The organism is Aliivibrio kagoshimensis (assembly GCF_050337105.1).
GTDB lineage: Bacteria > Pseudomonadota > Gammaproteobacteria > Enterobacterales > Vibrionaceae > Aliivibrio_A > Aliivibrio_A kagoshimensis.
Genome location: NZ_JAKJSQ010000008.1, coordinates 1 through 86,120, shown reverse-complemented (window position 1 = coordinate 86,120; position 86,120 = coordinate 1). Strand labels below are relative to the sequence as shown.

Here is an 86,120-nt window from a genome sequence, read left to right as displayed (position 1 = left end):
GGCTAGGTCATAGAGTGCTATGATTTTTTCGATTGTGAAGTATCGCTTCAACATCATGTCTTTGGAACCTCTTGTCCATAGGCAGTAATTTTTTTATCTATCTTTAAACCAAGAATTCGGTTAGAAGATGCCTCGATCCCCTGTCGACGCATCTTTTTTTTTGTCTGTCGATTATTCCTACCGTAGCATTTTTGTTACTTAATCATTAGGTTCAAGCAGTACTCTCTCCTCCGAAGATAGCCCTTTAGTGACACGCAATAAGCCACTGTCATCAACGGTGGTCTCAACCAATCTTGGCACTATACTGTTATCTGTTTTAATGAGTTTTACATACTGCAGTTGACCGATTCGATATACCGATGAAGCGGGGATGATCAACGCAGATTTTGTCCCTGTTTTGATAGCGACTTTGGCATAAGTGCCAGGGAAGAGTGGCTGTTTGTTACTTGCATCGATACTGAGCTTCACCACAATGCTTCTCGAGTTGGCATCAGATGATGGGTTAATTTCTGAAATATGTCCGGTCAGACGAATATCTTGTTCTGGAAGTGATACTGGCCAAGTTTGATTAAGCGCTAGTTGATGACGTTGACTGGCTGCTATATACGCCTGCATCACCATCGAGTCGGGATTGTACATGGCTAACATGTTTACACCCGGTGAGGCGATGTCCCCTTTATTCACATTCTTCTGAGTGATTAACCCATCGAATGGTGCAGCAATGATGCTGTATCCGTAAGTGGTGGTCGCTTCATCTAATGAGGCTTGCGCTTGTTTAAAGTTGGCTTTTGCAGATTGCAGGGTGCTCAGTGCACTGTCTAGTTTGGATTGTGCCACCAGTTTTTTACTGACCAACGATTGGGTTCGAGTGTACTCTTTTCGGGCAATATTAAGCTGAGCTTGAGCACTGGCAATGGCTTGCTCGTTTTGACGTACTCGTGCATTCAGATCCAGATTATCCAATCGAATTAAGATATCCCCCGCTTTTACCCTATCACCCACATCCACCAATACATCGGCGACTTGGGCAGTAATTCGGGCTGATAACGTCACTTTTTGATCGGCAATGATTGAACCCGTATAGGTTTGCCAAGCATCAATCACTTGCAAACTCACCTCTGCGGTAGGCTGTGATTGGTATGTGGGCGTCTGAGTTGGTAGTAGTGCCATATCCAATTTTTTTTCAAAACCGCCTGCCATCATGACAAACAGCAAACCTAATCCGATAAATGCTAAAGCGATAATGAGTTTATTTTTCATTGGTCCGACTCCTTTTGAACGGAAGTAACCGCAATGCCGTGCCCAGCTTGGTTAGCGTAAACTAAGTGATAGACCACTGGAATCACGACCAAGGTAAACACGGTTGAGGCAGTAATACCAAAGATGACCGCCCACGCGAGGCCATTAAATATTGGGTCTAAAGTGATGACGATATTTCCTAACAGGGTGGTTCCCGCAGTGAGCAATATAGGCCTCATTCTGACGGCACCGGCTTTGATGAGTGCGCTCTGCAAGGGTTCGCCGGCTTTGAGCGATTGGTGAATAAACTCAATCAGTACCAGTGAGTTTCGTACCACGATGCCTGCTAGCGCGATCATCCCGATCATGGCGGTGGCGGTAAACAGAGCGGGGTTGGGCATGCCATTTATTTGGGTGGTACCAATCATGTTGAGAATCCAGAAACCGGGCATAATTCCAATTACGGTCAGAGGAATGGCCAGCATGATAATACCAGAAACTGCAGGCAGGCCGGTTTGAAGTACCATAATGACAAAGACACCAAGCAGCGCTACCCCATAACCAATGCCGAGATCCCTAAATACATCGAGGGTAATCTTCCACTCGCCTTCTCCACTCCAATCAACAGAGATGTCGGTGTTGACAGCCCAGTGATCGCCACCACCATTATTAAAGTAGTGTCGACTGGCTAAGCTGTTGATGATTCCACCGTCTTGAATATCCGCTATGCTGTGTTGTTGATCCGTCATGATATCAGCCACAATTTCAGAAGGGACTCGGCCAACGGACTCACCGTACACATACACCACCGGTTTTAAGTTTTTTCGATAGATCGGCTGTTCAGAGTCTGCTCTTATAAATTGCCCCAGCTCTGAGAGTTGTACCATCGAACGTCCGGCATCAGTGACTTTGCCATTTTCGATGGTTTTGGTGATCCCTGGAGCGCCACGCACATACAGTTGGTTTAACTGATTAAGATTGTCTCTTTTGTGAGTGGGCAGGCGAATGATGATAGGGAGTGGATGCAGTTCATGGCTATCTTGTAAGTAACTGATGACCATGCCGCTGTTCGCTGCCAACAGTGTTTGATTGATGTCAGCGGTGGCAATGCCCGATAAAGCGGCTTTCTCTTGATCAACCACAAACTGCCAGGTATCAATCTGCCCTTGAATGGAACTATCAACTTCCGACACAAATGGTTCTCTTTTCATGCGTGTAGCAACTTGCTCTGCAGCCTGCTGGATTTCAATATAAGGGGTATGCGCACTGCCATATACCTCGGCGGTGAGTGTCGCAATAACTGGCGGTCCTGGTGGGGTTTCAACCAGTTGTATATCAGCTTGATGCTGGATAGCGATGACCTCTAGATCGTGGCGAATTCTCACCACCAATTCATGAGATTGCTGAGGTCGTTGATTTTTCTCCGCTAACACAACCCGAAGCTCCCCTTGATAGGCTTGGTCGCGCATGAAGTAGTGCCGTACCATACCGTTGAAGTCCATTGGTGAGGCAGTACCCGCAAAGCCTGAAACCGAGACTACTTCAGGCACTCGTTGCAGGTAATCACTAAAATCACTGAGCGCATTAGAGGTGAGTTCGAGATTACTCTGCTCAGGCATATTAACGATGATCTGAAACTCATTTTTATTATCATAAGGCAGCAGCTTTAACGGGACTAAACGAAGGGCTGGAAGTGACGCGGAGAGAGCGAATAGCACCGCAATAAGCAGTAAGAAAAGCTTACTGTTGCGTCGACTGTTAAGTAGGGGCGTAAGCAAACGATGATAAAAGCGATAAAACAGAGACTCCTCTATCTGGTAATGACCTTTATCATGAGCCGTTTTTAATATCTTTTTCGCCAGCCAAGGAGTGATCAGAAAGGCAACTGCCGTACTGAACACCACACTGACGGGCACGTTAAAAGCCAAGGGTGCCATATAAGGGCCCATCATGCCGGTGATGAAAAACATGGGCGTAAACACCACCACAATCGCTACGGTCGACATTAACAGTGCACTGCGGATCTCCGCCATGGCTAAAATAATCGCGTTCGACTTACTGAGTTCTTTGCGTTTTAAAAATCGCTCGATGTTATCGATGCTAGCGATGGGATCATCGACAATCAGGCCAAGGGCTAAAATCAGTGCAAATAGAGTGACTCGATTAATGGTGTAACCAAACGCTAAATCCATTGTTAAGGCTGCACCATAACTGATGGGAATGGCGATCCCGACCACTAAAGCGGAACGCCAATTAAGAAAGACGCCAATAAACACTACAACGGTAAGGATGGAAATACCCAAACTGGCGATCAGGTTGCCCACTTTCTCATTGGCGGTGTCACCATAGTTACGGATGATAGAGAGATTGACATGATCAGGAAACTGGTTGGAAGCCATCTGCTTGAGTTGAGCGACGGCGTCATCGGCAACCCAAACCGCATTACTGCCCTTTTTCTTTGCGATGGCAATAAATACTGCTGGGTAGGGTTCGCTGGTGCGTTGATCAAATTGACTGGCAGCAGGGCCCCATGTAAACCAAGTTTGGTTGGTTGCAGTATCGGCACCATCGGTCACCGTCGCAATGTCTTTTAGGTAGACGGGTTGGCCATTCACCACATTGATGACGCTGTTTTCAACCTGTTGGCTATTTTGAAAAAACTGACCACTCTCTAACTGAAAGCGCACCCCACTTTGATGAATGCTACCTAGCTGTTGATGCTGATTGGTCACCGAAAAAGCGTGTTGGATATCTTCTATGGTGGTCATTCGGCTGGCCATGGCTGCCGCATCGAGAGCAATATTGATGCTACGTGGGGTACCTCCAACCACGGTGACCGCGTTGGTATCATCAATAGCTTGCAGTTGATCCACCGCCTGTTCGGCAATTCGTCTAAGCGGCGCATTACCGGTTAATTCTGGTTTGGTGCTGTATAGAGCCGCAACCACCACCGCGACGTCATCAATTTCAACGGGTTTGATGATCCAGTGAGTGATGGAAGAGGGGATACGATCTTGATTGGAGTATATTTTGTTGTACAGTTTGACCAGTGATGCTTCTCTTGCTTCACCCACATAGAATCGAACCGTGACTTGGGCTGAGCCTTTAAATGAGGTGGAGTAGACATCTTCCACACCATCAATTTGGCTTAATAGCTTCTCAAGGGGCTGAGTGATTTGACTGTCTATCTGCGATGGGCTCAATCCCGGGGCCTGCACCAAAATATCAGCCATCGGAACAATGATTTGGGGATCTTCTTCTCGCGCTGTCATGGTCAGCGAAATCGCGCCGGCCAGAAGCAGAGTAAAGATTAAAATAGGAGGGAAGAAGCTATTGAGAAACTTCCCAACAATACCTGATTTAACGTCCATGATACTCCCTCCATATTGTTATTTTTTAATGGCTTGTCTCTTGAATGGCCACTAATTCTGGATTGCTGCGGTTGGTGAGTAAACTGCCTAACCAGATACCAATCAGCATAGTTGAAATAAACAGATAAATATGACTATTTCCACTAGATAATGAGGTCACAACCGGGCCGGGACAAAAACCGGCAATTCCCCAGCCGACACCAAAGAACAGTGATCCAGTGACGAGTCTGAGATCAATTTTGCTTTTTTTAGCAAGATGAAATTCTGAGTGACAAAGAGGTTGTTCTAACTTTTTGATGACTAAGAAGTAAAACGGCATAAAGACCATCACAGCCCCGCCCATGACAAAGAGTAAACTTGGGTCCCAATTGCCGGCAAGATCCAAGAAATTAAGTACATTCATTGGGTCAACCATGCCGGATATCATCATGCCAAAACCAAACAGTAACCCTGACACTAATGCAATAAATCGATTCATTACTAACCCTTAAACGTGAAATCGTAAATAGACAGTGAAAAAAGCAGCGGCCATAAAAATGATCGTCGCAATGATCGAGCGGCTAGAGAGCCGTCCCATGCCACAGATTCCGTGACCGCTGGTGCAACCGTTAGCTAGCTTAGTACCAATACCAACCAACAATCCTGCGATAGCGATCCAAATGGTTGAGGTTTGCGGTAAAGATTGCGGTAAAGAGAAACCAAATAAGGGGGCTAACATTCCAGCGGATATCATGCCAATCAGAAACAGGACTCTCCAAGAGATATCGGATTTTTTAGGCTGTAATAAGCCTGAGAGGATACCGCTAATACCAGCGATACGGCCGTTTACTAATAACAGTAAGGCAGCGGAAAGACCCAATAACACACCACCAAACAGTGCGGCCCAAGGTACTTCTGTGATCATCTCTTTACTCCAAGTGATTGTCGTCGTGACAGTAAATATGTTGTATTGCCGTAAGCAGTTGCGCCGTTTTTTTATCGCTCAGAGAGTAAAAGACACTCTGAGACTCTTTTCTAAAGGAGACCAATTTATGCTCTTTAAGAATACCTAAGTGTTGCGATAGCGCTGATTGACTTAAAGAGGAGTGACTTTTGAGGTCTTTGAGTGCTTGTTCACCATGAATAAGGTGGCACAACACCATCATACGTTCTGGGTGGGCGATCACTTTTAGCCAATCAACCACCTCTGCAGCTTTATCTTCAACCTTACTGGCATCAAAACGATTCGAATTCATCATAAGCCCTCCTATTGGTTTAATATTTTAATAATGAACACATGTTAAGTCAATGCTAAATTAGATTTAATTTTATTAGCATTAATTAAATTAGACAATTCTTAAGTAATAGCTTATAGTCATTTACACATTGATGAGAGAGGGATAAATGATGACTTTAGATAATGCGATCAGAGTTTTTGCCGGTGTGATGGTTTTACTGTCAGTAGGGTTAACCCACTGGGTTCACCCAAACTTCTTCTATTTCACACTGTTTATTGGGCTTAATTTGATTCAAAGTGCCTACACAGGGATCTGCCCAGCAGCTTGGGCATTTAAAAAACTAGGGTTTAAATAGGCAGCAATCTTGATCTCAATATGAGAGATCAGTTTGACGTTAATGCAAATTTTTTCAGCTTACTCTGTAGCGTGGTACGTGGAATGTTAAACTGTCTAGCGACTTTACTAATATTGCCATTACAGTGAGCCATGGCGTTAATCAACAACTGTTTCTCGTATTGATTTAAGTGTTCAGCAAGTGATTGTTCACTTTCACCGTCTCGTGAACTGTCTGTTGGAGAGTGATTGATTAGCGCTTGTGGGCTAGGGGGGTGTTCTGTATCTCTTAAATGAAGTTGATTCAATACATCATCTTTAGATTGTGAGCACATCAGCATGCTACGCAGTAGGGTGTTTTCTAACATACGGATATTGCCGGGCCATGAGTTGTTTTCTAGTGCTTTAATAAAATCAGGGGTGTAGCCTTTGATATTCGCGTTGAGCAGTGGATTATGTTTACGAATGAAACATTCCACTAAGTATGGGATATCGTCGAGACGATCCCTTAGTGGCGGCACCACCACCATACATACTCCAAGGCGATAAAAAAAATCGGCACGTAGCTGTTTTTTTTGAATGGCGATTTCAGGTTGTTCGTTCATCGCAGAGATATAACGAATACTTACTTTCTTTTCAACCTGTCCACCCAAAGGTCGAAAACAACCATCTTGAACAACCCGTAACAATTTACTTTGTACTTCGATGGGCATGGAGTTTATTTCATCAAGGAACAACACGCCCCCATCTGCTAGTTCTAATAACCCTTTTTTGTTCTCTGCACCACTAAATGCCCCCTTAACGGTACCAAACAAAGTGCTTTCAATTAAGGTTAGCGGAATAGCTGCGCAATTGAGGCTGACCATGGATTGGTTTTTTTGTGCGCTATGTAAATGAAGATAACGAGCAATGAGCTCTTTTCCTGTCCCAGTTTCACCAGCGATTAGTACGGGTAACTGAGTTTGGGCGAAACACATTACATCTTTAAGGACCCGTTTAAAGTGCTTATTATTGGTAACAATATGCAACTCTTGGCTGGCCTGATGGCTGGCTTCTTTCAGTGTCTCTGTTAGGTGGATGACCTGATCCGTTAGCTGACGTAAGTTACTGATATCGTGCACAACTTCCACGACAAACATCACTTCACCGTCAGGGCTCGCAATAGGGAAAGTGGAAGAGGTGAGAGTCATCACTTTGCCTGCGGCGGTTTGATAGCTTTGAGGCTTATTCCAAATGGCATTGCCACTTCGCAATACATTCAGCATTGAACTGCTGTTTCTTGTGAGACTAGGGAAGGCAGTTAATAGTTTACGGTTAATGATTTTACTTACGGGAGTATCATCGATTCTGGCGCTCACCTCGTTGTAAGCGACAATGGTTTCGCTAGCATCAATCACGATGCACGAGCTGTTTATGCTATCAAACACCACCATTAACTGGGTTAACCACGGCAGTAATTGCGAAGGTGAATGATCCATTACTCTTTCCTAGGTGCCGAAATATCATCACATTAAATCATGTAAATTAACTTATTTCCACCGTTTCATTAACAATAAGTTCACATTTTTCAATGGGTTTACATTCGGTGCTGAAAAATCATCAGTGACTAAATTTCGGCATTGCTATGGACGTCAATTGTTACGTATTTTATTTATAATATTGTTTTATAAGACTTTTTTTACTTGGCATGAAATTCGCTAAGTACAAGGAAGAACTTTTATATTGATTGTAGGAAGGAATCGTTATGTTCAAATACATTATTGCTCGCACACCCAGTAAATCGTTAGTTAATGGGATCTCTTCAGCCGATGAGGGAAAACCTAATTATGAAGTGGCTATGAAGCAGCATTTAGCTTATTTGGATGCACTGCGAGGTTGTGGTGTTGAGATACTGCTATTGCCTGCACTTGAAGAGTACCCTGATTCAGTATTTGTCGAAGACCCTGCATTGTGCACCAAACATTGCGGAATCGTGACTCGTCCAGGAGCAGATAGCCGACGGGGGGAGATTGACACTATTGAACCTGCGTTACGTCGATTCTATGGCGATAAGGTTGAACACATTGAGGCGCCTGGCACGCTTGATGCTGGGGATGTAATGATGGTTGACGATACCTTCTATATTGGTTTGTCAGAGCGTACTAATGTTCAGGGGGCTGAGCAGCTAGTTCAAATACTTAACAAGTATGGTCTAACTGGGCGCCTAGTGACAATGGAAAAAGTCCTGCATCTAAAAACCGGATTGGCCTACCTTGAAAATGGCAATTTATTAGCCGCGGGCGAGTTCGTAGATAAAGCCGAATTTGCTCATCTGAATATCATTGAGATCCCTGAAAGTGAAAGCTACGCGGCAAATTGTATATGGGTGAATGGCTCAGTGATCATGCCAAGTGGTTACCCCAATACGGAGAGTAAAATTAAAGAGCTTGGTTACAACGTCACTATAATCGACACGTCGGAATATAGAAAAGTCGATGGTGGAGTCAGTTGCATGTCATTGCGTTTCTAAACATGTGTTAAGGGGGCAATTATAAAAATCAAAGAGCAGCAAGTCATAGTAGAAGTGACTAATTTACATAAGTCTTTTAACCATGTTGAAGTGCTTAAAGGTATTGACCTAAAAGCTTGCCGTGGAGAGGTGATTGCTTTGATTGGCGGCAGTGGCTCAGGCAAATCAACGACATTGCGCTGTTTAAATCTTTTAGAAATCCCTCAATCGGTAGACAGGATGATGCTACTGGGTGAAGACGTTAAGTTTAAACCCGTTAAAGATGGTTCGTTAAGCGTAGTGGATATGAAACAACTGCGCTCATTGCGAACTAAGCTGGCGATGGTGTTTCAAGACTTTAACCTCTGGCCTCACCTGACACTAGAGCAAAATATTATGGAGGTTCCAGTGCATGTGCTTGGCCACTCTAAAGCTGATGCAAGAAGGAACGCTCATAAACTATTAGAGAGAGTGGGGTTAATCGACAAGCGGGATATGTATCCATCACTGTTATCCGGTGGGCAACAACAACGAGCGGCCATTGCGCGTGCTCTAGCTGTTGACCCTGAGGTAATGCTGTTTGATGAACCTACGTCTGCACTTGATCCCGAATTAGTGGGTGAAGTTCTCGCTGTGATGTCGGAGTTAGCTGATGAAGGGAGAACGATGATCATAGTGACACATGAAATGAAGTTTGCGGCAGAAGTTGCAGACAAAATTGTGTTTTTAGCAGAGGGGAAAATTGAAGAGCAAGGAACACCAGAGCAGATATTCAAATCACCAAAATCGGAACGACTTAAGCAATTTATTAAATCAATTTACTAATCCAAACAGGGTTCTTTTCAAGGATAGAATATTATGAAGATAGGTAAACTTTTATTTTTATCGTGCATTTTTAGTGGCACTCTTTTGTCTCAAGCGCAAGCTGAAACGGTACGTATCGGGATAGCGACAGAAGCCTACCCGCCATTTTCGGTTCCAAACTCTGCAGGGAACTATACAGGATGGGAGATCGATATTACCAACGCGATCTGTACTGAAGCCAATTTAAAGTGTGAGTTTGTGGCGACATCTTGGGATGGGATCATTCCCTCTTTGATAAGAGAAAAGATCGATGTTATTGCAGCATCGCTCTCTATAACTGATGAGAGAAGTAAAGTGATTGATTTTTCAGAGAAATATTATCAAACGGGGGCTAGCTTAGCGATAGCCAGCGGTAGTGATATTGCTGCTACTTCTAAGGGAGTGTCTGGCTTCAAAATTGGTGTTCAGTCAGGTTCAATACACCAATCTTACGCCTTAAAGCACTTTAAAGGGGCAACAATTAAAGAGTATCAAACTCAAGATGAAGCTAACCAAGATCTTTTCTCTGGAAGAGTTGATGCAACGTTAGCGGATGCGTTAGTGCTTGAAGGTTTTCTAAAAAGTAACGAAGGCAATCTGTGTTGTTCTTCGGCAGGATTGGTGAAGTACGATGAGATTCTGTTAGGAAAAGGAATTGGTTTTGGACTTAGGAAAGGAAACGATGAGCTAAAGACTCAGCTTAATTCAGCCATTAATGCGATAAGAAAGAGTGGGGAGTACGACAAAATCACTCAAAAATACTTTGAATTTAACATTTATGGAAACTAGAAATTAGCCCAATTCGTTGGGCTTTTTTTCAATGGAGAGTGAATGATCGACTATCAGAAAGCGAGCGCATTAGAGTTGTTGTCATTCTCCCCACCGGGTTGGGGGGGATATCTATGGGATGGATTACTGGTCTCTTTACAGGTGGCGGGATTGGGTTACTTGTTAGGGCTTGTTATCGGAATATTTGGTGCGAATGCAAGTAGAAGCAAACACTTGATGATCAAAGATTTGGTCATCATTTACACCACTGTAGTCCGCTCCATCCCTGAATTGGTACTGATTTTGTTGGTTTACTTTGCACTACCTGAATTAGTTAACCACTTAATTAGTTCACTGGGTATGGAGAAAATTGAAATTAATGGTTTTGTTGCAGGTGTCATTGTTATTGCAATTGTTCAAGGGGCCTATGCAACGGAAGTGATCAGAGGGGCAATTAATTCCATTCCAATGGGTCATATTGAAGCGGCGCAAAGTTTTGGAATGCATCCGTTTGTTATTTTCTACCGAATTATTATTCCTGAAATGTTACCAGGAGCGTTGCCTGGGATGTCAAACTTGTGGCTGATCGCCACCAAAGATACCGCGTTATTAGCAGTGGTTGGCTTTACTGAACTGACACTGGTAGCGCGGCAAGCAGCAGGGGCGACCAAAAGCTATTTTCTTTTTTTGTTCGCTGCAGGGATCCTATATTTGGTCGTGACTATCATTTCAGATCAAATGTTCAAATATGCCGAAAAGCGGCTAAATAAGGATGCGCGATATGGTTAATGGGTCTTTTTTTCAACCACACCGAATCGTGTTGATTATCTTCAGTGCAGTATTATGTGCCTTAGCGATAACTGGCCTTAATTGGCAATGGATAGATCACTATTGGAGCGACATATTTTCCGGATTATGGAGAACGATATTACTCTTGTTCAGCACAATAATTGCTGGTTTTATTTTTAGTGTTTTTTTAGGGTTGGCGCAAGTAAAGGGCCCTAAACCACTAGCAAGGTTGGCCCATGGCTTTTGCACTGTAATCCGAGGCACACCCATATTGCTTCAATTGTGGCTGTTGTATTATGGGCTTGGCTCTTTATTTCCATATATACCAGGAATACGTCAAAGCTGGTTATGGCCCTATCTAATTGAAGTTTGGCCATATGCATTTGTTGCTCTGACGCTTTCATTTGCAGGTTATGAGGGGGAAATAATGCGCGGAGCACTTAAAGGAGTGCCCAAAGGAGAGCTCGAAGCCGCCGTTTCTATGGGGATGTCTCCTTCTACCGTGTTTAGACGTATTTGGTTACCGAGAGCGATTCAACGCGTATTACCCACATTAAATGGTGAAATGATTCTGCAATTGAAAGCAACACCGTTAGTGGCAACGATCTCTTTTGTTGATGTGTACGCGGTTTTTGCGAGAATTCGTCAAGAGACATACATTATTTATGAACCTCTTATCATGGTGGCCCTCATTTACCTTACGATTGCTGGGCTGATCACATTAGGGTTTAGATACTTTGAGAATAAGAAAGCCATACAGGTGCGGTGACTCCGTGTTTTCGTATTTTTGAACGAAGTGGGCGTTTTAATGAGTGATTGATAGCTGATATCAATCACTTTTTTTGTGCTTACTACATTATTACTATCGGCTTGTGTATATTTCAAATCTCTATGAATGCACATTTCCAACAGAAATAAAGTGGACAACTTCATTAAGCTTATGCTAATTTAGTATTTATTATATTAGATTTTGCTTTATTTTATAATAGTAAGAATAAATGACTTTTCTCGGAGTAATACAATGACAAAAATTGTAATAGTAGGTGGCGTCGCGGGTGGCGCTTCAGCAGCAGCAAGAGCGCGTAGATTAAGTGAAGATGCTGAGATCATCATGTTTGAGCGGAGTCCATATGTCTCTTTTGCCAACTGTGGATTGCCATATCACATTGGAGGTGAAATCAAAGATCGCAGTAAGCTGCTGCTGCAAACTCCGGAAAGTTTTTTAAGTCGCTTTAATGTGGATGTACGGGTGCAGAGTGAAGTCGTGGGTATTGACCGTCAGAAGAAAACCGTCACGATACGTACCCTAGCTGACAACAGCGAATATGTTGAGAGTTACGATTTTCTGCTTTTAAGTCCAGGGGCTGGCCCTGTGGTTCCCCCCATTCCTGGCGTGGATAACCCATTGACTCATTCATTACGGAATATTCCTGATATGGATAAGATTCTACAATCCATTGCGCTGAATAAAGTGGAACATGCCACTGTGGTAGGCGGTGGATTTATTGGTTTAGAGATGATGGAAGCCTTTGTTCACCTCGGTATTAAAACCACTTTAATCGAGCTTTCTGACCAAGTGATGACACCTGTAGATAGAGAAATGGCAGGATTTGTTCATCATGAGATACGCGGTCAAGGGGTCGATCTTCGCCTTGGTGTCGCGCTTGAGTCAATCAAGTATACGGCGACTGACACCGTTGCTAGTATTGAGTCTGGTGAATCCATTGAGCATCAGCACCTAGCTGGCCACTTAGTATTGACGTTAAACAGTGGCGATACTCTTGATACTGATTTGCTTATCATGGCGATAGGGGTGAAACCCGAAACGACGTTAGCGGTTGATGCTGGCTTAGAGATTGGCGCATTAGGTGGAATCAAGACCAACGCCGCAATGCAGACCAGTGATCCAGCCATTTATGCGGTAGGTGATGCTATTGAAGAGCCTGATTTTGTTACTGGCGAACCCGCGCTAGTTCCTTTAGCTGGGCCGGCTAATCGTCAAGGACGAATGGCCGCAGACAACATGTTAGGACGTCAACAGACGTATCAAGGGACTCAAGGGACTGCGATCTGTAAAGTGTTTGATTTGGCTGTTGGCACCGTGGGGAAAAACGAAAAAAGTTTGCAGCGTGATGGCATCGATTATGAAAAAGTCTATGTCCACACTACTAGCCATGCCGGCTACTATCCGGGAGCTGAAATCGTCTCTTTTAAAATGCTGTACTCACCACAATCTGGAAAAATACTAGGAGCACAAGCGGTAGGAAAGGATGGTGTTGATAAACGAATTGACGTGATGGCCGTGGCCCAGCGTGCTGGTATGACAGTTGATCAGCTACAACACCTTGAGCTCAGTTATGCGCCGCCATATGGCAGTGCAAAAGATGTGATCAACCAAGCGGCGTTTGTTGCTAATAACTTAATGCAGGGTGATTCAACAGCGATTCACTTTGATGAGATCGATAACTTAAGTGAAAACCAACTGCTGCTCGATGTACGTAACCCTGGTGAGCTAAAAAATGGTTCCTTGCCGGGAGCAGTCAACATCCCCCTCGATCAGCTGCGTCAGCGGATGGATGAGCTGCCAAAAGAGAAAGAGATTGTGATTTACTGTCAAGTCGGCTTGCGCGGTAATGTGGCTTACCGTCAGTTAGTTAACCGCGGATATAAAGCCCGTAACTTGATTGGTGGGTATCGTACCTATACATTCGCTCAAGTATAAAGAATGGAACGATTTGGAGGGAGCGTTGCTTCTCTCCTACTCCTATTTTCTGGAGATCAGTATGCTGTACAAGCTTTGTATGAGAATCACCCTTAAGAGCGTACCTCCTTAGTTGTTTATACTTTGCTGAATTCAGGATAATCAATGTAGCCATGTTCATTACCTCCAAACAGAGTCGCGCCATTCAGATCAGCGAGTTTATAATCGTTCTCCAAGCGTGATACCAAATCTGGATTAGATACAAATGGTCGACCGAAGGCTACTAGGTCAGCGTATTGTTTGTTTAGCACTTCATCTGCGCGTTCTTGAGTGTAGCTACCAGCAACAATGATCGTGTTAGTGAAACGGTTTCGTAACGCAATGCGGAAGCTTTCAGGGATCATTGGCGCATCATCCCAATCCGCTTCTGATAAGTGCAGGTAAGCAATATCACGATCTTGTAGTTCTTTCGATGCTTCAAGGATTGTTGGAACGATATCTGGGCAATTCATATCTTTAAATGTAATGAACGGAGCAAGACGAACCCCCACTTTATCAGCACCAATTGCTTCGGTCACAGCATCAACAACTTTAAGAAGGAAGCGGATCCGGTTTTCACGAGTACCGCCATAGTTGTCAGTACGCTTGTTTGAGTTTGTACGTAGGAACTGATCGATAAGGTAGCCATTACCACCATGAATTTCTACCCCATTAAAACCAGCATCTACTGCGCGTTTTGCAGAGCATGCGAAGTCTTTAACTACGCGTTCGATATCGACCTGAGTCATCGCACGAGGTTGAATACAGTCAACCATGTTGCCGTTACCTTCTGCATCTGATATCCAAACTTGGGTTTCAACAGGAGCAAGAGCTGATGGTGCAATAGGTCGTTCACCTTTTTGGAAAGTGGGGTGAGAGACACGCCCGACATGCCATAGTTGACAGAATATTGCTGCGCCTTCTTTATGAGCCGCTTTTACAATTGGCTCCCAACCTTTTACTTGCTCATCAGTATAAACTCCAGGAGTAAACGAATATCCTTGAGAATCATCTGAGATTTGTGTTGCCTCTGTGATAATTAAACCAGCTGTCGCTCTTTGTTTATAGTATGTCGCCATCATATCATTTGGTATGTTGCCTGGTTGACTTGTGCGAGCGCGAGTCATTGGGGCCATTACTATGCGGTTTTGTAAATCCAAGTTTTTCAGGTTTGTTTTTTGGAATAATTTTCTCATAATATTCATCTTATTCTAGTTGTGTAACAATTTTTCTTTTGTTATCAATGGGTAAGAATCCAGTGGTAATTTTGCATGCCATCTGCATAGCCTATACGTGAACTTTTTTGTCTAGCCGCTTTTCTTTGTTTACGGTGGGTTACCTTTTTCATACTGTTATGTTTTGTTAATGGTGCCATTATATTCATCTGTTATATTTTAATAATTGGTAAATATATGAAATCATTATTCGGTTAATCTGAATAATAGGAGGGTGAGAGTGGATAAGTTTTCTGATATGGCAATGTTCGTGAGTATTGTGAAACACCGTGGTCTTGCAGCCGCTGGGCGTGACCTTGGTCTATCTCCTGCTACCGTGACAGCAAGACTTCAAGCGCTTGAAGAAAGGTACGGTGTGAAGCTTCTTAACCGGAGTACAAGGCATATGGCATTGACAGATTCTGGAGAACTTTATTACAACGCCTGTATTGAAATATTGGATACGGTAAGTGAAGCTGAGAACCTTATCCAGAATGGTGTGAAAGAGATTAAAGGCTCGTTAAAGATAGTCGCGCCAAAGGATATTGGTAAACAGTATATTCTTCCTATAGTGAATGAGTTCTTGGAACTGTACCCAGATGTCGTGCCATATCTATATTTAAATGATCACATCTCCCACATACCCGAATCCGGTATGGATATTGTAATTCGTTATGGAGAGCTTACTGATAGCAGTTTGATTTCACGACGACTATCACCAAGCCGACGAGTGCTATGTGCTTCGCCTAATTACTTGGCAAAGTATGGAACGCCATTAAAGCCACAAGACTTGGTTAATCATGACTGTCTAGTAATGCTAAGCAGCAATGAGGAGCTAAAGACATGGCATTTCCAGGGACAAGATCATAAGCACTCAATTACAGTTGTGCCTAAGCGATTCTCAGATGATGGCGAGGTCATTAGACGCTGGGCATTAGAGGGAGCAGGGATAGCACTTAAATCGGTCCTAGACGTGCAAGCTGATATTAATAACCGGCATCTTATTACTGTACTCAACGGGTATATGAAGAACTTCAATACATCGACGTCAGTATCGAGTGCCGATTTGAATGTTGTGTATATCAGTAAGAAGTACCAGCCAAAACGAATCCGGCTATTCTTAGATTTTCTTTTTGAAAGATTCAACGATTTAGTTGAAAAGTAAGAAAAATGGTAGGCAGTGCTTCTCTATCTACATGTAGAGTTTCTTGGTTTTTTATATCCTCATATTTAATGGAACCCAGTAGCAGCGAAGTGATACTATTTGCCTTTCATCAGATAAAAGGAACTGGTATGTCAGGCAGCAATCGTTCGGATATTAAAATTGGTTTAGAAGTGGATATTGTGCTTAAACAAGATCAACGCAGTGGTAAATTAACCAATGGCATTGTGAAAGACATTCTAACCAAATCACCGACTCACCCACACGGCATTAAGGTGCGTCTTGAGAGTGGTGATGTGGGCCGTGTAAAAGGAATTTATTAATGAGCACACTTAAGTATGTATTGATCGAGCCAAAAGTTGAGGCAACCGCAACGGTTATATGGCTTCATGGTCTGGGATCAAACGGTCATGATTTTGAAGGTGTTTTACCAGAACTTAATTTGCCAGAAGAGGCGCCAATTCGATTTATATTCCCACACTCTCCTTCAATTGCTATCACCATTAATGGGGGAGCAATTATGCCAGCGTGGTATGACATTATGTCGATGGGGTTAAAGCGTGAATTAAACGCGCAACAACTGTTGAGTTCTGCCAGACAAGTCTCTCTGCTTATTGATCAAGAGTGCGCAAAAGGCATTAGCAGCGATCGCATTATTTTGGCCGGCTTCTCTCAAGGAGGCGCAGTGGCTTATCAAACGGCGTTGAGTTATCCCAAACCTTTAGCAGGCTTGTTGACGTTATCGACCTATTTTCCAACGTCTCACTCTATTAAGTACTCAGAGGCTAACCGTGAGCTGCCGATAGAGGTGATGCACGGAGATTTTGATCCAGTTGTATTGCCAGAGATGGGTCAAGATGCGGTGAACGATCTTATCGCTGCCCATTTCAAACCGAATTGGTCTACTTATCCGATGGAACACAGTGTGTGTATGGAAGAGATTAAAGATATTGCGGTTTGGCTTAAAAAGACCCTCAATTTATAAGTGTGCTTATACAATTCGTAGAGTAAATCTTATTACAGCTAAGAGTTATCGTCATCGATGGTAACTCTTTTTTTATTCATTTCTTTCGAATAAATATTTCTAATTTAATTTTATCAAATAAATATGTCTTATCAAAATTGCGCATAGTAAATGTTGATCTAAATCTATTTAATTACCAGTAAATACGTAGGGTTGTAAATAATGTGTAGAACATAATAAAACTAATACTGACATTAAAATAAGTAATGATTAGTCGGTCATTTTTGCGACGTGACCGTGAAAGATCGATAGATTATCAGTGTTAGAATCACCGCGTTAATGTTTAGTAACCTATTTGTTCTTTACAACTTTATTTAATAACYAAGAGACATAATTATGTGGAATAGACTGAATCGATCCATGATGTTTTGCCAGATGATGTTTGGATTATCATTTTATGGTGTGATGGTGATTTTAACGAGATTCTTCCTAGAAGATCTTGGCTATAACGAAGCTGATACTATGATGGTAGTAGGTGCATTTTCATCAGTAGGACCGCTATTTGCAATCGCAGGTGGTTTTATGGTTGATAAATTCATCGGTGCTTACCGTGCGTTAACCATCGCCTTCCTAGGTTTTGGTGTTGGTTACGGCTTAATTGTATTTGGTGCTTCGACGCTGAATGTCGGAACCTGTTTAGCAGGTATCGCATTGGCAAGTTATTCAAGAGGTTTGATGTCACCATCTTACCCTGGTCTATTCAAACGTACTTTTAAAACGGATGAAGAGTTCCAAAATGGCTTCCCAATCAACTACTCAATCAACAACGTTGGGGCTCTTTTAGGTCAGTATCTTTTCCCACTGTTTGTTATGGTTATCGGTTTCAACGGTAGTTTCATGATTTCATCAGTAATGGCACTTCTTGCATTTGCTGTGATGTTCATTAGTAATAAGCCAATGATGGCAATTGTTGCTGAGATTGATAGAGAGCCTGTTACTGCATCAAACTGGATCAAGTTCTCTGTACTTTCTGTCGCTATGATTGCACTTGTATTCTACATGTTCTCAAACATGGATACTGGTAAATACATTGTCTACGCAATTGGTGCAGGTGCTGTTTTATACTTCATCAGTATCATGTTTAAATCAAGTAAAGCTGCTGCCCTAAAAATGGGTACTATCTTAATCATGATGTTCTTAACCGTGACATTCTTTGTGTACTACGGTCAGATGATGACATCGATGACGATGGTAACCATCAATACAATGCGCGGTGACTTGTTAGGTTTCATCCCACTTGCTCCAGAAGGATCAATGGCGATGAACCCACTATGGTGTATCGTTGCAGGTCCTGTCATTGCCGGTATCTTTAGTTCTCTAGAGAAGCGTAACATCTTCATCTCTACGGCAACTAAAATTGCTTATGCATTTGTTCTAACAGCTCTTGCATTTGGTACGCTAGCGTTTGCAGTCGTGAATGTTGGTCCTGATGCGATTATTCGTCCAGAAGTATTCCTTGTGGTTCATTTCTTCTACGCATTTGGCGAAGTAATTGTGGGTAGTTTGGTTATTGCCTTTATTCTTTCGGTAACACCTAAGCACATTGAAGCATTCTCAGTGAGCATGTTCTCAGTAGCGATGGCGTTGAGTGGCATCATTGGTGCGGTATTCTCAACCAATATTGCGCTAGAGAAAGGCCAAGTGATCAATCAAGAGATTGTCCAGAACCTATACGGCGACTACTTTACGCTGTTAACGATTCTTGCTGTTGTCATGGTTGGTGTAGCACTGGTTGCCTCTAAAATTATTACTACGATGCTTAATAAGAGTGAAGCTCTTGAGAAAAGCGATGCTGTTGAAGCGCAGATTCAAACGCAAAACTAATTTGCAATTGACACTGTTTTAACGAAATAAAGCCTCCCTTATGGAGGCTTTTTTATTGTGTGAACATTAAGCGTAAGGGGTATTGCAGTCAATCAGTTGTGAGGAAATATTGCCGCTTAATGGAAAAATAATAGGGTGGTTTCCCTCATCAATTTCCATTAGACATACCCGTTGGCACTTTTGGAACGGTGAATTAAAATCTAACCAGATAGGGCTCATGGTGTATGTATTAAATAAGAAATATGTTTTAGAGAGGTGCGCACTCACGTTTGTCCAAATTGTGTAGGAAGCGTGTTCACTATTTCTAACATCAGATGTCCCAAATATATCGCCAGTATTCGGTAAGAGTCAGTTGCATGTCGTAACTGGGTTGCTTTGTTGCAATACGGTATTGCTCATTATGAAAAATCGATACTTTACCAAGTCTTACCTCAATGATCGCTGAGTCACCAGTAGCATCTGAAAGAGTAAGATGAATCTTGGTCTTCATCTTAGAGCCATCCGGTACATCTTCCATCACCAAGTGTATTGAATTTGATTCATAATACTCTACGGCCTTAGACACATTTTCAAACATATCAAGAGTAAATTGTGCCCAACGTAGAATGCTCAGTTGCGGTGTTTCACTTAATGGACAGCTAATACCGTAACTGGCGTCAGTATCAAATAGGATGCGATCAGAAGAGAAACTACATAAGTTAGCATTGGAAGATTCCCTCACTAAGGTGAACAATCGGTTGGCGTTTAGAAGTGCCTTTGAGCCATTAGTGAACCAAAGAGCGACTCCACTCTATCTATTGATCATTGATGTCGACCACTTTAAACAAGTCAATGCCATTCGACAAACAATTGAACAGGCTATTTTTATCAGCCAAGATAAACGTATACCAGTCACTGTGAGTATTGGGCTATCTGAGTATCAACCTGGAATGACTCTGTCTGAACTGCTAAAAGAAGCAGATGATTACTTTTATGTTGCAAAGAAAAATGGACGAAATCGTCTTGTACATCAAACTAATAATGAATCGCCATTAACTTTAGTTAAATAAAAAARGACCAGCATATAATTGCTGGTCTTTATGTTTATGCGAGTTTTATTTACATTGCTGCAGCGAAGATTGCAGAGATCTCTTCATGGCTTGCTTGTTTAGGGTTAGTAAAACCACATGCATCTTTTAGTGCATTATCAGCAAGGACTGAGATGTCCTTTTCTTCAACATTTAATGCTTTAAGACCTGTAGGAATACCTACGTCTTTAGAAAGAACTTGGATTGCTTCTAACGCTGCATTTGCTCCCTCTTCAGCAGATAGCTCTGCAACATTCACACCCATTGCTTTAGCCACATCACGTAGACGTTCTGGGCAAACTTGCGCGTTATAACGCTGTACATGTGGAAGAAGAACGGCATTACAAACACCGTGTGGTAGATCGTAGAATCCACCTAACTGGTGCGCCATGGCGTGAACGTAACCTAGTGATGCATTATTAAATGCCATTCCAGCCATAAATTGTGCATACGCCATCTGCTCACGTGCTTCAATATTTTGACCATCTGAAACGGCAGTGCGAAGGTGTGCCTGAATCAATTCAATCGCTTTAATTGCAACGGCGTCGGTAATTGGCGTTGCTGCAATTGACACATAAGCTTCGATGGCATGAGTTAATGCATCCATACCTGTTGCCGCAGTTAGCGATGCGGGTTTAGCTAGCATCAGCTCTGGGTCATTGACTGAAATCAGTGGTGTTGTGTTTTTGTCTACAATCGCCATTTTGATGTGTCGAGACTCATCAGTGATGATACAAAAACGAGTCATTTCAGAAGCTGTGCCAGCGGTGGTGTTAATAGATATTAACGGTAATTGAGGTTTAGCAGATTGATCAACACCTTCGTAGTCAGCGATTTTTCCACCATTAGCAGCAACCAGAGCAATACCTTTGGCACAATCATGTGGAGACCCGCCACCCAGAGAGATAACACAGTCACAATTGTTCTCTTTAAGTAGCTCAAGACCAGCGACAACGTTGCCCGTTGTTGGATTAGGTTGTGTGCCATCAAATACTGCTGCAGCAATATCTCGCTCAGCAAGAAGATCGGTTAATTGCTTAACCATACCAATCTGTTTGATCACTGTATCCGTCACGATTAATGCTTTTTTAAAGCCGTGAGATTGGATAGCGTTCACAGCATCCGTTAAACATCCTGCGCCCATAAAATTTACTGTAGGGATAAAAAATGCAGTACTCATAACAATTTCTCCATAAAAATCAAAGTTAAATACGATAGGGGACTGGCCTTTTTATATAAATCAATCCACTGGCGTATGCAGCCTTAACCCTTAAGTGATACCACTTTACGATTAGTAGTAGTTAACTCCTTACTCACTGACAACAAATTGATCTCAAACAAATATGATGTAATAGAAAATAATTCTCAATATAAATGTGATATCGATCCATATAATTGACGTTATTTAGATATTTAGTCGTCATGAGTTCTGATACGTTCTATTTAAGCTGTGAACCTAGTTGTATGTGAAATATGGAGAGAAAATAGACAATGTTAGGCAATTTATTCATGGAAATAAGTAGGTTGAATATCTGATGACTTTACAATGAGTGATAGAGCAAAAAATAAAAAATGATGAGAGTCACATATTTATCAAGTTAACTTATTGATAGTAATTCATAAAATAAAATTTCATGTATAAGGGTAATATTCCCCAGTTAAATAGCCATCTCTGTTCGTTTGAAATAAAAAACAAAACTAAGATGAAAATGATGATGTTGAGTGCATGATTTTTGATGGCAGTTCTTGTAGTTCAGACAATCTTTACCATACTCGAATAGTTATTTTTTATCGTTTTACCCGTTTTGAGGCACTTCGGCTTCAATAATAGAGAGAATAGTCATCGGTGGGTTAGGAAAGATCTATGTTAAGCGCAACAGAAATATCAGTGGATGATAGACCAAATGAGGTGATCAGAGCCTTACAAGTTGAAAGTGAATCGAGTGATACCTGTTTAATGTATGAGTATTTCACCGATCTTTGTGCTGCTGATATTGAGCTTTCTCATACCGATAGTGTTTCGATGGCTTGTCAGCTGTTAATGAAAGAGAGTTACGATGTAGTACTGCTTGACCTTAATCTGCCAAATAGGGCTGGCTTGGAAGCACTACATACGATATTGCAATCGGCACCTGATATTGCCGTGGTGGTTATCAGTGACATTGACAGTGAAACCTTTGCGATTCAAACGTTAAAAGCAGGTGGTCAAGATTATATTGTTAAAGGGCAGTTTGATCACTACTCATTAAACAAAACCATTCGTTATGCACATGAACGGAAAAAAATTAAAGATCGTCTTACCTATCTTGCTCAATATGATCCGCTCACCAAACTGTTAAACCGTGAATCCTTTTTATCTCGTATGTCTGAAGCGGTAGATCGTTCCATTCGCAACGAAAATACACTTGCCGTCTTTTTTATCGATTTAGATGACTTTAAACAGGTTAATGATACGTACGGCCATGCAATGGGGGATGAATTGTTAACTCAAGTGGCGGAACGTTTTACCTTGAGTATTCGCAGAGAAGATACCATCGCGCGTTTAGCTGGGGATGAATTTGCCATTTTGGTTGAATCAGTTAACTCGACTGAGTCATCGAATGTAGTGTCTGAAAAGCTGTTTGAGTTGATGGAGATTCCTTTTCAACTTCCATCCGGAGAGTTGTATATCACTATAAGTGTGGGTATCACCTTATTTAATGGCAAAAAAGTGTCGATTGAAAATGCACTAAAACAAGCTGATGCCGCTATGTATAGGGCAAAAAAGGAGAGTGGTAATACCTATCACTATTATGACGACGAACTTGAAAGGAAGCTAAAGTTACGAAACTTATTAAAAGAGAATGTTTTACTCGCAATCCAAAACGAACAGCTGTTTATTGAATATCAGCCTCAAGTCGATAAAGAGAATCGATTGATTGGGGTGGAGTCACTTTTGCGTTGGAAAATTCCTAAGCTTGGCGTTATTTATCCCGCTTCTTTTATCCCTTTTTTAGAAGATACAGGCAGTATTGTTCCGTGCGGGGAGTGGGCGTTAAGAAAGTCATGTCAGCAAGTAAAAATCTGGTATGACTCAGGTGTGGTACCTGCTGATTTTATTCTAAATGTGAATGTATCAGCTAAACAAGTAAGGTGTTCTGACTTTTTTACTACGGTGAAAACGATAGTAGCCGAGACCAGTTTTCCAGTGGATAACCTTGTCTTAGAGATAACAGAGGTCACTTTGATGGAAGAGCACAAATGGAGTATTGAGACCTTAAGAAAACTGGTGGAATTAGGCGTCTCTATTACCATTGATGATTTTGGTTTAGGTCGCTCGTCATTGAGTTATTTGGCAACATTTCCATTTAGTACGATGAAAGTTGATCGCTCGTTTATGGCACATTTTCCACAAGATCATGACACGGTGGTATTGATCAAAACCTTGATTGGTTTGGCGAAGAGTCTGGATAAACAATTAATCGTAGAGGGTGTCGAAAGCCAGCTGCAACGAGATCTTTTACTCGAGTTAGGCTGCGAAAAATTTCAAGGGTTTCTGTTCTCGAAACCGCAACCAATCGACCATATCCAAGATATTTTCAAGCACTTTGAGCCAGAAATTCCTACGAATAAAGTCGTGCATTTACCGTCATATTAAGTGACATTGTGGTAGTCTCTGGGAATAATTGTTATTGATGTGGTAGGTAGATGTACGAGTTCAAGATAGTGGCCTTTTCTGATGAGATGTCCCAGATAAAAAAAGTAAGGCATACGGTTTTCACTCAAGAACAGGGTGTGGACGGTGCAATAGATTTCGACGGGCAAGACAAGCTGGCCATTCACATTCTGGCACTGAAAGCTGAGCAAGTAGTAGGTACAGGACGAATGCTTGAGGATGGGCATATTGGGCGAATCGCTATTTTGAAGAGTGCTCGAGGTGAAGGGCTGGGTGCTAAAGTGGTTCAAGGTTTGGTAGATGAAGCCCAAAAATTAGATTTCACTAAGGTCTACTTAGGGTCTCAACTTCACGCTGTTGATTTCTATCGAAAGCTAGGCTTTTCTCCTTATGGTGAAGAGTACATTGAAGCGGATATTCGCCATGTTTCCATGCAAAAGCGACTACCATAAGATGGATTATCATGAGTAATCATCATCAAATGGGGCTATTTGACGAGGTGTTGGATGAGCCAATTAATATTTTGCCAAAGGATGGCTGTGTTAATTACTACGGACAGTTGATTAAAGCAACCGATGCGAAACATTATTTTGAGAGGTTATTGGATAGCATTAAATGGCGACACGATGAAGCTATCATCTATGGCAAACACATTATTACCAAACGAAAGGTCGCGTGGTATGGCGATCAAGCATTTGATTACACCTACTCAAATACCACTAAATCAGCATTGGCTTGGACCCATGAACTACTGGAGCTAAAGGCCTTAGTTGAGTCAGCTACCGGCGAGCTATTCAACTCATGTCTATTGAACTTATACCATGATGGTAGTGAGGGAATGGCCTGGCACAGTGATGCCGAAACTGCTTTGAAAAAGAATGGAGCTATCGCATCATTAAGTTTCGGCGCACAACGCAAGTTTGCTTTTAAGCATAAAAACAGTGGAGAGGTTGTCTCTTTGCCATTAGCACCAGGTAGCTTGTTAGTGATGAAAGAAGAAACTCAAACTCACTGGTTACATCGATTGCCACCAACGGCCACTGTCTCAACACCAAGGGTCAACTTAACGTTTAGAACCATTAGTTAGGTAACCCAATTTACTTATGGGCTTTTTGGTACTCTTTGCCCCAAGAGCAGAGGAGATCCAAGGCCGGATTTAACTGCTCAGCCAACTCTGTTGAGGTGTATTCAACTCGAGGTGGCACTTCTGCATAAATGACTCGACTAACTAATTTATCCTCCTCCAAAGCCCGTAACTGTTGAGTAAGGGTTTTTTGCGTTATTTTTGGGATTCTATTTTTTAACTCCCCAAAGCGTAATGTTTTACCGCGCAGCTGATAAAGAATAATGACCTTCCACTTTCCGCCAATGACATCGATGGCAGTGGCGACGGGACACGCCAACATATCAGTACCTATTTCTACTTTACATGAAGCTGGAAATTTTTTTTCAGCCGTTGAAGCCTCTGAATTCGCCATTAGGCACCTCTAGGAAACTAAATGTCTTTTTTGTGCGTACTTGTTTATCGCTTTGCACATATCTATAGTTACCAAAGTATACTAACTACCAATAAGATACAAATAATAGTTAGTGAATTGAGTCATCACCAAAGGAAGGACCAAGATGTCAGATAAAACCATAGAATTGATCAGCTTCAACCTGTGCCCATTTGTACAGCGCTCGGTGATAACGTTAAAGAAAAAAGGGATTGATTTTAAAATCACCTATATCGATCTTGCGGATAAGCCAGATTGGTTCTTGGCTATCTCACCATTAGGGAAAGTACCCGTGGTAAAATATGATAATGAAGTGTTGTTTGAATCTGCTGTGATTAATGAATTCATTGATGAAATTACGCCAAATCAAATCATGCCCTTAGATCCTTTGCAAAAAGCCAAAGATCGCGGTTGGATTGAGTTCTCTAGCCAAATCATCATGAATCAATACATGATGACAGTAGCGAAAAATGAAGAAGACTTTACCAGCCAAAAGAAGGCGATGATTGATAAACTTATTCGCTTAGAGGGTACTGTACAAGAAGGTGGTTTCTTTAATGGTAACGAGTTTTCATTAATCGACGCTGCAGTGGCCCCTATGTTTACTCGCTTGGAAGTGATCAAAAAACACTTCGTTCATGACTTGTTAATTGGCTTACCAAAACTACAAGCATTGTCTGACAATTTGGTGAGTCAACCGTACGTTACATCATCGGTTATTGAAGATTTTGAATCTGTATTTGTAAACTATTTGAAAGGAAGTGACAGCTATTTAGTGGCGTAGAAAAAAGTCCTATTTGATGAGAGCGATTACGCTGCCATTAAATAGGACTCTCTTCCTAGATGTTTCTCTTTTCTCTTGAAAGCACCCTTGCCTTTTCTTGCTTTTACCACCTGAGTTTTATACACCTTCGAAGTGACTAATGCTTTCAAAAAGTTGTCGTTTATGGTGCCTCTTCCAATGTCCGTTTGCGCAGAAGTTGTCTGCACAGATGAAGGACTCAGGTGTTTTTTCTTTTTACTCATCTTGTTGTACCTCTCATTGATTAAGAGGCTATTGTAGCTCATGCAAGCTCATTATTTAAACAATTGTTGTCAGTTATTTTTTAAATGCGGCTACAAGCTGTTCACCCAGCTCCATGTTCATGGCTGAGCCTTCAATCGATTGGCGAGTATCATCAATAATCTGCTCCATACTCTGTTTGATCTCTTCTGAACTGCTCAGTTGTTGTTGAACCTGAGTGATGGTTTCATTTACCAAATCAGAACTAGACTGCGCCATAGTCACCAACTCTTGAAGATTTGTGATCGTGCTATCAGCAATGGTGACACTGCCTTCGATAATGGTGGCCACATCTTTTTGCTTATTGATAATAGACGCGGACACATCCATAATTTTTGTCATTTCACTTTGAATCTGATCGGCAGATTGGTTAGCAGTATTGGCCAATGAACGAACCTCATCTGCTACTACGGCAAAACCACGCCCGTGCTCACCCGCACGCGCGGCTTCAATCGCGGCATTTAGCGCTAATAAGTTGGTCTGTTCAGCAATGCCTTTAATCGACTCGACCAGCTGTCCTATATTTCGGTTATTGTTATCTAAACTGGTAAGAAGCTCTGTAAATTCAGATATATAGGTTGATGAACTGGTAATGTTACTGGCTAGGTCATTAAGTTGATTAATACCTGTCTCAGAGATTTGTGCCGTATTTTGTGCCGATTTCAGTGATTCATTAGAAATAGACTCAATGTCACTTGACTGGTCGATAAAGGACTGAATCGACAGGTAGCTATTTTCAACGTTGTTCAGACGTTGAGTTGAGGCCTGATTAACGTTTTTTGCATTATCTGCCACACGTTGAGCCATCTCTAAAGGAGCGCTATCCATGAGTTGTTCAAAGAGTTTATTTTGGGCGCGAAGATGGGTGAGTTCTGCTTCGTCAATGATAACGCTGCCTGCGGGGAGTTTACGCGAACCAAAAATATTTAACATAGTATCTACCTGATTAAGAAGTTTTTGTGCTTAGAATCGCTTCAACGCTTGAGTAGGTTGAAACACAATAGGGGACGCAGTAGGTCAGTAGGATTTTAATGACAACAGTTAATGATAACTCTCCTGCTATCAATACATCTAGCTGATTAATGAGCATTAAAATGGTCCCCACAATGAGTGAGATTTTTGTTGAACGGGATACCACGTTGCGGTGAGTTGCTACGCTTAACCACTGATTTATACTTTTCATACACCATCATACTACTGTGTTATTTAACAGTACGTTAACGCGCTCTGCACTTAATTGCAAAGGAAGTAACATAAAGTGTGCTCTGAACAATTATCCTACTTTAAATATAGACTACACTTGCTAATAAGTAGATAAGGGAGGATTTATGACAATACATCAAGAGCTCACACTTCATTGCAGTAAAGATAAGGTCTTTTCTGCTCTAACTGACTCTAACACGTTTGCGAAATTTACGGGGGCTCCTGCCGTTATTGATGCATGTGTTGGCGGCGAATTTTCCTGCTTTAATGACATGATCTCGGGTGTGACCGTAGACATTGTAGCTGATAACTATCTTGTTCAAGCGTGGCGTGCGGGGACTTGGGATAGCAATGTCTTCTCTATCGTGAAAATTGAGTTGATTGCGGTTTCAGAACAGGAAACACGACTACTTTTTGAGCACAAAGGGTACCCTGAAGATCAGAAAGAGCACCTTTGTATTGGCTGGCATGAGCGTTATTGGAAACCAATGACTAAATATGTTGAGGCGACTTAATACGTAGACGTAGAGTGTAACTTCTCTGATTCAACCTGCGCAATGATCACTCTGTTACGACCATTGAGTTTGGCTCTATACAAGGCTTCATCAGCGCGTTTTAACTGCTTTTTATACTCTTGTTATAACGTTTGAATGTTGAGAGCTGTTACTGCACCGATAGAAATGCTTACGTTCAATTTTCCAACTTTAGAATCAACCGGGAGAGTACAAATTGCTGATCGGATCGTTTCAAGCTGGTTAAGTGGTGGTTGATGGCCCTGAAGCAAACAGACAAACTCCTCACCTCCCCAGCGGACCACAATATCGCCATCGGGTAAGGTCTCTTTTAATCGTTGAGCAACTTCAATCAGCACTTCATCACCGACATCATGGCCATAAGTATCATTGATGGATTTAAATTTATCCAGATCCAGAATAGCGATTGAGCAGCGCGCTGATGCCGTCTGCGACGTGGGGCGATCTGCTAAGTATTGGTCTAGGTAGCGACGATTAAAGAGTCCGGTTAATGAACAGGTTGTTGTTTGAACGGTGAGTTCTTGGTTACGAAAAAACATAATACATAATCCAAGGGTTAACGCTGAAACAGCGACGAAAATAATGTAGCCTCGAAATTTTTGTTGCTCAATTCGTACTGTATTGAGCTCATCTTTGACGGTCAATAAGTGATTGTTCTGCTCTATCTGTTTGACATTGAATTTTTGTTCTAAATAGTAAAGTTCGCTTTTTCTTTTATCAAATAACATCGCATTATTACCATGGTAATAACTCTTTAAATGTGCCAATGAGTGGTTAATCTGTTTCTGTGTTTCATAAAAGCTTGCCAGGTGCATATGGGTTGTAATGGCCCATCTTTTACTGCCCACCTCATTAAACAGTGATAACGCTTTTATAAGGTCCGACTCTATATGGCTATCTTGTTCAAGAGCGATATTTATTTTTGCTTTAAGAAGGTAGCACTGACCTTGTTGTAGTTTATATTTTGGCGCATGAGGGCGTAGCAGGCAAGCATTGCTAGCTTCAAGCGCTTGTTGGTACTGCCTTTCAGATAAGAGCAGGTCTGATTTAGCTTTAAGCAAAATAACATCCAACCGTTCATTCAGTGTGTTTGTGAAATAGGACTCTGCTTGTTCATACGCGATGCGGGCTTTTTCATTAAGATTTTGACTTAAATAGAGAAATGATTCGTTGGTGAACAGTATTAGCATTACGTCGTCATTGGCACTGTTATTATTCTTATAGTGCTCTTTAGCTTGGTTAATAAAGATTAACGCTTTGTCCCACTCCTCTAAATAGATATATAAGAGGGCCAGATTCACGGTGCTTATGCCGTTATAGATATTTTTTGGGTACTTTTCACCTAATTTCAACGCCTTATGAAAGTAGGTTTGAGCTTCAACGGATTCCGTTCTTATATTATGTATCACGCCAGCGGTATTGTAGGACTTCATCAATAACGATTCGTATTGGATTGACTCTGCAATGGTGATGGCTTTTTTAATCAATTGACTTGCGTCGTCCAACTCGCCTTGTTTGGCATGTTCTATCGATCTATCAGTTAGCCGTGTTGCTTGGAGCCATGACATGCCATCTGTCTCTGATAACAGTGCTAAGCTCTTTTCGTAGCTGCTTGTACTCCCGGTGCTTTTTTCCAGGTTGGCAATATTAAGCAAAATCATCAAACGATAGGCAAGGTAAATGGGACTCTCAATTTTAGGATGTGATTGATTAAGGTTGTTCAAGTCGCTACGTGCTTGCTTTGGGTCTACTCGCGATTGTTCGAGAAGCGTAATCAGTTGTTGACCATAAGGGGTTTTATTTAGCTCATCTTTAGGACTAAAAACACTCGGTTCAATCGGATGTGTTACAGGGGTATCTATCGTTCTAAAGTGATAGATACTGAGCAATAGGCATATTGATATAATGACAAAAAGTGCTCGGATGAACGTTGGGTTTTTCATGTTTTCTATCAAAAATGTAAGGGAGTGGAGATATTTTAACGGAATGGCGTTCTGCTGGCAATGACATTTCAGCATGACCAATATCATAAGCTTCGACTTTATTACTGGAAAAAACTTAACGAGTTATTTTAAATGACAATATGACATCTAATTCATATTTCCATTTAAATAGTGGATAGTTATTCTATTTTTATTCCATTTTTTATTTATGGAATATTATTTCTCATAAATAAAATTATTATTTCTTCAATTAAAACAACATCATATATTGATATTTTTATATTTAATTGTAATTACCAAGGTGTTGGACGGTATTTGTGAGCGTTTACAATAATGTTTTTGATTTATAGTAATATATTATTTCTAGTTGGTTAATAACCAATTTTTTATATTTAAATAATGCCAGCTTTATAAATTAATAAATATTTAATATTCCAAATTAGAGCCGCTGTATATACAAGGTGATAAAGAGGTTGAGTGCAAAAATACTTAACATGTCACGAGGGGTATAGGAAGTGGATGCCTAAATTGGTCATTGGCTCGACATAAATTCTGCCGAGCAGTTTATGGAGAAATGATTATGACAAGTGTTGCAATACCGCGCATTTTAAAGTTTAAAACCTTTCCAAGTGCTTTTACGATTCTGTTTATTATTACCCTGTTAGCCGTTGCCTGTACCTGGCTGATTCCGGCTGGTGCCTACTCAAAGCTGACTTACAGCACTGAGTCTGGAATGTTACAAATTCTTACTCCAGCGGGGGATGTGTCTAGTATCGAACCGACGCAATCTGAGCTAGACAAGCTAGGAGTTAATATTAAGGTAGATCAATTTACGGGGGGGATCATTCGTAAACCCATTGCGGTGCCTGGTACCTATGAACGTGTTGCACCTATCCATAAGGGCATCGAGGATGTAACGAAAAGCATGGTAGAAGGCACTATTGAAGGGGCTGATGTTATTGTGTTTATTCTCGTTCTTGGAGGCATGATCGGAGTGGTAAATGCCACCGGCTCGTTTAATTCAGGGTTGATTGCCTTATCAAAGAAAACCAAAGGACGTGAATTTACCTTGGTATTTTCCGTTTGTCTTGTCATGGCGTTGGGGGGAACCACATGCGGTTTGGAAGAGGAGGCGGTTGCTTTTTATCCTATCCTAGTGCCTATTTTTCTTGCCATGGGGTACGACTCCATAGTGTGTGTCGGCGCAATCTTCTTAGCTGGGTCAATGGGAACCACTTTCTCAACCATTAACCCTTTCTCTGTGGTTATCGCCTCGAATGCAGCAGGGATCCCGTTTACGGCGGGTATTGAGTTTAGAATATTCGGATTGATTGTGGGTTTTGCTGTCGTGGTCGCTTACCTTTATTGGTATTGTAAAAAAATCAAAAAAGACCCTAGTTTTTCATATACCTATGAAGACCGTGAGAAATTTGAAGCGCGTTATATGTCTGATGTTGATATGACCCATGAAATTCCTTTTACCGCTCGTCGAAAGTTAATTCTGACCCTGTTTACGCTTGCTTTTCCTTTGATGATTTGGGGGGTATCAGTTGGAGGGTGGTGGTTCCCAAGCATGGCGGCATCCTTTTTAGCCATCACTATCGTGATCATGTTCATTTCAGGTTTGCCCGAAAAGAAATTGGTTGAATCCTTTACTAAGGGGGCGTCTGAATTAGTCGGGGTCTCTTTGATCATCGGTTTGGCTCGTGGTGTCAACCTGGTGCTCGAGAATGGAATGATTTCCGATACGATTCTCTATGCCGCTTCTGATTTAGTCATGGGCATGGAGGGGACGGTGTTCATCGTGGTGCAGATGTTGGTGTTTGCACTGTTGGGTTTTATTGTACCGTCATCATCTGGCCTCGCAGTGTTGTCTATGCCCATTATGGCTCCTCTTGCTGATACGGTGGGTATTCCGCGTGAAATTGTGGTGTCTGCGTATAACTGGGGACAGTATGCAATGCTGTTTTTAACCCCAACGGGATTGGTACTGGCGACACTGCAAATGTTGGATATGTCTTACAATAAGTGGTTGAAGTTTGTCTGGCCAATGGTGCTGTTTGTTTTGGGATTTGGTGCTTTGATGCTCACCATACAGGTGGCGATGATTTAAGCAACGAAGGAAAATAAAAAGGAAGTAAAACGCAAGCCGGGGGAGCCTACGTTTTACTTCCTATCTGTTATTGATGATTAATGAAAGGGCGTTTACTTACTAAAGAAAGCGCGTTTTAGTGCGGCTTCTAAGCCACGAACTTCCGCTAGACCTTTCAAACGACCAATCGCAGAGTAACCTGGGTTGGTTTTCTTCGTGAGGTCATCGAGCATTTGGTGACCATGATCTGGACGCATTGGAATCAGGCGCATGTCGCCATTATCTTCACGGCGCTGCTCCTCTTTCAAGATCTCCATCACAACGTTGTACATATCAACATCACCATCTAAGTGAGCAGCTTCGTGGAAGCTCAGTTGATTCTCTTCACGCTGAGTTGAACGCAAATGAGTAAAGTAAATACGATCGCCATACTGCTTGATCATGTTGACTAAGTCATTATCGCCACGGACACCATAAGAGCCGGTACACATGGTAATACCATTCATTTTACTCGGCACATTAGTGGTTAGCCATTCAATATCATCAATGGTCGAAACAACGCGTGGCAAACCAAGAATAGGACGCGGTGGATCATCTGGGTGAATCGCCATCTTTAACCCTTCTGAGTCACAGATTGGCATTAACGCTTGTAAAAATAGCGCTAAATTCTCACGCAGAGTCTCTTTATCAATATTTGAATAACGATCTAACTGAGTTTGAAACTCACCGAGCGTATACCCCTCTTCTGCACCAGGAAGACCTGCAATGATGTTAGAGGTTAGCTGATCAATGTCCGCTTGCGACATCGCTTCAAAATAGTTTTTTGCTTCATTTTGCTCTTTTTCTGAGTAATCTTGCTTAGCATTTGGGCGTTTTAAAATGAATAACTCAAACGCTGCAAATGCAATTTGGTCAAAACGGAGTGCACGAGACCCATCAGGCATTTCAAATTCAAGATCGGTACGAGTCCAATCAAGTACAGGCATGAAGTTATAACAGACAGTATCAATGCCGCAATCGGCTAAATTCTGCAGAGTCTGTTTGTAGTTCTCTATCCATTGCAGATAGTTTCCTGAGCGAGTTTTGATCTCTTCATGTACAGGAACACTCTCTACAACTGACCACGTTAAGCTTTTCGCTTCAATGATCGCTTTGCGTTTTAGGATCTCTTCTTTGGTCCATACTTCACCATTTGGAATGTGATGAAGTGCATTGACGATTCCTGTGGCTCCTGCCTGACGAATATCATTTAAAGAGACAGGATCATTAGGGCCGTACCAGCGCCAAGTTTGTTCCATGACAACCACCTTTAATTTTGACATAGCAAAGCCGTCGGTAATTATTTACCGAAAAAGCTTGCTGATAATAAATGTTGAACCACCAAAAATTGGCGGAGGTTAGGAGTACAGTTACACTGTATTCTTAATATGTACGACGGGATTCGAGCTGAATAGATAACCATCAAAATTAGGGTCATCAATATCAGACAGTTCGAGCAGTCGCTGTTTTACATTTTCAAGGTGTTGCCACATAGAGTGTTTGGCAGCAATTGGGTCTTTACGTTGCATAGCAGACAAAATTTGAGCATGGTCTTCAAGCCACTCTTTTCGGTAGTCACGGCCAATGATTCGAGAATGCAGCTTTTGCCACATTGGACTCTGTTCACGACGCTCCCAAGAGTGTTTTAACATATCCACTAATACTGAATTTTGAGTGGCTTCAGCAATACATAAATGAAACTGTTCGTCACCGACACTGTCACTGCTGTTATTGGCAAGCTCTTCTCTTTCCAGTTTTAATGCGGCACGCATTTTGACAATATCACCCGGCGTGACTTGAATAGCAGCAAACTCTGCAATATTACTTTCAAGTAGCTGGCGGGCTTGTAGCATCTCAAATGGGCCGGCATCATCACTAATAATGGCTTCTCTTCCGTGGGATTTATTAGGAATGTTGATGACATAGACACCTGAACCTTTTCTGACTTCAACCAGGTTCTCTAGCTCCAACATGATTATTGCTTCACGAACGACAGTACGGCTCACATTTAACTGCTCTGCGATATCGCGTTCAGGAAGTAGACGTTCACCGACAGGGTATACGCCTTCAATAAGCTGTTGACGCAAGATCAAACCAAGTTCTTGGTATGGTCTTTTGGGTTCAAATAGCATCATAATATTTTTGCTCGGATTCATTGCACTACTTACGCAATCATAGCGACCAATTATAATTGGTCAACCTGTTTATCTTTTGTTACAACACCTTTGTGAGTAGCCAGTAACTTTTACTGACTACTGCACATGTTATTACGGTTCAGTTAGTTAACGGCTTTGATCTCTTCAACCAGAGTGTGTAACTCAGGGTTAGAGGTCTTAATCTCGTTATACATAGGTTTTACTGCATCACGGAAAGCGGCTTTGTTTGGAGTCACAAAGGTGACGCCCATTTTTTCTGCTTTAGCGCGCTCTGCTTTTTCAGACTTGTCCCATAGCTCTTTCATCAGTTCCATAGAATCTAATGCCGCTTTTTTTACGATTTTCTGATATTCAGGTGTTAAACCGTCGTATGATTTTGTAGAAATAACAAGAACATCAGGAACCATAGTGTGCTCATCTAAGCTGAAGAACTTAGCGACTTCACTGTGACGGCTTAAACTGAATGATGGGATGTTGTTTTCAGCAGCATCAACCACACCTTGCTGTAGAGCGGTATACAACTCACCGTAGGCAAGAGGTGTTGGGCTTCCGCCTAAACCTTTAACCATGCTGATTGCAGATGGACTTGGTTGAACACGTACTTTAAGACCTTTTAGATCTTCTGGAGTATTAATTGGTTTAGACGTGTAGAAGCTACGAGCGCCTGCTGCGTAATACGTTAGACCAATAAATCCACTCTCTCTTGAAGAAGCAAGAATTTTCTCACCAATAGCACCTTCTGTGATGCTGTTGTAGTGCTCTTTATCACGGAAAAGGTAAGGCAGGTTAAACGCTGAATAATCTGCTGAAAATGCTTCCATTTCTGCTGCGTTGGTTTTCACCATATCAAGAGCGCCGTTTTGCATTAGCTCCATTGATTCACGCTGAGTACCAAGCTGTGCATCAGGGTAGATACGAATTTTGACTTCACCATTGGTGAGCTCTTTTACCTCTTTCGCCATCTGGGTCATCGCTTTATGTACCGCATGGTCGCGGTTGTGGTTATGGCTTAATTTCAGTGTCGTAGCTGCAAAAGCTGATGCAGAGGTACCGATAGTAAGGGCGGCACCAATTACTGCTGTCAGGATAGTTTTACGCATAGTCATTTCATCATTCTCCGTGATTTTTGTTTCGTCAGTGTAAGGTATGAATCTGAGGTGATAGTGCGACTATTTTTCAAATTGGTCAAAAACAAAATGCCAATTGGTTGACCAATGTCACGATAATTTGATCTGAATTGGTCAACCAATATTGTTGTGACGAAGTTCACATGACAATTTGTGCAGGTTATCTATACTTCGCTGGAATTATCTTAATAGTGACACAGACATTGATAATAATTGGTCAACCTATGTACTAGTTCAGTGTCGTATTTAAAGGAAGCAGTAATGAACAAAGCAGTTGGTTACATTAATAAAAGTTTGGCGTGGTTCACTATATCGCTCTCTACTTTCTTAGTTTTTTGTGTGATTTGGCAGGTAATCTCCCGTTATGTCATTGGTAAACCAAGCACAGTAACAGACGAGATGGCTAGATATCTCTTTATGTGGGTCGCATTAATTGGTGCTGCTTATACGACTGGTATGAAACGACACTTAGCGATTGATTTATTAACCATGAAGTTGACGGGAAAGCGCAAACTGATAAATGAAATATTCATACAATTAGCGATTGCGCTCTTCGCATCTGTCGTTTTGGTGTATGGCGGTTTTAACCTCGCAATGAAGACCTTATCAACGGGGCAGGTAACCCCGGCTTTAGGGATACAAATGGGTTATGTCTACTACTGCTTACCAATTAGTGGTCTCTTGATGATTTTCTACTCTGCGGTTTTCGGTTCAGAGAAAGTAAAAGAACTCATTGAAATTAAATAATATTCGCTGAAAAGCAAACCTTAATCATTTTAAAAGGACACCATCATGGAATGGCAGGTAATTCTGACACTATTTGGTAGCTTCGCTGTACTGTTAACACTCGGGATCCCAGTATCCTTTGCAATTGGTCTATCTTCACTCGCAACGATCATGTTATCTCTTCCTTTAGAGCCTGCTATTGCAGTGGTTGCACAACGTATGGCGGCAGGTTTAGATAACTTCGCACTATTAGCAATTCCATTCTTTATTCTTGCTGGCAACATCATGAATCAAGGTGGCATCGCGATTCGCCTTATTAACTTCGCGAAAGTACTGGGTGGCCGACTACCGGGTTCTCTGGCACACGTAAACGTGATGGCCAATATGATGTTTGGTTCTATTTCTGGTTCAGCGGTTGCGTCAGCCGCAGCGGTTGGTGGAACAATGGCACCTCTACAGAAAAAAGAGGGTTATGACGAGAACTTTTCAGCTGCTGTTAACATTACCTCTTGTCCTACCGGGCTTCTGATCCCACCAAGTAATACATTAATTGTATTTTCATTGGTATCGGGTGGAACCTCAATCGCAGCGCTTTTCCTAGCAGGTTATATCCCGGGCATTATCATGGGCCTGAGTTTAATGATTGTGGCTGGCTTTATTGCTAAGCGTCGCGGCTATCCTGTCGCTGAAAAACCGACATTGGCCCAAGTTTGGGATACCACCTTAAAAGCGCTACCTTCACTTACATTGATTGTTGTGATCATGGGCGGCATCATTGGTGGTATCTTTACCGCGACGGAAGCCTCGGCAATTGCAGTGCTTTACACCTTCACACTGGCAGTGGTGTTCTATCGTGAAGTGAAAATAACGCAACTGCCTGGAATTATCCTTGAGTCTGCAGTGACTACCTCAATTGTACTGTTATTGGTCGGCGCTTCAATGGGCATGTCATGGGCAATGGCGAATGCCGATATCCCTTATATGATTGCAGATACGTTGCTGGCTATCTCTGATAATCCATTGGTTATTCTGTTGATCATCAACGTGATTCTATTGATTGTCGGTATCTTTATGGATATGACGCCAGCGGTACTGATCTTCACGCCAATCTTCTTACCAATCGCATTAGACTTAGGCGTTGACCCTGTGCACTTCGGTATCATGATGACGTTTAACTTGGCCATCGGTATCTGTACACCTCCTGTAGGTAGTGCACTGTTTATCGGTTGTTCTGTTGCCAAGATCTCTATCGATAAAATCATTAAACCGTTGCTGCCTTTTTATGCAGCACTGGTTGCCGCATTAATGGCGGTAACGTTTATTCCTGAACTGAGTCTGTTCCTACCTCGTTTAGTATTGGGTTACTAATTACTCGTTTCAGTAACCACTTATTGTAGTAGTGCCTTGTCAGTGTTTACTGATGAGGCCACGGAGAGAAAGATGAATCAAAACATTAGCAATATCTCGCTCAACGAATCGGTCAACCAACCAACTTACGACCGTTCAGCGCTTAAATCCCGTATTGTACACTTAGGGTTTGGTGCGTTTCATCGCGCTCACCAAGGTCTCTTCACTGATGAGGTTGCGGGAAAATCGAACAGTGATTGGGGGATCTGCGAAGTTAACTTATTCGGTGGGGAAGCTCTGATCACCTCACTTCGTGAACAGAACCATCTTTATACCGTGGCTGAAAAAGGCGCACAAACAACAGACGTGAAAGTGATCGGTTCAGTGACTGAATCACTGCACCCAGTACTTGACGGTATTGAAACCGTGATAGAAAAAATGGCCGAACCACAAGTGGCGATTGTCTCTATGACCATCACAGAAAAAGGGTACTGCGCGGATCCGGCAACGGGCACATTAGACAAAAATAACGCGTTAGTGATTGCTGATCTTGCCAATCCAACAGAGCCTAAATCAGCATTGGGTTACATTGTTCAATCGCTGAAACTGCGTCGAGATCGCGGTATTGCTCCATTTACTGTTATGTCTTGCGATAACGTACAAGAGAATGGTCATGTTGCCAAAGCGGCGGTTTTAGAGTTTGCTGCTCTGCTCGATGCTGAGCTTGGCCAGTGGATCGAACAGAACGTGACGTTCCCATGCACTATGGTTGACCGCATTGTTCCCGCTGCAACCGAAGAGACACTGACTGAAATTACCGATCTACTTGGCATCAACGATCCATGTGGTATCGCGTGTGAACCGTTCCGTCAGTGGGTGATTGAAGACAACTTTGTTGCGGGCCGTCCTGAATGGAACATCTCAGGGGCTGAATTTGTGGATGATGTAGTGCCTTACGAAGAGATGAAACTTCGTATGTTGAATGGCAGTCACTCATTCCTTGCTTACCTAGGCTACTTAGGCGGGTATGCACATATCTCTGACACCATGACCGATCAAGGCTACCGCAAGGCGGCTCTTGATATGATGATGCAAGCACAAGCGCCATCACTGACCATGCCAGAAGGAACCGATCTTGAAGGGTATGCAAAGCTGCTTATTGAGCGATTTACTAATCCAAGCTTGAAGCATAAAACCTGGCAGATTGCGATGGATGGCAGCCAAAAGATCCCTCAGCGCATGGGCGGCAGTCTACGTTTTCACCTTGAGCAAGGCACTGATTTTAAATGGCTTGCTGCGGGTATTGCTGGTTGGATGCGTTTTGTTTCTGGTGTTGATGAGCAAGGTAAAGAGATTGATGTACGCGATCCGATGGCAGAGATGTTGCGCGGCGTGTGCGAACAGCACGGTCTGAATGCAACGGTGGTTCCAGCCCTGTTAGCTGTTGAAGCTATTTTCGCGCCAGAAATTGGTCAAAATGCGCAAGTGATTGAAGCGGTGACAAACGCGTATCAATCCCTTATCGACAATGGTGCTAAAGCCACTGTTGCTGCACTGTAATTTACACATAGGATCGGAGAGATAAAATGAAAACATTTATGTGTGACGATTTTCTGTTAACAAATGAAACAGCGCGCCGCTTGTATCACGAGTTTGCTAAAGACTTGCCAATTTATGACTACCACTGCCACTTAAATCCACAAGAAGTGGCACAAGATCGTCAGTTTGCTAACTTAAGCCAAATATGGCTTGAAGGTGATCACTACAAATGGCGTGGCATGCGCAGTGCGGGAGTTGCAGAATCATTAATTACTGGCACTGATGCATCAGATTATGACAAATACATGGCGTGGGCGAAAACCGTACCACAAACGATAGGAAACCCTCTGTACCACTGGAGTCACCTAGAGCTGCGTCGTCCATTTGGTATCGTTGGCAAACAATTAAGCCCTGACACTGCCGACTCAATTTGGCATGAGTGTAATGAACTGCTGGCCACGCCTGAGTTCTCCGCGCGCGGCATTATGAAACAGATGAATGTTGTCATGGGAGGAACGACGGACGATCCAATTCATACCCTTGAGCACCACAAAGCGATCGCATTAGACAGCAGCTTTGATGTGGAAGTGACCCCAAGCTGGCGTCCAGACCGAGCCTTTAAGATTGAGTTAGGTGGATTTTCTGAGTATATGCAGCTGCTTGGTGAAGTCGCCGATGTTGAGATAAGCCGTTTTGAGCACCTATTAACGGCGTTAGATCGCAGACTGGATCACTTTGCTCTGCACGGTTGTAAGGCAGCCGATCACGGTATTGAAGTGGTTCGTTTTGCTTACGTACCATCAGAGCAGGAGCTGGATGCCATTCTCTCTAAACGTCTAATTGGCGAAACGTTAACTGAAACTGAAATTGATCAGTTTTCAACGGCTGTGCAAGTGTGGTTAGGCAAGCAGTACGCCAAACGTGGCTGGGTAATGCAATTGCATATTGGTGCACAACGTAATAACAGTTCTCGTATGTTCTCGTTACTTGGTGCTGATGCCGGTTTTGATTCAATCAGCGATCGTACCTTCTCCGCTCAGCTCTCCTCTCTGCTTGATGCGATGGACATGAGCAATGAGTTACCAAAAACGATTCTTTACTGCTTGAACCCACGCGATAATGAGATGATGGCCACCATGATGGGTAACTTCCAAGGTGGCGGCATCGCAGGCAAAATACAATTTGGTTCTGGCTGGTGGTTTAACGATCAAAAAGATGGCATGGAGCGTCAACTGGAGCAGTTGTCACAGTTGGGACTATTGAGCCAGTTTGTCGGTATGCTGACCGATTCACGTAGCTTCTTATCGTATACTCGCCATGAATATTTCCGTCGTATTTTGTGTAACATGATCGGTAAATGGGTCGAAAATGGTGAAGCACCTAATGACATCAACCTGCTCGGTAAGATGGTGACGGATATCTGCTTTAATAATGCAAAGTCATATTTCCGCTTACCAGGAGATAACGCATGAAACGAATAGCCATTATCGGCGAGTGTATGATAGAGCTGAATGGTTCACCATTTGGTGATATGAGGCAGTCGTACGGTGGTGACAGCTTAAATACGGCAGTCTATCTGGCGCGTACCGCTGGTGAAACTGTCTCGGTTGATTACATCAGTGCCCTTGGGTGTGATGCATTAAGTGATGGCATGCTGACGCTTTGGCAAGACGAGGGGGTAAATACCGAGTATGTATTACGCGACCCTCATCGCCAGCCCGGTCTATATTTGATTCAACTTGATGATCAAGGTGAGCGCACTTTCCTATATTGGCGTGACCAGTCTGCCGCCAAACATATGATGCAGCACCCTGAATTTACGAAGATTGAAGCGCACCTGAACAGTGTAGATATGGTCTATTTAAGTGGTATCAGTTTAGCCATATTACCTGCGGAAGATAGACAAAAAATGATCACGCTGCTGCAAGGTTTGTCTGCCAATAAGGTACAAATAGTGTTTGATACTAACTATCGACCAGCCTTGTGGAAAGATGTAGCCGAAGCGCAACACTGTTATCAGCAGGTATTTGCGATCACCGACATTGCATTGGTTACCAACGATGATGAACGCGCATTATGGTGTGATGTGAATGATGAGATGACTCTGAATCGTTTGCAAACCAGTGGCGTAAAACAAGCGGTACTGAAGATGGGGGCGGAAGGCTGCCTGTATCAGCACTTCGAGCGTGAACAGAGTGAGTGGATTACCACGACACCTGTGGAGCATGTTGTCGATACGACATCGGCAGGTGATGCCTTTAACGCAGGATTCATTGCGGGGACTTTAAGCGGTAAATCGCCTGTAACCTCTGCACTGCAAGGGCACCTATTAGCAGGAACGATCATTCAGCATAAAGGGGCTGTCATCCCAGCAGCTGCAACAAAAACGATTAACTTTAATTAATTACAACGAATTTACTATCAAGGAATTATTCAATGAGCACTATCATCGAGCAACTTGCCGCCGTAAAAATTATCCCAGTGATCGCTATTGACCGTGCTGAAGATATTATCCCATTAGGTAAAGCTCTGGCTGACAATGGCTTACCTGCTGCAGAAATCACCTTTCGTTCAGACGCCGCGGTAGAAGCGATTCGTCTTTTAAGAGCAGCGCAACCTGACATGTTAATTGGCGCGGGTACGGTGCTTAATCGTGAACAAGCAATAGCGGCAAAAGAAGCGGGTGCAACGTTTGTTGTTTCCCCTGGTTTTAACCCAAATACCGTTAAAGCGTGTCAAGAGATTGGTATCGATATCGTTCCTGGTGTGAACAACCCATCAACCATTGAAGCGGCACTGGAAATGGGATTAACCACGTTGAAATTCTTCCCTGCAGAAGCGTCGGGTGGTATTAACATGGTGAAATCTCTGCTGGCGCCATACTCGCAAGTTACTTTGATGCCAACGGGTGGTGTGAACCCTAAAAATGTAAAAGACTATCTTGCTATTGACCGAGTGTTTGCATGTGGAGGCACTTGGATGGTTGATAAGAAGATGATCAATGAAGGTCGCTGGGAAGAGATTGGTCGTTTAGCGCGTGAAGCTGCAGACATGGTGAGCTAATGCTAGCGGCAAACAATACACTATTGGTCTGGAATGATGCACAGATTCCGCACCAAATCTGGTTAGAACAGCAGCCTTTAGGTTGCCGTATCGTGATGAAAATAGTGAAAGATGTAGAACCGGAATTATTGGTTTGCGATCTTAACGATATTCATGAAAACGATCTGATACAGAGCTGGAAGGGGGAAGCGTTCTCAGTCAGCCCTGCTTATAATGACGGTGCTCTGTTTAGTCAGACTCGCGTGTTATTTAACTTGGCAACGGGTTGTGTGGTCTGGATTGTCACACACATTGCGATGCCAGATGGTCAGAAAATGTCTGCCGACCGTTTGGTGTTTGTGCCTAACATGAATGCCAAGAGAGAAAAATTAGCCGCTGTGGATAGTCTATAATAATAAGTGGTCCAATAAACATCTCTGACATAGCCAATGAGGTCTCTTATTGGCTATTTTTTTATCGTTCAGAAGTGAAAAGTTTGGCCATCTCGGGCTAGGAATAGCTGGTCAGTAAAGTGCTCGGGATGCTCCATTGCCCAAGAGTCTAGTTGGTGGCTGACATGGATTAGCCCCATAGATTTAATTGGGTACTGATGTTTGATACGAGTAGCAATAGTGAGGTCATTGTGATTACAGGATGCAGTGTCTAGCAGCGGAGGGTGATTGCAATCCAATAGCATAAGATCAATGTCGATATTGTGGAGCATGTTTTGAGTGTGCACAGGAAAGTTGATGGTGTCGGTGAAGTAGGCAAGCCGTTGGTTGTTGTACTCAAATATGTACCCAAAGCATAACTTTGAATGCTGCATCGGCACAGGGGTGATGGTAATACCTTGCCAGTTGAAAGGTTGAAACTCCACAAGTGCTTTAAACTGCAGAATCCCCGGGTGTTTGTACAAATCGTCACAACCCATCACATCGGGCGGGGAGAACACGGGAATAGTCTCCCCAACCCCCCAGCGCAGATCAAACAGTGACTGAACGTGATCCATATGAAAATGAGTCAGCAGTATCGCATCAATAGTACCAGGCGAAAATAGACTCATTAACTTGGGGTGATTGGCATCCAGTAGTAAGGTTTTGCCATTGCAGGTGATCACTGCAGACGTTTTTCCTCTTCGGTACTGCGGATGTTGGTGAGCGCGTTGGCACGCCGGACACTGACACCCGTAAACGGGTAGATGACCGACGTTGCCTGTCCCTAATAGGGTTAACTGCACAGGGGAGACTCCTCATGAAGTTTGTGAAAAAAGCGTTCAACACTTTGCGATATTTCGCCACTGTTATCAATGACCCACGCCTCAGTCGGCATGGAGGATTGGTAGTGGATTGCGCGCTGGATTCGGTCATGAATTTGTGTATCCGATTCACGTCCACGATCTTGAAGTCGAGCTCGCAGCTGTGACATCTCTACGGTAATCCAAACCGGTATGAGCTGCTCACCAAAACGCTGTTTTGCTTTGGGGTAGTATTCCCGAGAGCCATTGAGTAACACATTTTGACCTTGCTCTAACCAGTGCTCTATCTCTTTACCTACTCCATAGTAGAGTCCATTTGCATGCCAACACATAGAGAAGAGTTCCATCTCCACACGGTGGTGAAACTCGGCTTCAGTCAATGCGATGTGGTTTTCGTTCCCACTGTCTGCAGGACGAGTAATATATCGATGAGCCACTTGCATCGAGAGACGAGGGTCAGAACGAAGCGCTTGAATCACCGTGTCTTTACCACAGCCGGACGCGCCCATAATGTAGAATAGATTGGCCATGATCCCTCCTTATTAATACACTAACTGGCCTTTACGCCATGCACGTTGAACATAGGCTTGGCCTTCAACGAGATCCACCAAGATAAGATCTGCGCGTTTACCCACCTCAATCGAGCCACGATCGTGTAAATTTAAGGCATTGGCTGGATTTAGGGTTGCCAGTTTGACAGCGCTGGGTAAATCCAGTGCATTACGTGGATCTTCTGCCAGTTTGAATACCGAATCTAATAAGCTTAGTGGAAAATAGTCGGAAGAGAGAACATCAAGCACCCCCATCGAGGCCAATTCATAGGCGGCGACATTACCAGAGTGCGAACCACCGCGAACCACATTGGGTGCGCCCATTAATACATGCATCCCCAATTGATGTGAGCGTTTTGCCGCCTCAATAGTGGTTGGGAATTCGGCCAGTACTAAGCCCAATTCGTGTGACTCTTCAACGTGTTCTTGAGTCGCATCATCATGACTCGCCATAGGGATACCACGTTGATGGCAGAGCTCGACAATGGCACGACGGTTTTTATCTGACCACTGCATGGATAAATCTCGCTGCTCAACTTCATAAGCTTTCATTTCGCTGTCAGTAAGGCCATATTTGCCTTGATAGTACTCATAGTATTTGTCGATATTGACAAACTGACGCTGTCCCGGTGAGTGATCCATCAACGACACCATCTGTACTTGAGGGAGGGCAAGGTAGCGCTCAGCCAATCCATAGGTCGAGGAGTGGGGCAGTTCACAGCGAATGTGCAGTAAGTGTTCACAACGATTCACCCCGCGTCGTTCTGATTCCACTAAGGTTTCAATCATCTTATCGAGATAATCTTGCCTTGTGCCACCATCTCGAACATCACCAATGGCAACGGCGTCTAATACCGTGGTGATACCAGAACCGATTAATTGCGCGTCGTGCGCCGCCATCGCTGAGAAAGGAGGCCAGCTTACTTTTGGTCTAGGAGTGAAGTATTTCTCTAGATTGTCGGTATGAAGTTCGATTAACCCTGGCAGCAACCAGTTTCCTTGGCCATCAATACAGCAGGGATCATCATCGTGTTCACTGGAAATGGACGTGATGATGCCATTTTCTATCTCTATGGTGCCGACCATGATCGCATCTTCTAAAACCATCTGAATATTGGTGATTTTCATGTCAGTATCCTTCTATTGTATTGATGCGCTACGAGGCGTAACAGCTGGGTAAGTGGTGGCGGTTTTTACGTCGAAGAAAATGTCTGCTACGCGCTCACGGACATACTCATCATGGAAAATACCCACAATGGTTGCTCCGCGCTGTTTGGCTTCAGTGATGAGCTGAATAACCTCTTCTCTGTTTTTTTCGTCCAGTGATGCGGTAGGTTCATCCAGTAACAGGATAGGGGCGTCAACGATAAAACCTCTCGCGATGTTCACTCGTTGCTGCTCTCCGCCTGAAAATGTGGCTGGTGCCAAGTGCCATAGGGTTTCCGGCACGTTGAGTCGTTCCAACATACGAGACGCTTTTTGTTCCGCTTCAGGTTTACTGATGCCTCTTTCTAATAGAGGCTGCATCACCACTTCCAAGGCGGAAATTCTTGGGATCACTCGTAAAAACTGGCTGACCCAACCCAAACTTTGCTGCCGTACTTTAATGACCTCTCTCGGTGGGGCGATAGCAATGTCGATCCATTGATCCCCGCTGTAGACCAAAATCTCACCACTGTTCACGCTATAGTTGGCATAGAGTGCGCGTAATAATGTCGATTTCCCTGAACCTGACTCTCCATGCAGCACCAGACATTGTCCAGCATCGACATGAAAGCTGACATCGTTAATCACAGGTAACGTAATGCCTTGCTGGTTATGCAGGACAAAGGATTTATTAATATTTTCTACTCTTAACATCTTTCTTATCCTTGTAAGACTGAAGAGACCAGCAGTTGGGTGTAAGGGTGTTGTGGGTCATCCAGCACTTGATCAGTAATGCCTGTTTCGACAATTCGGCTATCTTTCATCACAATTAAGCGATCGGCGAGCAGTCGTGCAACGGCGAGATCATGGGTGACAATAATGACGGAAAGACCCAAGTTGGTGACCAGATTACGGATAAGATCAAGCAGGCGAGCTTGTACGGAGACATCCAAACCTCCCGTTGGCTCGTCCATGAAGACCAATTTTGGATTCGTTACCAAGTTGCGGGCGATCTGTAAGCGCTGTTGCATACCTCCAGAAAAGGTAATAGGGAAGTCATCGATGCGATCTTGCGGGATTTCAACATCGCTGAGCCATCTCAGTGCTTCAGAGCGAATGTCACCGTAATGCCGATCGCCAATGGCCATTAAGCGTTCACCGATATTACCCCCTGCAGAAACACGGGGCCTAAGCCCATCCATTGGGTGTTGATGCACGACGCCCCACTCTGTTCGTAATAAGCGGCGTCGCTCTCGGTCAGGTTGCTGGTAGAGATCTATCTGTTTGTCTGCTTGCTGATAATTGACAGTGCCATTTTCTGGCGTCTCTCGGCCAGACAGAACTCTTAACAGGGTACTTTTTCCTGATCCAGATTCGCCAACAATACCTAACACTTCCCCAGGAAACAGCTGTAAGTCAATCTCCTGACAGCCTTTCCCTGCTGAGTAGAGTTTGGACAAACCAGACACATTAAGTAGGGGCTGATCGTTATCGAGTTGAGTTAACATGATGACATTTCCTGTTGTTGGTTTAGATCGTGTTCGCGGCAATAGTCGGTGTCTGAACACACATACATTCGGCTGCCTTGGTCATCGGTGACCACCTCATCAAGAAAGGTATGAGTGGCGCCACAAATAGAGCAGGGTTCATCCCATTGTTGAACTTCAAACGGATGGTCTTCAAAATCCAAGCTCTTCACATCGGTAAAAGGGGGAATGGCATAAATACGTTTTTCTCGACCCGCACCAAACAGTTGTAGGGCCGGCATACGGTCCATCTTAGGGTTATCAAACTTCGGGATCGGTGAGGGATCCATGATGTAGCGTTGGTTCACCATTACCGGATAAGCGTAAGAGGTGGCAATGTGGCCATAACGGGCAATGTCTTCGTATAATTTGACGTGCATGATTCCGTATTCACTCAGAGCGTGCATTTTTCGGGTTTCTGTTTCTCTGGGTTCAAGAAAACGCAGTGGTTCTGGGATCGGAACTTGGTACACCAAGATCTGTCCTTCCGTCAGTGGTTTTTCAGGAATCCGGTGGCGAGTCTGGATGATAGTGGCCTGGTCGGTTTTTTCTGTGGTCTCGGCTTGGGCGACCTTTTTAAAAAATTGACGAATCGATACCGCATTGGTGGTGTCATCCGCCCCTTGATCGATCACTTTAAGCACATCAGGCTGGCCAATAATAGACGCCGTAATTTGAATGCCACCCGTTCCCCAGCCATAAGGCATAGGCATCTCCTTTCCACCAAAAGGGACTTGATAGCCTGGGATCGCCACCGCCTTTAAGATGGCGCGGCGGATCATACGTTTGGTCTGTTCATCTAAGAAGCCGTAGTTGTAACCTTGCGTTTCCGATGAGGTCTGTGTGTGTGTGTTAGTCATGGTTCGATGGCTCCTTGTCTTCGCCGCGCTGTTGATGCTCTTTTTGCAGCTTGCGGATCAGTTCCAGTTCGGATTGAAAGTCCACGTAGTGGGGCAGTTTTAAGTGAGACACGAAACCAGCCGCTTCTACATTGTCGCCATGAGACAGCATGAACTCTTGATCTTGCGCTGGCCCTTCGACAGGTTCGTTTAACGCTTCGGCTTGCAGCGCTCGATCAATCAGTGCCATCGACATCGCTTTTCGTTCTCCGGCACCAAATGAAATGCCATAACCTCGGGTAAACTGGGGTTTAATCTCTTTTGACCCTGAGAAACCGTTGATCATTTGGCACTCTGTTAGCTCAATGTCACCGAGTTCAATGTCAAAACCGAGCTCTTCAGGACAGAGTGAAATGACGATTTTTCCAGTACGGATCTCGGCGGCAAATGGGTGATTACGACCGTAACCTCGTTGAGTGGAGTAGCCCATCGACAGTAAAAAACCTTCGTCACTACGCATTAACTGCTGTAGCCGGGCACTTCGTGTTGCGGGATAACTCGGCGGATGTAAGGTAATGTCTTCTGCTTGCTCGCCATTATCCAACTCTTGCGGAGCAAGCCCTTGTTGCTCAAGAATGGACATCACTTGCGCGCAAGGCTCTGTGCTTGCTGATTCGCTCTCTGCGCTGATTGATGGGGGGAAGTCATCGGATTCAGCCATCAGAGAAAAATCGAGTAAGCGGTGGGTATAGTCCAGAGTCGGTCCTAATACTTGCCCACCAGGAAGATCCTTAAACGTGGCCGAAATGCGGCGTTCGATCTCCATCGTACTGGTATCGACAGGGTTGCTGGTGGCAAAGCGTGAGAGGGTGGTGCGATAGGCTCGAAGAAGAAAAATCGCTTCGACTAAATCGCCGCTGGCTTGTTTAATGGCTAATGCGGCCAATTGGGTATCAAAAATTCCTCCTTCAGTCATGACGCGATCGACCGAGTTACTGAGTTGTTGTTCGATATGTTCAACAGTCAGCTCACTGCCCGTTCCACGGCGTTTCTGCTCTTGTAAACGGTGAGCGGCTTGGATGGCTTTTTCGCCCCCTTTTACTGCAACGTACATGTTAATGCCTCCCTATTACTGAGTTCAATGTGTGTGGTGCGAGGCAGAGCCATCAGCTGATTGCCACTGGTGAGTAACACATCAATGCCTAAAGGCTGTGAACGCTGGATTTGAGTGATCTGTTTAAGCAGTTCGTTATCGATGCCGTCAACACAGACTGTACGCTGTCCATCGATACCGGGACCAGACAGAGAGAGCGTCTCACCTCGGTTAAATCCGCTGACTTGAATGGTGAGAGTGGTATTGGTTTCCGGGTATTCGGCGCTGCCCCAACTAAAGGTGGTGAGATCCACCGTTTCATTTTCTGCCATCACAGCAAAGCAGGCGGTGTCGGTACTCTCTGCTAGAGGAGCGTTGGTGTGAAACTTTACATTTTGAGTTAATGTTTCGTTGTGTCTCAGTACAGATGATAACCACACCGGTGTGCTGTTGTCAGTCAATGCTAACAGCAGCTGGGTCGTTGCACTGTTAGCGAGGCCAAAAGTGAAATCAGCCTTGAATGTGTGCAGACTCCCAGGTGAGGAGATTGCGTCCAACACTTGGCGAAAAATGGTTTGAGCTTCATGGGTTGGGTGAGTAAATCCTGATGTAATCAGCTTCATTCGTCTTCTCCTCTAACGACAGTGAAAAAATCCACTTTACTGGTTGCGATTTGACGACGTCGCAGCTCAGTGTGCTTAGCCATGGTTGCCGCTAAAGGAGTAATGACTTGATCCTTCAGTTGTTCAGCGTAATGGCTGTTTTGCATTAACGCGTCAATCAAAGCGGCTAGGTGAGCATGCGCTCTATTGCGTCCTTTGATGTAGCTGTATCCCATCTCACCACTGGGCAGTTTGACCACACTGCGAGTGACGGTCATATCACCAATGTTGAAAGCATTACCAGTGGCTCCCATGCGAGATTGAATTTGAATTAAGCCTGTCTCTGCTGCTCTAATAATGTGGTGTTCCGGTGACAAGTTAAGTTGACTCCAGACGTTTTTTAGGTGTGAGTAGTCGCTCCGAGCGAGGGCTGACATCCAGCCTTGTCGCTCCGACTTTTTGGTCGGTTTCATACTAATGCTCCAATACGATTTCAATCATGTCAGAACGGGTATAGGAACAAGAGTACTCCAGAATGTCTTCGGTCTGGCTTGCTACATTTACCGTTCTAAAAATAATCAGAGGGGTGTTATCAGACAGTTGCAGTTGTTTTTGCTCTTGGCGGTTGGCCATTCGAGAGCGTAATTTTGTGAACTTTCGGCTCAGCTCTGTATCGAGCTGTTGGTGGATGAATTTGTGCAAAGAGCCACTGTCAAAGTGTTGCAGCGGTGCCCACCAATCTAAGTTTGGCAGGTAGTGCTCAATCAAGCTACACGGTAATCCGTTGATCACCCGTAGTGTGGTGAGCTTGATGATTTGGCTCTGTTGCTCAATGTGTAAGACCTTGGCTAAGTGTTCGTTGGCGTTGACTAACTGGCGATTAATCACCTCGCAGCGCGGGGCATAACCTTGTTTGGATAGGTTATGAGTAAAATGCGCTCCTGAGTGTAATGGGTACGCATAGGGTTGCCTAATCACTTGATTGCCTCGACCTTGCTGACGCTCAATTAACCCGCAAAAGACCAGCTCATCGATAGCACGCCTAACCGTGTGTCGGTTTACCTTAAACCGATCAGCAAGGCGCGACTCTGAAGGCAGGAAGTCCCCCGCTTGAAAGTGGTGCTGTACTTCCTGTTCAAGTTGCTTAGCGATGTTCATGTATATCTGCATGCTGCGCTTCCGTTAAGTTATCTAGACAAGTACGGGTAAAATTTTTAAATGTACGCTTTACGGATGTATTGAGAGGAGAAGTCAATCAGACTTACCGTCACAATGATGACCAGCATAATGGCGGCGGTCTGTTGAAACTGAAAACCGCGAATGGCTTCCCATAACAGCACACCAACACCACCGGCACCCACCATGCCGACTACCGTGGCGGAGCGAACATTGGATTCAAATCGGTATAAAGTGAACGATATCCACAATGGCAGTACTTGAGGAATGACGCCGTAAATGATCTCTTCAAGTTTATTCGCCCCTGTCGCTCTTACCCCTTCAACTGGCCCTAAATCGATGGCTTCGACCGCTTCAGAAAAGAGTTTTGCCAATACCCCAGTTGTGTGAATAAACAGGGCAAGTACGCCGGCAAAAGGACCTAAGCCCACGGCCACAACAAACAGCATCGCAAACACCATTTCGTTAATGGCGCGAGTGGCATCCATTAGGCGTCTCGTTGGTTGGTAGACCCATGCTGGCACCATATTTTCAGCGCACAGCAGTCCCAAAGGGATGGAGAAAATTAACGATAAAACCGTGCCCCAAATGGCGATTTGGATGGTGATCAATGTCTCCGTGACATAGAGCTCCCAGTGAGAGAAATCAGGGGGAAAGAAGTCACGAGCAAGCTCAACCATGTTGTCTGAATCAGCGACCAGTTGGATAGGGTCCATCTCAGCCCCCTGCCATGCCCATGCGAGTACCCAAACGAGTACAACAAAAGTAATAAACTGTTTGAGTTTTTGGCCCCAGTGCTGAGGGGTATGAATTGCATTGAGTGAAATATTGGCGTTCATTAGCGTTCTCATTTGGTTAAAAATGGGGTGAGGTTTTTCCTCACCCCCAATCACGACTATTCCATTGCTTGCAGCGCAGCCATTTGGCGATTGAGCGCTGACAGTTCGGATTTCAGATTGTTAATCTTGGTCAGTGTTGCTTCATCAGGACTGTTGTCACTGTTGAGTTTGTTTAACTTTTTGAACAGTGATAACTGACGAATTGGCAACAGTTGCAGGTCAGACGACGCTTTAAACGGTGCCCAGTCTAGCTCTTTGAGAATGGCAGTCTCACGTGAGCTTCCTGTGGTTCCGTAGTTCATGAAGAAATCATAGATAGCATCTTTCGTCTGTTCTGGTAGATTTTTGCGCCACACGATAGGATCCGCAGGGATCAATGGTGACTTCCAGATTACTTTGATGTTTTTCGCTTTATCCGCATTGTTGCGAGTAAATCGACGCAAGCTTTCCGTGTTATTGGTCGCAATATCCACTTGCTTGTTGCTGACTGCAAACAGATTGACTTCGTGGCTAGAGTTTAGCGTGCGTTTAAACTCAGAGGGTTGCACCTGATTCTTTGCAAACACGTAATAAGAGGGAACCAGATAGCCTGATGTTGAGTTCGGATCGCCATTACCAAAGGCCAGCTCAGAACGTTTTTTCAACATATCTTCAACGGTATTGATTGGACTGTCCTTATGGGTGATAAGCAAACTCCAATACCCAGGGTTACCCTCTACATCTGACGTTTGAGCAAAGATCTGCCCGCCTGCGCGATCCACCGCTTCCATGGCTGATTTGTTGCCATACCAAGCAATGTCCACTTTATCAAATCGCATGCCTTGAATGATGCCTGCATAATCGGGTGCAAAATAGGCTTTCACTTCTACCCCAAGTTTCTTGCTCATGTCTTCAATGAATGGGTTCCATGAGGTTTTTAGATTTTGCTGTGATTCGGTTGAAATAATACCGAAATTCAGTGTTTTCAGTGGTTTGTCGTCAGCCCATGCCGGAGCACAAACAGAGGCGGCCATAGCCACACAAAGTGATATTTTGCGAATTGCACGTAACATTGTTCGATTCCTTTTGATTAAATGTGACTGTTGATTAACTGTTTACGGTTGATTGATTGGTTTCAATCGGTAATGAAGTGTCCGGAGTATTGGGAAAGTTACCTTCCACAATCACGCCAGCCTCTTCGGTTTTTCCTCGGTATAAAGCTTGCAGGCTTTGGGCGTTGAGCGCGTTGCTACTGCCTTGATAGAAAATGTGTCCATCGCGTAGTGCGATCACGTGTTGGCAATACTTCAGAGCGTGTTCCACCTGATGCAGAGTCACGATGACCGGAATCTTCTCTTGCTGATTAATCTGCTGTAGCAGCTCCATCACAATACGAGAAGATTCAGGATCCAGAGAGGCAATCGGTTCATCTGCAAAAATAATCTTGGCGTCTTGCATTAATGCTCGAGCAATAGCAACTCGCTGCTGTTGGCCTCCAGATAGCGTTGATACTCGTTGATGAGCAAAGTCAGCCATACCGACTCGATTGAGTGCTTCTAAGGCTTTATCGCGTTGTGAACGAGTAAAACGTCCGCTAAAGGAGCGCCACCACGGGGTATCACTTAAGGCGCCAACTAACACATTGGTGATAACACTTAAGCGGTTAACGAGATTGAACTGTTGGAAGATAAAACCAGCGTGAGAGCGAGTATGTCGAATGTCTCTATCAATCTTGCCCGCTTGCTGTACTGGTTGATCTAGAATGCTAATTGCTCCAGCATCTTGTTTACTGTTGTCGCCAGCAACCAAACCATTCAAATGGCGTAGTAGGGTTGATTTGCCGGAACCTGATGGGCCGAGTAAAGCAGTCATACCACGGTGGTTGAGGTCGAGATTGATATTGTTTAGCGCTTGGTTTTTTCCAAACGTTTTATTTAACTCTGTAATGCTAACGATACTGTTCATAGCGTGAACCTTCTGTTTAATTCAGCTCTATCGTGCAGGTGGTAAATGACGGTTTTATTGCAACAAAATGTCATTTTTGGTAGGCATCGTATTGGTAACGTGCCTAAAGTGGTTGGTATTAAAGGGGAGTGCTCAATTAAGCAGAGTGGTGGGGAGGAGTTGTCTAGTTGAGTATTTCATCAAAAGTTCATCTTCAGTGAGGAAAACCGCTTAGACCATTTTGGGGGTAGATAAGCGTCTAATTGGTCACTCGCTACTATCTAGAGTAGCCATGAGTTATGATTTGTTCATTTCTAGCATCTTACCTTAATTCGCTTTTGTTCAAACGTACACGTTATCAAAGCTTAAGTAGTATTTTTACACAAAACCTTATTTACGCCAGACAAGGTATAAAACAAACAGGCCACCGAGTGCCGCAGTGACGATACCAACGGGTAATTCTTGAGGGGCCAAAACGGTTCGGCTTACCAGATCACCAACCAACAAAATGACTGCGCCCCAAAGTGCGATTAGGGGGAGCGAACGCTTATGGATGACTCCTGAAAAAGGACGAACAAGGTGTGGCACCATCAGCCCAATAAAACCTACAACACCAGTAAGTGACACAATGGCCGCGGTGCAAAAGGCACAGCAGAGAAAGATCTCACTTTGCAACCGATGAACATTAATACCCAGCGAACGCGTTGTCTGTTCGCTGACCAATAAGGTGTCCAGTTCACGATAGCGTTTGGCTATTAACACAACAAGGCAAAGCACGCCCAGCGCCGCAAATATCAGATTGTCCCAGCGAGCAAGTCCTAAACCGCCCATCGTCCAGAACAAGATAGAACTTGCCGCACGCTGATCGCCCGAATAAATCAGAAAGCTAGTAATTGCACCAAATAAAAATGAGATAGCTAAGCCGCACAAGATCAGGTTGTTGTTGCCCTGCTTTTTTTGCATTGAAAATAGTACCAATACCGCGGTGGCTGACACTATGCCGCCAGTGAATGCGGCAATAGGAAGAGACCAAACGCCGAGTGTGTCTCCTAGTTGAGTAATGATCAACACCGCGCCCGCAGAAGCACCGGAGGACAATCCGAACAAAAAGGGATCGGCCAAGTCGTTTCTGGTTGAGGTTTGGAGTAGCGCTCCTACCATGGCAAGCCCCGAACCGGCAATCACAGCTAGCAATGCCCTAGGCAACCTAAAATCTATCAGTATTCGGCTAGTCATGCTCACCTCCTCATCATTGAAGGAGCGCAACCCGGTTAGCACTTCCTTCAAAGACAAAGGGACAGACCCAAATTGTAAGCTCAAAATAAAAGCGAGCAGCATTGAAGCAATACCAACCACCCATGCCACTCGGTATTTATTAAATATTATCAATCAGTTAACTGCCTTTTCTCTTGTTGAGGGATAAACGCCTTCGCGAGCTTCTCAATAGCACCTATATTAGCAGGCCCGGGCGTAAGCTGCTCATATCGTAGCTTGACATAACGGCCTGACGTTACCGCCTTGGTGTGCTTCATTAAAGGGTGCTGCTCAAGAAAATGTTGCAGTGAATCGGCGCCACTTGCTGTTTGATAATCGAGAAGGATAATAACTTCAGGATCTTCACGCGCGACGTTTTCCCATGAGGTTCTTCCCCAACTGGTTTCCATGTTGCCAGTGATACTCCGACCACCTGCTGCTTCTATCATGGCATTTGGCATCGCGTATTTACCCGCCGTGAAAGGTTTGTCCTCTCCTGAGTCATACAGAAACACTGTTGGTGGGGTACTGGTGTTGTCCGTACCATTTTCTGTTACTTTTTTCACCCTCGCTTTCCAGTCTTTTACTAACGTTTCAGCTTCTGATTGTTTATCAAAAATAACCCCTAATTTTTTGATGTCATCGTAAAGCAACGCCATGCTGGCACCGTTATTATTTTTTTGGGTATGAATGCAGCTTTCAGACAGCACTAAAGTACTGATTCCGTAAGGCTTGAGTGTTTGTGGCGTGACTTCACCGCCGACTTTCATTCCATAATTCCAGCCAGCGAAAAAGAAATCTGTCTCCGCAGCAATGAGCCTTTCCAGTGATGGATATTTTGGTGCCAGCTCAGGGATATCGCCTAACTTTTGATTGAATGATGGCGACATCTTATACCAGCCCGTAATTCCGGTAACACCAACCATATTATCCTGAAGGCCAAGCGCAAAGGCCATCTCACTCATATTAATATCGTGGACCACGGCTCGAACAGGACGTTTGTCAATGATCAGCGGGCTACCGCAATTATCAACGGTGACTGGGTATTGGGTATCGGTCGCGTTTGCGACAGAGAGTGGTAAAGCAAATAACAGAGTGGGAATCAAAGACCACTTCATTAGGCGGCTCCTATTAAAGATAAATGGTTGTGAGGTGATGCAGCCTCAAAATGATGAATCGTGCTATGCATTTTAGGGTGGCTAAACGGAATAACCCGTAGCCCAAAAACAGGTGTCATGAAATCGTCTCGCATAAGAATATCGGGCGGCGCAAAGGCCACCATTTTTTGCTCAGACATTAAGAGAACATTGTCAGCGAAAGGCGTAACTAGAGGTAAATCATGCAGTACGACCACAGATGCAATACCTCGAAGTTTGATGAGCGTAAGAAGCTCAAGGCGAGCAAGTGGATCGAGATGATTAGTCGGCTCATCTAAAAGAAGGAGTCTGGGCTCCTGAGCAAATGCTCGCGCAATACTTGCACGCTGTTGTTCTCCGCCAGAGAGTTCACCAAAATAACGATGACATTTGTGTGAGAGGCCAACATCTTCAATCGCTTGCTTTACGGCCCTATCATGTTCTTTTTTACTACAGCAGAACCTATGTGGTACACGACCCAGAAAAACATATTCGCTGACACTTATGCGGGGATCAACGTGTTCATGCTGTGCAACAACGGCGACTCTTTTAGCAATTTCTTGTCTTGGTAGGTGCTCTACTCTGCTACCAAATATCTTAAGTTCACCAGATACCGCTGGATATTCTCCCGTGATACCTTTTAGTAAACTCGATTTCCCACTGCCATTTGGGCCAATAATGGCGACACATTCACCCTCATAGACATCAAATGTGACGTCTGATACCGCCCTCCAATTTGCGGGGCCATCAGCACATAGACTTTGAACTGACAATATAGGCTTATTCAACTTTTCCATTAGGGTGCCAAAACATGATTAATTGTTATGTTATAACATAACAATTAATCATGTGATTGCCAACATAATAGAGATGTTATTTCAATTTCCGCAAAAAAGAGCTGTACAGCATTAACCAATTATTCGCTTTTAGTCGTTACCTGCCAAATTCGGGAGGTGCTCAATTAAGCAAAGTGGTGGGGAGGAGTTGTCTAGTTGAGTATTTCATCAAAAGTTCATCTTCAGTGAGGAAAGCCGCTTAGACTCACCTTGATACCGCCTTCAGATCGGTTTTTGATGGTGAAGGTTAACTTATGTTGCTCGCACACCTGCTTGACAATGGCTAGGCCCAATCCATTACCGACGTTGAGTTTTTTTAAGCTGACGTGAGGCTGAGTGACTTGCTCGAGTTGTGATTCAGGGATCCCTGGGCCACGATCTTCAACGCTGATCACCGTTAGATTGCTGATGGGATTGTGCTCGATACTGACTTCAATTTGATTCTCTTTACCACTGAGCTTGCCATATTGGTGCGCATTCTCAATCAGGTTGATTAAGGCCGTTTGCAGCATTATCGGCTCAACATGTCGGCATAACGAATCAATATTGGAGTAGAAAACCAGTTGTTGTTGATCGGCATAGATGGCAGGGGCCATGTCCATACAGACGGTTTTACATAACTCAACCAGATCCGCGTTCTGCCAGAACTCTTCAATTTTAATCAATGTTGCTGGACGATAACGTAAATTATAATAGCGACACGAAATGATAGTAATTGCCTGATCATCGACCGCATAAACAAGCCTATTAGTGTCATTAATGACCTTGTTAATACGTTTGAGTGTTTTCTTGTCTTGGGTTTGCCAATATAAGTAATCAGCTCGCGTGCAGTTACTTTGTCAGCTCGAAACTGCGTGATTGAACGGTTTAAATGATCTGTCTCCATAAGGCTATTGTAATAGTCTTATGACATTACCACTGCGTTTTCCGAATCACGACGAGTAATTACCGTTGTATCTTCACCATTACCTCGTCAAGCCAACTTCTACGATAGGTTGTACAAGTGATATTAATGAGGATGTATTGATTCAGTTATGCTTGTTTGAATCGGAGTTGGACAGGAATGAGTTACGGAGTTCATGAGAGTCTGATCTTTCGGATAACTACTGTTTTCCAAATAATGAAATTTAACAACAGATAGTTATTTTATAAGTTAACAACTTTTAGTACATCGTTGAGATTGTTCACCATGACAGCTTCTTTAGGAAGACTAATTTCATCATGAAACCCAGCTAACCACACCGCTCTCATTCCTGAACCCGTTGCGCCTAAAATATCTTTTACTGGGTGATCCCCTAAATATAAACATTCTTCTGTTTTATATCCTGCTAGCTTGGCAGTGTGTTCAAAAATCGAAGGATCTGGCTTACTCACACCAAAACTCTCTGAGCTAACCATTTGAGAGAAAAGGTGGTTAAAGGATGTAGCGTCAAGGGTAGAACGTCTACTYATCTCAGCTCCATTWGAAATAACGCCGAGATGATAGCCTTGCTGATGCAAGTAATTAACAAGATTAGCGGCTCCACTCATCTCTACAGTGCATTTTGGAAAATCATTTTTCCAAAATAAACTAAGATCWTCAGGTCTTTTGTTTTTTAYCCATGATAAYTTTAAGGATAATTCACATCCAACTGCCTGAAAAATTTTACTATATRCTGAGTCTTTAGTGAGGTAACCRCCGCAGTCTTGCTCTTTAATTATATTACTGACCTGAATTGGGCAWGCATTTCGTAGTTCGAATGACAATGTTTTAATGAAGTGATGAGCAAACTTATCAATGCTAGCATCTYTGTTCACAAGAGTATTATCTAAGTCAAAATATATAGCTTTGATCATGTATAAACCGTTGYCTTGTATTTTGGTTAWTTATTTTAATTTAGTTTTATGACGTTTTTATTGGCGAGAGTATAAAGAATAAAACAGATCCCTTATTGAAGGAATCTCTGCTGCCAAATTTGGATGATTGGTTGCTCAGACTCGAAAAGGGGCATAAACGTGTTACGAATTTCAGAATACTGAGAGATTTCGGATAAACACTCCCTGAAAAGGTTATGTAAATCAATATCGGTCGAAACAGTTGGTACTCATTATTTACGTGATAATGTCGCCAACACAGCCACTGCACTACATGTTATTAGTATGGCACCTAAATTCTGGACCAAACCAACTAGAATCCTTGCAAGGACACACACTCTAAGAGCAACGATCACACTTTTAACTTCACTGGTTTCATCTATTTCAAGTTCAACATTCACTGACTCGCACGCCTATTCATTCCAATTCGTATTCATGACAAACCTGCTTACACTGTTATCATGTTCAACCTATCGTAAGGTCTTTATCGTGACTGTGCCAAGAAGTCAACTTATCTGCTCTGAAGCTACGCCCTATTACCACATCGTTTCTCGCTGTGTAAGGCGCAGCTATTTGTGTGGTGTTGATGTTATGACTAAGCAAAATTACGAACACCGCCGTGGTTGGATTGAAGATAAACTCAAAGAGCTCAGCGATGTGTTTTGTATTGATATCTGCGCCTATGCCATCATGCATAATCACTATCACTTGGTGCTCAGTATTGATTGTGATGGCGTTAAAAAACTCACCGAAAGAGAGGTGATAGAACGTTGGTGTACCCTCCATGAAATGCCGCTGCTGATTGAACGTTATCTTATTCAACAAGACCTCCATAGCTCAACCAAGGAGGTGTGTCAGCAGATTATTTCCCAGTGGCGAGAACGGTTATCTAGCATCAGTTGGTTCATGAAAATCCTCAATCAAACCATCGCCAGGATGGCAAATAAAGAAGATGATTGCACTGGGCACTTCTGGGAAGGGCGGTTCAAAAGCCAGGCATTGCTCGATGAGAAAGCGCTATTAATGGCGATGGCTTATGTCGATTTAAACCCGATCCGCGCCAACATGGCAGACTCGCTGGAAACCTCTGATTTTACCTCAGTAAAAGCGCGGCTCGCTGCCCTTAAATCGAAAAAGTTAACGCCACCTTGCTTGCACCCCTTTATTGGTAACCCAACCAACGAGATGATTAAAGGCATTCCGTTTAGATTGGATGATTACCTAGAGTTTGTGGATTGGAGTAGCAAACAAATTAGATCCAATAAGCAAGGGGCGATTGATGCCTCTGCCCCGCCAGTTTTGCAGCAATTGAATTTTGAACAGAAAGAGTGGCTCAAACTCTGCACCACCCTTGAGCAAAATCGAGCCAGTTTAGTGGGAGAAGTGAAATCTTACGCTCATGCCATCCATAAACTTCAACGAAAACGACATACCGGACTGAAAATCACCCCTGCTGCATAAATGTACTTCTCAACGCGCACTCATTACACCTGAAGAACGATAATGGATATCTTTTAGCATCGAATTTTGTCTATTTCGACACTTTTAGCCAGCATTCCCCACCGAGAACGTCAAATCTGGGTATATCATTCTCAGTTGCATTAAGGCTTGGCTAGGATGTCTGTCCTTGCTTGTCTGTCCTTGCTTGTCTCAGCGTGAAGGCACATCTGGGCAGGAATCATTCATCTATCGATGACAATAACTGATGAGCAATACGCTTAAATGAAGCGAAGCAAATATCAAAGTCGTGTGGCTGTGGGTTAAACACCATAGGCGTAACAAAATCTGCAAACCGTTGACGGAAAATAGGGTTGCCTTCTAGCTCTTGTAAGTCAAGGCGTAGCTCCTTGCTGGGGGCGGCGACAAACTCAGCATGTTGGTTGCCGAAGCGCTCGACGTCTTCTTGCAATACTGTTACGAATAGTGAGGTTAGTGACTCAATATCAAGCGCCTGTGCTGTATCAATGCAATGAACGTCGTAGATATGCCGAACCAAAGTAATATCGTCTTTACGTTCGGCGTTACGCTTAACCAACATGGTACGACGTAACATAGAAAGTACTTTCTCCACTAACGTTGCGTAAACCGAAACACAAGGAAATGAGCTTACCTCTTGTCGCTGCTTATAAAGCTCTGCAACTAACGATTGAATCCCTCGCTCTTCTACCTCTAGAAGCGGAATAGTCTCCATCAACTCTAGCTTGATGATCGGGCGCAAGCATGGGGCTTGGTTAAATTGTTGTGGGTATTTAAGTTCATACTCCACATAACGATACTCATTACGGACAAGTCGGTTTTCAATTGTAAACTGCTGAGACCGCGCAATCGTCTGCTCTATTTGCTCGATAAGCTCTTTACGTGCGGTTTTCTTTTTACCACGACTTAACGCGTCAAATTCATTACTTGGGATAAGCTTAATATCAACGTCTTCTGACATTCGTAAGATTTTGACATTAGATTTTGCTAATGCCGTACCACCGGCAAAAACTAGTTGATGGGTTTCAAATGTGAGCTTTTCTAACTCAGCAAGCAACGCAACAACCCAGTAATCTTTTTCAATAACTGCTGGGTTTCCGAGCGCTAAAGCATCGGAAACCTCAAGGAACTGTTGTTTTAGTTTTTTCATCGTCAACTCGGTGAGTTGAGTACGCGATTGCCTACTACCAGCTTGCGATTAAACTGTTTTGGATCCCACGAGTAATGAACTGAAGATGGAATTTGAGTACTTTCACCTGAGAGACTTTGCAAAGACAGACTATCCATCTCGAAATCAACGCCTTTCATTTTAAGGATTTCACGCATAAGTGCATCGCTACCTCCTGGGTTGGTTGGCATCGGTTTGCCCGTGAGGCTATTTAGTTTTGCTTTCGTATACAAACCGTATCCGAGCTTCAGTAAATCACCTTGGTTAACCAACTGTCTTAGAGCACGGCCAATTTGATCGTAGCTTGCAACACCATCAAAATCTTTACGCTCAAAGACATAGCGTCTTGAGCGCTTTATCTTTTGACAAATACTATCAACAGCTATCATTTGAACCTCCTAACACTTTACATTGGTTTGAGTATAACTCAGCGCAATAAAAATAGGAATAAATACGGCATGAAGGTTATTATTAATACGGCATAAGCAAGGAGGAGAAATGGTAATATAAATTTAATTATCAAACACTTAAAATAAATGCAATTCCAATCACCTAAAAAAAACCTCACAAACCACCTATAGTGAAAATTAATATCCCCTGATATATGAATGTAACTTCCATTTCTACTCCAAGATAACGGGTTGTATTACCCAACTTAGCGCGTCCAAGCAATAACTAAACAGCACTATTAATACTTTATATTTAACGTCTTAGAAGTGAGGCACCGTTTTTTTGCATCTCGATATAACTCCTACTAGTATCTTTACTTATCTATTCACTCACGCGGTTGTATCGATAAAGCAGTTCCGATGAATCTACGCTAAACGCTCAAAAGGAACAGATCATGGCCAATATAATTGTTTGCTCGGATGGCACTTGGAATAGACCTGAAAAAGAGGATAAAGACACCGCCACCAACGTACTTAGAGTCGCACGTGCGATAGCACCAGAACATAATGATGTTAAACAGCATGTCTTTTACGATTGGGGAATAGGCTCATATCACGACAGTGTTTCAGGAGGAATTACAGGAAAGGGGTTAGCCAAAAACATCAAAGATGGTTACCGCTATATTGTTCAAAATTATAATGATGGCGATAAGATCTACCTTTTTGGTTTTAGCCGTGGCGCCTACACGTCAAGAGCAATCTGTGGCCTCATCAATAACTGTGGCATTGTAAAACGAAAAGAGGCAAAACGAATTGAGCAAGCGTGGGATCTGTACAAGAACGAAGACAGTGACTGTAAACCAGCAGGTGAGCGCGCGAAATCATTCAGATCAAAATACTCCCATCTAGAGAAACAGATCCATTTTGTCGGAGTCTGGGATACCGTAGGGGCACTTGGTATTCCGATAAATTTCTTAGGTCTTTTCGACAGAGAGGAGCAGTTCTACGACTCTAAAATGGGCCCAAACATCACTTTTGCTAGACACGCACTCGCCATTGATGAGAAACGAACAGATTTTTCCCCTACCATTTGGCAACAGCAAAAAGGCGCAGACTTAAAACAGCTTTGGTTTGCAGGTGTTCATAGCGATATTGGCGGTTCTTACGCGCCAGATAAACACAAATTATTATCCTCAAATGCGGCACTGGCATGGATGATAGACGAAGCCATGGCTCAAGGACTCTTGTTTGAAAGTCACTTACTAAAACAACTCAGCAAAGCCTCTAAAGCGACTGAGTTGCCAGAACTGCACCAATCAAGAATCCATTTTTTCAGATTAAAGAGCCCTGAAGATCGCAAACTGAAGATCTCCAACACTCTCAAGCTCCATCAAAGCGTTAAAGAGCGTTATGACAACGACCCTAGCTATCGTCCCGAAAATTTGAAAGCGTTACTTCAGACGAACTCTTGGGAAGAGATTATCGACTAACATCAACAACTGCCTCTAAAGTAAAAAAGCGAACCATTTCTGGTTCGCCCTGTTAATTTCTACTCTTTCGGTGCTTTACTTCTTACTCGATGAGCAGCTTCCGCTTTGAGCACAACCAGTACACTTTATTCCTTTGCGCTTATCTCTGACTACCTTAGATATAGAGAGAGCAACAATAAGTAAAATAACCAGACCCACTATTATATTTGCCATATTGCACCCCTTATGAAGAACATAAATCTAATTTTTGCTGCTCTTTTTTTGCACCCTTATTAACGAGGTACATCAAAATACCAAGCAGTACTGAAGTGACGATAAGACCATATACAAAACCTTGTCCTACTGCACCTGTGGTGACGTATGTCCCGATTTGATAGGCAAGGAACGCCGTTACATAACCAATGCCAAACTGGAATGCGACTCCGCCCATTAACCATTTTTTATCTTCTAACTCCGCATTCATTGCGCCTATCGCGGCAAAACATGGAGGAGTGAAAAGGTTAAACATTAAGTAGGCAAACGCAGCAACAGACGATAAGCCCATCACCGTCGCGACATCTGCACTACCTGATACCAGTGCAAGTTCTTCAGTATCGATGAAATTAGTGATGCCATAGACAACTGCTAAGGTCCCCACCACATTCTCTTTAGCAATAAAGCCGGTTATCGCCGCTGCAGCTAACTGCCAAGCACCGAAACCTAGTGGAATAAGTACGAAAGCGAAAGGTGAGGCAATTCCTGCCAAAATACTCGTGTGCTCAGCGCCCTCTGCGACTACTTGGAACTGCCAATCAAATGTCTGCATGATCTGTACTGCTGCATTGCAGAGTAAGATAATGGTACCCGCTTTAATGATGAAGGCTTTCGCTCTTGATAAGGTAGATAGTGCCGCTTGGCTAATACTAGGGAAACGATATTCAGGTAACTCGAGTATGAAAAATGCTCTTGTATTCTTTTCGCCTGTTATTCTCACCACCAGCAATGCACCTAAGACAATCAATGCAATTCCTGCGAAATACATAGTCGTACCCACCCATGCTGCATCTTGGAAAAAGACACCGGCAAATAGTGCAATTACTGGCAATTTAGCACCACAAGGCATAAAAGGGGTCAACATAGCAGTCGTTCTGCGCTGTCTTTCGTTTTGAATGGTTCTTGTTGCCATAATTCCTGGAATGGCACACCCCGTTCCAATCACCATGGGGATAATGGATTTTCCAGACAGACCCACTTTCTTAAAGAAACGGTCCATAATGACAGCAACTCGCGCCATATAACCACTATCTTCAAGCAAGGCAAGTAAGAAAAAGAGAACCATAATTAACGGTAGGAACCCAATTACAGCGCCTACACCACCAATGATACCATCCAATAATAGTGCACTCAGCAGAGGAGAAACATCTTCACCTAATAAGCCAGCAACAAGTGCATAAAATTCATCGATCCACCCAACAAGAACATCGGCCAAGATTGGACCTACGTGCGTCTGTGATAGTGAAAAGATACACCACATCACCACGGCAAAAATAGGGAGTCCAAGCCATTTGTGTGCTAATACGCTGTCTACTTTATCTTGGGTGGTTAGTTGTGTGCTTTGTGTCTGTCTATTTTCTATTTTTTGAACCAGACTTTTTACGAATTCGAAACGTTCCGTATCTAACTCTTGCACCGATGCTGCATCTTTTAATTCAATTCCTTGAGCGTTAAACGGTGCCGTTTGTGCATGAGTTTTTCTTTCAAGCGCTTGCTCGATCAGTTGCTCGAGGCCGTTGTCACTGCTTTTAGTGGCAATCGTTTCAATAACAGGACAACCAAGACTTTGACTCAACTGGCCAATATCAATCTCTGTTTGTTTCTTCTGATTTAAGTCGCTTTTATTCAGAGCGATAACCACAGGAATGCCGAGTTCTAAAAGCTGTGTGGTAAAAAATAGGCTTCTGTTTAAGTTTGTTGAATCAACAATGTTAAGAATAACGTCAGGTTTTTCGTTTCTAACAAAGTTTCGTGTAATCGTCTCTTCTGAAGTGAAAGGAGACATAGAATATGCGCCAGGCAGGTCAACCGCCGTAATGACACCGTCTGAAAGGTTTATCGTGTTTTTTACCTGTCCCTCTTTTTTACTAATGGTGACTCCAGCCCAATTTCCAACAGGCGCTGTATTCCCTGTGATGGCATTAAAGAGTGTTGTTTTCCCGCTATTAGGATTACCTGCTAATGCAATTTTCAAAGCCGTTTCCTCGTTCATTTGAATTAAGTTAGCTTTCGATAACTCATCTTTTATAATTAAACCAGTATCACCATTTTCGCTAGATCAATATCGATGCTATATCGGGCATCTTTTACGATCACAACATAAGTATCTGACAAAACAGAAATCAGCGTGATCGATTCCCCTTTAAAGCAGCCCAACGTAAAGAGAAAATTGACTAGCTCTTTATCATTTTGAATAACGGTTTTAATTTCGTATTCTCTATTCATTTGGGCATTGGTCAGATTTTTAACTTCGCAATGTTCGTTTTTACTTTGCTTCTTTCCTCGCAGAAAAGTGGCTACTTTCTGTGGCAGTAGGTTAACAATTGTATTGTTCACACTCTGTTCTCCAAACATGTCGATATAACCTTAGATGATTGCTTCAATACTGATATATTGGCGATAATACGCGAATACAAATGACAATGGTTTTCATTCCTTCACTTAAAATAGAGGAAAGAGCCCCCCATGGCAATAGTCCATACAAATAATGTGGCTATTTTTACAAAACTATTCTATTTGATTGATATAGGTCAACTTTTAGCAGGGTTTGTATCTTTGAGTGGGCAGATTCTAATGTGAAGCCTCTTCAGATTTTTGGATAAATACCAGGAAAGTAAACGGTAAAGTATTTAACTACATCTCGTTCTGTTTCCAAATATCTATTTTTTACTTATTGATTACTTAAGGATCTCACTACCTTCTTCATTTCGTACTAAATGTTTAAACTCTGCTAAAGGTTGTGGGTATCCGGAAAAGTAGCCTTGAAAATTATAACAGCCAAGTTTGATCAATAGATCTAACTGTTCTTGTGTCTCAACGCCTTCAGCAATAACATCCATGTTTAAATTCTTAGCCATAGTCACAACCACTTCAACAATTGAGTGTGTTTCAGATCCATCAGTCAAACCATTCACAAAAGATCGGTCGATTTTTAGCTCATCCAATGGAAGTTCTTTTAAATACTTTAAGGAAGAATACCCTGTACCAAAGTCATCAATTGAGAATGAGAGCCCTTTATTTTTTAATTGCAGCATTTTATTTTTAGCTAATTCAAAGTTATTCAATAACAAATTTTCGGTTATTTCTAGGTTAATTAGCTCCCCTGGTAATTGATACTTATCGAGCAACCCTAATACATAGGAGACAAAATCGACTTGGAGAAAAAATGTCGGGCTCACATTAATTGAAATATTTTCTATTGTTCCTAATGATTCCTCTTCCTTCCATTTTGTAAGTTGAACAATACTTTCTTTTAAAACCCATTTATCAATATCGATAATAAGTCCACACTCTTCTGCATACGGAATGAAGACAGGTGGCGAGAGTAGGCCTCGTTCAGGGTGGTTCCATCTCACTAATATTTCGCCACCAAAGATCACTTTATTTGCGTTCACTTGAGGTTGTAACCATACCTCCAATTGGTCATTGTTTAAGGCTTCGTGGATTCCTTCTTCTAATTCCAACAAATTTTGAGCGGCATACTGCATTTCTCTTTTAAAGAATTGTATTCGATTTCGACCTAATGACTTTGCTTTATACATGGCGGTATCAGCTCGTCTAATCAGTTCAAATCCATCAATATTTTCATCCGGAAAGAAGGCAAGCCCAATGCTACCGGTGGTATGAAGAGTCATACCTTCACATTCAATCGGTTCAGAAATTGATAATAATAGGGCATTTGATACCTCTAGTGCTTGCTCTGCTGCATAGTCGACATTATCCGCCAAGTTTAAAAGGCCAATAACGAACTCGTCTCCGCCAATTCTTCCACATAATGCATTAATGCCGAACATATCTCTTACTTTGGCAGCAATCTCAACTAACACACGATCACCAACTGCATGACCAAGAGAGTCATTAATTTTTTTAAACTGGTCTAAATCAAAATAGATCAACGCTCCGTACCTGTTAGATGCTTTGTGCTCTTGAATCTTATTCTCAATTTGTTCTGAAAAAAGACTTCGGTTTGCAAGCCCTGTTAACGCATCAAAATAGGCGAGCTCATGGATTTTTTTCTGTGCTAATTTTTTCTCAGTATCATCTCGAGCATTTACCATCACAAAGGTATCATTATCAATAATAATAGGTGCAGCTCTGCACTCAAGATAGACCCCTGAGCCTTCAATACCTAAGTTAGAAACCAATTTATCTTCATAACCTTGAATTTCATTTGATGCGACTTGTTTAAATAAATGTTCCAACTCACTGTCTGAGTAAAGTTGGCTTAACTCACCTAAATTTTTGCCTACAAGTTCCGTTGCGCTTATACCTGTCAGTTTTTCCGCTCGGTTATTCACTAAATGAATCTTTGTACCTTCATGGCATAAAAACATGGCGTCACTTGAGTTGGCCATCAAAAGGCGTGAAAAGCGTTCACTTTTTTGTAGGTTATCCAACATATCTGACAGCTTTTGAGAAGCAGATTGATTTGCACGCCACTCTTTATTAAACCTATTTACCAGCAGTCCCAGTTCATCATCTTTGATGTATGGTAGGGGGGAATGCGTCGTTTTGTTGCTTAAACTATTCACCCATTGGGCAATTTTAATAACAGGTTTAGAGATATAAAAGTAACTAAGAGTGACGAGTATTAATGTTAAAAAGATCGTAAAAAGAATGGATACACCAAAATTAAGCATTACGGTTTTGCTTAATTCATTGGCTAAAACTGACTCATCAATAGCAATAGTTAATACCGCAAACCTATCTTTCGAGCCAACCATTATCTTATATGACTGCTCTTGAGGAATATTCATGAAATCTGAAATTAACTGTAACTGCCTTGACATCGAATAGCTATTTTCTCTAGTTTTCACACCCAATAACTCGGAAAAGTCATCAATAAGCAGTGCTTTTTTTATTAGAGGTTGACGAACCATGGAGGATAATATTTCCCCGGCTTGCTCTTTGTCCAATATATATACCGCATTTCCAAGTGTGTCTCGATGTAAATCCACAGTTAATGCAATGATTTCAGCTTGTTTAGCATTGTCTTTTTGTAAGCCGTAGTATGTTTGAAAAGAAGAAGAGAGTAATCCACAAAACAAAGACGCAATGAGGATGTAAATAGTTTGCCTAACAGAAATACTGAGCTTCATGTATGCCACTTCCTTCACATGAATTTAAAAGTAGTGTGATTGAATCTCTTTATATTTACCATTTTTTTTAATCTTGTTCAGTCCATCATTAAACAATCTTAATGTTTCACTACTATTTGGGTAGGCTTTGCTTAGACACAGGTGCAGTTCATTTTTATCAATATCATCAAAATATATCGCTTTTATATTATTTTTYTCATCCATTTTTTTAGCACTATACATGGTAGGAATCTCAGGTCCATATAGAATATCGACACCGCGGTGTAATACACTGACTAAGCCAGAACGGATATCTTTAGTTGCAATGTAGTCAATATTAAATGACTCTAATTGGTCTGCCGTTCCCCAACCAGATACAGTAGTAACACTGTACTTTTTTAGATCATTTAATGATTTTATTTTACTGCTATCAAAGTCAATGTGTGTGATTGCGGCTTGGCGTGTAAAGCTTATATACTCACTAAATAGCATATAGTTTTCTCTGCCTTTTCGCTTACTGCAAGATAATCCACCAGCAATTTCACCCACCTCAATGAGCTTTTTAATACGTTTCCATGGAAGAACATCAAAACTGACAGGCTGTCCCACTTCTTTAAAAGCGGCAGACACAACCTCAACATCCATGCCAGAGACTTCATTATTATCACCAACAATCATATAGGGCGGGTAGTCAACAACAAAAAAGACCAAATCTTCTTGTGCATAGGAATGTCGGCTAAGCAGGATCAAGAGTAAAAGTGACACAGAACGATACATCAATTAAGTCATTACCATAAATAGAAATATTATGTATTAACGTAGTCTATGAACCCTACTAATTGCAACTTCACCTGCCAAATTATTCTATGTATATGTTTCCAAACTTGAGTATTTAGGGCAATACACTCATTGATTGCCCTTTTCCTTGTTAGTTGAAGATATTGTCGTTTGAGTCCTCTTCAGCTTCCAATTCAGCCCGAGACTTGAAGTAGGTATCTATATCCTCTTCCACTCGATGCCTTCTGTCGTTTTGAATCATAGGCTCAACAATTTGTATGGTGCTAGAGACTAATTTTTGCAATTCAATTCGCTTCTCATCTGGCATAGAGTACGCCATATCGATATCATTACGGATGTAGATTGACGGAACGCGGTTAAGAATGAGACAAAATAAATCCGCGATTTGGTCAGAGTTGTATTTCTCAAAAAAACCAAGATCTGATAGCTCATTGGCGATTAGTTTTTCCATATAGTTATGTACATCAGAGCTTATATACATTGAATATCCTCGTTAACGAAAAAGTGGTAACATTCTGTGGTGAAAAATTCGGTAATGTTTACTATGCGTATGTCTTAACAATAGAACAAAAATTTCAGATTCCGCAATTTTCAACGTATCCTTATTCAAAATTTATGAACCTATTTAACAATTAAAGAAATTAATGTCATTTAGCTTACTTAATCAGCCGGCGCTCAAACTTCTGTTGCCCGTATTTTTCTCAATTGTATCTATCTTAGGTATGGATTCGATTATCTCAGTTTCTGCTGATAATCCGGATGTCACCTACATCCTTCCCTATGTCTTGTTTATCATCACCATCATGTTAAGCCAACCCTTCAACCAAGGTCGAACAGGTTTAATCGCGATTGTGATGGCGGTAGCGTATTACTTTATTCAAAGTCGTTTGCAAATCAGTTTAAACGAAGGCACCACCCGCATTGAGTTCACTCTACTCGCGATTTTAATCCCAGTCTGTTTGATGTCCGTGTTTCTCTTCCCAAATCGAAGAATCATTCCCAAAATTGGAACCTATTTCATATTTATGCTGCTATTTATGCTGGTTTGGAGCGCGGTAACCATTGCGCATTTTGCTGAGAATGACATGAGTTGGATATGGCAATCCTACTTACTCACTTTTCCAGAAGTCTCACCTTTGCCCTTTATTGTCGTACTGTACAATGTGATCCTTTGTGGTATCTCTGCCTTATTGATTTTGAGTCGAAATGATAATACCGATCAAGCCATTTTCTCTTGCTTGCTGCTCTCATCATTAACCTTTTTACTGTTTAACGTTCAATTTATCTCTAGTACCCTTTTCACCTTGGCCGGAATTCTTCTTATTCTGAATGTGATGGCCACCAGCCATGAACTGGCTTTTATCGACCAGTTAACCAGCATACCTGGTAGACGTGCTTTAGAAGCGGAAATGAGCCAATTAGGCCGTACCTATACCATTGCAATGCTGGATATCGACCATTTTAAACAATTTAATGATACCTATGGCCACGATACCGGTGATCACGTCCTTAGGTTAGTCGCTAGCTTAATGAGAAAAACTCAAGGGCATGCCAAGGTATATCGATACGGTGGCGAAGAGTTTACGGTTTTGTTCAGAGGGAAACGTATTGAAGAGGCAGAAGAGTATCTAGAAGCGCTGCGAGAAAGTATTGCTGACTATAAGATGGTGATACGAAACAGTGAAAATAGGCCTGAAGATGATGAAACTGGACAACAAAAACGTCGTAAAAAGGTGAAGAAAGGGAGTGTGAACGTCACGATCAGTATTGGTTATGCTGATAATGACGAATTAAGCAAACCTGCTGAAGTGTTAAAAAAAGCGGATGAAGCACTCTACCGAGCGAAAAAAGCGGGCCGAAACCAACTCAGTGTGTAACAAGTGTGCCTTGTAATGATAGAGAGCCTCACTTAAGAAGGCTCTCTCTGTTCGTCTTTAGTTATCTGAGCGCAACTTAATCGCAATCGCCAACAATAGAGCTCCTGCCACAAGAGAGATCATCGAATAGGTACTCTCACCAAACTGAAGACCTTCTATTAGAGTATCCGAAAAGATAATCGACATAGGCAGGGACAAATTTTGTTGAAGAATGTCACTGATCATTGATGTCCCAAACAGATAGGTTCCTAACAGACTCACAATGTACCCACCGAAAAAGATAGCAATTAATGGGTATTTGGTTTTCTGTGAAGCAACAAGTATCAAGCTCGCAAATGGAAACAGGGCAATCGATGCAATACACATCCGACTAACAAACTCAATCCAATGAATAACCATCTCACTCAGCGTAACTGATGACGAGAAATTAGAGATTGCGTCAGAAAAGACTAAACTCACTATCCAAATCATGACATCTGCCGACATCAAAAGTAATGAGCATATCAACGGGATAACTATCAGCGCAAATAACAGCTTTACCAGCACGGATTGTGTGTCCGTAATCGGCATACTGCGCCAAAACATGATACTGCCTTCCTCTTTCTCTTTTCGCAGTGTCTTTCCTAAGTAGATCGTAGAGAGCATCAAAGAGACTAAACTTGAGACTGCAAAATTAATCGCCCCAATGCTGCCCGCGTACCCATTCACCACAATCGAATCAGTAATCTCCGCAAAATTGACCGAATTAATGGTTAATCTATATTCGATATTCCACACCACACCTGAAATGAACAGTACGGCACAAGCAACCATAAACAGCGGTAAACGGGTGACTATTTTATGTTCTAATATCTCTTTTTCTAACATATACCAGGTCGTTCTCATGCCGTCGTCCCCGCTTCCATCGCTACTGATTCATTGGTTTGCAGTGCCACAAACAAATCCGCTAGACGAATCGATGACAACTCACCTAATGGGATAATGTCGTCACGTTTATCACTGGTAAAGATCATCTGTACACTTCCTAATCCCTGCTTCATTGAAATAGGTGACAGTTGGCTAGCCGTTACTGCGTCATCTCCTTTCGCGGTTAATTGAACATACTTAGCCTCTAAAGACTCTAATTCGCTATGCAAAACGACGTCTCCCTGCTTTAACACCAATACATCAGTAAGCAGATGTTCGATTTCAGACACCTCGTGACTGGCGATGACCAACGCCCTTTCATCATCATGAAACCACTCTAATAGTTCACGATAAAATCGCTCTCGGTACATTAGGTCGAGCCCTAGGGTTGGCTCATCCAAGATCAGCACTTTACAATTGGTTGCCATCACTAAGGCAAGGTGTAACTGCACCTTCATCCCTTTTGACAGTGATTGCACCTTCGCATTAAGAGGAATATCCGTTGTGCTAATGCGTTGTAGAGCCTCCTCTTTGTTAAAGCTTGGATGAACCCCTGACATATAACGCACGATTGCGCTCACTTTCATCCAACCAGGTAAAACGGAAATATCGGAGATATACGAAAGTTCATTCATGATCTTTGCTCGGTCGTTTCGAGGTTCAAGCCCTAACACCGAGATATCCCCATGATAAGCGTGAGCACCCAGCATAGCGCCAATTAAACTCGACTTACCCGCACCGTTATGCCCAAGTAATCCAAGCACTTGGCCTGCTTTTATTTCGAAACTGACGTTATTCAGTGCCTGGTGGTCACCATAAGATTTTGATACATGTTCAACACGGATTAACGTATTCATTTCTGCTCCCTTAAGAGTGCATTCAACTGCTGGTTCATCTCTTCAACACTGATCTCCATGCGCGTTAACTTTTTAGCCAGTGCAGGAATATCCACATCAATAAAGTGTTGCCGTTCTTTCGCTTTTAGCGCGGCAATTGCGCCAATACAAACAAACATGCCTTGCCCTCTTCGCTTCTCAACCAACGCCTCATCGACGAGGAGTTGATAACTTTTCATTACCGTTAAATGATTGATTTTAAGATCCGCTGCTACCCCTCTCACTGAGGGAAGTGCAGAACCTTCTTGCCAAATGCCATCTCGGATTTGACTCGATATTTGTTCGCTTAGTTGTCGATAAATGGGGGATTTATCGTCCCACTGCTGCATAGTCTCGCCTCAAGTGATGGTGTTATAGTCATGTATAACACCATACTTAATAATATGCAATGTAATAGTAAGTTCATTAATAACCAGACGTTATCTATTGAATTCCAACCATTGATTATTCAAATTTCATTCTATACGTACAATATCCCCTATGAATTTACTTATGAGAGCGTAAATCCCCATGAAAAAAACAATCATTGCCTTTATCGTACTATCACTACCAACCCTAAGTGTACAAGCCGATGAAGAGTACAGCGGAAGCCGGATTGGCCTAGGTTACAACACCACCTTTATCGAAAAATTAGGCACACACTATTTTGATTATGGTGACGGCATTAAATTGGAATACGGTTATGATATTAACCGTATCGTTGGAATTAAAACGTCTTATGAATCCAATCAAGAGAGTGGCATAGGTTTGAAGGGGGAAGCCATAAAAATAGGCGCAGATATTGGTTATGCTTTTGACCTTAACGGGTGGGATATCAAACCTTATGGCTTTTTAGGCATCGCTCACTATAGTGAAGAGCGAAATGGCATTTCTGAAGAGATAGTCTCTACAAGCAACTCGTCAGCCGTCGTAGGTATGGGGGTCAGAGCGAATTTTGATGTCGGTATCTATGTCGATGTGAATTTCGATATGTTAGAGATGGACAGCCATTTCTCTGGCCAATCCGCGCTCACTGTGGGTTACAAATTCTAACTCTCACTATGTTCCATCTATTTACAAAACGACATCAACCCAAACCAATCGGTGATCAGAGGTTTGTTGGCAACGACGTGTATCGGCCACCAAGTAGTCTTGTTCATCGTATTGTGTCGGCCAAAATACCCCGCTGCCTACTACCGTCAAATCAGCTGATGGTAGGACATAATCCAAACGCAGTGGAAACAGATGAGTATGAGCAGCGCTTTCACCTTTAGATTGGTAGCCTGACTGTTCGGAATATGCTTGGGCTCCAAGGCTTTTCGGCACCCTACTGCCCGTCGCCACTTGAGCATTAACCCTAGGGTGAAGTAACAGTTGGTTGATCGCATTTCGATAAGAGTCACCATCATTTGGGTCAGCATTGAAGTCACCCATCAGCACAAAGCTTGCATTAGGAACTACCCCTCCTCGCTCTCCATTATCATCAATAATATACTGTACCTCTTTACTGTTGATGTAGTCAGCAAACAGCCTTATTTCATCATGATTACGGCGACTATTGCGTTTTTCGGTTCCTTCAAAGATGGGTGGTGTGGGGTGCATGGCTAACAGATGAACCCGATGGCGTTGATTGTTTATTTCAATCACTACAGGGAGATCTACATGGTTTTTAGACGACAATCGAAAATGCTGCAGCACTTGCTGATTATAATATGACTGTCCGTTGGCTAAAGTTGGCAGACACGCATTCGGCATCTGCTGCCATAAAAAATGTTGAAAGGTTCTACAGCGCTCAATGTCGAGGGGATACTTAGACAAAATAACAAAGGCATACTGCCCATGAAAATCACCAAAACCAAAACCGTGCTCTGGAAGCTTAGGTTCCTCCACATGGCTATACGACGCCCTATTCAGTAAGCCCGTGTTGGTTGCGGCCATATAGACATAAGGGTAGTGAATCGGCAGCGCCCCATTTTGAGAACGGTCTAAATAGTTTGCTTGAAACAAGGTTAACATCTCACGATCTTCACCCTCACCATCATGGTCAAACTCATTGAGCAGCACGACATCAGGACGAGTTCGTTGCAGCGTCTCGGCCACATTTTTTATCTGCAGGCTTTTAGTATGCATTAGCTCTTGCTTCAACTGCCCAGAGTGCGCTCTATTTAACGCGACATTAAACGTTGCAAATCGACATTTACTCATTATCTCATTACCTTTAAAGAGAGTACTCAGTATAACAACAGTGGTAATTTGCAGGAAATATCATTTTATTTCAAATTTTTGAACATAAAGTAAACACATAAACAAATTAAGAGTTTACAAGGCTATTTCCCCTATGTATTATGCCCGCACACCACACGGAGAGATGGCTGAGTGGTTGAAAGCACCGGTCTTGAAAACCGGCGTACGTTTATAGCGTACCTAGGGTTCAAATCCCTATCTCTCCGCCACATTAAAAGATTAAACCGCTGTTTTTACAGCGGTTTTTTCGTATCTGGAGCCTCGAAAATCATCTTGCACATATAGGTGGCACAGATGTACTTATTGAGACTTCCAAATAGCATTTACTACACACGAATCGCAACCCCTCTTCCATTGCGCGATAGAGGTTATCCTAAAGAGTTCAAATTCTCCCTTCTGACTCGTGAGCGAAAAGTTGCTTATCTGAGAAATATCGAACAGGTTCAACGACTTCACGCTCTGTTTGATAAAGCCAAAGCAACTGCATTGAGCTTTGTCGAGTTCAAAGCCGAACTTGCTGATGCCATCAATCAATTCCGTCAAAGTTATCGCTCCCAACCAGAAACCACGATTAGAGCACCACTGCTTAGTGCTACAACAGCATCAAAGACATCACCGCCCCGAACTGGTGTTTGTAAAGAGGTACTTGCTCAGTTCATTGCATCCAAGCAGCTAGAGAATGTCACTCAGCTCACCATTAAACAGCTTCAGCAACGTTGTAGCGATTTTTTAAACTACCTATCTAGCCAAGGCGATGTGAAACCGAGCAACAGCCAAGCCATGGCTTACCGAGATGAACTGATTCAACGTAAGTTGAGCCATAAAAGCTTGAAGGACTATTTGGCTGCCAATCGGCAGTTCTTTAATTGGTGCGTGGCAAAGGAGTTGATGGTAAGCAATCCTTTTATGGTGGTGAAATTACCGAAGAAGACAACTTCCTCAACCCAACGCAGGCGCTGGAAAGCGGTAGAGCTAAAAAAGCTATTTTCTAGTAGAGCCTACCAGGAGCAAGGTGAGCAGTTTGATTGGATAACCAAGTTGCAGATGCATCAAGGCTGTCGCCCCTCAGAAGCTTGCCAGCTTCGCATCAAGGACATCAAGTTAGGTGAATTACCTTGTATTCACTTTTCCGATGATGCGGAAAACCAACACCTGAAAAATGCCGCGTCCAACAGAATAGTGCCAATACACAAAAAGTTGCTTCACTCTGGCTTTCTTGATTATGTAGAGCGGCGTAAACAACAAGGTGCGATTCAGCTTTTTGACCTGACTCCGCGTGGTGATGACCTAGATTGGTCAAAAGACTATCGTGCCGCTTTTGGTGATGTTCTGGATGCCTGTCACTTTAAAGCGGGACAACGACCAACCGCTTATTCATTCCGCCATACCGTTGTCGACGAATTCCAAAAGGCTGGCATTGAAGAGTATGTTGTTGCTCAGATTGTGGGACATAAACACAACACGATGACCTACGGCCATTATGCGAAACCACTCTCCCCAGAAGAGCTGGTCGATGCCGTGAATAGCTTAAAATTGAACATATCTTAGTAAAATAAGCTTGGCGGTAAGCCGCCAAAAACCATCTCACCAAAAAGTGAGACGGTATGGCAACCCGTTGCGCTCCCGTCACACTTTTGGCTTCCTAGCTCGGAAATGCCCCATTGTGAGTTACAAGAGTATTTAAAAATGTTACTGATTTCCCCCTGATACATTGTTTGATTTATTAATACACTGTGATAAAGCACATATAAAATGCAATACCTCTTTTCAATAAGTTCAAGTTGATTACTTTCTTACATCCTACTTTAGGTATCTGATACAGAAAATAAAATATGATAATTTGATTCGAAAAAATGCATGATACTATTGCAAATTAAATAACGAAATCGATGCTTGCAGCTTGGTAAGTAAGGAGTCAGTAATGGTTTATTTTATACTGAGCCGAAAAGGATATTTAGATCTCGAAACAGAGTTTTCAGGCGAAAATAACTCCTTTTGGATTTCAGGAAATATACTTTCTAGAAATGAAATAGAGATTCTTTGGAAAAATAATGTGTCTTTAACGGTATTCAGTGATGAGATTAGTTTTGGATGTCAATCTGAAATTGAGGACGCATTACGTGAAATCAAAGCACATCATCCCAATCAAACAATATGGACTGAAACGAAAATCACCAACAATAGGTAATGTAACAAAAGTTAGCTCAGCAAATACATTTCGATGGGTTTATAGGTTCCCTTCTAGCTACGATACATGAAGTTGTATCTGGTAGAGGTTTGAGTATTACATATCGCCAGTTCTCTGCTTAGACGAATCTTCCCTAATGCAACTGAAAAGACACTTGATTCATTATTACCGATTCAACAGATGCCTATTACTCTGTCTATAATATTTAGCTCTAGGTCACTGATAGTCCAAGAGTAAAATGATAGTTTAATTTTGAGCAGTACTTGAAAGTACGTATCTGAACAAGGGACTTACGATGAGTTATGATTTGATGGTATTTGAGCCTTCCGTTGCTCCTAAATCAAAAGAAGATTTTATTCCATGGTATGAAGAGCAGGCTAAATGGTCAGAGGATCATAGCTACCAAGATCATAATGTGGCATCAGAGGCTCTTCAGTCCTGGTTTAAAGAGATGGTTGAGTTTTTTCCCGCAATGAATGGTCCTATGGCCTCAGATGATTTTGATGACCCTAGAATTACAGATTATTGCATTGGAAAAAATGTCATTTACTCTACGTTTTCGTGGTCTGTAGTTGAAATGGCTCACCCAAAAATGAGGGAACTTGCTATCAAATACTCTGTAGGCTTCTTTGATGTAAGTGCCACAGAAGGCGAAATTCTATTTCCAGAACAATCTAGCCCAGTAGCTTCTAATAAGCCATGGTGGCAATTTTGGTAGTATCTCATATTAGCAATCAGTCAGACTTGAGCAATTGGTGACTATTTCTAATAACTAAAATATACCACAAACTTGGCCAAATCGCAGTGCTTAACGTTTGAAATTAAAGAGGCATAGATGAAAAACGAGAAATTAATTGTTATTATTTTGATTATTGGAATGTTGTCATTTTCAATTCTTAGTTGGTTCCCAAACCCAGAAATTAAGGACTTCGTCCGTTTTGTTTTTAATTGTATTCTTTGCTTTTTCTTGTTTAGAGGTAAAATATGGGCAAGATGGTTAGTTGGTATGCTTTCAGGGTTAGCAAGTGTAACGAGTATTGTGTTTTTAATTAAAATAGATTATCTCTCTGAGTCTTTTGTAATACTAGTAGTAATGTCTTGCTTTTACGTGGTATCGTCCTTTTTCTTATTAAATCCTAAACTTTTATCGAATTATTTTAGCGCAAAGTGAACCTAACAGATAAGAATAAGTGTCCTTATGAGCAATACGGAGAAAGCGTATTGTTAAAGTAATGTCACGTATATTGATGAACAGCTAGAAAAATCAGAGGGAACTCTTCATATGAAAGTAGTAAAGCTTAGTTTTATTTTGTGGGTTATTTTGGCAGTAAATATTAATGCAAGCCAAGCTGAAGAATCAAAAAGTAATGAATTAAATGTCAGGGGTTCTATAGATAATGAGTGGATAAAATATAACAATTTCACTAGTTATGCTCACTCCCTTACAGCATTTCTTGATTTTTTCCCAGAATCAATGTGTGTTCTATCTATGATGAAAGTTACAACAAAAGCATTACTTGTAGGTGATTTAAAATCAAATCTTAAGGTAACCCATAAACGTTCAATTATTTTTGAAAATTCTGTTAATAGGGGAGTAAAATTACTCCAAGACAACTACAAATATTTGAATGAGACTGAGGCAAGGAATGCCGTTTATTTAAATATGGCATTAAATGAGTCGAACTTAAATAAGTTGGTTATAAATTCRTTTGAAACCAAGAGTTCTGATGAGATTTTTGAAAGTATATATCTCCGTTATAACTGTGAGGATCTTATAGGGTATAGTTTGTAGCCTCTAATAAACTGCTGGAGTGTTCTATCATAAAAGAAAATTGGGTTCGTTGATCGACTTAGCTACAATTAACCTGATAGGATGATCTTTCCACTTCATCTTATTTTGATAATGTGACTTGCTATGTCAGTCGAAACGTACCTAGCTCATTTCTGGCATGGGTGTGATCACGGTTCAAAGTTAATAAGTAAGTTAGTAGTTAATTAACTTACTAACTTAACGTTGCGAGATAAGTCATTAGGTTTTGCTTGACGTTCAAGTATGGAATGAGCTTTAATCTGTACCAGACATACGACTAAGATGATTTTTGGTCTTACCTCTAAGTCATTGTAAAGAAAACGTTTAATTTTTTGGTGGTTGGGTTCAAATCCCTATCTCTCCGCCACATTAAAAAAGGCCGCTGATTTTCAGCGGCCTTTTGCGTTTATCTGTCCCACTTTATCTCTTTTTCTATCTCTGGATACCAATCAGACTAATCTCTTCTTTTAATGCACTGTTTTATAAATTATACTGCCATCATTTTACAGAATTCCATTCTGATTAATTGTTGACCTCCTCAGGAGATCTTCCGGAGAGTAAACCTACTATGTTCCCCACACTGAGCAATGACAAATCGTGGAAACTAATTAGCTTTTATCAATCACTTGTCCAGCCCCTAGGCATAGTCAGTATTGTTTTTGGATTCACGTCAACCATGGGTTACCTCACATCAACTGAAGCCCTGTATCGGCCCATCGCTGACGGTCCTGCTACCAACCCGTTAACCGCTTTATGTATTATATTCATTGGCTTCGCCCTTCTATGCACCACGGTTGAGAAGAGAATCTGGATATTACGTCTCTTAGCTTTTCTAGTTATAGCAATTACCTTATCCAAAGTTGCTGATTATATTTTCAACACAACCCTTTCATCTATGATCACTCCGTTTCAAAATCAGGTCTTATTCGATCAATCGGTGGGGAAAAGTAATAGTATAGGGATTAACTCAGCGTTGATGTTTCTCTCTCTTGGTTTCAGTCTTGTGTTTTACAGTTACCGCATTTTCTATCTCTCACAGTTCGCTGCATTTGTCACTTTAGCCATCCCAATGATCTCTATTACTGGTTACGCCTATGGATTGGACCAATTTTACGGGAAAATGTCGATGCTAACAGCTTCTACTGGGATAGTATTGTCTATTGCAACATTAGCAATGACCGCACATACCGGTGCTGTAAGAGCAATGCTCAGCCCATACATAGGTGGTAAAATTGCCAGATTACAAACCCTAGCTGGTTACCTTATCCCCAGTATTCTTGGCTACCTACTGGTTCGCTCTCTAAGTTCCACCAATATTGACTCCTTTGGACTCTACGTCATTACCATCTGTTGGTTTATTATTTTAATGGTCAGTGTTTCTGCAATCATTCAAGAGCGAGTTGATACTGAACGCCGTGAAGGAGAACGGTTACTCTTTCTGGCAGCGATGTATGATAATTTGACCGGTTTAGCCAATAGAAGAAAGTTTCTTGAGTTTGGCCAAGAAGCGATACATAGAGCAAAACGAAGTAAACAAGGTATATGGGTACTTATGCTTGATATTGATTTCTTTAAAAAGATCAATGATACTGCTGGACATAATATGGGGGATAACGTTCTGATCGCCGTCAGCCACACACTCAAAAACTCTGTTCGTGAAGTCGACTTAGTCAGCCGTATGGGCGGTGAAGAGTTCTCCATTATTTTGATTGATTGTGACACCCACGGAGCAGAACGAGTGGCAGAACAAATCCGCTGCAGTGTAGAGAGTATGTTCGTGAAAGGTTGGACGGATCAGTATGGCTCAATAACGATATCGGTAGGTTGTGCCTTTAATGATGGAATGAGCTCTTTAGAGCAGAGCTTAAAAAATGCTGATGAGGCATTATATTATGCAAAAAACAGTGGCCGTAATCAGGTAGCATTTGAGAGTAAACTGTCGTCCTGAGTTTAAAATTTGAGTAAATCACGCTTTTGCTTTACCATTTGCCAATAATATATGTGATGTTACTTCAGGAAATGATTCAATGGGTCAATGGATGACTAGGCTGTTTACCAATTATTGTGCCGTTTTTATTCTTTTTTCTGCTATATCATCTGCTAATGCTTCTCTATTGAATGATTACCTTTATGAAAATTGGTCCAGTCAAGATGGACTCCCTCATAATAGTATTAATGATATTACCCAAACCGACGATGGTTATCTCTGGTTCGCGACTTGGGAAGGGATTGCACGATTTAATGGTCGCGACTTTAAGCACTTTACCCGCGGGCCTGAAAGTGGCCTGATCGACTCAGGTGTACGCACGCTGTTCTCGGATCAACAAGGCGGTTTACTGGCTGGCGGTGCTAGAGGCGGGCTGGTCTATCGAGTTCCTTATCAATGGCACGCTATTCCCCCTATCAAAAATCTAGTAAACGCTGTCTTTAAACAACCGGATGGTGGTCTTTGGATCGGTTTACAAAGCGAAGGGTTAATTTTTCGATCCGCCAGCGATGCTGCCAATCAAGTCATTTTGCCCAAAATCACTGTCTACCAAATCAAACCACGCTCCAATGGGGACCTACTCGTTTCTACCCACCAAGGGCTCTATATCATCTCAAAAAATCGTATCGAGAATGTTAATAAAACCCATGGTTTAGCGCTAAGTCCTATCCACTCAGCGGTAGAAGACAAAGCAGGTAATATTCTCTTCGGTGGCAAATCAGGTGCTTGGTTATTCAAAAACAATAAGGTGCAACGTGTGCACCCTACGTTGAATGATAATTCCATCACAAAAATCCTTGTCGATAGTCAAAATAACTACTGGTTTGGTACTCTAACTAATGGCGTTCACCGTCTTATTGGCCAAAAGCTCACCTCATTTGATGATCAACAAGGTTTACCTAATAACCGCGTACTTTCGATCTATCAAGATCGCGAACAAGCTATTTGGATTGGTACCAATGCTGGCTTAACGCGACTTCGTCAAGCGCCTTTTACTGTCTGGAATAAACAGCGAGGGTTAACGGGTGATTATATTCGAACAGTGCTGGCTCTCGATACTGATCATATCCTTGTGGGCAGTAGCAGTGGGTTAAATGTCATTCATGGAAAACAGGTAAGAAAGTACCCTTTTTCTCAAAATAGCCAGAGCGAAACGCCTCTCTCAATTTTAAGCCTTGCTAAACGAGCCGCAGGTGGTGCCTGGGTCGGAACTTACGATAAAGGGCTCTACCTATTTAATCAAAGTGGCCTAACAGAGTTTCGAACACCCCAACTACCGAACAACGAAGTTCGAGCCATTGTTGAGGATTCTGAAAAAAACTTATGGATTGGAACCACGGCCGGGTTAGTAAAGTATGAACCTCAAGGTAAATCGACCACCTATACCACTCAAGATGGTCTACCCGATAACTATATTATGGCGCTCTCAATAGATAGCCAAGGCCAGATTTGGGTAGGTACAGGCGTAGGCGTTGCTATTATCAATCAACAGAAAATATTTACACTAAACTTGAAATCGCTGGAACAAGCAGAGTATGTATTTGGTTTTTACTCCCAAGAAGACTTTATGTGGATGGCAACGGATCGTGGATTGATCCGTTATCGCTATTCCGACCAGGAATTAAGTTTAATTGGCCGAAAAAATGGACTGCCTATTGATAAACTGTTCCAGGTAGTACCAGACTCAAGTGGCTATTTTTGGTTAACCTCGAACCGCGGTATTTGGCGCATTTCAATAGAGGGAGCTAATCAAGTCGCCAATGGCATCATCAACAAACTCCATGTTGAACTCTACAACGAAAGAGATGGAATGGGCACAGCCCAAGCCAATGGCGGATCTAACCCTGCAACCGCTGTCGACAGCTCAGGCACACTTTGGTTCGCAACCGCCAAGGGGGTCGCGTCTACTCATCCACAAAATTTCAAAAACTTGGTAATGGCCAGTTTCCCGACCATGATTGAACGCGTTCAAGTTGACCAAACCCAGCTTGATCTCAGTAATCGTCATGTCCCTCAGCTAACGGCTGGCATTCATCGAATGCGTTTTGATTTTATTGGTTTGGGCTATACCTCTTCTCAGCATATTTTGTATAAAACCAAACTGGAAGGCCTAGACACAGAATGGGTCAAGCGTGGTTCACAAAATACTGCGGAATACACTAACCTATCACCTGGTGACTATACCTTCGTCGTCAGTGCTTTTTACCCCTATCACAGCGATGACAGTAACCAAGCGCGTTTCTCTTTTACTATTCAACCACACTGGTGGCAACGAACTAGCCTGCAGTTTGCCTCGGTATTTTTGATCATTATTTCAGTTGCGCTTTCGATTTGGTGGCGCATGAATGGACTTAAACACTCTGAATTAAAATTAACACAAGAGGTCGCCGAAAAAACTCGAGCGCTGCAACTTCAAGCCTCTGCCTTTGAAAAGCAAGCTCGAGAAGATCAGTTGACCGGTCTCAACAATCGCCGTGCTTTTGATGAGTGGGTCGATGAGTTGATGAATAAAAAACACCAACGCTCGCTCTCCATTGCCATTATCGATATCGACCACTTTAAACAGGTAAATGACAGTTATAGCCATCTAGTAGGGGATATGGTTTTACAACAAGTGGCCAATGACATCAGAGAGGTGTCGCCCAGTGATGTGTTTGTTGCTCGTTGGGGGGGAGAAGAGTTTGTTCTAGGAGTGATTGGTTGGCCTCAGCAGGATGTTGATTTTTTATGTGAATCAATACGTTTACTGATCAAAAGCCACTCCTACGGTCAATCCGATAATTTACTCTCGTTAACTGTCAGCACAGGATTAGTTCACGCGACGACTTCTAGCGATTTTGAGCATTTATTACGTTGTGCTGATATGTCACTATTAAAAGTAAAACAGTCTGGTCGGAACGCCATCTTCATTCAAGATCTCACTGAACCTGAGCCTCTATTTCTCTCTTAATCTGCGGACAGTTGCTGATTGAGCGCGTTAAACTGCTCAATCGGCACTGGCTTACCAATTAAATAACCCTGAAAATAGTGACACCCCTTCTCTTCTAGCATGGTTTGCTGCTCTACCGTCTCGACTCCTTCTGCAATAACATTCAAACCTAAACCTCGAGCCATTGAGATGATTGTCGTTACGATCGCTTGATCGTTACTGTCCTCTACCAAATCTCTAACAAAGGATTGGTCAATTTTTAATTGAAACAGAGGCAGCTGTTTTAAGTATTGCAGTGACGAATAACCAGTACCAAAATCATCCAACGCAAACTGTACTCCCAATGTTGATAACACATTCATGGTCGTCACCGTGTTGTCGATATCATCCAACAAGAGGCTTTCTGTTAGCTCGATTTTCAGTAGGTGCGAAGAGACTTGGTATTTCTTGAGAGCTCCTTTCACTTGCGATATAAAATTGACCTGTTGAAACTGTTTGGCACTGACATTCACAGCCATCGTTAAGTGCTGTGAGTTATTGCACTCTTTCCACTGTGCCAATTGGGCGCACGCGGTCTCAATCACCCACTCACCTATCGGTACGATCAACTCGGTTTCTTCAGCAATAGGAATAAAATCAAAAGGCGAAATCAAACCACGCTCTGGATGAAACCAACGAATCAGAGCCTCTGCGCCAATCGGTTTGTGTTTATCATTGATTTGAATTTGATAATGCAACTGAAACTGATTTTCAGTGATTGCTTTTCGTAAGTCCTTCTCAAGATCTGCTCTGGCGATAATATCTTTTTGCATGGAAGGCTCAAAAAAACAGAGGATATTTTTCCCCTCCTTTTTAGCCTGATACATGGCGATATCCGCTTGTTTCATTAACTCGGATATGTCTCCATTTTCTTCATTCAGCAAGGTTGAGCCAATACTCACGCTCGTCGTATATTTATGATTCTCTAATTGAAAAGGCTTACTCAACTCCGTCAGAATTTTTTCTGCAACGGTTTGGGTCTGCTGCCTTGCAATAGTCGGTTGTTTAGCCAATTTATCTAAAATTATGACAAACTCATCTCCACCAATGCGGGCTAATGAGTCACTATCTCGAATGCACAGTGACAGACGTTCAGCCACTTTTTTTAGCAACACATCGCCAATATTATGCCCTAAGGTATCGTTGAGTACTTTGAAATTATCAATATCCAGAAATAACAACGAAACGCCACTCGCATTTTTATGATACACACTCAATGCGCTATTTAAACGGTCGTAAAGTAAACGTCGATTAGGAAGGAGGGTAAGTGGGTCGTAAAAGGCCAGCTTTCTGATTTTTTCAGCATCTTGTTTACTTTCAGTTATGTCCGTCTGGGTACTTACAAAACTCGTGATTTCACCACTGAGATCTTTTACCGCAGAGATGGTTAACCTTGCCGTATATACATCTCCATTTTTTTTCTGTAAATCGATGTCCCCTTCCCAATAGTCCGTTTGGCGAATATTGTTCCATATTTCATCGTATATCGCACTCTCATTACGCCGAGTTTTTAATATATTGGGACTCTTCCCGATAAGTTCGTTATCACTATAACCGGTGATCTTGCTAAAAGCAGCGTTCACTCTAAGGATTCGATAGTTGGCATCGGTAACGACCATCCCTTCTTGAGATTCAAAGGCAATACCGGCAATACGTAGGTTATTCTCAGCCTGTTTTCGATAGTGGAAGTGAACTGTAGAGGTTATTAATAGTCCAACTAAAATAAGAATGATCGACGCAACTAACCAGACCAATAACGTGTATTTTTCATAGAAGCTTTCGGGTACTTTAATCACCACTGAGCCATAAGGTAAATCAGTCATATCGATGTTAAATCGTTTCAACTGTTGCCAATCAAACATATATTGATTTGGGCTGCTCTTGTTAATAGGTAACGTTTCGACTGGATGTCCGTTAAGAATTTTTATCGCCAGTTTAGTCGCTGATTGACCTTGCATTTCACTACTGACTAACTTCCCTCCAACGATCCCGTCACCAAGAATTACATCCCATAATCCATATATAGGGTAATTTCCTGTATTGGCAAGATGTTGTACCAATTTGTTAAATTCAAGGTATTCACCAGAAATTTGTTGAAAACTGTTCAGTGGAATCACCACAATGTTCGATCCAAGTGCAGCCAACTGTTGGTCGATCCCCTTTAACGTATTCGCGGTAACGTTGATAAAATCAACCTGTTCCGCCAAGCGCTGTGGTAGGCCTTCTATCCATACTTGTCGTTTTTTGGGGTTATTAGGCAGGACAAAAACCACTTTTTCTGTGTTTGGGTGCAGTTGTAAGGCAACATCTATGGTCTCTTCAAATGCGTTCTCTTCAATGACACCTGTCACCTGCTTATCAAGCAGGGTGGTCTTCTCATTAAATCCATTATATCCAGCAAAAACGACAGGAATGCCAGGAAACAGTGTCTCCCTCTCACTCATTATAAAATGGTAAGCGTCATTATCTATCGCCATGATCAAGTCCAGTTGCCGATAGTTATATTTCACATTAAAAAGTGCATAAAGCTGTTCAAAGTAGTTG

At 42.6% G+C, this 86,120-nt stretch carries 84 protein-coding genes, 1 tRNA gene and 2 pseudogenes; 37 read left to right on the top strand and 50 right to left on the bottom strand.

All coding sequences use genetic code 11. The annotated features are described in order from the left end of the window. Nucleotides 1–198: 198 nt before the first annotated feature. Genes L4C32_RS04930 through L4C32_RS04910 form a run of 5 tightly spaced genes read right to left on the bottom strand, consistent with a single transcriptional unit; the run spans nt 199 to nt 5,848 of the window. On the bottom strand, nt 199–1,260 hold the full coding sequence (locus L4C32_RS04930; RefSeq protein ID WP_428195742.1) for an efflux RND transporter periplasmic adaptor subunit: 1,062 nt from the start codon (nt 1,258–1,260) through the stop codon (nt 199–201). Further along, the gene (locus tag L4C32_RS04925; protein ID WP_428195741.1) at nt 1,257–4,610 is read right to left on the bottom strand and encodes an efflux RND transporter permease subunit; all 3,354 of its coding nucleotides are present in this window, start codon (nt 4,608–4,610) and stop codon (nt 1,257–1,259) included. The genes L4C32_RS04930 and L4C32_RS04925 overlap by 4 nt, the downstream gene beginning before the upstream one ends. Before the next feature lie 25 nt (nt 4,611–4,635). Further along, on the bottom strand, nt 4,636–5,088 hold the full coding sequence (locus L4C32_RS04920; RefSeq protein WP_428195740.1) for a DUF6691 family protein: 453 nt from the start codon (nt 5,086–5,088) through the stop codon (nt 4,636–4,638). 9 nt (nt 5,089–5,097) lie between these two features. Continuing rightward, a complete protein-coding gene (locus L4C32_RS04915) occupies nt 5,098–5,514 on the bottom strand; it encodes a YeeE/YedE family protein (RefSeq protein ID WP_428195739.1) in 417 nt (138 codons plus the stop codon). A gap of 4 nt (nt 5,515–5,518) precedes the next feature. Then, nucleotides 5,519–5,848: an ArsR/SmtB family transcription factor gene (locus L4C32_RS04910; protein ID WP_428195738.1), complete on the bottom strand. Its 330-nt coding sequence runs from the start codon at nt 5,846–5,848 to the stop codon at nt 5,519–5,521. 148 nt (nt 5,849–5,996) lie between these two features. On the opposite strand from L4C32_RS04910, the gene L4C32_RS04905 reads away from it, so the two are divergent. After that, nucleotides 5,997–6,182: a YgaP family membrane protein gene (locus L4C32_RS04905; RefSeq protein ID WP_428195745.1), complete on the top strand. Its 186-nt coding sequence runs from the start codon at nt 5,997–5,999 to the stop codon at nt 6,180–6,182. A 28-nt stretch (nt 6,183–6,210) separates the two neighbouring features. On the opposite strand, the gene L4C32_RS04900 is transcribed toward L4C32_RS04905, so the two are convergent. After that, on the bottom strand, nt 6,211–7,638 hold the full coding sequence (locus tag L4C32_RS04900) for a sigma-54 interaction domain-containing protein (protein ID WP_428195737.1): 1,428 nt from the start codon (nt 7,636–7,638) through the stop codon (nt 6,211–6,213). Between the two features lie 266 nt (nt 7,639–7,904). On the opposite strand from L4C32_RS04900, the gene ddaH reads away from it, so the two are divergent. The 6 genes from ddaH (at nt 7,905) to L4C32_RS04870 (ending at nt 13,770) form a co-directional block, all read left to right on the top strand. After that, on the top strand, nt 7,905–8,669 hold the full coding sequence (gene ddaH, locus L4C32_RS04895) for a dimethylargininase (protein ID WP_428195736.1): 765 nt from the start codon (nt 7,905–7,907) through the stop codon (nt 8,667–8,669). Between the two features lie 45 nt (nt 8,670–8,714). Then, on the top strand, nt 8,715–9,473 hold the full coding sequence (locus L4C32_RS04890) for an ABC transporter ATP-binding protein (RefSeq protein WP_428195744.1): 759 nt from the start codon (nt 8,715–8,717) through the stop codon (nt 9,471–9,473). Nucleotides 9,474–9,506: 33 nt separating this feature from the next. Further along, on the top strand, nt 9,507–10,280 hold the full coding sequence (locus L4C32_RS04885; protein ID WP_428195735.1) for a transporter substrate-binding domain-containing protein: 774 nt from the start codon (nt 9,507–9,509) through the stop codon (nt 10,278–10,280). Between the two features lie 42 nt (nt 10,281–10,322). After that, nucleotides 10,323–11,048 (top strand): ABC transporter permease, encoded by a 726-nt coding sequence (locus tag L4C32_RS04880; protein ID WP_428195734.1) that lies wholly within the window; start codon nt 10,323–10,325, stop codon nt 11,046–11,048. Further along, nucleotides 11,032–11,817: an ABC transporter permease gene (locus L4C32_RS04875; protein ID WP_428195733.1), complete on the top strand. Its 786-nt coding sequence runs from the start codon at nt 11,032–11,034 to the stop codon at nt 11,815–11,817. Before L4C32_RS04880 ends, L4C32_RS04875 begins: the two co-directional genes overlap by 17 nt. Nucleotides 11,818–12,069: 252 nt before the next feature. After that, nucleotides 12,070–13,770 carry an FAD-dependent oxidoreductase gene (locus L4C32_RS04870; protein ID WP_428195732.1) on the top strand — a complete coding sequence of 567 codons (1,701 nt, stop codon included), beginning with the start codon at nt 12,070–12,072 and terminating at the stop codon, nt 13,768–13,770. 116 nt (nt 13,771–13,886) lie between these two features. On the opposite strand, the gene L4C32_RS04865 is transcribed toward L4C32_RS04870, so the two are convergent. Further along, complete coding sequence (locus L4C32_RS04865) at nt 13,887–14,984, bottom strand: alkene reductase (protein WP_428195731.1); 1,098 nt, start codon at nt 14,982–14,984, stop codon at nt 13,887–13,889. A gap of 259 nt (nt 14,985–15,243) precedes the next feature. On the opposite strand from L4C32_RS04865, the gene L4C32_RS04860 reads away from it, so the two are divergent. The 4 genes from L4C32_RS04860 (at nt 15,244) to L4C32_RS04845 (ending at nt 19,012) form a co-directional block, all read left to right on the top strand. Next, a complete protein-coding gene (locus L4C32_RS04860) occupies nt 15,244–16,167 on the top strand; it encodes a LysR family transcriptional regulator (RefSeq protein ID WP_428195730.1) in 924 nt (307 codons plus the stop codon). 128 nt (nt 16,168–16,295) lie between these two features. Next, complete coding sequence (locus tag L4C32_RS04855) at nt 16,296–16,487, top strand: YwbE family protein (protein WP_428195729.1); 192 nt, start codon at nt 16,296–16,298, stop codon at nt 16,485–16,487. Then, nucleotides 16,487–17,149, top strand: a complete 663-nt coding sequence (locus tag L4C32_RS04850; RefSeq protein ID WP_428195728.1) for an alpha/beta hydrolase — start codon at nt 16,487–16,489, stop codon at nt 17,147–17,149. Before L4C32_RS04855 ends, L4C32_RS04850 begins: the two co-directional genes overlap by 1 nt. 375 nt (nt 17,150–17,524) lie before the next feature. Further along, nucleotides 17,525–19,012 carry an MFS transporter gene (locus L4C32_RS04845; protein WP_428195727.1) on the top strand — a complete coding sequence of 496 codons (1,488 nt, stop codon included), beginning with the start codon at nt 17,525–17,527 and terminating at the stop codon, nt 19,010–19,012. Between the two features lie 310 nt (nt 19,013–19,322). On the opposite strand, the gene L4C32_RS04840 is transcribed toward L4C32_RS04845, so the two are convergent. Then, nucleotides 19,323–19,733, bottom strand: a complete 411-nt coding sequence (locus L4C32_RS04840) for a linear amide C-N hydrolase (RefSeq protein WP_428195726.1) — start codon at nt 19,731–19,733, stop codon at nt 19,323–19,325. A gap of 16 nt (nt 19,734–19,749) precedes the next feature. Between L4C32_RS04840 and L4C32_RS04835 the strand changes: the two genes are divergently transcribed. Further along, nucleotides 19,750–20,061 (top strand): diguanylate cyclase domain-containing protein, encoded by a 312-nt coding sequence (locus tag L4C32_RS04835; RefSeq protein ID WP_428195725.1) that lies wholly within the window; start codon nt 19,750–19,752, stop codon nt 20,059–20,061. Between the two features lie 49 nt (nt 20,062–20,110). On the opposite strand, the gene yiaY is transcribed toward L4C32_RS04835, so the two are convergent. Then, nucleotides 20,111–21,259 carry an L-threonine dehydrogenase gene (yiaY, locus tag L4C32_RS04830; RefSeq protein ID WP_428195724.1) on the bottom strand — a complete coding sequence of 383 codons (1,149 nt, stop codon included), beginning with the start codon at nt 21,257–21,259 and terminating at the stop codon, nt 20,111–20,113. Between the two features lie 684 nt (nt 21,260–21,943). On the opposite strand from yiaY, the gene L4C32_RS04825 reads away from it, so the two are divergent. From L4C32_RS04825 to L4C32_RS04815, 3 genes are read left to right on the top strand one after another with little or no spacing between them, the layout of a single operon-like run. Next, a complete protein-coding gene (locus tag L4C32_RS04825) occupies nt 21,944–23,716 on the top strand; it encodes a putative bifunctional diguanylate cyclase/phosphodiesterase (RefSeq protein WP_428195723.1) in 1,773 nt (590 codons plus the stop codon). Nucleotides 23,717–23,766: 50 nt separating this feature from the next. Continuing rightward, nucleotides 23,767–24,186, top strand: a complete 420-nt coding sequence (locus tag L4C32_RS04820) for a GNAT family N-acetyltransferase (protein WP_428195722.1) — start codon at nt 23,767–23,769, stop codon at nt 24,184–24,186. 11 nt (nt 24,187–24,197) lie between these two features. Continuing rightward, entirely contained in the window at nt 24,198–24,821 is a 624-nt protein-coding gene (locus tag L4C32_RS04815; RefSeq protein WP_428195721.1) for an alpha-ketoglutarate-dependent dioxygenase AlkB family protein, read from the top strand. 10 nt (nt 24,822–24,831) lie between these two features. Here the strand turns inward: L4C32_RS04815 and L4C32_RS04810 are convergent, their stop codons facing one another. Further along, nucleotides 24,832–25,212, bottom strand: a complete 381-nt coding sequence (locus L4C32_RS04810) for a winged helix-turn-helix transcriptional regulator (protein WP_428195720.1) — start codon at nt 25,210–25,212, stop codon at nt 24,832–24,834. 145 nt (nt 25,213–25,357) lie between these two features. Here L4C32_RS04810 and L4C32_RS04805 point away from each other — a divergent pair, with 145 nt between their 5' ends. Then, nucleotides 25,358–26,014: a glutathione S-transferase family protein gene (locus L4C32_RS04805; protein WP_428195719.1), complete on the top strand. Its 657-nt coding sequence runs from the start codon at nt 25,358–25,360 to the stop codon at nt 26,012–26,014. A 26-nt stretch (nt 26,015–26,040) separates the two neighbouring features. Here L4C32_RS04805 and L4C32_RS04800 read toward each other — a convergent pair whose 3' ends face one another. From L4C32_RS04800 to nrtS, 3 genes are all read right to left on the bottom strand, one after another. Further along, entirely contained in the window at nt 26,041–26,256 is a 216-nt protein-coding gene (locus L4C32_RS04800) for a ribosome alternative rescue factor ArfA (RefSeq protein WP_428195718.1), read from the bottom strand. A 73-nt stretch (nt 26,257–26,329) separates the two neighbouring features. Then, a complete protein-coding gene (locus tag L4C32_RS04795; RefSeq protein WP_428195717.1) occupies nt 26,330–27,226 on the bottom strand; it encodes a methyl-accepting chemotaxis protein in 897 nt (298 codons plus the stop codon). A 13-nt stretch (nt 27,227–27,239) separates the two neighbouring features. Next, nucleotides 27,240–27,476 carry a nitrate/nitrite transporter NrtS gene (gene nrtS, locus L4C32_RS04790; protein ID WP_428195716.1) on the bottom strand — a complete coding sequence of 79 codons (237 nt, stop codon included), beginning with the start codon at nt 27,474–27,476 and terminating at the stop codon, nt 27,240–27,242. A 145-nt stretch (nt 27,477–27,621) separates the two neighbouring features. Between nrtS and L4C32_RS04785 the strand changes: the two genes are divergently transcribed. After that, nucleotides 27,622–28,011, top strand: a complete 390-nt coding sequence (locus tag L4C32_RS04785; protein WP_428195715.1) for an SRPBCC domain-containing protein — start codon at nt 27,622–27,624, stop codon at nt 28,009–28,011. 122 nt (nt 28,012–28,133) lie between these two features. Here L4C32_RS04785 and L4C32_RS04780 read toward each other — a convergent pair whose 3' ends face one another. After that, entirely contained in the window at nt 28,134–29,972 is a 1,839-nt protein-coding gene (locus tag L4C32_RS04780) for a tetratricopeptide repeat-containing diguanylate cyclase (protein WP_428195714.1), read from the bottom strand. Nucleotides 29,973–30,552: 580 nt separating this feature from the next. Between L4C32_RS04780 and L4C32_RS04775 the strand changes: the two genes are divergently transcribed. Beyond that, complete coding sequence (locus tag L4C32_RS04775; RefSeq protein ID WP_428195713.1) at nt 30,553–32,085, top strand: YfcC family protein; 1,533 nt, start codon at nt 30,553–30,555, stop codon at nt 32,083–32,085. Nucleotides 32,086–32,177: 92 nt separating this feature from the next. On the opposite strand, the gene uxuA is transcribed toward L4C32_RS04775, so the two are convergent. From uxuA to L4C32_RS04760, 3 genes are all read right to left on the bottom strand, one after another. Next, on the bottom strand, nt 32,178–33,362 hold the full coding sequence (uxuA, locus tag L4C32_RS04770) for a mannonate dehydratase (RefSeq protein WP_428195712.1): 1,185 nt from the start codon (nt 33,360–33,362) through the stop codon (nt 32,178–32,180). 111 nt (nt 33,363–33,473) lie between these two features. Beyond that, nucleotides 33,474–34,259 (bottom strand): FCD domain-containing protein, encoded by a 786-nt coding sequence (locus tag L4C32_RS04765; protein WP_428195711.1) that lies wholly within the window; start codon nt 34,257–34,259, stop codon nt 33,474–33,476. Between the two features lie 122 nt (nt 34,260–34,381). Then, a complete protein-coding gene (locus L4C32_RS04760; protein WP_428195710.1) occupies nt 34,382–35,365 on the bottom strand; it encodes a TRAP transporter substrate-binding protein in 984 nt (327 codons plus the stop codon). Nucleotides 35,366–35,647: 282 nt separating this feature from the next. Here L4C32_RS04760 and L4C32_RS04755 point away from each other — a divergent pair, with 282 nt between their 5' ends. The 7 genes from L4C32_RS04755 (at nt 35,648) to L4C32_RS04725 (ending at nt 42,453) form a co-directional block, all read left to right on the top strand. Then, the gene (locus L4C32_RS04755; RefSeq protein ID WP_428195709.1) at nt 35,648–36,133 is read left to right on the top strand and encodes a TRAP transporter small permease; all 486 of its coding nucleotides are present in this window, start codon (nt 35,648–35,650) and stop codon (nt 36,131–36,133) included. 45 nt (nt 36,134–36,178) lie between these two features. Then, on the top strand, nt 36,179–37,480 hold the full coding sequence (locus L4C32_RS04750; protein WP_428195708.1) for a TRAP transporter large permease: 1,302 nt from the start codon (nt 36,179–36,181) through the stop codon (nt 37,478–37,480). Nucleotides 37,481–37,552: 72 nt separating this feature from the next. After that, a complete protein-coding gene (locus tag L4C32_RS04745) occupies nt 37,553–39,019 on the top strand; it encodes a fructuronate reductase (protein WP_428195707.1) in 1,467 nt (488 codons plus the stop codon). A gap of 26 nt (nt 39,020–39,045) precedes the next feature. After that, nucleotides 39,046–40,470 carry a glucuronate isomerase gene (uxaC, locus tag L4C32_RS04740; RefSeq protein ID WP_428195706.1) on the top strand — a complete coding sequence of 475 codons (1,425 nt, stop codon included), beginning with the start codon at nt 39,046–39,048 and terminating at the stop codon, nt 40,468–40,470. After that, nucleotides 40,467–41,402, top strand: a complete 936-nt coding sequence (locus L4C32_RS04735; RefSeq protein ID WP_428195705.1) for a sugar kinase — start codon at nt 40,467–40,469, stop codon at nt 41,400–41,402. The genes uxaC and L4C32_RS04735 overlap by 4 nt, the downstream gene beginning before the upstream one ends. 32 nt (nt 41,403–41,434) lie before the next feature. Further along, nucleotides 41,435–42,061, top strand: a complete 627-nt coding sequence (locus L4C32_RS04730; protein WP_428195704.1) for a bifunctional 4-hydroxy-2-oxoglutarate aldolase/2-dehydro-3-deoxy-phosphogluconate aldolase — start codon at nt 41,435–41,437, stop codon at nt 42,059–42,061. Continuing rightward, nucleotides 42,061–42,453 (top strand): hypothetical protein, encoded by a 393-nt coding sequence (locus tag L4C32_RS04725; protein ID WP_428195703.1) that lies wholly within the window; start codon nt 42,061–42,063, stop codon nt 42,451–42,453. The genes L4C32_RS04730 and L4C32_RS04725 overlap by 1 nt, the downstream gene beginning before the upstream one ends. A gap of 68 nt (nt 42,454–42,521) precedes the next feature. Here L4C32_RS04725 and phnP read toward each other — a convergent pair whose 3' ends face one another. Genes phnP through phnC form a run of 13 tightly spaced genes read right to left on the bottom strand, consistent with a single transcriptional unit; the run spans nt 42,522 to nt 53,011 of the window. Then, complete coding sequence (gene phnP, locus L4C32_RS04720; protein WP_428195702.1) at nt 42,522–43,277, bottom strand: phosphonate metabolism protein PhnP; 756 nt, start codon at nt 43,275–43,277, stop codon at nt 42,522–42,524. After that, nucleotides 43,268–43,825: a ribose 1,5-bisphosphokinase gene (phnN, locus tag L4C32_RS04715; RefSeq protein WP_428195701.1), complete on the bottom strand. Its 558-nt coding sequence runs from the start codon at nt 43,823–43,825 to the stop codon at nt 43,268–43,270. Before phnN ends, phnP begins: the two co-directional genes overlap by 10 nt. A gap of 12 nt (nt 43,826–43,837) precedes the next feature. Next, on the bottom strand, nt 43,838–44,974 hold the full coding sequence (phnM, locus tag L4C32_RS04710) for an alpha-D-ribose 1-methylphosphonate 5-triphosphate diphosphatase (RefSeq protein ID WP_428195700.1): 1,137 nt from the start codon (nt 44,972–44,974) through the stop codon (nt 43,838–43,840). Nucleotides 44,975–44,986: 12 nt separating this feature from the next. Beyond that, nucleotides 44,987–45,706, bottom strand: a complete 720-nt coding sequence (phnL, locus tag L4C32_RS04705) for a phosphonate C-P lyase system protein PhnL (RefSeq protein WP_428195699.1) — start codon at nt 45,704–45,706, stop codon at nt 44,987–44,989. Between the two features lie 5 nt (nt 45,707–45,711). Then, on the bottom strand, nt 45,712–46,500 hold the full coding sequence (phnK, locus tag L4C32_RS04700; RefSeq protein WP_428195698.1) for a phosphonate C-P lyase system protein PhnK: 789 nt from the start codon (nt 46,498–46,500) through the stop codon (nt 45,712–45,714). Further along, complete coding sequence (locus tag L4C32_RS04695) at nt 46,494–47,378, bottom strand: alpha-D-ribose 1-methylphosphonate 5-phosphate C-P-lyase PhnJ (RefSeq protein WP_428195697.1); 885 nt, start codon at nt 47,376–47,378, stop codon at nt 46,494–46,496. Before L4C32_RS04695 ends, phnK begins: the two co-directional genes overlap by 7 nt. Continuing rightward, on the bottom strand, nt 47,371–48,471 hold the full coding sequence (locus tag L4C32_RS04690) for a carbon-phosphorus lyase complex subunit (RefSeq protein ID WP_428195696.1): 1,101 nt from the start codon (nt 48,469–48,471) through the stop codon (nt 47,371–47,373). The genes L4C32_RS04695 and L4C32_RS04690 overlap by 8 nt, the downstream gene beginning before the upstream one ends. Then, nucleotides 48,456–49,073: a phosphonate C-P lyase system protein PhnH gene (phnH, locus tag L4C32_RS04685; RefSeq protein WP_428195695.1), complete on the bottom strand. Its 618-nt coding sequence runs from the start codon at nt 49,071–49,073 to the stop codon at nt 48,456–48,458. Before phnH ends, L4C32_RS04690 begins: the two co-directional genes overlap by 16 nt. After that, nucleotides 49,070–49,525, bottom strand: a complete 456-nt coding sequence (phnG, locus tag L4C32_RS04680; RefSeq protein WP_428195694.1) for a phosphonate C-P lyase system protein PhnG — start codon at nt 49,523–49,525, stop codon at nt 49,070–49,072. Before phnG ends, phnH begins: the two co-directional genes overlap by 4 nt. Nucleotide 49,526: 1 nt before the next feature. Next, nucleotides 49,527–50,222 (bottom strand): phosphonate metabolism transcriptional regulator PhnF, encoded by a 696-nt coding sequence (gene phnF / locus L4C32_RS04675; protein WP_428195693.1) that lies wholly within the window; start codon nt 50,220–50,222, stop codon nt 49,527–49,529. Nucleotides 50,223–50,266: 44 nt separating this feature from the next. Next, nucleotides 50,267–51,067 carry a phosphonate ABC transporter, permease protein PhnE gene (gene phnE / locus L4C32_RS04670; RefSeq protein WP_428195692.1) on the bottom strand — a complete coding sequence of 267 codons (801 nt, stop codon included), beginning with the start codon at nt 51,065–51,067 and terminating at the stop codon, nt 50,267–50,269. A gap of 56 nt (nt 51,068–51,123) precedes the next feature. Further along, nucleotides 51,124–52,119, bottom strand: coding sequence for a phosphonate ABC transporter substrate-binding protein (gene phnD, locus L4C32_RS04665; protein ID WP_428195691.1), 996 nt, complete (start codon nt 52,117–52,119; stop codon nt 51,124–51,126). A 34-nt stretch (nt 52,120–52,153) separates the two neighbouring features. Continuing rightward, nucleotides 52,154–53,011 (bottom strand): phosphonate ABC transporter ATP-binding protein, encoded by an 858-nt coding sequence (phnC, locus tag L4C32_RS04660; RefSeq protein ID WP_428195690.1) that lies wholly within the window; start codon nt 53,009–53,011, stop codon nt 52,154–52,156. 45 nt (nt 53,012–53,056) lie between these two features. On the opposite strand from phnC, the gene L4C32_RS04655 reads away from it, so the two are divergent. Next, nucleotides 53,057–53,182, top strand: coding sequence for a hypothetical protein (locus L4C32_RS04655; RefSeq protein ID WP_428195689.1), 126 nt, complete (start codon nt 53,057–53,059; stop codon nt 53,180–53,182). 198 nt (nt 53,183–53,380) lie between these two features. Here L4C32_RS04655 and L4C32_RS04650 read toward each other — a convergent pair whose 3' ends face one another. The 7 genes and pseudogenes from L4C32_RS04650 to L4C32_RS04620 form a co-directional block, all read right to left on the bottom strand. After that, on the bottom strand, nt 53,381–54,328 hold the full coding sequence (locus L4C32_RS04650; protein ID WP_428195743.1) for a FecCD family ABC transporter permease: 948 nt from the start codon (nt 54,326–54,328) through the stop codon (nt 53,381–53,383). A gap of 47 nt (nt 54,329–54,375) precedes the next feature. Next, a complete protein-coding gene (locus L4C32_RS04645; protein WP_428195688.1) occupies nt 54,376–55,362 on the bottom strand; it encodes an ABC transporter substrate-binding protein in 987 nt (328 codons plus the stop codon). Beyond that, nucleotides 55,362–56,177, bottom strand: a complete 816-nt coding sequence (locus tag L4C32_RS04640) for an ABC transporter ATP-binding protein (RefSeq protein ID WP_428195687.1) — start codon at nt 56,175–56,177, stop codon at nt 55,362–55,364. The genes L4C32_RS04645 and L4C32_RS04640 overlap by 1 nt, the downstream gene beginning before the upstream one ends. Nucleotides 56,178–56,398: 221 nt before the next feature. Further along, nucleotides 56,399–56,881 carry a sensor histidine kinase gene (locus L4C32_RS04635; protein WP_428195686.1) on the bottom strand — a complete coding sequence of 161 codons (483 nt, stop codon included), beginning with the start codon at nt 56,879–56,881 and terminating at the stop codon, nt 56,399–56,401. A gap of 24 nt (nt 56,882–56,905) precedes the next feature. After that, a pseudogene (locus L4C32_RS04630) lies at nt 56,906–57,034 on the bottom strand (Txe/YoeB family addiction module toxin); the annotation flags it as partial. After that, a pseudogene (locus L4C32_RS04625) lies at nt 57,031–57,183 on the bottom strand (type II toxin-antitoxin system Phd/YefM family antitoxin); the annotation flags it as partial. The pseudogenes L4C32_RS04625 and L4C32_RS04630, both read right to left, overlap by 4 nt. Nucleotides 57,184–57,362: 179 nt before the next feature. Continuing rightward, the gene (locus L4C32_RS04620; protein WP_428195685.1) at nt 57,363–58,052 is read right to left on the bottom strand and encodes an HAD family hydrolase; all 690 of its coding nucleotides are present in this window, start codon (nt 58,050–58,052) and stop codon (nt 57,363–57,365) included. 507 nt (nt 58,053–58,559) lie between these two features. Between L4C32_RS04620 and L4C32_RS04615 the strand changes: the two genes are divergently transcribed. Then, on the top strand, nt 58,560–59,531 hold the full coding sequence (locus L4C32_RS04615; protein ID WP_428195684.1) for a transposase: 972 nt from the start codon (nt 58,560–58,562) through the stop codon (nt 59,529–59,531). A gap of 217 nt (nt 59,532–59,748) precedes the next feature. On the opposite strand, the gene L4C32_RS04610 is transcribed toward L4C32_RS04615, so the two are convergent. Together L4C32_RS04610 and L4C32_RS04605 are read right to left on the bottom strand one after the other, a co-directional pair. Further along, complete coding sequence (locus L4C32_RS04610) at nt 59,749–60,696, bottom strand: nucleotidyl transferase AbiEii/AbiGii toxin family protein (protein WP_428195683.1); 948 nt, start codon at nt 60,694–60,696, stop codon at nt 59,749–59,751. A gap of 2 nt (nt 60,697–60,698) precedes the next feature. Continuing rightward, a complete protein-coding gene (locus L4C32_RS04605) occupies nt 60,699–61,103 on the bottom strand; it encodes a DUF6088 family protein (protein WP_428195682.1) in 405 nt (134 codons plus the stop codon). A gap of 455 nt (nt 61,104–61,558) precedes the next feature. Here L4C32_RS04605 and L4C32_RS04600 point away from each other — a divergent pair, with 455 nt between their 5' ends. Continuing rightward, nucleotides 61,559–62,593, top strand: coding sequence for a T6SS phospholipase effector Tle1-like catalytic domain-containing protein (locus L4C32_RS04600; protein WP_428195681.1), 1,035 nt, complete (start codon nt 61,559–61,561; stop codon nt 62,591–62,593). Between the two features lie 75 nt (nt 62,594–62,668). On the opposite strand, the gene L4C32_RS04595 is transcribed toward L4C32_RS04600, so the two are convergent. The 6 genes from L4C32_RS04595 to L4C32_RS04570 all read right to left on the bottom strand — a co-directional run bounded on the left by L4C32_RS04595 (nt 62,669) and on the right by L4C32_RS04570 (nt 69,202). Further along, entirely contained in the window at nt 62,669–62,806 is a 138-nt protein-coding gene (locus tag L4C32_RS04595; protein ID WP_428195680.1) for a FeoB-associated Cys-rich membrane protein, read from the bottom strand. A 10-nt stretch (nt 62,807–62,816) separates the two neighbouring features. Further along, nucleotides 62,817–64,820: a ferrous iron transport protein B gene (feoB, locus tag L4C32_RS04590; protein WP_428195679.1), complete on the bottom strand. Its 2,004-nt coding sequence runs from the start codon at nt 64,818–64,820 to the stop codon at nt 62,817–62,819. A 56-nt stretch (nt 64,821–64,876) separates the two neighbouring features. After that, nucleotides 64,877–65,182, bottom strand: coding sequence for a FeoA family protein (locus L4C32_RS04585; protein ID WP_428195678.1), 306 nt, complete (start codon nt 65,180–65,182; stop codon nt 64,877–64,879). A 341-nt stretch (nt 65,183–65,523) separates the two neighbouring features. Continuing rightward, nucleotides 65,524–67,944 carry a sensor domain-containing protein gene (locus L4C32_RS04580; RefSeq protein ID WP_428195677.1) on the bottom strand — a complete coding sequence of 807 codons (2,421 nt, stop codon included), beginning with the start codon at nt 67,942–67,944 and terminating at the stop codon, nt 65,524–65,526. Between the two features lie 24 nt (nt 67,945–67,968). Further along, nucleotides 67,969–68,688 (bottom strand): substrate-binding periplasmic protein, encoded by a 720-nt coding sequence (locus L4C32_RS04575; RefSeq protein ID WP_428195676.1) that lies wholly within the window; start codon nt 68,686–68,688, stop codon nt 67,969–67,971. Between the two features lie 163 nt (nt 68,689–68,851). Next, on the bottom strand, nt 68,852–69,202 hold the full coding sequence (locus L4C32_RS04570) for a late competence development ComFB family protein (RefSeq protein WP_428195675.1): 351 nt from the start codon (nt 69,200–69,202) through the stop codon (nt 68,852–68,854). Between the two features lie 163 nt (nt 69,203–69,365). Between L4C32_RS04570 and L4C32_RS04565 the strand changes: the two genes are divergently transcribed. Next, nucleotides 69,366–70,598, top strand: coding sequence for a GGDEF domain-containing protein (locus L4C32_RS04565; protein ID WP_428195674.1), 1,233 nt, complete (start codon nt 69,366–69,368; stop codon nt 70,596–70,598). Between the two features lie 57 nt (nt 70,599–70,655). On the opposite strand, the gene L4C32_RS04560 is transcribed toward L4C32_RS04565, so the two are convergent. The 3 genes from L4C32_RS04560 to L4C32_RS04550 are packed head-to-tail and all read right to left on the bottom strand — an operon-like array spanning nt 70,656 to nt 72,729. Then, nucleotides 70,656–71,483: a hypothetical protein gene (locus tag L4C32_RS04560; RefSeq protein WP_428195673.1), complete on the bottom strand. Its 828-nt coding sequence runs from the start codon at nt 71,481–71,483 to the stop codon at nt 70,656–70,658. Then, nucleotides 71,480–72,361, bottom strand: a complete 882-nt coding sequence (locus tag L4C32_RS04555; RefSeq protein ID WP_428195672.1) for an ABC transporter ATP-binding protein — start codon at nt 72,359–72,361, stop codon at nt 71,480–71,482. Before L4C32_RS04555 ends, L4C32_RS04560 begins: the two co-directional genes overlap by 4 nt. Continuing rightward, on the bottom strand, nt 72,358–72,729 hold the full coding sequence (locus L4C32_RS04550) for a GntR family transcriptional regulator (RefSeq protein ID WP_428195671.1): 372 nt from the start codon (nt 72,727–72,729) through the stop codon (nt 72,358–72,360). Before L4C32_RS04550 ends, L4C32_RS04555 begins: the two co-directional genes overlap by 4 nt. A 181-nt stretch (nt 72,730–72,910) precedes the next feature. On the opposite strand from L4C32_RS04550, the gene L4C32_RS04545 reads away from it, so the two are divergent. Beyond that, a complete protein-coding gene (locus L4C32_RS04545) occupies nt 72,911–73,432 on the top strand; it encodes a porin family protein (RefSeq protein ID WP_428195670.1) in 522 nt (173 codons plus the stop codon). 21 nt (nt 73,433–73,453) lie between these two features. Here the strand turns inward: L4C32_RS04545 and L4C32_RS04540 are convergent, their stop codons facing one another. After that, nucleotides 73,454–74,584 (bottom strand): endonuclease/exonuclease/phosphatase family protein, encoded by a 1,131-nt coding sequence (locus tag L4C32_RS04540; protein ID WP_428195669.1) that lies wholly within the window; start codon nt 74,582–74,584, stop codon nt 73,454–73,456. A 157-nt stretch (nt 74,585–74,741) separates the two neighbouring features. On the opposite strand from L4C32_RS04540, the gene L4C32_RS04535 reads away from it, so the two are divergent. The 7 genes from L4C32_RS04535 (at nt 74,742) to L4C32_RS04505 (ending at nt 83,558) form a co-directional block, all read left to right on the top strand. Next, nucleotides 74,742–74,832 (top strand) — tRNA-Ser (locus L4C32_RS04535). An 85-nt stretch (nt 74,833–74,917) separates the two neighbouring features. After that, the gene (locus tag L4C32_RS04530) at nt 74,918–76,171 is read left to right on the top strand and encodes a site-specific integrase (RefSeq protein WP_428195668.1); all 1,254 of its coding nucleotides are present in this window, start codon (nt 74,918–74,920) and stop codon (nt 76,169–76,171) included. A 373-nt stretch (nt 76,172–76,544) separates the two neighbouring features. Continuing rightward, nucleotides 76,545–76,811 carry a hypothetical protein gene (locus L4C32_RS04525; protein ID WP_428195667.1) on the top strand — a complete coding sequence of 89 codons (267 nt, stop codon included), beginning with the start codon at nt 76,545–76,547 and terminating at the stop codon, nt 76,809–76,811. A gap of 295 nt (nt 76,812–77,106) precedes the next feature. Further along, nucleotides 77,107–77,529: a hypothetical protein gene (locus L4C32_RS04520; RefSeq protein WP_428195666.1), complete on the top strand. Its 423-nt coding sequence runs from the start codon at nt 77,107–77,109 to the stop codon at nt 77,527–77,529. A 564-nt stretch (nt 77,530–78,093) separates the two neighbouring features. After that, complete coding sequence (locus tag L4C32_RS04515) at nt 78,094–78,603, top strand: hypothetical protein (RefSeq protein ID WP_428195665.1); 510 nt, start codon at nt 78,094–78,096, stop codon at nt 78,601–78,603. Nucleotides 78,604–79,297: 694 nt separating this feature from the next. After that, complete coding sequence (locus L4C32_RS04510) at nt 79,298–80,569, top strand: GGDEF domain-containing protein (RefSeq protein WP_428195664.1); 1,272 nt, start codon at nt 79,298–79,300, stop codon at nt 80,567–80,569. Between the two features lie 79 nt (nt 80,570–80,648). Next, the gene (locus L4C32_RS04505) at nt 80,649–83,558 is read left to right on the top strand and encodes a ligand-binding sensor domain-containing protein (protein WP_428195663.1); all 2,910 of its coding nucleotides are present in this window, start codon (nt 80,649–80,651) and stop codon (nt 83,556–83,558) included. Here L4C32_RS04505 and L4C32_RS04500 read toward each other — a convergent pair. Beyond that, on the bottom strand, nt 83,555–86,120 hold a 2,566-nt coding region (locus L4C32_RS04500; protein ID WP_428195662.1), incomplete at its 5' end, for an ABC transporter substrate binding protein. The two genes, L4C32_RS04505 and L4C32_RS04500, sit on opposite strands and share 4 nt — an antisense overlap.

Coding starts and splice junctions, on each gene's coding strand:
- L4C32_RS04915 (WP_428195739.1), bottom strand. CDS start 5,514: ATGATCACAGAAGTACCTTGGGCCGCACTGTTTGGTGGTGTGTTATTG.
- phnG (WP_428195694.1), bottom strand. CDS start 49,525: ATGAAACCGACCAAAAAGTCGGAGCGACAAGGCTGGATGTCAGCCCTC.
- L4C32_RS04855 (WP_428195729.1), top strand. CDS start 16,296: ATGTCAGGCAGCAATCGTTCGGATATTAAAATTGGTTTAGAAGTGGAT.
- phnD (WP_428195691.1), bottom strand. CDS start 52,119: ATGTTACGTGCAATTCGCAAAATATCACTTTGTGTGGCTATGGCCGCC.
- L4C32_RS04750 (WP_428195708.1), top strand. CDS start 36,179: ATGGAATGGCAGGTAATTCTGACACTATTTGGTAGCTTCGCTGTACTG.
- L4C32_RS04870 (WP_428195732.1), top strand. CDS start 12,070: ATGACAAAAATTGTAATAGTAGGTGGCGTCGCGGGTGGCGCTTCAGCA.
- L4C32_RS04640 (WP_428195687.1), bottom strand. CDS start 56,177: ATGGAAAAGTTGAATAAGCCTATATTGTCAGTTCAAAGTCTATGTGCT.
- L4C32_RS04820 (WP_428195722.1), top strand. CDS start 23,767: ATGTACGAGTTCAAGATAGTGGCCTTTTCTGATGAGATGTCCCAGATA.
- L4C32_RS04650 (WP_428195743.1), bottom strand. CDS start 54,328: ATGCTGCTCGCTTTTATTTTGAGCTTACAATTTGGGTCTGTCCCTTTG.
- L4C32_RS04845 (WP_428195727.1), top strand. CDS start 17,525: ATGTGGAATAGACTGAATCGATCCATGATGTTTTGCCAGATGATGTTT.
- phnK (WP_428195698.1), bottom strand. CDS start 46,500: ATGTTAACTCAACTCGATAACGATCAGCCCCTACTTAATGTGTCTGGT.
- L4C32_RS04610 (WP_428195683.1), bottom strand. CDS start 60,696: ATGAAAAAACTAAAACAACAGTTCCTTGAGGTTTCCGATGCTTTAGCG.
- L4C32_RS04805 (WP_428195719.1), top strand. CDS start 25,358: ATGTCAGATAAAACCATAGAATTGATCAGCTTCAACCTGTGCCCATTT.
- L4C32_RS04600 (WP_428195681.1), top strand. CDS start 61,559: ATGGCCAATATAATTGTTTGCTCGGATGGCACTTGGAATAGACCTGAA.
- L4C32_RS04800 (WP_428195718.1), bottom strand. CDS start 26,256: ATGAGTAAAAAGAAAAAACACCTGAGTCCTTCATCTGTGCAGACAACT.
- phnM (WP_428195700.1), bottom strand. CDS start 44,974: ATGAAAATCACCAATATTCAGATGGTTTTAGAAGATGCGATCATGGTC.
- L4C32_RS04595 (WP_428195680.1), bottom strand. CDS start 62,806: ATGGCAAATATAATAGTGGGTCTGGTTATTTTACTTATTGTTGCTCTC.
- phnE (WP_428195692.1), bottom strand. CDS start 51,067: ATGAACGCCAATATTTCACTCAATGCAATTCATACCCCTCAGCACTGG.
- L4C32_RS04755 (WP_428195709.1), top strand. CDS start 35,648: ATGAACAAAGCAGTTGGTTACATTAATAAAAGTTTGGCGTGGTTCACT.
- L4C32_RS04545 (WP_428195670.1), top strand. CDS start 72,911: ATGAAAAAAACAATCATTGCCTTTATCGTACTATCACTACCAACCCTA.
- L4C32_RS04810 (WP_428195720.1), bottom strand. CDS start 25,212: ATGGCGAATTCAGAGGCTTCAACGGCTGAAAAAAAATTTCCAGCTTCA.
- L4C32_RS04865 (WP_428195731.1), bottom strand. CDS start 14,984: ATGAGAAAATTATTCCAAAAAACAAACCTGAAAAACTTGGATTTACAA.
- L4C32_RS04550 (WP_428195671.1), bottom strand. CDS start 72,729: ATGCAGCAGTGGGACGATAAATCCCCCATTTATCGACAACTAAGCGAA.
- L4C32_RS04525 (WP_428195667.1), top strand. CDS start 76,545: ATGGTTTATTTTATACTGAGCCGAAAAGGATATTTAGATCTCGAAACA.
- L4C32_RS04745 (WP_428195707.1), top strand. CDS start 37,553: ATGAATCAAAACATTAGCAATATCTCGCTCAACGAATCGGTCAACCAA.
- L4C32_RS04930 (WP_428195742.1), bottom strand. CDS start 1,260: ATGAAAAATAAACTCATTATCGCTTTAGCATTTATCGGATTAGGTTTG.
- L4C32_RS04825 (WP_428195723.1), top strand. CDS start 21,944: ATGTTAAGCGCAACAGAAATATCAGTGGATGATAGACCAAATGAGGTG.
- L4C32_RS04875 (WP_428195733.1), top strand. CDS start 11,032: ATGCGCGATATGGTTAATGGGTCTTTTTTTCAACCACACCGAATCGTG.
- L4C32_RS04815 (WP_428195721.1), top strand. CDS start 24,198: ATGAGTAATCATCATCAAATGGGGCTATTTGACGAGGTGTTGGATGAG.
- L4C32_RS04885 (WP_428195735.1), top strand. CDS start 9,507: ATGAAGATAGGTAAACTTTTATTTTTATCGTGCATTTTTAGTGGCACT.
- L4C32_RS04520 (WP_428195666.1), top strand. CDS start 77,107: ATGAGTTATGATTTGATGGTATTTGAGCCTTCCGTTGCTCCTAAATCA.
- L4C32_RS04540 (WP_428195669.1), bottom strand. CDS start 74,584: ATGAGTAAATGTCGATTTGCAACGTTTAATGTCGCGTTAAATAGAGCG.
- L4C32_RS04880 (WP_428195734.1), top strand. CDS start 10,323: ATGATCGACTATCAGAAAGCGAGCGCATTAGAGTTGTTGTCATTCTCC.
- L4C32_RS04850 (WP_428195728.1), top strand. CDS start 16,487: ATGAGCACACTTAAGTATGTATTGATCGAGCCAAAAGTTGAGGCAACC.
- L4C32_RS04690 (WP_428195696.1), bottom strand. CDS start 48,471: ATGTACGTTGCAGTAAAAGGGGGCGAAAAAGCCATCCAAGCCGCTCAC.
- L4C32_RS04530 (WP_428195668.1), top strand. CDS start 74,918: ATGTACTTATTGAGACTTCCAAATAGCATTTACTACACACGAATCGCA.
- phnC (WP_428195690.1), bottom strand. CDS start 53,011: ATGAACAGTATCGTTAGCATTACAGAGTTAAATAAAACGTTTGGAAAA.
- uxuA (WP_428195712.1), bottom strand. CDS start 33,362: ATGGAACAAACTTGGCGCTGGTACGGCCCTAATGATCCTGTCTCTTTA.
- phnH (WP_428195695.1), bottom strand. CDS start 49,073: ATGAAGCTGATTACATCAGGATTTACTCACCCAACCCATGAAGCTCAA.
- L4C32_RS04775 (WP_428195713.1), top strand. CDS start 30,553: ATGACAAGTGTTGCAATACCGCGCATTTTAAAGTTTAAAACCTTTCCA.
- phnN (WP_428195701.1), bottom strand. CDS start 43,825: ATGGCCAATCTATTCTACATTATGGGCGCGTCCGGCTGTGGTAAAGAC.
- L4C32_RS04510 (WP_428195664.1), top strand. CDS start 79,298: ATGGGTTACCTCACATCAACTGAAGCCCTGTATCGGCCCATCGCTGAC.
- L4C32_RS04920 (WP_428195740.1), bottom strand. CDS start 5,088: ATGAATCGATTTATTGCATTAGTGTCAGGGTTACTGTTTGGTTTTGGC.
- L4C32_RS04570 (WP_428195675.1), bottom strand. CDS start 69,202: ATGTATATAAGCTCTGATGTACATAACTATATGGAAAAACTAATCGCC.
- uxaC (WP_428195706.1), top strand. CDS start 39,046: ATGAAAACATTTATGTGTGACGATTTTCTGTTAACAAATGAAACAGCG.
- L4C32_RS04580 (WP_428195677.1), bottom strand. CDS start 67,944: ATGAAGCTCAGTATTTCTGTTAGGCAAACTATTTACATCCTCATTGCG.
- L4C32_RS04555 (WP_428195672.1), bottom strand. CDS start 72,361: ATGAATACGTTAATCCGTGTTGAACATGTATCAAAATCTTATGGTGAC.
- L4C32_RS04725 (WP_428195703.1), top strand. CDS start 42,061: ATGCTAGCGGCAAACAATACACTATTGGTCTGGAATGATGCACAGATT.
- L4C32_RS04735 (WP_428195705.1), top strand. CDS start 40,467: ATGAAACGAATAGCCATTATCGGCGAGTGTATGATAGAGCTGAATGGT.
- L4C32_RS04760 (WP_428195710.1), bottom strand. CDS start 35,365: ATGACTATGCGTAAAACTATCCTGACAGCAGTAATTGGTGCCGCCCTT.
- L4C32_RS04655 (WP_428195689.1), top strand. CDS start 53,057: ATGACGGTTTTATTGCAACAAAATGTCATTTTTGGTAGGCATCGTATT.
- L4C32_RS04765 (WP_428195711.1), bottom strand. CDS start 34,259: ATGAATCCGAGCAAAAATATTATGATGCTATTTGAACCCAAAAGACCA.
- L4C32_RS04645 (WP_428195688.1), bottom strand. CDS start 55,362: ATGAAGTGGTCTTTGATTCCCACTCTGTTATTTGCTTTACCACTCTCT.
- L4C32_RS04795 (WP_428195717.1), bottom strand. CDS start 27,226: ATGTTAAATATTTTTGGTTCGCGTAAACTCCCCGCAGGCAGCGTTATC.
- L4C32_RS04905 (WP_428195745.1), top strand. CDS start 5,997: ATGACTTTAGATAATGCGATCAGAGTTTTTGCCGGTGTGATGGTTTTA.
- L4C32_RS04925 (WP_428195741.1), bottom strand. CDS start 4,610: ATGGACGTTAAATCAGGTATTGTTGGGAAGTTTCTCAATAGCTTCTTC.
- yiaY (WP_428195724.1), bottom strand. CDS start 21,259: ATGAGTACTGCATTTTTTATCCCTACAGTAAATTTTATGGGCGCAGGA.
- L4C32_RS04695 (WP_428195697.1), bottom strand. CDS start 47,378: ATGACTAACACACACACACAGACCTCATCGGAAACGCAAGGTTACAAC.
- L4C32_RS04910 (WP_428195738.1), bottom strand. CDS start 5,848: ATGATGAATTCGAATCGTTTTGATGCCAGTAAGGTTGAAGATAAAGCT.
- L4C32_RS04605 (WP_428195682.1), bottom strand. CDS start 61,103: ATGATAGCTGTTGATAGTATTTGTCAAAAGATAAAGCGCTCAAGACGC.
- L4C32_RS04560 (WP_428195673.1), bottom strand. CDS start 71,483: ATGAGAACGACCTGGTATATGTTAGAAAAAGAGATATTAGAACATAAA.
- phnL (WP_428195699.1), bottom strand. CDS start 45,706: ATGTTAAGAGTAGAAAATATTAATAAATCCTTTGTCCTGCATAACCAG.
- nrtS (WP_428195716.1), bottom strand. CDS start 27,476: ATGAAAAGTATAAATCAGTGGTTAAGCGTAGCAACTCACCGCAACGTG.
- ddaH (WP_428195736.1), top strand. CDS start 7,905: ATGTTCAAATACATTATTGCTCGCACACCCAGTAAATCGTTAGTTAAT.
- L4C32_RS04785 (WP_428195715.1), top strand. CDS start 27,622: ATGACAATACATCAAGAGCTCACACTTCATTGCAGTAAAGATAAGGTC.
- L4C32_RS04730 (WP_428195704.1), top strand. CDS start 41,435: ATGAGCACTATCATCGAGCAACTTGCCGCCGTAAAAATTATCCCAGTG.
- L4C32_RS04900 (WP_428195737.1), bottom strand. CDS start 7,638: ATGGATCATTCACCTTCGCAATTACTGCCGTGGTTAACCCAGTTAATG.
- L4C32_RS04780 (WP_428195714.1), bottom strand. CDS start 29,972: ATGAAAAACCCAACGTTCATCCGAGCACTTTTTGTCATTATATCAATA.
- phnF (WP_428195693.1), bottom strand. CDS start 50,222: ATGCAGATATACATGAACATCGCTAAGCAACTTGAACAGGAAGTACAG.
- L4C32_RS04505 (WP_428195663.1), top strand. CDS start 80,649: ATGGGTCAATGGATGACTAGGCTGTTTACCAATTATTGTGCCGTTTTT.
- L4C32_RS04565 (WP_428195674.1), top strand. CDS start 69,366: ATGTCATTTAGCTTACTTAATCAGCCGGCGCTCAAACTTCTGTTGCCC.